Here is a 110,508-nt window from a genome sequence, read left to right as displayed (position 1 = left end):
CGGTTCACCGCGAACAGGCCCATGGCCAGCACCAGCAGCAAGAGCAGGCCAAAACCCAGGCCCAGACGCAAACCGACACGCAGATTCGACAGGGGCATGCTCGTCTCCCGAAAAGGTGGACGTGAAGAGCCCCGCTGCGCGCAGGGGGCTCAGGGAACAGTGCTCGAATCAATATAGTTCATAAGCTGCGAATGTGCCAATTTGTAATGACAGGCTGCGCAGAGGCTACTGCGGCAACTCCCGGATCACCCGGCAGGGGTTGCCCGCGGCCAGCACGCGGGCCGGCACATCGCGCGTGACCACGCTGCCCGCGCCGATCACTGCGCCATCGCCGATGGTCACACCGGGGCAGATGATGGCGCCGCCGCCGATCCAGACGTCATCGCCAATGGTCACGGGCAGGCACCGCTCGATGCCGGTGGCGCGTTCCTCGGGCGACAAGGGGTGCGACGCGGTGTAGATCTGCACGCCGGGCGCACACAGGGTGCGCGCGCCAATGCGCACCGGCGCACCATCGAGCACCACGCAGTTGAAGTTGAAGTACGCGCCCTCGCCCAGCGTGATGTTGTAGCCGTAGTCGCAATGGAAAGGCGGCGTGATCTGCACGCTGGCGGGCTGGCCGGGAAGCAGCTGCGCCTGCAGGGACTGCAGTTCGCCCGCAGCCTCAGGCGCCGCGTGGTTGATGGCGTGGCACAGCTGGCGTGCGCGCAGGCGGTCGGCCACGAGTTCGGGGTCGGCGGCCTGGTACAGGGCGCCGGTGATCATCTTGTGTTTTTCAGAGCTCATGGGCCATTCTGGCCCCGGCACTCAAACCCTCTCCGCAGCCAGGGCCGTCCATTTGCGCTCGCTGCGCGCCGACTCCAGCACGCGCTCGATGAAACGCACGCCACGCGCACCGTCCTCAACGCGCGGGTAGTCGGCCGCCAGCGGATCGGCCGGCTGGCCTGAGGCACGGGCGCGGATGTCGGCGGCGACCCCCAGGTAGACGTTGGCAAAGGCCTCGATGAAGGCCTCGGGGTGGCCCGAGGGGATGCGGCCGGCCTGCAGCGCCGAGGGGCTGAGCCAGGGTGCGCCGCGGGTGAGGATGCGGCGCGGTCCGTCCACCGGCGAATGCACCAGGTGGTTGGGATCTTCCTGCCGCCAGGTGATGGTGCCCAGCGTGCCCGAGACCTGCAGGCGCAGGTCGTTCTCCAGCCCAGCGGCCACCTGCGACGCCACGATCACGCCGCGCGCACCATCGGCATAGCGCAGCAGCATCTGCGTGTCGTCGTCGAGCCGGCGGCCCGCGCCGAAGGCCGTGAGGTCGGCGCACAGCCATTGCGGCTCCATGCCGGTCACGGTGGCGGCCAGGTTCTCGGCGTGCGAGCCGATGTCGCCCAGAGTGCCCGCCGCACCGCTGCGGGCAGGGTCCAGGCGCCAGTCGGCCTGCTTGTTGCCACCGCCCTCTTCCACCGCCGTGGCCAGCCAGCCCTGGTTGTATTCGACCGTGATCTTGCGCAGCGTGCCCAGGGCACCGCTTTGCACCAGGTGGCGCGCCTCGCGCACCATGGGGTAGCCCGTGTAGTTGTAGGTCACGCCGAACACGGTGCCGGCCTTTTGTACAGCAGCCACCAGCTCGTCGGCCTGCGCGCCGGTGTGCACCAGCGGCTTGTCGCACACCACATGGAAGCCGGCCTGCACAAAGGCCAGCGCCACCGGGTGGTGCACATGGTTGGGGGTCACGATGCTCACCAGGTCGATGCGCTCGCCCGGGGGGCGGCGCAGTTCGTCGGCCAGCAGGTCCTGCCAGCTGCCGTGGTTGCGGTTGTCGGCCAGGCCCAGGGCGGCGCCCGAGGCGCGGGCCCGTTCGGGCGAGGACGAGAGCGCGCCCGCGACCAGCTCGAACTGCCCGTCCAGCGCCATGGCCTTGCGGTGCACGGCGCCGATGAAGGCGCCGTTGCCGCCGCCCACCATGGCATAGCGCAGCTTGCGTTCAGAGGACATGGAAAACCTTATTGCTGTTACTTCGGTTGTTCGTCTCGGGCGAAGACGGCGTCGAAAGCCCCGGCGGCGGGCTTGAAGTCAAGCCGCTTGCAGAAGGCCGCGCTCTCGGTGGCGCCGTGCACGCGGTCCATGCGGCTGTCCTCCCACTCCACGGAGAGGGGGCCCTGGTAGCCGATGTCGTTGAGGGCGACGATGATGGATTCGAAATCGATCATGCCGCGGCCCACGCTGCGAAAGTCCCAGTGGCGGCGCGCGTCGCCAAAGCTGGTGTGCCCGCCGAACACGCCCACCGTGCCATCGCCCTTGCCCCACCACACGTCCTTCATGTGGGCGTTGTAGACGCGGTCGGCGAACAGGCGGATGAACTTCACATAGTCCACGCCCTGGTAGGCCAGGTGGCTCGGGTCGTAGTTGAAGCCGAAGCGCCGGTGGCCCTTCACGGCCGCAATGGCACGCTCGGCCGAGGCGATGTCGAAGGCGATCTCGGTGGGGTGCACCTCCAGCGCGAAGTTGATGCCATGCTCTTCGAACACATCAAGAATGGGGCCGAAGCGCTGCGCGAAGTCGGCAAAGCCCTTGTCCCAGTACGCCTGGCTGGTGGGCGGGAAGGCATAGATCGCATGCCATACCGACGAACCGGTGAAGCCCGTGACCGTCTTCACGCCGAATTTTGCCGCCGCGCGCGCCGTGTCGGCCAGTTCGCTGGCGGCGCGCTGGCGCACGCCTTCGGGCTCGCCATCGCCCCACACATGGGGCGGCAGGATGGACTGGTGGCGCTCGTCGATGCGGTCGCACACGGCCTGGCCCACCAGGTGGTTGCCGATGGCAAAGCATTGCAGGCCATGCTGGGCCAGCAGCGCATGCTTGTCTTTGACGTACTGCGGGGAGGCCAGCGCCTCCTGCACATTGAAATGGTCGCCCCAGCAGGCCAGCTCCAGGCCGTCGTAGCCCATGCTGCGTGCCATAGGCGCGAGCTCGGCCAGCGGCAGGTCGGCCCATTGGCCGGTGAAAAGGGTAACGGGTCTTGGCATGGTGAGGCTCCAGAAAACAGGGGCAGCGCGTAGTTGATCCTCTGCCCATCGCAACAATCGACCTTGTCGCAGCGGTCGGCCATGGCACGGCCGCTGCGATGGGAGCGCATGCCCCCCCATCAGGCGTCCCGATCAGAAGGGAGAGTCGGGGAAGTAGAAGCTTTTGGCGTTTTCCTTGGTGATCAGCACCGAAGGAATGATGGTCGTGGGCGGCAGCTTGTCGCCCTTGATGCGCGCTTCGGCTGTGAGCTTGATCGAGTCGTAGATGAACTTGGGGCTGTACGACACGTTGGCCTGGATCAGCGGGTTGCTGCCGTCGGCCAGCGTCTTGATCATGCCCTTGGCACCGGCGCCGCCGAACACCAGCTTGATGTCCTTGCGCTTGGATTGCTCGATGGCCTTGAGCACGCCCACGGCCATGTCGTCGTCGGCCGCCCAGACGGCGTCGATCTGCGGGAAGCGGGTCAGGTAGTCCTGCATGACCTTGAAGGCGTCGTCGCGGTTCCAGTTGGCGTACTTGGCGTCCAGCAGCTTGATGTCGGGGTGGTTCTTGAGCACGGCATTGAAGGCATCCATGCGCTCGTTGTCCAGCGTGGTCGCAATGCCGCGCATGGCCACCACGTTGCCCTTGCCGTTCAGCGCCTTGGCGATGTACTCGGCCGGAATCTTGCCGAAGGCGGTGTTGTCACCAGCCACATAGGCGTCTTGCGCGCTGGTGTCGGTCAGGCCGCGGTCCACCACCGTCACGTACACGCCCTTGGCCTTGACCTGGGCCACGGGCTTGGTCAGCGCGGCCGATTCGAAGGGGAAGATCACCAGGGCATTGATCTTGTTGACCGTTACCAGGTCTTGCAGCTGGTTGGCCTGCTCGGGCGCGCCGCCAGCCGTCTTGACGATGACCTGCAGGCCGGGGTGGGCCTTCTCCAGGTCCTTCTTGGCCTGGTTGGCCCAGTACACGATGCCGCCCGTGAAGCCGTGCGTGGCCGATGGAATGGCCACGCCCACCACGACCTTGTTGGCCTGCGCCATGGCGGGGCCGGCCAGCGCCAGTGCGGCAGCGGCGCCCACGGCCGAGAGGGCCAGGCGGCGGGTGAACGAAGAAAGTTGGCTGTTCATGCGTTGTCTCCTGTTGCTTTGAAAAATGGCCATGGAAGCTGGCCGGCTGGGGAACACGAAAGTCAAACGACCTACCGAAAAAAACGACGCCCTCTCACCGCTTGCCGCGCTGCATGAACGCCACTGCGATGATCACGAAGCCCTGCACCGCCGCGTTCAGGTACACGCTGATGATGCTGGTGAGGTTCAAAATGTTGCTGATGACCGACAGCAGGATGGCACCCACCACCGTGCCGGTGATGCTGCCCGCACCGCCCTTCAGGACCGTGCCGCCCACGATCACCGCGGCAATGGCCTCCAGCTCCCACAGCAGGCCCGTGGTGGGCGATGCCGAGCCCAGGCGCGGCACGTAGAGCAGCGTGGCGATGCCCACGCACACCCCTAGCAGCATGTAGGTCAGGATCTTGATCTTGTGCACGTCGACCGCGGCGTACTGCGCCACCTGCTCGTTGGAGCCGATGGCCTGCACATAGCGGCCGTAGGCCGTGCGGTTGAGGATGACGCCACCCACCACCGCCACCAGCAGGAAGATCCACACAGGGATGGGCACGCCCAGCAGGTTGGCGTAGTACACGGGGCTGTAGAGGTCCGACAGATCGTTCTCCAGCGTGATGGCGCCACCGTTGGAGAAATAAGTGAGGTAGGCACGGAAGATGCCCAGCGTGCCCAGGGTCACGATGAAGGGCTCGATGCGCCCCTTGGTGATGAGCAGGCCGTGCACCAGCCCGAACACCGCGCCCAGCACCACGGCCAGCGCCATGCCCACCACCACGGCGGCCATGGGCGAGCCCAGCACGGGCGCCATGGCGTTCATGAACAGGATGACCGAACCCGCGATCAGCGCCGCCATGGAGCCCACCGACAGGTCGATGCCGCCCGAGATGATGACGAAGCACATGCCCACCGCGATGATGCCGATGAAGGCCGTGCGTGTGAGCACGTTCATCACGTTGTCGTAGGTGGCGAAGTTGCTGTTGAGCAGCGTGCCGGCAATGCACAGCAGCACCAGGCCGATGACCGGGCCCAGCCCATGCAGCTTGCCCCACCAGGCGCCGATGCCTGTGCCCGGGGCCGCAGCGGCGTGGCGGCTGCCGCCCGCCTGGGGGGCGGCGGTGTTCTCAGCGGGTACCTGTGGCATGGACGATCAACTCCTCTTCGGTCAAATGGGGTTCCTGGAGCGTGGTCTGCAAGCGGCCGGCGCGCATCACCGCCACGCGGTGGCACAGGCCGATCAGCTCCATCAGTTCGGACGAAATCACGATCACCGCCAGGCCCTGCGCCGCCAGGCGCTGCACCAGGTGGTAGATCTCGCGCTTGGCGCCCACGTCCACACCGCGCGTGGGCTCGTCGAGCACCACCACGCTGGGGCCGGGATGCAGCACCTTGGCCAACGCCAGTTTTTGCTGGTTGCCACCCGACAACGACGAGGCGCGCACGTCGAGCGAGCCGGTGCGGATGCCGAACTCCTGCACCGCATCGCGCAGCGCGGCCTGCTCGGCCGCGGGGTCGAGCCAGGGCTTGGCATAGCGCTCCAGCGCCATCAGCGTGAGGTTGGGTCGCAGACTGAAGTGCACGTGCAGGCCCTTGCCCTTGCGGTCTTCGCTCAGGTAGGTCAGGCCATGGCGCGCCGCGTCGCGCGGGCTCTTGAGCTGCACGGGCTTGCCCGCCAGCTCCACCGTGCCGGCCGAGCGCGGGCGCAGGCCCAGCAAACCTTCGAACAGCTCCGTGCGCCCGGCACCCACCAGGCCCGCAAAGCCCAGGATCTCGCCAGGCCGTACCTCGAAATCGATGTCCTGCGCCCACCCGGGCACGGTAAGGCCGCGCACCTTGATCGCAGGTTCGCCAGCCGGGGCCGGCTGCTTTGCGGGAAACAGGTCGGCCAGTTCCCGGCCCACCATCAGGTTGGCCATCTGCCGCCGCGTGACCTTGGCCGTGGGCTCGCGCGCCACCAGCAGGCCGTCGCGCATCACCACCACCTCGTCGGTGGTGCGCTCCACCTCGTCGAGCTTGTGCGAGATGTAGATGATGGTCACGCCCGCGGCCTTGAGCCCGGCCATCAGCGTGAACAGGCGCTCCGTCTCGCCCGGGGTCAGCGTGGCAGTGGGCTCGTCCATGATGAGCAGGCGCGCATTGCGGGCCAGCGCGCGGGCGATTTCCACCAGCTGCTTCTCGGCCACGATGAGCTTTTTCACCCGCGTGTCGGGGTCCAGCGGCAGGCCGACCTGGACCAGTGCGGCACGCGTCTTCTCACGCATGGCCTTGTCGTCCAGGAACAGGCCTTTGCGGATCTCGTGCCCGAGGAAGACGTTCTGCGCAATCGTCAGGTCGTCCGCCAGGTTGAACTCCTGGTGGATCAGCACGATGCCCTGGGCTTCGGCCACGCGCGAGCCGCCGCCGGGGGCGCGCACCGCGCCGTCGACCACCACCTCGCCGGTGGTGGGGCTTTCGTAGCCGGCCAGGATCTTCATCAGCGTGGACTTGCCCGCGCCGTTCTCGCCCAAGAGGCCGTACACGCGGCCTGGCTGCAGTGCGAAGCCCACACCGTGCAGCACGCGCACGGGGCCGAACTCCTTGGTGATGTTGCGGAACTCGACGGCGACGCTCATCGTGCGCTCCCTCCCGCGCGTGCCATGCTCTCCTGCATGGCCAGCACACCCGCGCCCACCACGCCGGCATCGTCGGCCAGGGGGGCGTACTGGATCTCCAGGTGGCGCGTGGACAGGGCCAGCGAGCGGTGGTACACGCTTTGGCGCACCGAGGCCAGGAACAGCGGGCCCATGTCCGTCACCCGCCCGGCAATGAACACGTGCGAGGGGTTGAAGAAGTTGACGATGGAGGCCAGCATCTGCCCCACCAGGCTGCCCGCGCGCTGGATGATGGCGTTGGCCGCCACGTCGCCCGCGCGGCTGGCCTGGGCCACGTCTTCGGTGGTCAGGGTGCCGGTGGCCTGCAGGCGCTCGGCCAGCAAGGCGCTTTCGCCCGCCTGGGCCGCGGCCAGGGCCATGCGCGCCATGGCGGGCGCGGCGGCCATGGCCTCCACGCAGCCCTGGTTGCCGCAATGGCAACGCGGGCCGGCCTGGTCCACGCAGATGTGGCCCACGTCGCCGGCCGAACCGTTGGCGCCCCGGTACACCTGGCCGTGGCAGACGATGCCGCAGCCGATGCCCGTGCCGACCTTGATGACCAAAAAGTTGGGCAGGTTGCGCTGCAGCCGCCACAGCTCGCCCAGCGCCATCAGGTTCACGTCGTTGTCCACGAAGACCGGCGCGGCAAAGGCCTCGCGCAGGTAGTCGCGGATGGAAAAGCCGTCCCAATCAGGCATCAGCGGGGGGTTGACCAGCTGGCCGCTTTCAAAATCCACCGGTCCGGGCACGCCCATGCCGATGGCGATGACCTGCGAGGCCGGCAGCCCACAGCGCGCCATCAGCTCGCGCATCAGGCCGCGCAGCCGCGCCAGGATCACGCCCGGGCCCTGGCGCACATCGATGGGTTCGCGGTGCCGCGCCAGCACGGTCATGTCGGGCCGCATGATGGCCACCTGCATGCTGGTGGCGCCCAGATCGGCGCCGATCACCACGCCCAGGGTCTCGCTCAGGCGCAGGGTTTCGGCTCGGCGACCGCCGGAGGACTCCTGCAGACCCACCTCGTCGAGCAGGCCTTCGTCCAGCAAGGCCGCCACCATGGCGTTGGCCTTGCTCTTGGAGTAGGCCAGCCGCTGCGCCAGCGCATGCCGCGACGCGCCCGCCGACCAGAAAATGGTCTGCAGAACGTCCAGGTCTTCAGTGCCGCAGTTGTGCCAGCGTGCCAAGGCTTGTCTCCTGTTCTTGTGGTCTGACCTGTGCGCCGTAGTGGGCCTCATCCAGGTCGCCTGCACCTTGGTTGGTGCGTTGGGCAAATACTATGCGGCCCACTTCGACCATACAAGACTTAACTTAGACCTAATTTGGATCAAAGTTCTTCATGGCTTTGTCACGGTGCCCGGCTCCACTGGTCGAGAGACTGGAGTCCGCCCATTTCATGCTGCTTGCCAGCGGGATAAAACCACCACCAACAGAGGGATCCATGACATTGCGATTGATTGCAGCGGCCTGCGCCGCCCTGGCCGTGACCGTGGTCGCCTGCAGCAGCGGCGGCAGCGAGCCACCCTTCACCGTCAAGCTGATCGGCTTCAACGACTACCACGGCAACCTGGAATCCCCGGGCACGTTCGGCACCAGCGCCGCCGTGCCGGCGGCCGAGCGCCCACCGGTGGGCGGCGCCGAATTCATGGCCGCCCATGTCGCCAGGCTCAAGGCCCAGAACCCTAACAACGTGGTGGTGGGCGCGGGCGACTCGATCGGCGCCTCGCCGCTGATCTCGGCGCTGTTCCAGGACGAACCCGCGGTGGAAACGCTCAACCGCATCGGGCTGGAGTTCAATTCGGTGGGCAACCACGAGTTCGACAAGGGTTCGGCCGAGCTGCTGCGCCTGCAGAACGGCGGCTGCAAGGCCGGCGAGCCCAACAGCTGCAAGGGCGCCACGGCCGGCACGCCCGTGCCGTTCGAAGGCGCCAAGTTCAAGTGGCTGTCGGCCAACGTGATCGCCACCGCCACCGGCAAGCCCCTGCTGCCAGCCTATGGCATCAAGGAGTTCAAGGGCGTGAAGGTGGCCTTCATCGGCATGACCTTCAAGGCCACGCCCACCGTGGTGACGCCCACGGGCGTGGCCGGCCTGGAGTTCCGCGACGAGATCCAGACGGTGAACAGCCTCGTCCCCGAACTCAAGAGCCAGGGCATCGAGGCCATCATCGTGCTGGTGCACGAAGGCGGCTTCCAGTCGGGCACGGTATCGGACATCAACGGCTGCGACGGCGCCCTCGCCGGCTCGGGCATCGCCACCCTGGTCAAGGGCCTGGACAACGCGGTGGACGCCGTGATCAGCGGCCACACCCATGCTGCCTACAACTGCAAGCTGCCCAACGCCACGGGCCGCGCCATTCCCGTGACCAGCTCCAGCTCGTTCGGCCGCGTGCTGACCGACATGGACCTGACCATCGACCCGTCCACGCGCGACATCACGGCGATCAGCACGACCAACCGCCTGGTGGTGCGCAACGACCCCGCCGTGCCTGCCGATGCGGCCGTGGCCCGCATCATTGCCGGCTACAACAGTCTGGTCTCGCCCATTGCCAACACGGTGATCGGCTCCATCGCGGCCGAGCTGCCCAACACCCGCACCGACGCCGCCTGCAACATGCCGGCCGGCGACCTGGTGGCCGACGCCATGCTGGCGGCCACGCAGGGCCCCACCTTCGGCTCCGCCGTGATCGCCCTGATGAATGGCGGCGGCGTACGCAACCCCGGCTTCACCTTTGCCAGCAGCACGGTGGGCGAAGGCCCCGGCAACATCACCTACGGCGAGGCCTTCACCACCCAGCCCTTCGGCAACAGCCTGGTGACCATGTCGCTCACGGCGCAGGACCTCAAGGACGTGCTGGAAGAGCAGTTCGCAGGCTGCAAGGGCCAGTCGGCCACCGCCACGCGCGTGATGCTGCCCTCCAACGGCTTCAAGTACACCTGGGACGGCGCCAAGGCCTGCGGCGCGCGCGTGAGCAATGTCACGCTGCGCAACGGGTCCTCGACCGAGACCATCGTCGACGCCTCGGGCACGGTGGCCAACCCGGCCAAGACCTACCGCGTCACCATGAACAACTTCATGGCCGATGGCGGCGATGGCTACTCCACCTTCCTCAAGGGCACCAACCGCCTGGGCGGCGCGCAGGACATCGATGCGCTGGTGGCCTACCTGGCCGGTTTCAAAGCGCCCAAGGCACCGTACACGCTGGGCAGCAACGCCAACGATGCGGGCAGCGTGCGCATCAACCGCACCGGCACTGGCAGCAACGCCACATGTCCAACCGGCGCCGTGACGTCCTGATCGGCCTGCTGGGGCTGGCCACGGGCCCGCTGGCGGCCTCGCCGGCCACCGAGGAGAAGCTCCGGGCCATCCTGCAGGCGGCCGCGGGCCGGGCGCCCGACGCAGAGCGCTTGCGCGAACGCGACGACCTGCTGCGCGAGGCCGAGGCCGCACTGGCGGCCGGCGATGCGGAAAAGGCCGAACAGGGCTTCGACCGTGCCGCGCTGATCCTGCACTCGGCCGACACCGAGATGGGCCTGGTGCGCAGCTACATGCAGTCGGGCCAGTACCGGCGCGCGCTGGCCTTCGGCGCCCACACGGCGGGCGCGCACCTCGACGCGGTGGGCGGCGCGGCGCTGTATGCCTGGCTGCTGCACGCAGGCGGGCAGGATGCCATCGCCCGCAAGCTGCTGGCCGATGCGCAGGCGCGTGCGCCGTCGCAGCCGCTGGTGGCCGACGTGGGCCGTGCGCTGGCATCGGGTGCGCCGCATGCGAGCGGCGACATGCTGCTGCCGCCCGCGCGGCTGGCACCGTACAGCCACGCGGCGTTGCTGCCGAACGGCGCGCGGCTGGTGGCCACTGGCACGCTGCTCGGCGAAGGCCGTGCGGCCCTGGTGCCCGCCCGGGCCATCACAGCCCACCGGCGCCTGTGGGTGCGCAACGGGCTGGGGCAACTGGCCCCCGCCTCCGCTGAGGCTGTGCGAGGTGGCGAACGCGCGCTCGCCTTGCTGCGCCTGGGCAGCCCGCTGCCCGCGCCTTCCATGGGCAGCGTGCCCGCAAGTGCCTTCCCCGGGGCCGTGGCGTTTGCGGTGGCGTACACGCACACCCGCGATGCGGGGGCGGCATGGCCGCTGCTGCGCACCGGTTTCGTCGGTGCCGCCCAGGGCGCGGACGGGGACCGCGAGCTCGACGCATCCCTGCACCAGGGCCTGGCGCCGGGCGGGCCCGTCTTCGACCAGGCCGGGCGGCTGGCGGGCATCGCGCTGGCAGACAGCACCGGCGCGCGCTTGCTGGCCGCGCCCCGCCTGCGCGAAGCGTTCGCGGGGCGGGTGGCGCTGCCAGCGTCCAGCGACGCGGCGCGGCTGGGGCCCGACGCGGTGTACGAAGCGGCGCTGCGCAGCACCCTGCAGGTGATCGCCGCAGGCTGAGGCCGAGGCTTGCCCCTCGGAGCCGGGGGGTTGCACAAAAGTACAAAGGAAATTTCCGCCCCCGGAGCCGCAAGCAGCGCCACCCGGCCGATACCATCGGCCGCATGCCACGACAACGTTATCCGAGGACTGCGAACTTCATCACCGCCCGCGCGCGCTGGCTGGCCTGGCTGTGCGCCCTGGGCGCCCTCTCGGCCCCGGTATCGCGCGCGCTGCCCATGGAGCAGGTGCCCACGCTGCAATGGCTGGTGGAGCTGGCAGCCCATTGGCAGTGGCTGTACCTCGCGGTGGGCTCCATCGCGCTGGCGGCACTGGCGCTTGCGCGGCCCCGCGGCCGCATGGGCTACGGCTGGCTGGCCCTGGCCGTGCTGGCGCTGGGCGGCAGCTTCCTGTGGCAGCCGGCCACCCTTCCGCGCGGCGCAGAGCCTGCAAGCCCCGGCGGCGCCGTGCTGACCGTGGGCAGCGCCAACCTCAACTCTGCAACCACCGATTTCGGCCCGCTCACGGCCTGGCTGGCTTCAAGCGATGCGCCCGACGTGGTGTTTCTGCAGGAGTTCACCGCCCTGGCCCAGCAGGCCCTGGCCGGGCACCCCGGCGTGGCGGCCCGCTACCCGCACCGGCTGGAAGCCCCCGATCCCAGCCCGTTCGGCCTGGCCGTGCTCTCGCGCCACCCCCTGTCTGACCTGCAAACACTTCAGCCGCAGGACCTGCGCGACACCTTGCGGCTGCGCGCCGCCATGGCATGGAACGGCAAGGCCGTGCAACTGAGCGCGCTGCACCCCATGCCACCGCTCGACGTCGGCTTCGCCCAGGCCCGCGACCGGGCCCTGGTGCAGGAAGCCGAACGCTTTGCCCAGGCCGGCGGGCCGGCCCTGCTGGTGGGCGACCTGAACACCACCCCCTGGGCACGCAGCCTGTTCATGGTGGAGGCCACCTTGCGCCGTACCACTGGCGCGGCCCCCAGCTGGCCCAATGCCTTCGGCTGGCTGTCGGTGCTGCCACTGGACCATGTGCTGGCGTCGAACGGCTGGCAGGTGCTGGAATCGAGAATCGGGCCGGACCTGGGCTCGGATCACCGGCCCGTGGTGGTGCGCCTGACGCTTGCGCCTTAGCCGGCTTTCCGCGCTGCCGGGACTTTCTTTGCCGCAGGCGCCTTGGTCTTTGTTTTTTTCTGCGCGGCCTGCAACCCATTGAAGTCCGCCGCTGCCCGGAACAGCGCCTTGAGCGCTGCCTCGTTGACCACTTCGCCCTCGCGCACATCGATGGCGCGGCGCGTGTTGCCCTCCAGGCTGGAGTTGAACAGCCCCTTGGGGTCGGGCAGCGAAGCGCCCTTGGCAAAGGTCATCTTCACGGCCTGCTTGTAGGTCTCGCCCGTGCACAAGATGCCGGCATGCGACCAGACGGGCACGCCCATCCATTTGACCTCCTCGACCACCTCGGGCACGGCCTCGTGCATGAGCTTGCGCAGGTGGGCCAGGGTGGCGCCGCGCCAGTCGGCAAGGTCGCGGATCTTGGCGTCGATGAGCGCCGACGCGGATGTTTCGGCTTCTTGTGGGGGTGCCGGTGTTGCAGCCATGGACTTGTCTCCTGTTGGCAGGCCAAGGCCTGCGACCCGGCAGTTTATCGGCTTGCAGGTGCTGCCCGCGCCGGCTGCCGCCGTATGGTCCACAGCGCCGCCGCCATCAGCACCACGCCGCCCAGTTGCACGGGGCTCAGCGTGCGCCCGTACACGGCCCAGTCCACCAGCACGGCGGTGAGCGGGTAGACGAACTGCAGCACCGCCACTTTGCCCAGCGCCAGCCGGGCCATGCCGGTAAACAGGATCACATAGGCCAGGCCCGTGTGCAGCACGCCCAGGCCCGTGAGCCAGGCCCAGGCCGCAGCCGTGTGCGGCCAGCCGAAGGCCAGCGGCGCCCAGGCCAGCAGCAAGGCCCCCACAAGGCACTGCCACAGTGCCAGCGCAAAAGGGCTGATGGGCGCGGGCGCGCGGCTGGCCAGCAGCGTGACGGCCGCATAGCAGAACGAGCCGCCGAGGCACATCAGCACCCCGGCCACATAGGCCCCGCCATCGGCCGTGCCGGCGGGGATGCCGTCGAGCAGCCCGGTGGTGAGCACCAGCCCGGCCAGTGCCGCCAGCGTGGCCACCCATTGGGTGCCCGAGATCGTCTCGCGCAGGAACAGCGCCCCAAAGACGATGACCCAGATGGGCTGCACATGGAAGATGACCGTGGCCACCGCGATGGAGGTGCGCGGAATGGCCGCGAAGAACAGCGCCCAGTTGAGCACCATGAACACGCCCGTGGCGCAGGCCACCCAGCGGCTACGCACCTGGTGGCGCAGCAGCAGCTCGCGCCCCCGGCCCGTGGCCAGGCACCAGGCTACCAGGGCCAGCGCGCCGAACACGCAGCGGAACCACACCGTGACCAGCGGGTGTTGGCCGGCCTCTTCGACAAAGACGCCGATGGTGCCGAGCAGCATGCCGCCGGCGATCATGAGCCATTGGCCTGTGCGTTCGCGGGCTTGGCCGGCCGGGTCACCCCCCATGGAAAGAATGGCGGGAGATGCGGGCAATGCGGAGGCCTTGTTGTTCATGGCGCCGATGGTCCTGTCTTTACTGAATCAGGTAAAGCGCATAGTTCGCAGCATAGCCATTCGATAATCGAATACATTGCACGCATGAACTATCCCGACCTGCAGATCGACTGGCTGCGCGCCTTCGTCGCCGTGGTGGATGCGGGTTCGCTCTCGGGCGCGGCGCCGCTGGTGCACCGATCGCAGTCGGCGGTGAGCATGCAGATCAAGAAGCTCGAATCGGCCCTGGGCCGCCCCGTGCTGCTGCGCGGCCCGCGCCACCTGGAGCTGACGCCCCTGGGCCAGGAACTGCTCGCCTATGCGCGCCGCATGCTGGAGCTGCAGGCCGAGACGCAGGCGGCGCTGTTCGGCCCGCGGCTGGCCGGCCGCGTGCGCCTGGGTGTGCCGGACGACTATGCATCGACCTACCTCACGCCCGTGCTGCGCAGCTTTTCGCACCGCTACCAGGGGGTGGAGATCGAGCTGACCTGCGAGCAGTCGACCTCGCTGATCCCGCGCGTGGGGCGCGGCGAACTCGACCTGGCCCTGGTCTCGCGCGACAAGCCGCAGCGCGGGCGCTTTCTGTTCCAGGAGCCCCTGGTCTGGGTGGGTGCGGCCCAGTTCGAGGCCTGGCGGCGCGACCCGCTGCCCATAGCGGTGTACGAATCGGCCAGCCTGGCGCGCATCGCCACCATGAAGGCCCTGGCCGCGCGCCGCCGCGCCTACCGCATCGTGTACCACAGCTCCAGCCTGGCCGGCCAGTTGGCCGCCGTGGAAAGCGGCCTGGCGGTCGCCGTGCTCACGCGCTGCAGCGTGCCGCCCAACCTGCAGATACTGCAGAACCTGCCGGCCGATTTCGACCTGCCCGCGCTCGACTCGATGGATGTATCGGTGCTGCGCAGCAAGGAGTCGCAGCGCTCGCCGGCCGTCGATGCGATGTACGAGCAGATGGTGCGGACGTTGGCCCAGTGAAGAGCCAAGTGGGCGACAGCGGAGACCGCTCACAAGGGAGAGAATGCAGCACATTTCCCCCCGGAGACACCCATGACCATCCCCTCCACCGCCCTGCAACTGCGCTCGCTCGTGCAGCCCGACGGCACCCTGCAGATCAGCCTCGAACCCACGCCCGTGCCCACACCGGGCCCCGACGAGGTGCTGGTGCAGATCCAGGCCACGCCGATCAACCCCTCGGACATCGGCCTGCTGCTCGGGCCGGCCGACCTGTCCACCGTGCAAGTGGGCGGCAGTGCCGAGCGGCCCGTGGTGACCGCCCGTATCCCCGAGCGCGCCATGCCCGGCATGGCGGCACGCCTGGGCCAGAGCATGCCTGTGGGCAACGAAGGCGCGGGCCTGGTGGTGGCAGCGGGGTCTTCGCCCGCAGCACAGGCACTGCTCGGGCGCACCGTGGCGCTGATCGGCGGAGCCATGTATGGGCAGTACCGGGCCATGCCAGCCGCGCAGTGCCTGCCGCTGCCGGCCGGCACCACGGCGGCCGAGGGGGCCTCGTGCTTCGTCAACCCGCTCACGGCGCTGGGCATGGTGGAGACCATGAAGCGCGAGGGCCACACCGCGCTGGTGCACACCGCCGCCGCCAGCAACCTGGGCCAGATGCTCACCAAGATCTGCCAGAAGGACGGCATCGGCCTGGTCAACATCGTGCGCAAGCCCGAGCAGGCGGCGCTGCTGCGCGAGATCGGTGCCCAGTACGTCTGCGACAGCAGTTCGCCCGGCTTCATGGCCGAGCTGACCGACGCCCTGGCCGCGACGGGCGCCACCATTGCCTTCGACGCCACCGGCGGCGGCACGCTGGCCGGGCAGATCCTGCAATGCATGGAAGCGGCCATCAACCGCAAGGCCACGGAGTACAGCCGCTATGGCTCAGCCGTGCACAAGCAGGTCTACCTGTACGGCCACCTGGACACACGCCCCACCGAAATCCAGCGCACCTTCGGCATGGCCTGGGGGGTGGGTGGCTGGCTGCTGTTCCCGTTTTTGCAGAAGATCGGCAACGAGGCCGCGCAGGCCCTGCGCCAGCGCGTGGCGGCCGAGCTCAAGACCACCTTTGCCAGCCACTATGCGCGCACGGTGTCGCTGGCCGGGGCGCTGAGCGGGGACGCCATTGCCTTCTATGGCCCGCGCAATACCGGGGCCAAGGTGCTGATCGATCCCTCGATGGACTGAGCTGAGCGGACGGCGATCAGGCCGCCGCAGCCTGCACCAGCGCCACCAGCCGCTCACGCGGCCCCAGCAGCGCATCGCCGCCCATCAGGCGCAACGCCCCGCCCTGCCCCGTGACCACCAGCTGCGGCACGCCCCGGGCGCCCACGGCACGCAACAGCGCCTGGGCGTGGGCCACGCGCTCGGCCATGGCACGGTGCAGCGCGGCATCGGGCACCCGGGCCAGTGCAGCGGCATCGGCCAGGTCCAGAGTGGTCAGCACATCGGCCAGTACCGCCGCATCGGCCGTGTCGCGGCCATCGACGTAACGGGCGTGCTGCAGCGCGTGCAGTGCTTCCAGCTCGCGGCCCGGCGCGGTCTGGGCCACGGCGGTCAGAGCCAAGGTGGCGGGGCCGGAGTCGAATCGGCCGTCCACGGCGCCCAGGATGTTGTCGCGGTAGGCCTGGGTGAAGGGCTGGCCGGTGAGCTGCTCGATGCGCTGGTCGTTGGACCAGGCGTACGCGGCGAACTGCGCATCCATGGGCCGGGCGCCCTGCCCGGCGAACAGGCCCGACGGGGCCAGTGAAACGTCCAGGCCCTCCACACCCTGCAGGTGTTTCAGCGCGGGCGCGGCGGCGTAGCACCAGCCGCACAGGGGGTCGAACAGGTAGGTCACCGAGATGAGGGGCATGGGTCAGGGTCTTTCAGATGCGATGTCAGGCGGTGGTACGGATTGGGCGAGCGCGGCCTCGAACAGCGCCAGCTCTTGCGACAGCGTGCCACGGCCGCGAAAGCGCCGGTTGGCCCGGTCGTACCAGTTCTCGGCGTCCTCCAGGTCGCCCTCCTGCACATGCAGAATGCCGTGCAGCCAGGCGGCCAGCTGGGAGCCATCGTGTTGGACCAGGTCGTGTGCAGCATCCCAGCGCCCGGCGCGCAGGTGCTGCAGCACTTGCTCAAGGGGATGTGTCGGCACGATCCGGCTCCTTTCGATGAGCGGGTGGTTGGCAAAGCGCAGGCCCCATGGGAGCCTGGGCGCCCTGTCCCCGATTACCACTTCATGTCGCCTTTATTGACCTTGGCGCCGATATCGAGCGACAGGCCCATGGGCGCTGCGGGGTAAGCCTTCTTCATAGCGTCGATCAGTTCCGCACTGGTCTTGGTGGCCGTGGCGTTCTTCTCGAAGGTCTGCAGGTAGCCCTTGGTGTAGGTGACGTTGGCCACAGTCAGCGCGGTACCGGCGGCCATATGGCCAGGCACGACCACGGTGGGCTGCAGGGCGGCCATCTCGTCGAGCTGGGCCACCCAGGCGCTGCGCTCGGCCACGGTCTGGGTGTCGGCGGTCCACACATGGGTGTTGGTGCCGAACACGCCGATGTTGCCCACCACGGCCTTCACCGAGGGAATCCAGGCGTAGGGGCGGTGCGCCAGCAGGCCCGTGGTGCCGCGGATCTCCACTACCTGGCCGTCCACCGTGAGGGTGTTGCCGGTGATGGCCTTGGGCAGCACGGGCGTGCGCGGTGCGTTGGCGCCCATCTTGGGGCCCCAGAAGGCGAGCTTGCCTTGCAGCTTGGCGTTGATCTTCTCCAGCACGGCGGGGGTGGTCACCACTTCGGCCTGGGGGAAAAACTCCTTGAGCGTTTCCACGCCGAAGTAGTAGTCGGGGTCGGCCTGGCTCACGTAGATGGTCTTGAGCGCCTTGCCGCTGTCGAGCACATTGGCGGCAATGCGCAGCGCGTCGGCGCGGGTGAAGCCGGCGTCGATGACCATGGCCTCTTTCTCGCCATAGACCAGGGTGGAGTTGACGTTGAAGCTGTTGCCGTCGGCGTTGTAGACCTTGAGCTGCAGCGGCTCGGCCGCGTGTGCGCCAGCAAAGGCGATGGACAGGGTGGCAGCGAGGATGGTGGTGCGGAACATGCGGATTCTCCGGGTGGTTTCAGTTGGAATGGCTAGGAATGGCTGCAGTTTATTTGCGCCAATCGATCCAATAAACCCCATAAAATGCGCATATTTGTTGCATCAATAGATCAAATATGGACCGCCTGACCGCCATGCGCGTCTTCACGGAAGTGGCCACCAGCGGCAGCTTCAGCGCCACGGCCGAGCGGCTGGAGATGTCGCGCGCCATGGTCACGCGCTACGTGGGCGAGATGGAGCAGTGGCTGCAGGCCCGCCTGCTGCAGCGCACCACCCGCAGCGTGACGCTGACCGATGCCGGCGAGCAGGCCCTACGCCGCTGCCAGCAGATGCTGGCACTGGTGGAAGACATCGAGGAAGAGACCACGGCCACGACCGAGGGTGAGTTGCGCGGCCAGTTGCGGCTGACCTGCAGCGTCTCGTTCGCCTATGCGCAGCTGGGCACGGCGATCACCGACTTCCTGGCGCTGCATCCACAGCTCAAGATCGACCTGGATGCCAGCGAAGGTTCGCTCAACCTGGTGGAAAAACGCATCGACCTGGCCATCCGCATCAGCAGCGGACCCGACCCCATGCTGATCGCACGGCCGCTGGCGCGCTGCGATTCGGTGCTGGTGGCCTCGCCCGCCTACCTGGCTCGCCATGGCCTGCCTGCCCTGCCGGCCGATCTGGAACGCCACCGCTGCCTGAGCTACGCCAACTTCGGCAAGAGCGTTTGGGAACTGTCCCAGGGCGGGCGCACCGAGCGCGTGGCCGTATCCGGCCACTTCAGCGCCAACGAGGCCACCACCCTGCTGCGCGCGGCCCTGGCGGGCGCCGGCATTGCGCTGCAGCCCACCTACCTGGCCAACCCGCACATCGCCAGCGGCGAGCTGCAGGCGCTGCTGCCCGGCTGGGAGCTGCCGGTGATGGCGATCAATGCGCTGTACACCTCGCGCCGGCACCAGTCGCCGGCGGTGCGGGCCTTGCTCGATTTCCTGGTCGATCGCTTCAATGGCGCGCCCTGGTCGCTCTGAAATGAAAAAGGCCGAGGCGCCTGCCTCGGCCTTTGCATTACGGGATCAACCCGTCCTCAAGGAAGGATCACCGTGGCCTTGGCCCGGTCGATCTGCGCCTGCGCATCGCGCGGCAGCAGCAGGCGCTGGGCCACCAGGGCGTTGGCCGCCTCGGTCACTGCGGCCACGTAGCCGGCCTGGTTGCCATACAGCTCTTCCAGCGACACCCGGCCGTCACCGGCCGCCAGGCGCGCGGCCCGCGTGGTGTGGAAGGGGATGTAACCGCCCGTGAGGTTAGCCAGGTCGGTGATGCCGGGCGTGGCCACGTAGTTGAACTCGAAGCTCGTGCCCAGTGGGGCGCGGGCCTCCACGCTCTGGATGCCGGCGCGGGTCAGGCCCGTGCGCGCGTCCACCTGGGGCACCAGGATGGCGTAGTCGCGGTTCAGGTTGCGCGGGGGCAGGATGGTGGCGATGCCGGCTTCGTCCTGCGGCACATACTGCGGGCCGAAGTCGAACAGCGGAAAGTTGTTGTGCCAGCCCAGGTAGTTGAAGTCGGGGATGGCCGTCTGCACGCCGTTCACCGCCCAGGTCAGCCCCTTCATGGCCGGGAAGGCCACCTGCGCGGGGCGCACCAGCGTGCCATCGGCCGCCTTGGGCACCTGGCTGGCGGGCGGCAGCGTGCCGCGCACCACCCAGTCCTCCAGGTTCAGGAACAGTGCGCGGAAGGTGTCGTTGAACTGCACCACCGTGCCCGTGGGGTAGGTCGCGCGGCTGGGCGCATAGGCGATGCTGGCCGTGCCGCCGGCCCCGCCGTGCTGGGTACTGGCGTAGTAGTAGATGCGTGCGTTGTCGGGCTGCGTCAGGTCCCTCTGGCCATTGGCATCGGTCAGCACGGGCGAGCCCTGCAGTTGCCAGAACTCCGTGCCCGACAGGCCCAGGAAGAACTTGGGGCAGGTGTTGGTGGCGGCGCAGCGCTTCATCACGCCGCCCTGGCGGCCGCTGATGTCGTCCATGTAGTCCTTGTCCAGCCCGCGCGGTGCCGTCTGGCCAAAGGCCGTGTGGTCGGTGCGCAGCCCGCCGCCGCCGCCGGGCACGGCAAAGCGGGTGTTGATGTTGGTCTGGCGCGCGGCCACGTGGGCGTACATGCCGTCGAACACCTTGCCGCCGTCGAGCGCCTGGTTGAAGCCCAGGTGCAAAAAGGTCTTCATGGCATTGCCCGACTGCGAGGTGCCCTGCCCCAGCGCATGCGTGATGCGCCCGGCCACCGGGTTGGCGGTGCCGCTGGCGTCGGCAGCCTTGCTGCGGAAGAAGCTCACCGTGTCGCGCAGCGCGGCCAGGCCCACACCCATGACCTTGGGGTCCTTGGCCACGTAGACCAGCTCATACAGGTAGGCCGGGTCGAACCCGCCCTTGAGGCAGATGCTGGCGCCGTTGGGCGTGCCGGGGAAGGCATTGGCGCCCGTGGCGTCGCAGGTGGCGAACTTCCAGTCCGCCGCCGGGATAGCCACGCGCGGGTCGGTCTCGTTGGCGCGGCGGGTGAGCGAGTAGCCGGGCTGGGTGTTGTCCAGGCTGGCAGGCTCGTAGGGGATCATGGTGCCGTTGAACACGCCGCCGGGCAGGGTCATGGCCGGGCTCGCGGCCGTGGGCACCAGTTCAGCACGGTAAGGACCGGTAATGCTGGTGCCGTCCTTGTTCTTTGCCACGGGCACCGTGGCCGTGAGGCGCGCTGCCGCGCTCTTGGGCACATCGCCCTGCCAAGCCGAGTAGAGCATCACATAGCCGCGCTCCAGGTACACGGCGTCGCTGGGCGTGGCCGTGGGGTTGAGCATGGTGAGGATGTTGCCGCGATTGGGCGCGTCGTAGCGCAGCACCCCGCTGGCCTTGGCCATGTCCTTGGGTTTCAACATCACGAACTCGGTCTTGTACTCGGCCATGCCCCGGGCATTGACGGGCGCGAGCGCCAGGTCCTGGATGGTGGCGTTCTTGGGGTCGGCCGGGTCCACCTCGCCCGACAGCGTGCCCGTGAGGCGCTCGTAGGCGCCCACCGTGCCGTAGCTACCGGGGAAGTCTTCGCGGGCGGTGATCTCCAGCTTCATGACCGGGGCCTTGCCGGTCAGGCCGTCGTCGTTGCTGCTGCCACCGCAGGCCGTGAGGGCTGCTGCGGCTGCGGCCGTGAGGGCGATGGCGCCCAGGGTGGGATAAAGATGTTTTCTCATTTCGCTTGTCTCCTGTGTGGTTGGTCTTGTGGTCTGCTGGAAAAAACAGGCATGCAGCGGCCCTGCACCTCGCCCGGTTCGGGCAGGCTCTCTGGCATGGCTGCGCCAACACCGGCTGCGCGCGGGCAGCCGATGGGCTCAAATCAGGGATGGGCTGTGCGCGCGGTCAACGCAGGGCACAGGGCTGCGCGCGGAGGGGCGCGCAGGTAAGCAAGGCTTACTCGGCTTCGATACCGGCGGCCTTGATGACCTTGCCCCACTTCACCGTCTCGGCAGCCTGGAACTTGGCCAGCTCGTCGGGCGTGGTGGTCCAGGCTTCGGAGCCTGCGGTGTCGTAGAAGGACTTGGCGGCGGCGCTCCTGGTCGCGGCGGCCATCAACTCGTTGAGGCGCGCCACCACGGCGGGCGGCGTGCCGGCAGGGGTGTAGGCCGCGAACCAGTAGCCCATGTCGTAGCCCTTGACGCCGGCCTCGTCGATGGTGGGCACGTCGGGCAGCTGCGAGCTGCGCTTTTGCGTCGAATAGCCCAGGGCGCGCAGCTTGCCGGCCTTGACCTGGGGCACGCCGGTGGAGGTGTCGGTGATCATCATGTCGATCTGCCCGCCCAGCAGGTCGGTGATGGCCAGGGGGTTGCTCTTGTAGGGCACGTGCAGGATGTCCACGCCCGCCAGCTGCTTGAGCATCTCGCCCGCCATGCGGCTCGACGAGCTGCCGCTGCCAAAGCTCAGCTTGCCCGGCGTCTTCTTCGCTGCGGCCACCACGTCGCCCACGCTCTTGTAGGGCGATGCGGCATTCACCACCATCACCTGCCCGCCCTTTCCGAGGCCGCTGATGGGCGCGAAGTCCTTCACCGGATCGTACGAGAGCTTCTTGTACAGGTGCTCGTTGGCCGCGTGCGTGGTGTTGGTGGTGATGAGCACGGTGTAGCCGTCTGCCGGCGCCTTGGCCACGGCCTGCGCGGCAATCATGCCGCTGGCGCCGGCCTTGTTGTCGATGACCACGGGCTGCTTGGTGTCGGTGGTGATGGACTGGCCGATGGCGCGCGCCAGCTGGTCGGTGGCGCTGCCGGCGGCGAACGGCACCACGAAGGTGATGGCCTTGGCCGGGTAGGCCTGGGCAAGGGCCGTGCCGGCCAGGCCCAGCGAGGCGGCCAGGGCCACCGCGGCGGACAGGGCCTGTCGGCGGGAAGGAAGGTGGAATGCGGTCATGGTATCTGTCTCCTGGTGTTGTTGATGGTGAAAGAAAGCGAAGAAAGCAAAAAGATCAGCCGGGCCCGGCCAGGTGCCCTTGCAGCGCGGCGGGCACCTGCACCGGCAGGTCCAGCAGCCAGTAACTCAGCGCCTTGCCATGGCTGTCGAGGTTGAGGGCGTCGTTCACGCCGCCGTCGAGCACGTCGTCGAGCACGAAGTTCATGGCCTGCAGTTGCGGCAGCACATAGCGCACCACCCGGCCCGGCTGGCGGTGCGCAAAATGGCGGGCCACGGCGGCTTCGGTCACCTCGGCCAGCAGCACATCCCACAGCGCGGGGTGCCAGGCGATGACGCTGATGTTGGAGCGGTTGCCCTTGTCGCCCGTGCGGCTGTGCGCCAGGCGGTACAGGGGCACGGTGATGGTGGTGGTGGTGGTGGTGGTGTCGGTCATGCTGCGGCCCTCCCCTGCCCTGTGGCGTCGTCGAACATGCGGTAGCCCGTGGGCACGGCTTCGCGCGGCACCAGGCACGAGACGGTGCCCAGGCGTGGCCGCATGGCCGTGCGCACACCGCCGCCGCCGGCGGGGCCGCAGGTGTACAGGGCCGTCACCTCGCGCAGCAGGCGCTGGGCGCTGGCGTGGTCGCGGTGCTGCAGGGCCACGCGCAGGCGCACGTCGCGGGCATCGCCGCCCCTTCCATCGAGCCAGCGGCCGGCATCGTCGCCCAGCACGCTGGTCACGCCGATCAGGTCGATGCGCAGCGGGCCCAGGCCGGCCAGCCGCTCGCGCAGCACCTCACCCGCCAGGCGGGCGCGGGCCTCGGCGCGGGCGCCGGCATACGAGATCTCGCCCTCGGCGAACCAGCCCGACTCGAAGCACACATTGACCTTGAGCGTGGCGGGCCGGGCATGACCGCGCACACCCTCCAGGCGCACGGCGTCGGGCCCCACGGCGGTCACGCGGGCCTCGGTGATGTCGGCCACCACGTCGGGTGTCAGGTAGGCGGCAGGGTCGTGCAGCTCGTACAGCAACTGCTCCTTGACCGTGCGCTCGTCGATGCGCCCGCCCGTGCCCGGGGGCTTGGTGATGGTGCAGTGGCCGTCGGCGTCGATCTCGGCGATGGGGTAGCCCAGGCGGGCCATGCCGGGCACGTCCTTGTAGCCGGGGTCGGCGAAATAGCCGCCCGTGACCTGGGCGCCGCATTCGAGCAGGTGGCCGCACATGGTGGCGCGGGCCAGGCGGTCCCAGTCGTCGTGCGCCCAGCCGTAGTGGGCCAGGGCCGGGCCCAGCACCAGCGAGGGGTCGGCCACACGGCCGCAGACCACCACGTCCGCGCCCTCGCGCAGCGCACCGGCAATGGCCTGGGCGCCGATGTAGGCGTTGGCACTGGCGATGGGCTCAACGGGCATGGCATCGCCCAGGGCCCCCTGCAGCAGCGCGCGGTGGGCGGGGCTGCTCAGGTCGTCGCCCTGCACCACGGCCACGCGCGGGCGGCGCAGGCCCAGTTCGGCCGCCAGTTGCACGATGCGCCGGGCCGCGCCCTCGGGGTTGGCGGCGCCGAAGTTGCTCACGATGCGCACGCAGTGCGCCAGGCAGTCGCCCAGCACGGGGCGCAGCATGTCCACCAGCAGGGGTTCGTAACCCGCATCAGGGTCGGTGCGGCGGGCCAGTTGGGCCAGGGCCAGGGTGCGCTCGGCCAGGGTCTCGAAGATCAGCACGGCGGGCTTGCCGCTGGCGACCAGGGCCTGCACCACGGGTGCGGCGGCGTCCGTGCGGTCGCCCGAGAAGCCGGCGGCGCAGCCGACCAGCAATGTTGCGTTGTTCGCCATAAGGTGTCTTTGTCTCCTGGGCCGAATGTAGGCACCCGGTGTTATTCTGTGAAATAGATTGTTGGTATCAATCCATCCGTTTTTCAAATTAATGAGCGCGCAGCACCACCTGTCCACCCGCCAGCTCGACGCCTTTCTGGCCCTGGCCGAGCAGCGCAACTTCACGCGTGCCGCCGCCCAGTGCCATCTGTCGCAGCCGGCGTTCAGCGCCCTGATCCGCGCGCTGGAGGACGACCTGGGCCTGCGCCTGTTCGACCGCAGCACGCGCCATGTGGACCTGACGGGCGAGGGCCAGAACTTCCTGGAGTCGGCCCGGCGCATCCGCGGCGAGATCACGGCCGCGCTGGCCGCCGTGCGCGACGCCGCCACGCTGCAGCGCGGGCGCGTGGCCGTAGCGCTGCTGCCCTCGCTGGCCGCGGGCTGGCTGCCGGGGGTGCTGGCGGCCTACCGCAGTGCCCACCCGGGCATCGAGATCGACATTGCCGACGTGCTGTCGGAGCCCTGCATCGAGCGCGTGGCCAGCGGCAAGGCCGACTTCGCGCTGGCCGCCATCCGCGCCGACACGCCCGAGCTGCAGGCCGAGCCTTTTTGCAGCGACGACTTCCACCTGGTGTGCCCGGCCGAACACCCGCTGGCCCGGCGCAAAAAGCCCATCACCCCGGCCGACCTCGCAGGCTACCCCTTCATCCACCTGGCGCGCACCAGCAGCGTGCGCCAGTACCTGGAGGCCGCCTTCCACCCGCAGGGCATGCACACCCTGATGGAGTTGGAGCAACTGGCCAGCGTGATGGGCATGGTGCGCGCGGGCCTGGGCATCAGCGTGGTGCCGGCGCTCACGCTGTTCCACTTCGACCAGCCGGGGCTGGTCACCCGGCCGCTGGCCCTGCCCGGCCTGCTGCGCCAGATCTACCTGGTGCGCCGGCGCGACCGCAGCCTGTCAGTGGCGGCGCAGGCGCTGTACGCGCTGGTGATGGCACACCGGCCGGGTTCGGGGTAAACCCGCCCGATTTGGTGTGGAGGCATAGGCACGCACCTACAAAATCCTTGGACAAGTGTCTTTATCATGGCGCGAAAACGCGGTGCCACACCGCCGAATCCCTGACGCACTGGCACCCATGTCCACAGCCCTTCCCACGACCCAAGCATCCCTTCTATCGGCCGGCGGCGAAATGGCCGGGCTGATCGCCCGCTTCGACTGGTCGCGCACCGAACTGGGCCCGCTTGACCAGTGGCCCGCCCACCTCACGCTGGCCCTGGCCAACATGCTGCGCTGCCCCATGCCGATTGCCACGCTGTGGGGCGAGGTGGGTGTGCTGATCTACAACGACCCGTATGCCAAATTCGCGGGCGGGCGCCACCCGGGCCTCTTGGGCATGGAGATCCGCGAGGCCTGGCCCGAGGCCGCCGACCTCAACGACCGGGTGCTCAAGGTCTGCATGGCCGGTGGCACCCTGAACTACGAAGACCAGGAGCTGAGCCTGAACCGCGACGGCGTGCACAAGCCGCTGTGGGTAGACCTTAACTACTCGCCCCTGGTGGACGATGCCGGCACCCCCGTGGGCGCCATGGCCCTGGTGGTGGAGACCACCGACAAGGTGCTGGCCGACCGCCGCCTGCTGATGGAGCGCGAGCGCTTTGCCCAGCTGTTCGAGCAGTCGCCCAGCTTCATGGTGCTGCTGCAGGGGCCCACGCACCGCATCGAGCTGGCCAACCCCGGCTACCAGACGCTGGTGGGCGAGCGCAATGTGCTGGGCCGCACGGTGGCCGAGGCCCTGCCCGAAGCGGCCGAGCAAGGCTATGTGGCCATGCTCGACGGCGTGTACGCCAGCGGCAAGGCGGCCACGGCCTATGGGGCGCGCTTCGACATCCGCCAGCATGCGGGCGAGCCCATCAGCGAACGCTACCTGGACTTTGTGTACCAGCCCATCCGCGACGCGGCCGGCACCGTGACCGGCATTTTTGTCGAAGGCCTGGACGTGACCGAGCGCGTGCTGGCCGAAACCAAGCGTGACGCGCTGATCGGCTTTACCAACGAATTGCGCGTGCTGGGCAGCGTGGACGCCATCAGCCTGGCGGCCGCGCGCATTCTGGGCGAAACGCTCAAGGCCTGCCGCGCGGGCTACGGCACCATCGACCACGACGCCGAAACCTTCTCGGTGGAAAGCGACTGGACCCAGCCCGGCGTAGCCCCGCTGCAGGGCCTGCTGCACCTGCGCGACTTCGGCAACTTCATCGACGACCACAAGCGCGACGAGTTCGTGGCCATCGACGACGTGCGCGCCGACCCGCGCACGCTGGCCCAGGCCGCGCGGCTGGAGCCCCTGCACGCACGTGCCTTCATGAACACCCCACTGGTCGAGCAAGGCCGCCTGGTGGCCATGCTCTTTGTGACCAGCGACGAGGTGCGCCACTGGACGCAGGAGGAAATCGGCTTCATGCGCGAGATCGCCGGGCGCACGCGCATCGCCACCGAGCGCGTGCGCAACGAACTGGCCCTGCGCGAGAACGAGGTTGCGCTGCGCGAGATGAACGAATCGCTGGAGCGCAAGGTGAGCGAGCGCACCCACGAGCTGATGGAGGTGGAGGCCAAGTTCCGCCAGTCGCAGAAGATGGAGGCCATTGGCCAGCTCACGGGCGGCATTGCGCACGACTTCAACAACCTGCTGGCGGGCATGAGCGCCAGCCTGCAGGTGCTGGAAAAGCGCCTCAACGCGAAGAACTTCGACAACACTGAGCGCTACATCGGCATGGCGCAAAGCTCGGTGCGGCGCGCGGCTTCGCTCACGCAGCGCCTGCTCGCATTCTCACGCCGCCAGACGCTGGACCCGCGCCCCACCGACGTGAACCGCCTGGTGGGCGGCATCGAGGAGATGGTGCGGCGCACCGTGGGCCCGTCCGTCGAGGTGGAGGTCGTGGGCGCCGGCGGCCTGTGGCTCACGCAGGTGGACCCCTCGCAGCTCGAAAACGCCGTGCTCAACCTGTGCATCAACGCGCGCGATGCCATGGCCCCCAACGGCGGGCGCCTGACCATCGAGACCGCCAACAAGTGGCTGGACGACCGCGCCGCCGCCGAACGCGAGCTGCCGCCAGGCCAGTACATCTCGCTGTGCGTGACCGACACCGGCGTGGGCATGGCGCCCGAGGTGATCGCCCGCGCGTTTGACCCGTTTTTCACCACCAAGCCCATGGGCCAGGGCACGGGGCTGGGTTTGTCGATGGTGTATGGCTTTGTGCGCCAGTCGGGCGGGCAGGTGCGCATCTATTCCGAACCCGGTCAGGGCACCACCATGTGCCTGTACCTGCCGCGCTATGTGGGCGACGCCGAGCAGGCCGGCCAGGACGCACCGCCCAGTTTTGACCACCGCGCCGACGGCGAGGTGGTGCTGCTGATCGAAGACGAGGCCACCATCCGCGGCCTGATCGCCGAAGAGCTGGAAGACCTGGGCTACAACGTGATCTCGGTGGGCGATGGCCCGGCCGGCCTGCACGTGCTGCAGTCCGGCCGCCGCATCGACCTGCTGCTGACCGACGTGGGCCTGCCGGGCGGATTGAACGGCCGCCAGGTGGCCGACGCGGGGCGCGTGACGCGGCCGGACCTGAAGGTGTTGTTCATCACCGGGTATGCGGAGAACGCCGCCGTGGGCAATGGGTTGCTGGCGTTTGGGATGGAGGTGATCACCAAGCCCTTCGACGTGGCGGCGCTTGCCGCCAAGGTGCAGGAGATGATTGAGAGGTGAGCGACTGACCACCATCGATGGACCGATCACTCCATCACCCAGTACCTGCGGCTCACTCGAAGCAGCCCACCCGCACCGGCCACACTGCAAGGTCATGTGACGGATTGCACTGCAGACTAGATTCACAGTGGTCTCGCCATTTTCAGAAGCTCCGCAAACTTACGGCTCAGTTTGATGATGGATGGGAATTTCGATGGTGTGAGGGCAAAAGAAAAAACCTGATCCCTCCACTCCGCAAACATGACGATAAAAACAAGTAGGCATGAAAGCTATTTTTACCAATAGATTTTGGCTTTTCCTTGCGTCTCTTACGTCGATCTTTAATGAAATAAAAAATGGTAGGCAAGAAATACACCAGAAAGCTCGATGCAACAGCTATCGCAAATATAACTAGGCTGTCTGTTTCGATATGCTTGGCCACATAAATTGCAGACCCAAGAGCCGCCAAAACGAGCAGCAACTCAAATACATTCACCCCTCTTTGATACTTTAGACGTCTCATTTCAATTACATTCACAGCCGCTGTAATCGCTGATCGATTTTCCAACCATACCTAAACCAATCCCAACCGTCACGATTAATCCTCCAGGCGTTGACCTCGTTCGATGATTGGGGTCAGGCCTCAATACTGTTCGGTTAGATGGCATTACTCGTTTCCGCACCGTCACTGGCATGGCATTTAACATGACCGCCTGCAATCTATTGGAACATGCCTTGGCGCTGTCCGCTCATGGCTGGCTTGAGAGCTGACCCCTTCATTATTAAGCGCATTTCCTCCATATATCAAAATTACTTAATTTCCATGTCCTTGATTTTTACTAGATTACCCTCCTCAGGATTGATCTTAAAAATTCGCCTCTCCTCCATCCATTCAAGGTCTTTATTTTTTACGACCTCATTTAATATCATTGTATTATTTTTTAGAAAAATTACAAGCCCGTTGTTTTTTCCAACCACATCACCCTTGCGCACGCGATGACTGTAGCCGTGGGGGTCAATAATTATCAAAATAGTTTCTGAATTTTTCTCATAAATGGATTTTACATAGAGCTCGCTCAGATCATAAGCCTCCAACGCCTGTGGATTCATGTCAGCAAAAGAAGGGGATGCAAACAGAAAAACAATCAATGCAACGGTCTTCATTTTAAACCTCTCGTTCTCGCTGCTTTGGGGTCATAAACTATGGTAGGACCCTGTGGCCATGGTTGGAGTCAGGTCTTGCCTTTTGCCTTTTCCAATCCCGACCACAGCTCCTTCGCGGCCCTCGGCATCAATGCCCGCTGCGCCGACACGATACGGCTGACACGCGAAACCGACAAGCCCAACTGGCGCGCGATCTGCGACAGGCTGATTTGTGATGCATAGTGTTCCTGCACCAAAGCCTGATCGCGTTCAACAAAGAACTTTACGTCGCATATATTCGACACCTTTTTTAATATATTTATTCAAATCTGCCAGTTCATTTTTAGACAAAGCTGCTTCACGAGCGACAACAGCGGCAGAAGGCAAGTTATTTCCCAGGAATAATTTAATTGCAATTTTGTCGATGTTTGATTTTTTTGCATCAACCATTTCCTCATTGAATGTTCTCAACATATCATCAAGAGTGTCAACAAAATTAAGCAGAGTGGAGCAATGGGTTTCATCAATAATTTCTTCAGGAATAATTGATTCGATTAATTTTATGATCGAATCAATATCAATCGTGAGCGTCACGAGGGCCAGCGAGTCAAGATTCAATATTTTCGAATAAAGCAAGATATCACTAAGCGAATCTGCCGACACCACCTTTTCAGATTCCAGCAGCGCGGCAAATTTATCGCCATCTCTCCCCTCGATCCAGAGCGCAAAACGAGAAATACGACCATCAAACACAAATTCGACGGGGTAGCCTTTCATTCCATCATCCTCCTCACTCGCAGTTCTTCTTGATTTTGCTGTATTCCGATCCTGGCCCTCTTTTGTTGGCCCTTGGATCGCCTTTCCCATAGTTCTCTTCAAGCAAGCTGGTTCGGGTCAGGTCTTGCCTTTTGCCTTTTCCAACTCCGACCGCAGCTCCTTCGCGGCCCCCGACATGAATGCCCGCTGCGCCGACACGATACGGCTGACACGCGAGACCGACAAGCCCAACTGGCGCGCGATCGATCTGCGACAGGCTGATTTGTGATGATGCATAGTGCGCCTGCACCAAAGCCTGGTCGCGTGTGGGGCACAAGGCCTGCCAGTCTTGCAGGCTCTTGGGGCTGGCGCGCTGTGTTTTTGGAATCTCCTTGGAGCTGGCAGTGCGGTCGCTGGCAAGCGCCTGCATGCGCAGTACAAAGTCATCATCGCCCAGGTACATCTGCTGGCGCAGGCCCTGGGCCCATAGTTGAACCCCTTGCCCCGCTTGCACCACCGCAAAAGACAAGACCTGACCCCTTCATCCCTGCATGCCGTATTCGCCCAGCAGGGTTCCGTCCTGGCCGTAGACATACGCGAAGCCGAGCTTTGCACGTCGCTGCTGCCGGGGCTCCACAGGCGTGAGAAGAAGCTCATCAGCTGCTCAATGACGCCTTGGGGCTCTGGCTTGGCGGCGGGGTCGTCCTCTTCCTCGTCGGCCAGCAGGTTGTTCAGATTCTTGCCGTTGGCGCGGTGGGTGTTGGGCATTGAGCCAAATTGGGCCCCACCGCCTGATAGGTATGTCTTGAATGCTATCAATTTAAGATTTCTTGACAGCTACAAGCAAGCACGCGTGGGGCGGGTTTTACTTCAGTTTGAATCCATTGCTTCGTGATTTTAGCAAAAGGCAAGACCGCCCCCCAATCTCCCGATTCTAGTCCGCTACCTTATTAGCGCTCGAGATGCGGAACCTACCCTCGATCACCTAAAAATTTCAAGCAGCTGAAAATTTTGATAAATAAACAAATCGTCCAATATATCGAATAAAAAATCAAGGCAGCAATAAGTGCCCACACGGGAATAAACCATATTGTTTCGCCACACATGCCTGCACAAAATGTGACACGCATCAGTTTTCCAGCAAACGCAAATCCAAGACCAAGGACGCAACAAATCAGCCAAGCCTTCATTTTCTTGGCTCCATGTACGTCTTCCACGTATCGCTTGAAGCAGAAGGCCAGGCCCCCATTTTGGGATAGCTTGGCAATAGAGTGATGCCCAGCGGCGTCACATCCCCATACGGTCCCGTAACGCTGCTTCCTGGTAGGAGTGGCGCAAGCCGTTGGATGAACGAATTATCACCATAAGCGACCGCACATGCACACACCTCAATGGGCATTCCATCTTTCCATTCCTTGTTGTCACGGATGATTTTTGCCAAATCTGCCGGCGATATCAGCGTTCTGCCATCAGGACCCACAAGGCTGCCGTTGTAGTTACTATGGGAGATTACTGTGACGCTATTAGGATCGTCACGGACTTTGCCCGCTTGCCTCCATTCCTTACTGCCAGGCGGCAACAGATTTATTAGCAAAAGTCCGTAAGGATCAATGAAGCTCAACGTATTCCCGCCCACATACCCAAACCGATTAAACCCACCATCGAGCCCAATCGGATCGGCCTGCGTATACCGCCCCCGCTCCGCACTGTAGCTGCGGAAGTAGTTGTAGTGCAGGTTGCTCTCTTTGTCGTAGTACTGCCCCGGGTAGCGCAGGTTGAAGGTCACCTCGGGGATGCTGGTGCTGCCCGTGGTGGGGTTGGTGGTTGCGTCGGTGAAGCGCTTGGCTCCCAGCGTGGGCTGTTCGTCGCCAAAGGCGCTGTATGCCCATTGCCAAGCCACCTGGCCGTCGGCCTGGGTCAGCTTGCGGGGCGTGTTCAGGTGGTCGCTGTGCACGGCGTACGCGACCCCATTGACGATAGCGGCAATGGGCATGGGGCCGTTGGCCGTGGGCAGGTAGATGTACTGGGTGGTGCCGGTGCTGGCGCTGCCGCCCATGCCGTATTCGCCCAGCAGGGTGCCATCCTGACCGTAGACATACGCGAAGCCAAGCTTTTGCGCGTCGCTGCTGCCGGGGCTCCACAGGCGGGTGAAGAATTCATACGCGGTCTGGATCAGGCCCTTGTCTTTTTCCTTCTCCGCTTCTTCCTGGTCTTCGGGGTCGGCCAGCAGGTTGTTGAGGTTCTTGCTGCTGGTGGTCGATCCTGATCCTGATCCGCTGGCGAACAGTGGTTCGGTCTTGAACACGCGCTGGCCCAGGGCGTTGTGGGCGTACTGGGTGCTGGGGGCGTCCACGCCCGTGCCGGTGGTGACTTTTTCCAGGCGTTCCTGGCTGTCGTACTGGAAGCTGCGTAGCCTGCGGCTTGGTCTTGCAGTGAGGCGTGGAGACGCCCGACCGGCACCGTTGAACCGGCATCGGCGTTGGTCAGAAAAGGGCTCAGCGCTCGGATGAAATCTCACGACGGCAGTATGGGCCACCAAGGCGGCATCAGCCAAACACAGTTTGCGCCTGGACCTCGATGGGCTCACGCCGGTCACCCCGCGAGGTCACGTGGTAGATGGCACCGGGGAACTCGATTCGCAGTGGTCTTGCCATTTTTAATACTTCCGCAACTGACGGCTACGGTGTTGTTGTCGCCGTGCCCTGAAGACCTCTGGACTCTGTCCCGGTTTAGCCCAACCGTACGGTGGTCGGCTACGCATCCTGCGCCAACCGCCCCCTCAACGGCTCCAGCGCAGTCTCCCACCAAAAAATAGCGGTAGGTCGCCCGCAGATGCCTTGCGGGCGCGCGCCACCCACCCTTACTCCGGCAACACCTCAAACACCAAAAACTGATTGGCCTGCGTATCCGCCGTGAAGTTGTTGTCTGCCGCCAGCACGAGGGTGCGGTGGCCGTTGGGCAAGGTCTTGCCCCAGGTGATGGCCTCGATGTTGTCGAGCTTGACGCCCTGGTAGGTGATGGGCATTTCGAGCAACAGCTTGCGCGTCATGGGCGTGTACGCCGCAGCGCCTGCCAGGCTGGCCATGCTGCTCACGTTGGTGGTGGCGTCGGTGATTTCGGTGAGCACCAGGCGGATGGTGTTGCCGATGCCCGAGGCAAAGGCGCGCTCGATGGCGATGAATTTCTTGTTGCCAATGGCCAGCATGTCCGACAGGCCGTTGTCCGGACCGAAGGGTGCACCGGCCGGTGCATCCACCGGGATCTTGGGCAACTGGTAGGCGTACTGGGCCTTGGCGTTGCCGGTGGCGGGGTCCATGGCGGTCACGCGCACCACGCTGCCGGCCTGCACGGTGGTCAGCGGGCCGTCCTGGATCAGCGCATCTTCGTTGGCCACGAACACCGTGCCATCGGGCGCCACGGTCAGCGCCTCGAAGAGCTTGTTGCTGCGCGCGCCGGTGGTGGTGTTGTCCACATAGTTGTAGATCGCGGGCATCTTGAACTCGCGCACGAACTTGCCGGCGGTGGTCATCTCGCGCACAAAGGGCTGGAACAGGGTCGCAGCCGTGGTTCCCCAGTTGCCTTCGGACGACCAGTACAGGTTGCCATTGGGTGCGAGGCGAATGGCCTCGGGGTCCACCGTGCGGGCGTTGGCGGGGAAGTTGCTGCCGTCTTCGCGCTGCATGTAGGTCTGGCGGTTGACCTTGACCGTCACGGGGCCCGTGGCCTCGTAGTCGATGCTCAGGTTGTAAAAGCGTGGCGTGCCGCGCTCGCCGCCCCGGTCGTCCGAGATGGCCCAGTAGCTGCCGTCGGTGGCACGGTCCAGACCCGAGATGCCGCCGAACTCCACGCCCTCGAACATCGTGCCGGTGGGCAGGGATGCGGTGCCGATGAGCTTGAGGGATGCGACACGGGTTTCGCCATTGTTGTCGTCACCACCGCCGCCGCAGGCGGCCAGGGTGGCTGCGGTCAGTGCTGCCAGGGCAAAAGCAGTGCCCATGCGGCGCCAGGCGGTGGTGGCGAAAAAGGTGCGAGCGAAGCCCATGTCGTGTGTCTTTCTGCGGGGATGATGGAGGGAGAAAGCACGGGAGCTTGGGGGGCGAATGCGTCAACGGCGTGACAGGCAAAGCGGGTTTCGTCGCTTCGTTGCAGTGCCCACACAGCGGGCGGTTGCGCCTGGGTACCCGCAGAGGCTCAGAGCGGGGGAACCAGCTACCGCACGAAATGGCGTCTGCCCGTGCCTGTTGGCCCAACGCACCGGGACACCAAGGCTATATTCCGCCATCGCGGTCATTGCACCGGGGCGACGGCTTCGCCCCCTGCCCCGCATTCACATTCAGTCAGCGCCATGCGCATCCATCAGTCACCCAATCGACCAACGGTCCCTCCAGAAAAGGCATCTGCCAGCAATGCTTGAGATCCTGGCACTTGCCTACATGACCCTTGCCGCCCTGCGGTCCACCCGATTCCTGCGAAGGAACACAGCGCTTTTGCGGGAGTTCGGCGCACCCACCGCCTGGATTCCGCTCGTCTATCTTTTCCCGCTGGGCCCGGCCATTCTGCTGTTTCTTCCGATGGTGATCGGGCTGGTGCCCGCCGCCGCGCTCGCATTGGCCTGCTATGCGCCTGTGCTTTGCCTTCTACCACCTGCGCGCAAGCGCATTGAACGAAGTGGCACCGACCGAACCCAGGACCTGGGCGAGGCTTTGGGCACGGTGTTCATCACGGGCGTAGGGGGCGCCGTGTATGTCATTGCACGGACGGGCATCGTGCTGCTCATGGGCGCAAGTGCGACCTTGGGTTAGTGTCCTGCCCCGCAAATAAATGCCAATAAAACCGCGTCTTTCACGCCAGTGCCGCGTTGCAAATCCTCGCGATAGCTACGGCTATCGCTGCGGTTTGCGCCTTGCCTTGGCGCGAAATCCATCGGTTTTATTTTTGGCATCTATTTACGGGACAGAACACTAGGCATCGCTCGCCACGCGGCCCCAGGATCTGCAGCAAGGCTTCAGGAAGCGACCCTTGCGAACAGCTCCGGGTAGTCCACCACCGCGCCGTTCTCACACACTTCGAGCACGCCGCTGTAGCCAACCGTAGGCGCGTCGTACTGGTAGCGCATGGCATCCAGCCGCCGGTAAATCTGCGGGAGTTCCTTGAGTGTCAGGTCGGGGAACGACAGCCAGGCCGCCGGAGCCTGGGCCTGTTGCCCCACCTGCAGCGCCATGCGGCGGATGGCGATCATGTTGGTGGCGGGGCTGAAATTGAGGTCGATGTCGGGACATGCGTGCGCTGAAACACCGGTGTCCGCATCGGGCTCACTGCCCTGCCCCACCCGCCACTGCCCATCGGGGCCCGGATGGAAATGCAGGTCCACCAAGCGATCACCGCAGTGGCCCAGCACCTGCGCCGCCTGAGTCACCCAACGCGCATCGACCGTGACCGCATAGCCCAGGTCGCAGGCCAGCCCTTCGTCATGGAACACCGCCATGCCGCGCAAGTCCCAGCCGCCGTCGGCACGCGGGTAGACGCGGCAGACATCGCTGCCAGGGCTGTAGAGGCGGCGCCAGAAGAAGGTGTGCCTCGGGGACGGCCATGCCGATTGCATGAAATCATTTTGCACCAAGCATCCTCCAGAACATGGATGACTTACCGGGCTTTGCTGATCGCCTTGCATCCTGCATCGACAAAGCGGCTCCAGTACCTCGCGACGCAAAGGTCAACACACCACGCACAGAGAAGAATGCCAATGGGCCACACAACCCACCACCGGGCGACGACAAAGTCCAGAGGCGCCAAAAACCAAAAGAATTCGCTTCCCAAAGCCTCCTTCCACACTGGCAGCAAAGAGTAATCGAGGTGTTGGTACGCGATACCGACTGCTTGGACCATCAAGACCCAAGTGGAGTAGCCCAGGAGTGTGACTGCAGCGACAAAAAGTATTGTCCATCGCATATGACCGCGCTGCCGCCAAGCTGTTCGCAAGGAAAAGAGCAAAGGACTGCACACACACAAGACATGAAACGCAAACAGCAGCCACAAAGCCGCGTTGTCAGTCACGCTCCCCTGGAACTCAGGCACCACAGGCATGCCGAAAGCCGTTGGCACCGAACAGGCGCTTAGCGTTCGCCATCCACCAGCCTCCCCATCTGCAAGCCATCGTGGTAGACGCCATCGATGCACACGGCCTCCGGCTCGGTGCCCCAGGCCACAAAGCCCAGGGATTCGTACAAAGCGCGGGCGGCCGGGTTGGGCAGGTACATGGTGAGGTGCAGGCGGCGCGCGCCGGCCTCACGTGCATGCGCCACGGCGCGCTCCACTACCATGCGGCCCAGGCCCTGGCGGCGGTACGTGGGCGCCACGAAAGTGCCCCACAGGATGAACTTGTGGCGTGACGACGAGAACGGCCCGCTGGGCGTGACCGCGGCGGTAGCGGCCAGCTCGCCATCAACGAGGGCGCCGAACACCGCATTCGATGGCGCACCCAACTGGTCGCGAAAACCTTGCAGCGGCCGGGCCAGTTCTTCCTGCAGGCCCAGGCCCAGGGGCACGGGGTTGTCGGCCGCCACCTGGCGGCGCAGCGCGCTGAAGGCCTCGGCATCGTCAGCTGTGAGCCGACGCACGGTGGTGCCGGCCGCCGACAAGGTCACGCAGCCACCTGCACGTCCTTGCGCATGAACACGCTGTGCACATCGGGCGCGTAGTCGCCAAATGGCCCGCACTCCTCGTACCCCATGCGGGCATACAAGGCCAGCGCCTCGGGCTGCAAGGGGCCGGTCTCCAGAGCGAAGCGGGTGCAGCCGCGGGCGATGGCCTCGGCTTCGACAAAGGCCAGCAGGGCCCGCGCCAGGCCCTGGCCGCGCGCCTCGGGGCGCACGTACATGCGCTTGACCTCGCTGAAATCGGCGCCCAGCACCATTGCGCCGCAGCCCAGGGCCACGCCGTCCGCATTGCGCGCCACGGCGAACAGCACATTGGGCTGCGAGAGCGCGTTCAGGTCGATGCCATGGTGGCTCTCGGGCGGGTACAGCGGTTTCTGGAAGGCGTCGAGGTCGTCGATGAGCTGCACCACATCGGGCTGGCGCGGGGATTCGAGTTGGATGCGCATGGTGAATTGGTTTCCTGGGCTCACTTGGCAAGGTCCTTGAGCAATTGGTCCTTGGCCTCCTGCCCCGTCTTCTTTTCACCCAGTTGGTACTGGCCGAACACCACGCCATGCACCAGCGGCTCTTTGCCCTGGGCGTCGAAGACGGCCAGAAAGACCTGGTCGCCAAACTGGTCCACCTTCACGGCCAGTCGCTCTGCCCCCTTGACGTAGCCATGCACATTGCCCTCGAAGGCTTCGCCCACCTTGGCGTAGCCGGCACTGGCCATGGACGTGGCCACCCGCTGCAGCATCTCAGCGCGTGAGACGCCGCTGTATTCCACATACAGGCCGTGGTCGTTGGTCGTGGCTTCCACCTTCACGAGCTTGTCTTTCACCACGGGAATGCCGCGCCACTCGGTGGGTGCGGCGGGTGAGCAGGCGGCCAGCGCAGCGGCGAGGCCCAGGGTGGCGATGGTGGTTGACCAAGGCAATGGCATGAGCGTTTTCCTCCCCTTTTCAGAACCAACTCTTGTGTGTGCAAACGGATGGCATGGTAAAGGGTTCGGGCACCGCCATGGGCGGGCAGCATCACCCCACGGTCTGGAGGTACTTGGCGCACAACTGGCCGATGGCGTCGCACAGCGCTTCGGTGCTGGGCGGCGTGCCCGGGGGCACCATGGGCAGTTCGATGTCCTCGCGGTGCACCCAGTCGTCGCCCTCCACCTGCGAGAAGCGGATGCGCATGTTCGCCCAGTCGAACACGCGGGCCTCCATTTCCACCGCGCCGCTGCGGCTGAGGTAGGACTTGGTGCGGGACAGCCGCAGGCTGCGAAAGTGCTCGTCGTATTCCAGGTACAGCACATCGGGCGGCACGCGCGGGTCGGCACCCGAGGCCAGGTGCGCGATCACGTCCTTGAGGCAATCGCGCAGCCACTGCGGGTACTGGCGGAGATCCCAGTCGGTGGGGCCGTCGATGAGGCCGGGGGCCCGTGCCCACGAGGCGCGCTGTGCCTCGCCTTCGGGCGCCTTGGGCTTGGCCGGCTTTTTGGGTTGCACGCTGGTGGTGAGGGCGGCCACGCGGGCCTCGTATTCGGTACCTTTGAAGAGGCGCACGTCGGCAGCCCCCAGCTTGCCCTGCGCTGCCAGTGCCTCGGCCAGCACGGCCGCCACATCCAGGTTGCCGGCGTTCACGGCCAGGCGCAGCGGGGCACGCCCGCGGGCGTTGGCGGCGGCGGGGTCCAGGCCCCAGTCGAGCAACTGGCGCGTGGTGGCCACGGGGTCGCCAAAGCGGTGCCAGGTGGCCGAGATGCCGGCGCGGCTGCCCGCCAGGCCCTCCACGTCGCCAGCGACGAACATCAGGGCATTGGATCCGCCCGGGTTGGTGGCCTGCACGTTGGCGCCACGCTCCTTGAGCATCCGCAGCAGCGGCAAGCTGCCCAGGTAAGCCGCCATGAGCACCGGTGTGTACATCTCGCGCTGGTCCAGGGCTTCGATGTCGGCACCGGCCTTGAGCAGCATGTCGATGGCCTGCAGGACCATGTCGGCGTGGCCTTCATCGGCATCGGCGCGGAACGGTATGTCGGAGATCTCACCCCGCATGTCGCGCAGCCCGAGCGCGATGCAGATGGCGGGCTCCTTGGTCTGCTTCGGATCGCCCCCTGCCGCCAGCACCAGGCCCAGCTTCTCCAGCGCACGATCATGCTCTCCGGCATAGGAGGACAACTGCCCACAGCACACGGCCAGTGGCGTGGAATTGCGGTTCTTGCGCTTGTTGGGATCGGCGCCGTGCTCCAACAGCAGGCGCAGCAGCGCCACCTGCGCATCCACCCGACGAGCTACAGATGCATCGTCGTTACTGTCCGAGTACGCCCAGTGGCTGCTGCAGACCCACTGCGACGCGGGGTATTGGGACACGCTGATGCGGTCCGGGTGCAGACCGGCGCGGACAAGGCGTTCTATCTCGGCGATGAGGCTGTCGAACCCGATGTCGCGTTCCAGGGTGACGGAGGAAGAAGAGGTGGCCATGAAGGAGGAAGTTCAGAAAAACGGATTCAATACAAGTCAGGCCTTGGCCATCACCGCCAGCTCCTGGTGCAGCAGCAATTCCACCTCGCTGGGCTCGAACTGCGCCGTCATGAGCGGTATCGCAAAGCTGTAGATGGCCTCTTCACGCCGCAGCACCCAGGCCAGTTGCAGGCGCGCGAGCGACTGGCGCAGGGCCTGGGCGTCGGCCTGCACGCTATGGCCTTGCAGCAGGCCGGCCAGGGCCACCAGGCTGGTCTGCCCCTGCTGGGCCACGTGGTAGACCACCACGCGGTCGAGCCGGCAGGCCGCGTCGTCGGGCGAGAGGCGGCCCCAGCCGGCCAGGGCGTCCTGCACGGGCTGGGAGGCCAGGGCCTGGTCGAGGTGGCGCTTTTCGATCACGCGCTCGCCGGGCTTCAGAGCCTCCAGGCATTCCTGGCAGAGGATAGCGACGAGGTTGGCGCGCTGGCCACTGGCGTCCACCAGGCGCTCCACCAGGGCGTCGCCGCCAAAGCCCAGGCGCAGGCGGCGCAGCGGTTCGGTGGCCAGGGCCTTGCAGGCCGGGCGCTCCAGCCCGCCGATGGCCAGCACCTCGCCAAAATTGCGCAGTGGGCTCTGGTAGTCGAGCACGGCCGTGGCATACAGGTCCCAGAAGCCGGCCAGCATGAACCAGCAGCGCCCTTCTTCGCTGAGCGAGCGCAGGGTGGACAGCTGGTGGTAGCCGTTGTTCGACTCGTCGCGGAAGAACAGGTCGGCCTCGTCGATCAGCAGGTACAGGCGCTTGCCGGTGTACTGGGCCTGCAGGTGGTCCACGATGGCTTCGAGCGGGGTGTCGGCCGGCAGGCCAAACTGCAGCGCCATGCGCGGCGACAGCCGGTGGTCGCGCAGCGAGACGTAGTGGCAGACGATCTGCGGGTGGCCCTGCAGGCGGCGCTGCACGGCCTTGAGCAGGCTGCTCTTGCCCAGTTGGCGCCCGCCCACCACCAGGTAGTTGGCCGGCTCGCGGTTGACCACGCGGGCCAGCAGCTGCTCGCGGCCGAAGAAGGAGCCCTCGCGCGTCACGCCGCCGCGGGTTTGGTAGGGCGAGATGCGCGTCACGCGCAGTTGCGCGGCCAAGAGGCGCAGCAGCACCTGTAGCGGCTCGCGCGCGAGCAGCCATTCGGTCTGGCTGGCACTGTCCACCATCACATGCAGGTTGGCGCCGTCGTCGGTGTGGGCGCGCAGCAGCGGCCAGGGGTTCTCGGTGCCGTGGTCGCACAGAATGAGCAGCACGTCGGTGCCGGTCTGCGCGGCGCGCAGCTGGCGCAGCACGGTGGCTTCGTCGAGCCCGGGCTGCGGCACATAGAGCAGGCAGCGGTCGAGCGAAACCGGCAGGTCGGGCGGAAATTTCCACTCGAACACCGCGCCGGGAAGCACCCAATCGCGGCTCGGCTGGCTGCTGGCGGACACACGCTCGGCCAGCACCATGGACTGGTCGGCCGCATCGTCGTGCGCGAACTGCACGGCGCTCTGCCAGTCCTTGGTGCGCACTTCGGCGGCTTCGAGCGTGGCGCGCAGCCGGCCCACGGTGCGCAGCAACTGGTCGATGCGCGGCAGGCGCGAGACCGGGGTGCGCAACAGCTTCTCGGGCCGCAATTGCGCCGGGCCGATCAGCGGATGGCGCAGCACCCATACCACGGCGCCCACGATGAAGATCAGCACACACCACTTGATGAGGCTGCGCAGCCAGCCAAAGGGGTCGACCGCCTCGGCCGCGGCGATGCGGCTCTGGCGCACGGCCTCGGGGTCCATGTCGTCGCCCTTGCCGTCCTGGCTCTCCGGGCCGGCGGCGCAGCTGATGGGCAGCGCGCCGGCGGGCATGGGCGGTTTGCCAGGCCGGCAGGTCCAGTGGTACATGTCGGGCGTCATGTGCAGCAGCACCTGGGTGCCGGCCAGGTGGCCCAGGGCCGGGTCGTTGATCACATCGGCCTGCAGGCGCAGCGGCCCCGGCGAGGTCACGCGCAACTTGGGGAATGGCACCTGGGGCGCGTATTTCTGGATGTCCGGCGGCCAGTGGCCCAGCTCCTGGCTGGCCTGCACCATGGCCACGCGCCACTGCACCAGTTCGCCCCACACGGGGCCGATGCTCTCGTAGGTGCGCACCGATCCGCGGGTGGCAGGGTTCAGGTGCGGCGTGAGCAGTGCGCTGCCGATGAACAGCGTGACCGTGGCGATCAGCAGCGCGCGCGCTACTGGCCAGGTCATCCAGGATTTGAGCTGCTCGATGATCATGGGGTGGGCGCGTCCAGCACCATCAGGCCGGCATGGCGCACGGTGGCGCAGCGCCAGTGCAGGCGCGCCGCATCGCCCGTGCCGCGCACGTGGATGAGGTTGCCCCAAAAAAGGCGGCGCAGGTCATCGTCCTGCAGGTAGGGGCGCGCGCGGCCCAGGTCGTCGGCTTGCAGCAGGCTGCGCAGGCGCTCGCGCGAAGCGCCCTCCTGCGCCAGCGGCAGAAAGGTCTGCCACAGGCGTGGGCTGGCAGCGAGGTGGGTGCGCAGCGCGGCAGAGCTGGCCTGCGTCTCGTTCACGCCCTGCTCCACCAGCCACTGCAGCCCTTCCTCGAACAGCGCGGGGTGGCCGCCACTGGCGTCCAGCAGGTGGGCGAGCACCGGCTGGGGCCAGTCCTGGCCGGGCCAGCGCTGGCGCGCCAGGAGGGTGAGGTCGGCCAGCGTGGGCTCGGGCCAGTGATTGACCTGGGCGATGTTGAGCAGCGACATGTCGCCGCTGCGGTACTTGAGGTCGGCCAGCGCCTCGCCGCCGCACAGCAGCAGGTGCAGGCGGCCGCTGTGCATCTCGCTCAGGCTGCGCAGGATGCCGGCCAGGGTTTCGCGCAGCGCGGGCGTGCCTTGCTCGAAGCGGCTGACCAGGCAGAACAGGCGCTCGCCGGCCAGCAGGCGCCGCTCCAGCGCAGATTCGAACTCGTAGTCGGACTGCACCTCGCCCAGCCCGCACTGGCGGCCGATGGCGGCAAAGTATTCGGTGGGCGCCGTGCTCACGCTGTAGGGCGGCTGGATGTGCAGCACCGACGCCGCGCCGTACTGCTGGCGCGCGCGCTGCAGCAGCTCGAGCCGGAATGGCGGCTGCCCCCAGTGCGCAGGCGACAGCAGCATGGAGATAGGGTATGGCATGGCCTGGGCCAGTTGGGCGAACAGCCGGGCCTGGAAGGCGGCAAAGGGCTGCTCGGCATCTACCGCAGCGGGGGCGGGCATGCCCGGCGCTGCCGCCGGCAGCTCCACCTCGGCCTGCAGCGGAAACTCAGGGGCGAAACCGGCGGCACTGAGCAGGCGGTTGGTCTCGGCCTCGGTCAGGCGCAGGTAGCGGGTACAGGCCACCAGCTTCTCGCGCGAGCGGGCGTTGGGTGCCGACATGCCGTTGCGCCAGTTGTTCACGGCCTCGCGGCTCAGGCCGATCTCGGTGGCCACCCCCGAGGCGCTGGCGCGGATGCGGCGCATGTAGAGGGACAGAAGCTCCGGGAACGAATCGTGGGCCATGGATGGTGCGGGGCGGCAAGCCGGGTGGGAAATGGGGTGGCAACAAAAAGAGGCCGGAGCCTCTGGCACGGATTGTCTCCTGCGCCAGGGCTGCCGGCCGCCAAAAAGCTGGTGCGTGCCAGCCATTCCTGGCACTTCGCACCGTTTATCCCTCCCAGTCTCTGAAACTGGCGCGCCCCAAGCCAGTGCTCCCGCGCAAGGGCCGCCCCGCCGCGCTGGGAGCGTCCCCCTCCCGACTCGCGCAGCGAGTCGAGAGAGGGGTGAAGGCGCGAAGCGACTCAGGGGGTGCTTCATCCCAGCTTTTGCACCAGGGGCCAGGCCTTGTGGCAGCCCAGTCCACATGCCACGAGCACGGGGCTGTACAGCACCAGAGCCCCCAACACGGTGATCAGCCAGCCAGACTCCTCGTCTTCGGTCTGCTGCTGCTCTTCTTTTTCTTCTTCTCCCTCCCTCCCGGCCTTTGCGGCCTTGTGAGTTCCTTGCTTGTCGGCTTCGTCCTCAGGCGCGTCGCCGGTGATCTCCTGGAACAGCATGGCCAGCACCACAGCCAGCGCCATGCCCAGCAGCACCAGGTAGCCGTACTGCAGCTCACGGCGCTCCAGGGGGTAGAAGTAGCCCGCCAGCACCGCCCCGGGCAGCAGGAAGAACAGGCGCATGAACCAGCGGTACCAGTCGATGCCCTCCTCCTTCTTCTCCAGTGCGCCCATCACCAGGCGCCAGGTCAGCGCGCCCAGCACGAAGATGACCCCACCCCACCATTCGATCTGTGTCAGCATGTCGTGATTTCCTTGCTTGCCCTGGCTGCTCTTACGCGGCGGCGGCCCCGGATGGGTCGGCTTCATCGCCATCGTCGTCGTCATCGCCCTTGATCTCCCGGTAGGTGCGTGCTGCGTAGAACAGCGGCAGCGCCACGGCCAGCACCAGACCCAGGCCCAGCCATAGCCACAGGCCCTTGAACAGCAGCACCGTGACCACCGTGAAGACCGCTGCATGCAGCAGGCCCTTGAGGGCCGAGCCCAGCACCAGCACGCCGATGACGCCATCCACGGTGTTCTTGACCCCGTTCTTGCCCATGCTCTTGGCGATTTCGACAAAGGCTTCGGCGGCTTCCTGCGCCTCCTTGCGCTTCTTGGCCTCCTCCTTGAGCAGGCGGTCCACCGACATGGGCTTGGCCGGGTCGTGCGCATCGGCCGCCGCGCGTTCGCCGGGCTCGTCGCCGTCGTCGGGGTCGTGGGCCGGCTCGACGATGGACTGCAGCTGCGGGTACAGCGCCAGGAAATACTGGCGCGGCACCCACAGGCCCTTGTCGAAGTACATGCGCTGGGTCTCGCCCACCTGGTCGTAGAACACATCGAGCACCGCGGCCTGCAGGCCGTGGCCGAACAGCGCTGCCAGGGGCGACAGGGGCAGCGGGTCGCTGGTGCCCGTGTCGAAGTTGAGCTGCAGGTAGCTCGGCGCAGCCGTGACCTGCTGGTTGAACCACTCGTCATCCCACAGGTCCGCCAGGTCCACGCCCAGCTTGGCGGCCCAGCGCGTGGCTTCTGCGGTATTGCCCTCGGCAATGTATTGGTACACCAACTGGGCGTACTTGAGCCGGATCGGGTCTTCGAAGAACAGGTGCAGGGTGTGGGCGTTTTGGGACATGGTGGATTCGGAATGCGACCGGGTTGGCTGCGAGTGGTTGGATTGTTGCCGGGGTGCGCGTGCAGCGCCCTCTCCACCTTGTCCATGGCCGCTGCGCCGGCGCTTGACAGGGCGTCAACCGCGCCGCGGCAGGCGCATTGTTTGGGCATGCACGCCACACCTTCGGCCGCCCGGTCGCCAAGGTTACAAACGCCCCGGTCGCCTCATGCATACTGGCCAGCCTTTTCAGGGCCTGCGCCGCACTGCCGTGCACCCGCAGGGCATCCATTCCCAACGCACATTCCGTCCAGCGCCCGTCCATCCCGGCCGGCCTGCGCTGCCGATCGGCTGTGCGTTGCCGCCTACCAGAACGAACCGAGGGAGAGAGAACACCATGTTTGCCAAACCACTGGATGCGCGCCTGTGCCTGCTGCTGTCAGGTGCCACCTTGCTGCTGGGCCCCGTGGCCGCACAGACCGCAGCCACCCCTCCGGCCAAGGCCCCCACCGCGCGGCAGGCCGCAGCACTGGCCGCCCCGCTGTTCGGCGGCACACGCGAGAAGCTGGTCGTGGCCATGCCCAAGACCTACGCCAAGAGCGAGACCATGCTCATCTGGGGCGACTACTTCAACCACCTGGCACGCTGCGGCAACCTGGACCTGCAGAACCTGCAGGGCGAGTCGCTGGAGCGCAGCGTGAACATCGACACGCTGGGCGAGAAGGAGCTGATCGACGGCATCATCGCCGGCAAGGTGCAGCTCGCCCAGGTCAACCCAGGCCTGGTGCCGCAGCTGGTGGCCGCCGGCCAGCCGGCCCCCTTTGGGGTGCCGGGCAACAAGGCCAGCGGGCAGCGCAACTCGTACAAGCTGATCCTGATCTCGCGCGTGGACAGCCCCTTCACCAAGCCGCAGGACCTGGTGGGCAAGAAGATCGCGCACACCACGCCCACGTCCAACTCCGGCAACCTGGCGCCGCGCGCGCTGTTCCCCGCACTGGGCCTGGTGCCCGACCAGAACTACGAGGTGGTGTTCTCCAACGGCCACGAGCGCTCCGTGACCGGGGTGATGCACGGCTTCTACCCGGCCGCCGCCGTGGCCAGCGACCTGTACCAGCGCATGGTGGTCAAGGGCGATGTGAAGGGGTCGAGCATTCGCACGCTGTGGGAGAGCCCGCCCTTCATGACCGAAACCTGGACCCTGGGCAAGGAGGTCTCGCCCGAGGTGCAGACGCGCGTGACCAAGTGCTCGTACAGCTATAGCTTCTCGCCCAAGCTGCGCCAGCTGCTGCCTGGCAACGACAGCTTCCTGGCCATCAACTTCGAGCGCGACTTCGCCACCGTGATGGAGGTCTACAACAAGACCCAGAAGGCGCAGGCTGCGGCCAAGGCAGCCAAGCCCTGAGGACCGTCCGCCCCGGCGCCAGCGCCATCAGGCAGGCGCCAGGGGCAGGTGCTGCGCGATGAGTGCCTGCGCCTCGGGCGGCAGCACGGCCTTGGGAACCATCATGCACAGGCCGGGCTCGACAAACAGGTAGAACATGGCCTCGTCTTCCTGCCGTGCGATGAAGAACGCCCAGTCCAGGCGCGAGAAGGCGCCCTTGGCATGCTGCTCGATGCCCGCCTCCGTGACCACGACCGATTGCGGGGACAGGGTGCTGCCGTCGTCCGCCAGTTGCTCATGCAGCTGCCGCCGGGTCATGGCCGCGGCACCCAGGTAGGCCAACACCAGGGTCACCACCGCCGTGGCGGCGGCGCACAGCACATAGCCCTTGGTCTGCGGGCTGAGGGCCCTGGTCTGCAGGAAGCCCAGGGTGAGCGCCAGGAGCAGGGGCCAGACGGACAGCCTTGCCAGCCCCTCCACGACCCGGCGCACCGTGCCCTGCGCGGCCGCGGCAGCCTCCTTCCTGCGCCGGGCAATGGCCCGCAGGTTGGCGCTGACGCGCCGGTAGGCCTGGAGATGGTCGCTGCGGGTCAGGGTGAAGGTCTGCATGGGCGTGGGTGGCTATAAGGCCCCACCACTATAGGAGAGCCACCACCCCGGCCCGCCATGCCCTGGCACGCGGGTGCGCACAATGTCACGCTTGCTGCGCTGAGAGCCGCTCGCGTGTGTGCCGTGCCACGTCCTTGACCCAGGGCTGGGCCGCCCAGTGCCGCTCAGCGAAGGCTTTTATCTGGTCCTGGTAGGTCAGCGAGGCGCCGATCACGTCCAGCCCGTCGAGGAACATGCGCCGGTGGCGCTCGGAGATGGTGAACGGCGCGCTGTGCCCCGCCGTGCGCACCTGGCGCTGCTCCACGTCGATCTCCATCGCCAGCGGGCCGCTGCTGGCACGCGCCTCGTGCATGAAGGCCTGGGCGTCGGCCTCGCTCACCATGGCCAGCAGCAGGCGGTTGTTCATGGCGTTGGAGTAGAAGATCTCGCCAAAGCTCGATGCCACCACGGCCTTGAAGCCATACTGTTGCATGCCCCACACGGCATGCTCGCGGCTGGAGCCGCAGCCGTAGTTGCTGGCAGCCAGCAGCACATCGGTGCCGGCAAAGGCCGGCTGGTTGAGCATGAAATCCGACCGCGGCTGGCCCGTGCCGTCAAAGCGCAGGTCGTACAGCAGGCCCGGTGCCAGGCCCGACTTGTCGATGCCGCGCAGGAACTGCTTGGGCATGATCTGGTCGGTGTCGAGGTTGGCGATGTCGAGCAAGGCGGCCTGGCCGCGCACGACGGCGTTGTGGTTGGCACTCATGCAGTCACCTCCAGAGTTCTTACGTCCGTGATGCAGCCGGTAATGGCGGCGGCGGCGGCCATGGCCGGGCTCATCAGGTGGGTGATGGCGCCCCTGCCCTGGCGGCCTTCGAAATTGCGGTTGGTGGTGGAGGCGCAGCGCTGGCCGGGGGCCAGCACGTCGTCGTTCATGGCCAGGCACATGGAGCAGCCGGGCTGGCGCCACTCAAAGCCCGCAGCCACCAAGCGCGCGGCAATGCCTTCGGCCTCGGCCTGGGCCTTCACCGCGCCGGAGCCGGGCACGACCATGGCCCGCACGCCGCTGGCCACGTGGCGGCTGCCGACGATGCGGTCCACCTCGCGTAGGTCTTCGATGCGTGCATTGGTGCACGAGCCGATGAACACATGCTGCACGGGCACACCTGCCAGCGGCTGCCCTGCCGCCAGCGCGGTGTAGCGCAAGGCCTGCTCGGCGCTGCTGCGCTGCACGGCATCGGCGATGTCTTCGGGCCGGGGCACGGTGGCGTTGACGGCCATGGCCTGGTCGGGGCTGGTGCCCCAGGTGACGAAAGGCGCGACCTCGCTGGCGTCGAACACATGCTCTACATCGAACGTGACGCCCGCATCGCTGTGCAGCGTGGCCCAGTGGGCCAGGGCCTGCGAGCGCACCTCGCCGGTGATATCGGGCGCCTTGTCCAGCACGTAGGCGATGGCGGTGGCATCGGGTGCGATCAGCGCGCCGCGGGCGCCCGCCTCCACCGCCATGTTGCACAGGGTGAAGCGCGCCTCCACCGACAGGGCTTCGATGGCGCTGCCACAGAACTCCACCACATAGCCGCGCGCGCCCTGGGCGCCGATGCGGCTGATGACCAGCAGGATCAGGTCCTTGGCCGTGGTGCCGGCGGGCAAGGTGCCGTCCACACGGATGCGCATGTCTTTGGCCAGGCGGTAGACCAGGGTCTGGGTGGCCAGCACATGCTCCACCTCGGAGGTGCCGATGCCGAAGCCCAGCGCGCCCAGCGCCCCGTAGGTGGTGGTGTGGCTGTCGCCGCAGATGATGACCATGCCCGGGCGCACCATGCCGTGCTCGGGCGCGATCACGTGCTCGATGCCCTGCAGCGGGTCGTTGGTGTCGAACAGCGGGATGTGGTGGCGGTCGCAGTTGGCCTTGAGGTTGCTGGCCTGCAGGGCCGAGGGCGGGTCCTGGATGGTGCGCCAGCGCACCGGGTGCGTGGGGATGATGTGGCTCACCACCGCCACGTTCTGCCCCGGCACGGGCACGCCGCGCCCGGCCTCGTGCAGGCCGGCGAAGGCCTGGGGACTGGTGTATTCGTTCATCAGGTGCAGGTCGCAGAACAGCAGCACGTTCTGTTCGTCCAGAACGGCCACGGTATGCGATGCCACCAGCTTCTGGTAGAGCGTCGTGGGAGTGGTCATGGTCATCGGGGGAGTTGTCGTTGTTCTGTTTAACGGCCGGCCAGCAGGAAGGGCAACGCCGCTTCGAGCAGCGCATCGGGCGCCTCCTCGGCGATGTAGTGGCCACAGGACAGCGCATGGCCGCGCACGTCGATGGCCACGCGCTGCCACTCGGCCAGGGGCTTGAAGCACTGGTGCACCACGCCCTGCTCGCCCCACAGGGCCAGGAGCGGCATGGCCAGTTGGCGGCCCGCGTCGCGGTCGGCGCGGTCGTGCACCAGGTCGATGCCGGCGGCGGCGCGGTAGTCCTCGCAGATGCCGTGGGCCGTGCCGGGCAAGGCCAGGCAGCGCACATACTCGGCCAGGGCCCGCGGGTCGAACGGGGCCAGGCCCGCACTGCGCCGGCCCATCACGTCGCGCACATAGGCGGCGGGGTCGGCCTCGATCAGGCGCTCGGGCAGCGGCGCGGGCTGGATCAGGAAGAACCAGTGCCAGTAGGCGCGGGCAAAGGCATTGCTGGTCTGCTCGTACATGGCCAGCGTGGGCGCGATGTCCAGCAGCACCATGCGCTGCACGGCCGCCGGGTGGTCGGCCGCCAGGCGGTGCGCCACGCGGGCGCCCCGGTCATGGGCCAGCACGGTGAAGCGCAGGTGACCCAGGTGCTGCATCACGGCCAGCATGTCGGCGGCCATGGTGCGCTTGCTGTACAGGGCATGCTCCGCGTCACCGGCGGGCTTGGCCGAATCGCCATAGCCCCGCAGGTCCGCCAGCACCAGCGTGAAGTGCTGCGCCAGCGAGGGCGCCACCTTGTGCCAGATGGCCGAGGTCTGCGGGTGGCCGTGCAGCAGCAGCAGGGCCGGGCCCGTGCCACCCACCAGCGCGTGGATGTGTTGGCCATCGGGCGTGGGCACGCGGTACGGCGTGAAGCCGGGGAAGAGCGGGGTCGTGGTGGTCATGGGTGTCGTGTTGGTTCTTATTCAGCGGTGATGCCCCGCTCCTTGATCAGCTTGGCCCATTGCGGCATTTCTTTCTCCAGCCGTGCTCGGGCCTGCTCGGGGGCCGATGGGATGGGATCGAAACCGTCCTTGGCCATGCGCTCCTTGAGCGCGGGGGTGTTGAGCGCCTGGTTCAGCGTGGTGTTGAGCCTGTCGATCACGGGCTTGGGCGTGCCGGCCGGCGCGAACACGATGAACCAGGTTTCGAAAGCGTAGCCCGGCAGGCCCGCCTCGGCAATGGTGGGCACATCGGGCATCAGCGGGGAGCGCTTGGCCCCCGTGACGCCCAGCGCCCGCAGCTTGCCCGCCTGCACATGCGGCTGCGCGGCGGACAGCACCGGAAAGCTCAGCGCCACCTGGCCCGACATGGTGTCGATCATGGCCGGGCCGCCGCCGCGGTAGGGGATGTGCACGATGGGCGTGCCGGCCACGGCCTTGAACAGCTCGGCCGACATGTGGAAGGTGCTGCCCGCGCCAGCCGAGCCGTAGGAATACTGGCCCGGCTTGGCCTTGAGCAGCGCGATCAGTTCCTTGAGGTTCTTGGCCGGCAGCGCGTTGTTGACCACCAGCACGTGCTGCGAGCTGGCCACCATGCCGATGGGCGCCAGGTCCTTCAGGGTGTCGTACGGCATCTTGGCCGTGAGGCCGGGGTTGATGGCCAGCGACACGGTCTGCAGGCCGATGGTGTAACCGTCGGCCTGCGCCTTGGCGACCATGTCCACGCCGATGTTCCCCCCTGCCCCGCCCTTGTTCTCGATGAACAGCGAGCCGCCCAGGGCCTTGCCCCATTCGTCCGTGATGAGCCGCGCCGCGATGTCGGCACTGCCGCCCGGCGCATAGGGCACCACGAGCTTGATGGCCTTGTTGGGGTAGGCCGCGCCCTGGGCCATGGCAGCGGGGGATGCCAGCACGGCCAGCGTGGCGGCAGCCACAGCCGCGGTGGCCAGGCGGCGGCGGGGGAGGGAAAGCGTCGTCATGGGTCTGTCTCCTGCGGTATTTGTTGTGGGTTGGATCTTATGAGTGATGTTCAAAGCCATAAATACCGTCAAAATTACTTCATTCATAAATTCAATGCACGAATAAACCCTCCATGGACGGCTTTTCGGACCTGCGCTTTTTCGCCCTGCTCATGAAAGAAGGCAGCCTGGCCGCTGCCGCACAGCAGATGGGCATCACCCCGCCCGCGGTCAGCCGGCGCCTGGCCCAGTTGGAGCACCGGCTGGGCGTGCGCCTGCTGCACCGGACCACGCGGCGCATCCACCTCACGCCCGAGGGCGAGACCTACCTGCTGGACGGCGCGCGCATCCTTGGCGACCTGGAGGCGCTGGAGCGCACTGTGGCCGGCGCGCGCAGTTCGCCACGCGGCCTGATCAAGCTGGCGGCCACGCTGGGCTTTGGCCGCGTGCACATCGCGCCGGCCCTCTCGGCCTTCGCGCGCGCCTACCCTGAAGTGGAGGTGCAGCTGCACCTGACCGACCGGCCCGTGAACCTGGTGGAACAGGGCTTCGATGCCGCCGTGCGCTTTGGCGACCTGCCCGACTCGCGCCTCACGGCGCGGCGCCTCATGGCCAACCAGCGCGTGCTCTGCGCATCGCCCGACTACCTGGCCCGCGCAGGAGAGCCCACGCAGCCGGCCGACCTGCTGGCCCACCACTGCATCGTGATCCGCGAGAGCGACGAGACCTATGGCACCTGGCACCTGCACCAGGGCGAGCGGCAGGAGACCATCAAGGTGCGCGGCATGCTCAGCACCAACGACGGCGCAGCGGCCACCACCTGGGCACTGGACGGGCATGGCGTGCTCATGCGCTCGCACTGGGATGTGGCGGCTTATCTGGAGTCAGGCCGCCTCTCCCCCGTGCTGCCCGGCTGGGCCCTGCCCGCGGCGGACGTGACGCTGGTCTACCCGACCAAGAGCGACCTCTCGGCCAAGACGCGGGCGCTGGCGGATTTTCTGTGCGAGTGGTTCGGCGCGCGGCGCGCAGGGTGAACGGCCCATGCAGAATGCAGGCATGGAGATCCGCCCCATCGCACGGTCCGAGCTGCCGCAGTTGCTGGCGCTCTATGCGCACCTGCATGCCGACGACGATCCGCCACCCGATGGCGATGCGCTGGAGGTGATCTGGAACGAGCTGCTGGCGAGCAAGCGCTACCGGTATCTGGGTGCCTATGTGGGCGGCCAGCTGGTCTCCAGCTGCACCATCACCCTCATCCCCAACCTCACACGTGGCGGCAGGCCCTATGGCTTGATCGAGAACGTGGTGACCCATGCCGATCACCGAGGACACGGCCACGCCAAGGCCGTGCTGCACGATGCCTTGTCGTTCGCCTGGGCCCAGGGCTGCTACAAGGTGATGCTGATGACCGGGCGCAAGGACGAGGCCACGCTGCGGTTCTATGAATCTGCCGGGTTCGACCGGCAGGGCAAACAGGCCTTCATTGCCCGGCCCTGAGCGCCGTGGGGAGATGCGCTACGCAGCGCTGCTGTCCGTAAACAGCTCCGCGATGAAGCGCTCCAGCTCCTGCGCCTCCAGCAGTTCGATAGAGAAGTGCCCAAAGCGCTTGGGCAGCCACAGAATGCGGGTGCCGCTGGGTGTGCGCAGCCCATCCCTCTCCAGGCGATTGCCGTTCTCATCCTCCGGCTGCACACCGGCGGCCACCAGCTCGTCATAGGCTGCCTCGATGTCGGGGGTGGAGTAGCAATGGCGGTAGATCGTGCCCTCGCCCTGGGTGTCCATCAGTTCCTTGAGATTGCCGGCGATGGGCTGCACGAGCATGAAGCGCTCGGTGCCGAACATCACCACGGCATAGCGCACATGCAGGCCACCGCGGTCCCAGACCAGGGTCCTTGACACGCGCGCGCTGAAGATTCGCGCGTAGTAGTCGCAGGCTTGCTCCAGGTTGCCGACCAGAACGTCGACGTGGCTGAATTTCAGGTCCATGAAGTGCCGTCACTCCTCTTGTTGCCAGGGTGCAGAGCTTCTCACAGTCAGGGCCTTCAGTTTTCTCAAGCCCTGCCGATAACAGCCGGAACCGCATCAACAAACCAAGAACCAGAAAATGAGCGCAGTCAGTCTTTCTTCGGCAGGGCCCGCCCTGGGCACCCAGAACGCCACCATCAAAGCCTTGACCGCATCGGGCACCAGCCTCGCCGCGCCCTCCGGCGGAGCGGATGCAGCGACCGCCACGGTGGCGAGCATCACCGCCTCTGCGCCGGTGGCCATGGTGCCCGCGGCGTCGGGAGACAGCCGCTTTCTCCACGTCACGCAGTACCCCTCGTCGCTCCAGACCGTGGACGCGACCTACGAGGCCCTGGCCAATCTGCAGACCCGCAACGGGCGGATGCAGGTGTGGGAGCAGGCCCCCACCACGGCCGTGGACCAGATCATCGGCCGCAATGCCAGCGCCACCAGCCAGAGCGCGCGGTTTTCCGGCCTGGGCTCGGCCCTGCTGGAGCAGGTGGCCAGCACGGGGACCAGCTACCGCCAGACCATCGTGAACGTGGCCGCGGCCTACTCGCCCGACAAGATCCAGAGCAAAGCGGCCGATGCGCAATGGGCCATCCGATCCAGCCCCAGCGCCAGCGCCGCGCTGACGATCAAGACCCAGTCGGGCGCCTCGGTGCGCATCTCCATTGCCGACCAGCGCCTGCCGGCCAGCTCGGGCTCGGGCATCACGGTGCAGATCGACGTTGACGGGAGCCTCACGCCGCAGGAGCAACAGGCCCTGCAGTCGCTGGCCAAGGGCTTCGACGAAGCCATGGAGGGCCTGACGCGCGAGCCGCCGCTGGTGAACTTCGACAGCCTGATGAAGTTCGACAGCAAGGTCCTGACCCAGGTGGAGCTCAAGAGCGAGGTCTACGGCCTGAACGACCAGGGCGAACGCGCCATGGTGCTGGGCACACGCTTCACGGCGAATGCCAGCAGCCGCGAGATCGAGCTCAAGACCTTGAAGGGCACGGCCACCGTGAAGACCGATCTGCGCCAGAGCGCCATCTGGGGCAGCGCCGAGCAGAAGGCCCGGGCCGTGCAGCAGTACCTGGGCCGCATCGACAAGGCGGCAGAGCGCGGCAACGGCAACCAGGAACTGGTGGACCTGTTCAAGTCCTCCTTCGCGGCCCTGCACGGCGGCTACGGGGCCGGCGACCAGGCCAGCGGCCTCACGAGGGTGCGACCAGCGGACATCGCCAGCGATGCCGACGCCTTCAGCGAAGAAGACCACAGCCTGCTCACGGGCCTCGGGGACTTCAAGGCCACGCTCCTGACCAACCGCCGCGCCCTCAACCCGCGCCACACCAACGAGATCGACATCTTCGACTACAAGCTGGAACAGTCGACCCAGATCTCGGGCGGCTCCGCCGCCAACCGCGCCATCACGCAGACGCAGACCTCCGACCTGACCGCGGCCTTCCACCGCTCACTGCGCACCCGGCGCGAGCCCGAGCTCGGCTCCGACTCGGCCACCCAGAACTACTACTACACCCAGGTCGAGGACCACAGCAGCACCCGCATGGAGCTGGCCTACGACCAGGACAAGCCGGTACGCGCCCTGCTCACGCAGACCGCCTCGCAGTTCCTGCGCACCATCAAGGTGGAATTCAACAAGGTGGTGGACACGGTGGAAGAGCCGCTGCAGCAGCAATCGCAGCAAAAGGACCTGTTGCCCCTGCTGCAGCAGTTGCTGCGGCGCGAGGAAGCCAACGAGCTGTCGGCCGAGGAAAAGCAGAGCACGCTGCGGGAGTGGAATGCGATGGTGCTGGGCGAACGGCGCGCGGCGTAGACCCTTCTACGGAGCCATTGCCAGCTCGTACCGCGCCAGCGCCCAACTCCCCTTGTGCACTTCGCTGTGCAGCACGAAACCGAAGCCTTCGTACAGCGAGCGCAGCCCCTGGCGATCGGCAACGCAGTCCAGGCGCAGCCAGGGCCGCTGCAGGGCCTGCGTGCGCTCGCGCGCAAAGCGCAGCAAGGCGGTGGAAACGCCCTGCCCCGCCCAGGCGCGGCGCACGGCCAGCTTGTGCAGGTAGACAGAGCTGCCGGGAGCGATCTCGGGCCAGTAGTGCGGGTCTTCAAGGTCCAGGCGCATGACGCCCGCGATCGACCCAGGCCTGCTGCGCGCCACCCAATAGCCGCCCGCCTCGATGTCGCGCCCTATGCGCTCGGGGCTGTAGTCGGCCGGGGACCACAGGGGCCGGCCATCGCCCTGGAGCCACTGCGCGGCCTCCTGCAGGGTGGCGACGACGGCGTCCAGGTCCGTGGAGGTGGCTTGCTCGATGTGCATGGAGGCGCGGCAGTGAGTTCGAAAGGGCCGCCATCTTAGAACCTGTTGAGGGCTTGTGCGGGGCCAGGCCCAGCGCCACGCCGCTGCCAAAAACTCCTGCTAAGATCCGCCCATCGGGAAACCAGCCTCCCGAATCCTCGCGGATAGATGGTGTCCCATCCAAGTGCTGATCACTCTTTGCCGGAGTCATCATCCGTGGACACCCCTATGGGCAATGCCCCTTCCCTCTCCATTGCACCCCAAGACCTCGCTTCCCGCATCGGCACGCCCACGGCACCGCTCCTGCTGGATGTGCGCCGGCCCGCGCGTTTTGCCGACAGCCCCCATCTGCTGGCGACGGCACGCCACTGCCCGCCTGAAGCGCTTGCCGGGCTGGTGGCATCCGGCCCGCCGCGCGAGGTCGTCGTGTACTGCGTCTACGGCCACGCCGTGAGCCAGGAGGCCGCGGCGCAATTGCGGCAGGCGGGCTGGGATGCGCGGTTCCTGGCGGGCGGCTTCGAAGGTGGCGAGCCAGGCACCGACGCGCCGCAGGACGTGGCCCGCTGGCGCGAAACGCGGCCTCTCACCCTGCCCAAGCGCCCGGACCTGGGTGTGGATGGAACAGCAGTGTCGCGCTGGATCACGCGCGCACGGCCCAAGATCGACCGCGTGGCCTGCCCCTGGCTGGTGCGCCATTTCATCGACCCGCGCGCTGAATTCTTCTATGTGCAAGCGGCCCAGGTGCTGGCCGAGGCGCAGCGGCTCGGTGCCGTGGCCTATGACATTCCCGGCGCGCCCATCACGCACGAAGGCACGCTGTGCAGCTTCGATGCACTGCTCTCGGCCTTTGGCCTGCAGGCCGACCCCGCGCTCGCGGCACTGGCGCACATCGTGCGCGCTGCGGATACGGACGCGTTGCAGCAGGCACCCCAGGCCGCCGGGCTGCTGGCCGTGTCTCTGGGCCTGTCGCAGCTGCATGCCAGCGACGACATGGCCATGCTCGCCGCGGCCATGCCGGTGTACGACGCGCTGTATGCCTGGTGCCGCCAGCAGGTGCAAGGTGTGCAGGAGACCCACCACTGGACACCCCAGATGGTGCAGGCATGACCGATACCAACGCCCAACCGACAATGACAAGCTCCACAAACCCGACGGTGGCAGTGGCCAGCCCCCCAGATGCACCTGCCGCCGATGCGCGCCCTGCCGAAGTCCCCTTCATCCAGGCCTTCTGGTTCTGGCTCAAGCTCGGCTGCATCAGCTTTGGCGGGCCGGCCGGGCAGATCGCGATCATGCACACCGAGCTGGTGGAGCGGCGCCGCTGGATCAGCGAAAAGCGCTTTCTGCACGCGCTCAACTTCTGCATGGTGCTGCCCGGGCCCGAGGCCCAGCAACTGGCCACCTACATCGGCTGGCTGATGCACCGCACGCGCGGCGCCATTGTGGCGGGCGCGCTGTTCGTGCTGCCCTCGCTCGCGCTGCTGGTGCTGCTGTCCTGGATCTACATCGCCTTTGGCCACCTGCCCGTGGTGGAGGGCATCTTCTACGGTATCAAGCCCGCAGTCACGGCGCTGGTGCTGCATGCGGCGCACCGCATCGGCACGCGGGCACTGAAGAACCGCTGGCTCTGGGGCCTGGCAGCAGCGGCCTTTGTGGCCATCATGGCCTTCAGCGTTCCTTTCCCGGCCATCGTGGTCGCGGCAGCCCTCATCGGGCACCTGGCGGGGCGGCGCTGGCCGCAGCTGTTCACGGCAGGGGCGCATGGTTCGGCGCAGCGCGGCTACGGGCCGGCGCTGATCGACGACGACACACCCACGCCGGCCCATGCGCTGTTCAGCCGCGCACGCCTGGCGCGCGTGCTGGCCGTGGGCGGCGGCCTGTGGCTGGCGGCCATGGGCATGCTGGTGGCCTGGCATGGCTGGCAGGGCACGCTGGCGCAGATGGGCTGGTTCTTCACCAAGGCGGCGCTGCTCACCTTTGGCGGGGCCTACGCGGTGCTGCCCTATGTGTTCCAGGGCGCAGTGGAGCACTACCACTGGCTCAATGCCCAGCAGATGATCGACGGTCTGGCCCTGGGCGAGACCACGCCCGGCCCGCTGATCATGGTGGTGGCCTTCGTGGGCTTTGTCGGCGGCTGGCTGCACAACGTGCTCGGGCCCGATACCGCCTTCTGGTCCGGCGCACTGGCGGCCACGGTGGTCACCTTCTTCACCTTTCTGCCCTCGTTCGTGTTCATCCTGGCGGGCGGGCCGCTGATCGAGACCACGCACAACCAGCTGCGCTTCACCGCGCCGCTCACGGCCATCACGGCCGCCGTGGTCGGCGTGATCCTGAACCTGGCGCTGTTCTTCGCCTGGCATGTGTGGTGGCCCAAGGGCTTTGCGGGCGGGGTGGACATCGCCTCCGTCGCCATCACGCTGCTGGCTGCCGTGGCGCTGTTCCGGTTCAAGCTCGGGGTGCTGCCGCTGCTGGGCGGCTGCGCGCTGGCGGGCCTTGCGCTTCGGCTAGTCCTTCAATAGTTCCTGCACCAGCGTGCGCACGATGGGCATGGCCGGTGCCTCGCTGCGGCCGGCCAGGGTGACCAGGCCGAACAGCGCGGTGGTGATCTCGCCGGGCACCATGGGCAGCTCCACCAGGTCGGGCGCGGCGGCGCGCACCGCCAGCAGGATGGCGTCGCTCTTGCGCACCACCTCGACCAGGCTCGGTATCTCCTCGCAGCGCAAAGTCACGCAGGCAGCGGGGTGCGCCTCGGGGCCATAGGTTTCCATGAGCCGGCGCGCCACCTCGTCGCTGAGCGGGGTGGAGGCGATGGGGTAGTCCTTGAGCATCTCGAAGCGCACGCCGCCGCGCTTGCGCAGCAGCGGGTGGCCGCGCCGCGCCATGAAGGAGCCACGGATCTCGCAGACCAGCTCGGTGCGCAGGTCGGTGGCGGGCTGCAGCGATCGCGCGTCGATGACCAGGGCATCGAGCTGGCGGTCGCGCAGCGCCTGCACCAGCCGGTCGGTGCTGCCGCGCGATATCTCCAGCGTGAGCTGCGGGTGGCGCGTGGCCACCTGCATGAGCAGCGGCGTCATCAACAGCGCACCGGGCCCCGAACCCAGGCCGATGCGGATGGCCCCTCCCTCGCCTTCGCGCATGCGCTGGCCCAGGGCGTGCAGCTCGGCCGCGTCGTCCACCAGGCGCTGGGCGCGCTGCAGCACCTGGCGGCCAAAAGGCGTGAGTTCGCTGCGCCGGCCAATGCGGTCGAACAGGGGCAGGCCCAGCTCGTCCTCGATGGAGCGGATGCTGCGGCTGAGCGCCGGCTGCGTGAGGTGCATGGCCTCGGCCGACTTGCTGAACGAGCCGGTCTGCGCCAGCGAAATGAAGTGCCGAAGCTGCACCAAAGTCATGCCGATTTGCCCCCTTCTGGTGCAAGAAAATTGAATAACTTCAACTCATGCTAACCCACTTTGCAATGCATTGGACGCGCAGAAACGCCAATCCTAAGATGGCCCGGCTGACCTGCACAACGTGCCCCGAAAGAGCTGCGTGGCAGGGCCAGAGGGTGTCGAAGAAACGCATGCCATGGCTGCCATGGCCGCCTACCAAACTGTCCGCAAGGGATCTAAATGACGCACACAACGATTGCGATGAAACGCCTGCTCGCCACACTGGCCGGGCTCACGGGCCTGGTGCTGGGCGCCAGCCCCCTGGCCGCCTGGGCCCAGGCCCCCACTGCCTACCCCGCCAAGCCGGTGAGCCTGATGGTGCCCTACCCCGCGGGCGGCCCGTCGGATGCGATGGCGCGCATCCTCAACACGCCCATGACCCGTGAGCTGGGCCAGCAGGTGATCGTGGAGAACCTGGGCGGCGCGGCCGGTGCCATGGCCGCGCAGAAGGTGCTGGCCGCGCCGGCCGATGGTTACTACATCTTCCAGGGCTCGCCCAACGAGGCCATCCTGGCGCCGCTGGCCAATGCCGCGGTGAAGCTGCGCACCGAGGACTTTCGCCTGGTGCACCCGGTGTCCGACGCGGCCATGGTCTTCGTCACGCGCAAGGACCTGGGCGTGAACAGCGTGGACGAGCTGGTCGCACTGGCGCGCACGCCGGGCAAGGATCCGCTGTCCTACGGGAGCGTGGGCATCGGCTCGCTGTACCACCTGATCCTGGAGAAGGTGCAGCAGACCACGCACACCACCATGCAGCACATCCCCTACAAGGGCAATGCGCCACTGCTGCAGGACCTGGGCGGCGGCCAGCTCGACTTTGCGGTGCTGGTCTATAGCGCGGCCATGGGCGCCATGGCCGACCAAGGGCGGCTCAAGATCATCGGCCAACTGGGTGCACAGCGCTCGGAGATGCTCAAACACATTCCCACCGTGAGCGAAGGCAAGACCCTGCCCAACTTCTCGTACAAGATCTGGACCGGCTTCATGGTGCCCAAGAAGACGCCCGAGCCCGTGGTGCAGCGCCTGCACCAGGCCATCGGCCGTGCGCTCAAGGACCCGACGGTGCACACGCAGTTGGCCGCGCAGTCCATGGTGGCGTCGCCGGCCATGACGCTGGCCGAATCCACCGCCTTCTTCGAGAGCGAGACCGCGCGCTACCGCGAGATCGCACGCTCCATCAACCTGCAGCCGCAATGATGACGACGATGCACAGCAGCCTGTTCGACACCTTGCAGCAGCGCGCCAGCGAGTTCATCGCCCTGCGCCGCGACATCCACCGCCACCCCGAGCTGGCCTTCGAGGAGCAGCGCACGGCCGAACTCGTGGCCGAGCGGCTGGAACGCTGGGGCTATGCGGTGGAGCGCGGCATCGGCGGCACGGGCGTGGTGGGCCGCCTGGTGCGCGGGCACGGCACCAGGCGCCTGGGCCTGCGCGCCGACATGGACGCCCTGCCCATCACCGAGGCCACGGGTGCCGCCTGGAGCAGCGCCCACCCCGGCGTGATGCATGCCTGTGGGCACGATGGCCATACCGCCATGCTGATGGCGGCGGCCTGGTACCTGGCGGAGCACGGGCAGTTCAACGGCGAGCTGAACCTGATCTTCCAGCCCGCGGAGGAAGGCGGCGGCGGCGCGCTGCGCATGATGGCCGATGGCCTGTTCACGCGCTACCCCTGCGACGCCGTGTTCGCCATGCACAACATGCCCGGCGTGGCCCAGGGCCACCTGCTGTTGCGCGAGGGGCCGGCCATGGCATCGAGCGACTACGCCACCATCACGCTGGACGGTGTGGGCGGCCATGGCGCCATGCCGCACCAGGCCATCGACCCCGTGGTGGCCGCGGCCAGCCTGGTGATGGGGCTGCAGACCATCGTCTCGCGCAGCGTGGACCCCCAGCAGATGGCCGTGGTGACCGTGGGCGCGCTGCATGCGGGCCAGGCCAACAACGTGATCCCCGCCAGCGCGGTGCTGGAGATCAGTGTGCGCGCCATGGACAGCGGCGTGCGCCGGCTGCTGGAGCAGCGCATCCGCGCACTGGTGGAGGCCACGGCCACGGGGCATGGCGTGCAGGCCCGCATCGACTGGCGGCCAGGCTATGCCGTGCTGGTCAACACGCCCGAAGAGACGGCCCTGGCGCGCCAGGTGGCGCTGGAGCTGGTGGGCCCCGAGCGCGTGACCCTGCAGGCCGCGGCCCTGCCGGCGAGCGAGGACTTCGCCTTCATGCTGGAGCAGGTGCCGGGCTCCTACCTGCAGATCGGCAACGGCAATGCCCCGGGCGGCTGCATGGTGCACCACCCGGGCTACGATTTCCATGATGGCAACATCGTGGTGGGCGGCGCGTACTGGGTACGGATGGCCGAGACTTTTCTCACGCCGCAGTGACGGCCCCGAGCATGCCCGTGCGCGGGTGGCAGTTGAAGTACTCGAAGTACTGCTCTTCGGCCCGGGCCACCGTGACCTCGTGGTAGAGCTTGAGCTGTGCCGCCGGGCCCATGGTGCCCAGGTACTTCATGGCCGCGCCGAAGATGGCCACGTGCGTGGGGTGCGACTCGGCCCAGCGCTCCAGCGCCGCCAGGCTGCGCCACCAGCCCATGCCGAAGCTCTTGTCCACGGGCTGGCCGGTTGCATCGACCACGGCCATGTAGCGGTTGGCATAGCAGTCCACTGCGCGGCCCTGGTGCTGCAGGAAGTCCATGCCGGCGCGCAGCACCGGCTCCACTTCCTCGGTGTACATGCGGCGCTCGTCGCCCTGGGTACCGGTCCAGTCCTGCCCGGAGCGGATGAGGCACAGGTTTCCGTGCGGCAGCACGCGTTGGTGCAGGCCTTCGGTGACGACCTGCGGCGTACCCTCGGGCACCATGCCGTCGGTCTGCGACAGGGCCAAGCGGTCGCGCATGCCGCCCCAGTAGGCATGCTCCTGGATGGGCTCACCCAGTCCGCTGGAGACACCGGCCACGCCCTCCACCACGTCGGCCGAGAACAGGGTCTCGAAGCGGTCCGCAGCAGGCTGCAGCACCTCGGTGAACAGGCCCAGCCCGGGGTCATTGAAGGCCCCGGATGCCCAGCGCGCGCCATGCTCGGCGAACCAGGTGGCGTAGGCGGCCGGGTCGTCCCAGTAGCCGATGCTCACCGTGGTGAGGTAGCCGGCAGCGTCCACGCACTGCGCGCGGTCCCAGTGGCCCGGGCCCTTGGCAGCGGCAAAGGCCTCGGCAATGCAGTGCAGCGCCCGCGCGGCCAGGGCGGGCGCGGGCGCATCGGCCCGGTGCTGCATGCCGAAGTAGGCCATGACCACGCGCGTGACCTCGGGGCGGTAGCGCGCCACCGTGGCCGGGTACGGCGGCACATAGTCATCGGGCACGCGGCGGTGGCGCAGGCGCGGGCACTGCAGGTGCGGGGGGATGGCGGATTCCATGGCACGCTCACTCGGCCACGGCTGCGACAGGCTCCGCAGCGACGGCTTCGTTGGCCGCCACGGGGGTGGCCATGCCGGCCGGCACCTGCGACACCACACGGTCGCCCGGCGTCTGGTTGAGCAGCAGGCGCGTGACGTCGGGCCGCGCATAGTGGCCGGCCGGGTCGGCCGCCGTCTTGGCCAGGGAGATGGTGCCCAGATCGATGTCGGCCAGCACCAGGCCCTCTTCCTTCTCGCCCAGCGGGGTGCCCAGCGACGCGCCGTCGGGCCCGTAGATGCGTGCAAAGCCGCCGCCTTCGAGCAGCAACTGGCGCTGCAGGTCGTCGGTGCAGAGCATGGCCACCATCTCCTTGGACACCGTGGCGCAGGGCGCGACCACGAAGCAGCCGCCCTCGACCGCATAGACCTGGCTGGCGGCGTTGTTGACCTCGGCCCCCAGCGCATGGGCCGCGCCGCGGTAGAGCGAGAAGCTGGGCCATGCACCCACGTGGATCTGCTCGTTCTGCGCGTACATGGCGTACTTGCTCAACGGCTGCAGGTGCTCCCAGCAGGCCAGCATGCCGACCCGGCCGATGGCGGTGTCCATCACGGCCAGGTCGCTGCCATCGCCCTCGCCGAACACGGTGCGCTCCACGTGCGTGGGCTTGAGCTTGCGCCGCGTCTTGACCACGCGGCCCTGGTCGTCGAACAGGGCCTGGGCGATGTAGAGGCTGCCGCCCGCGCGCTCGCTGTAGCCGGTGGACATCCAGATGCCGATGTCGCGCGCGGCCTGGGCCAGGCGCTGGAACTCGGCCGAGCCCACGACCAGGGAGTTGTCGTTGTAGCGCTGCACGTACTGCATGCCCAGGGCGGGCGCGCTGAGCCAGATCCACCAGGGGTAGCCCGGGATCCAGGTTTCGGGAAAGGTGACCAGCTGCGCCCCCTGCTTGGCGGCCTCTTTCATCAAGGCGATGGTCTTGTCGATGGTGGCGTCGAGGTCGAGGAACACGGGCGCAGCCTGGACGGCGGCGACGCGCAGGTGGGGGTGGTGGGTGGCGGGCATGGGGGACTCCTTCAAATGCAGGGTTGGCGATGGCAGGATTTCACTGCGGGCAGGTCGCTCCGTCTTGCCCCAGGCTCGCGCGGTTCTTGATTCCAGGCCACTTGACTGGAACTCTCCCGCCCCTTGTCCCAGACTCGCCACCCCGGGTTTACCGGCATGGGCCTTGCTTGAAGAATGGACGCGGCAGGAGGATGATGGGCACATCGCCTCACTCCCTCTCCCGCCCGCTTGAGACCCGCCCATGAGCCAACTCTTGAGTACCGACGCCATCGCCCCGCGCGAGCGGCTGGCCTACTGGACCGACATGATCTGCACCACCTATGTGCAGCTCGAGTGCGATGCGCCGGATGCACCAGGCTTTGGCGGCTCCATCCAGAGCCACCACCTGCCGGGGCTGGACCTGTCGGTGGTGCGCTCGCGGGCGCAGCGCGTGGTGCGCACGCCGCGTTCCATCTCGCGCGCCGCAGACGACTGCTTCATCGTGAGCCTGCAGACGCGGGGGCATGGCGTCATCTCCCAGGACGGGCGCGATGCGGCCGTGGCCCCCGGTGACTTTGCGCTGTACGACAGCACCCGGCCCTACACGCTGCAGTTCAGCGAGGACTTCGAGGAGATCGTGCTCAAGCTGCGCGGCGAGCAACTGCGCGCGCTGGTGACGGGCACCGAGCAGCTCACGGCAACCACCGTCTCGGGCCGCAGCGGCGCCGGGCACCTGATGGCCCACATGGTCACCGCGCTGCGCGACGAGGCGGATCGCCTGCCCGCAGCCTCGGCCGCTGCCGTGGCCAGCGGCGTCATCAGCGTGCTGGCCGCCGGCCTGCAATCACTGCCCGCCTGCAGCCTGGTCGAGCCCTCGGCCATGGGGGCTTACCATGTGGCGCGCATCAAGCGCCACATCGACGCGCGGCTGCGCGACCCGGGGCTGAGCGTCGAGTCCGTGGCACGGGACCTGGGCATGTCCAGCGGGCACCTGCACCGCCTTTTCAAGACCGAGCCCCAGTCCCCCTCGCACTACCTCTGGGGCCAGCGGCTCGATGGCGCCAGCCGCGAACTGCTGGACGCACGGCGCGCCAGGGCCTCGGTCTCGGAAATCGCCTTTGGCTGGGGCTTCAACGATGCGGCGCATTTCAGCCGGGCCTTCAAGGAGCGCTTTGGGCGCGCGCCGCGCGAGTGGCGCGCACAGGGCCCGGCCGCCGCCCAGGGCTGAGCGGCGCCGGCACAATCGGCTGCATGCATGCACTGGATCCACGAGACTTCCCTGCCCTGACCCTTTTGCGCGACGGGCTCCATGCGGGCACCGAGATCATGGCGGCCGTGCTGTCGGGCCACACCCGGGGCCGCATCTTCACCCCCACCCCGAGAGACCGGGACACCGCCTTTGTCTACGACAACGGCTTTTGCGTGCTGGCAGGCGCGGTGCCCGATGCGGTGTTCGCCAGGTCCTGCATGGACTGGCTGCGGCACCACGCCGGTCAGGACTTCTTCATCCTGTACCCCGGCCACGCCGGCTGGGAGCCGGTGATCGAGCAAAGCGTCACCATGGCCGCCGTGCAAAAGCAGCAGCGCGTGGGCTTTTCATTCGACCCCGCCCGCTTCGCCGCGGCGCGGCATGCGGCACCGCTTCTGCCACCAGGTTATCGCCTGGCGCCCATGGACGCGGCGCTGCTGCGGCAACTGGGCGATGGTCCCTACCCGTTCGCGGCGGCCATGTGGGCGTCCGACGCGCTGTTCGAGCGCGAGGGCGTGGGCTTTTGCGTGCTGCATGGCGGCCAGGTCGCCAGCCTGTGCTACTCGGTGTTCGTGAACGGGCTGCGCCACGATGCCGACATCTGTACCTTGGACGGCCACCGGCGGCAAGGCCTGGCCCGGGCCGTGGCGACGGCCTTCATCGGCGGCTGCCTGCAGCGTGGGCTGACGCCGGGATGGGACTGCTTTCGCCACAACCGGGCGTCGTACGATCTGGCCCGGTCGCTCGGCTTCGCGCCAGCCCACGAATTTTCCGTCTACGCCCGGGAATAGCCCGGGCTATGCCGCGGCGACCACATGCAGCACCCCGAAGGGCATGTGGTGCATCAACTCGCGCAGCAGCAGCAGGGTGGTGGCGAACTCCACGCTCTCGGGCAGGCCTTCGCTCGCAGCGGGCCGGCCCTCGGAGACGGCTGCCAGGCGCTGGAACAGGCGCTCCATGGCCTCCAGGCTGAGCTGCATGGCGGGAGCGCTGGGCACGCCGGCCAGCTCGGCCAGGGCCAGCAGGTGGGCGTCGGTGGACCACCAGGCCGCGCGGGCCGCCCCCGGCTGCTGCGCGTACTGCCGATGGGCCAGGTAGACCTCGTCCTCCACGCTGGCGATGGCGTTCTCCAGCTCCAGCGGCGTGGGCACATCGCGCCGGAAGAAGTCGCGTGCGGTCTTGTGCCGGCCCACGGTCAGCGAGACCAGGGGGCCCGGCGTGCCGCCCTCGCCCAGCAGGGCCACCAGGGTGTGCGCGGTGCCCATGTGCAGCAGCGCGACAGGCTGGCCAGGCCCGGCATGGCCGCGCAGCGCCTGCCAGGCGGCAGCGATGTCGAAGGGCCGGGCATGGCCCGTTGCGGCGGCGGGTGGCAGGGGGTGGCTGGCAAACATGGCTCAGCCCTGCCGCGCACTGGTGTCCGCACCGGAGCCACCCGACTGCTGCACACCGGGCGGCCCGGCCTGCTGCTGGATGCGGGTGTTCGCGGGCACATAGTGCATGCGGTGGTGCATCTCCAGCGTCAGGGCCTCGATGCGTTCGCTGAGTTTCTTGGTCACCTCGGTCAGGCGGGTGTTCTGCTCCAGCAGGTCGAGCAACCGGGCGCTGTTCTGCGCGGCCAGGGCCTGGCGCTCTGCGGTGGCCTGGGCCAGGGCCTCGCGGTGGCGGGCGTCGGCGTCGGCATGCATGCGGTCGCGTTCGGCCTGGCGCGTCTGGGCCAGCAGGATCAGCGGCGCGGCGTAGGCGGCCTGCAGGCTGAAGGCCAGGTTCAGCAGAATGAAGGGATAGACGTCGAAGGCCACCACGCCCGCCAGATTGAGCCCGATCCACACGGCCACGAAGCAGGTCTGCGCAAGCAGGAACCGGGGCGAGCCGAACATGCGCGCAAAGGCCTCGGCCCGGCGCGCAAAGCCATCGTTGCCAAAAGGCGGCGACAGGTGGTCATGCTGGCGGTGAAAGCGCAGGTGGTCGGAACCCGGGGCCGGGGTGGTGGTTGGCGTCGTCATGTGGAAAACCTCATTCGTTCGTGCGAGCGGTGGCAACGGGCCCCCATCGGAGCGCCGGGCGGCACCTGCATGCCTGCCACTCTACCCGCTGGGCGCGTTCAAGTTCTGTGCCAGCGGGCACGGTGACCAGGACGGGCCGCCAATCTCATCGCCGATCCGTGAATTTTGTGGCAACCAGGGCCCCGGATTGAGGGCCCGGCCATCCCCGGCGGCACAACCCCGTGGTGTGATGCGGCATGGCGGCCCATCCGGCCGACAGGCGATGCCAGCCCGCGCCTACATGCGGCGGCCAGCGCCCCCACTACATTGACCACACCGCCGCACCACAGGCAGCGCCCGCCCCGACAGCCGGCCCATGCCAGAACTGCGGCAAAGCCTTCAGCCAGGGACACCACCATGCCTGACACCCTTGTCGCACTGCGAGACATGCCAGTACCCGCCCCGGAGCACGCAGCCCCTGCGGCCGCGCGCTCGGTGGGCCGCCGCATCCTGCCCAACACCATTGGTGTGCTGGCGCTGGGTGCGGTGCTGTTCTTCACGGCCTGCTCCACGCACCCGCCTGCCGGCATTGCGCCGGTGGTGGGCTTCGACGCGCAGCGCTACGCGGGCCAGTGGTACGAGGTGGCCCGGCTGGACCATTCCTTCGAGCGCGGCCTGCAGCAGACCACGGCCAGCTACACCCCCCAACCGGACGGCACCATCCAGGTGGTCAACCGCGGCTTCGATCCCGGCCGCGACCGCTGGAAGCAGGCCGAGGGCAAGGCGCGCTTTGTCGGCGACACCCGCCAGGGCGCCCTCAAGGTCTCGTTCTTCGGACCGTTCTATGGCGGCTACAACGTGGTGGCGCTGGACCCGGACTACCAGTGGTCCATGGTCATCGGCTCCAACCGTGGCTACCTGTGGATTCTTTCGCGCACCAAGACCCTGCCCCCCGGCGTGCGCGAGCAGTTGCTGGCCCAGGCCAGGTCGCTTGGGGTGGAGGTGGACAAACTGCTGTGGGTGGCCCAGGACGGTCCTGCCGCCGCCAAGCCGGCCAGTTGAAGCGCACAAAGCCCCCACGCCGCACTAAAGTTTCGTGCCCGCTGGCCGATAAGGGGGCATGCAAGTTTCATCTTCGTCATCGGCAGGCAAGGTGTCGTCGTCCAGCGGGGGCGGAGGCAGCGAGATCGCCAAGCTGCAAAAGCAGTTGCGCGAGCTGACCGACGAACTCAAGAATGTGGCCACGTCCGACCTGGATGCCAAGGCCAAGCAGGACAAGGTCAAGCTGCTGCAGGCGCAGATCCAGATGGTGCAGGCACAGATCACCGCCATCCAGCGCGCACGCCAGCAAGAGCAGCAAGATGCCCAGGCGCGCAAGGCCGAGGCGGCGGCCCAGGCCGCACGCGAGCAACGTGCCAAGACGGAGGCCCAGGCCAACGGCGCGGCGGCGGGCCTGGGATCGCAGGTCGATACCTACGCCTGAGCGCCGGGCCTTCGGCCTCATACGGAATCGCATTCGACCGTGTCACTGGGCGGGAAGCCGCAGACAGTGCTGTAGCACGGCAAGGCGAACCAACGACGTTGGACGGTTGAAGGCGAATCCGTATCAGAAGTTGTGGCGGATCCCGATCTCGTAGCCGCTGGAGCTGCCGCCCAGCGTGGTGCCCGTCGCCGCCAGCCCCTGCAGGCCGATGGACCGCTGGGCCCCTGAGTCGTTCTTCAGCCGCGCAACGGCGCCATAGACCTGGGTGCGCTTGGAGAAGTGGTAGCCGTAACCCAGGGCGAGCTTGTGCCAGTCGGCACTGCCGGGCTGGGTGCTGTAATGGCTGACCTGGGCACGCAGCTCGCCATTGCCCAACGGGGCCGTGGCGCCCAGTTCGATGGCCGTGATCTTCACTGCGCCCTTCTTCTCCGAGGCCCAGAGCAGCATGGGCCGGACCACGCCGAAGTCGTAGGAAACGCCGGCATTGCGGGCCTTCACGTCCTCCGCCCCGGTGGCGCCCTTGAGGCTGCCGGCGGCCAGCGAGGCGTTGAAAGGCCCCGTGCGGTAGCCCACGCGCGCGCCGGCATAGTTGCCCTGCTTGGAGTTGTCGGCGTTGGAGGGCTGTTCGCCGAACGCATACTGCACCTGGCCGTAGAAGCCGCCCAGCTCGCGCGGCAAAAAGTAGCCCACCGCATTGCTGACCTGGATCGGTGCGCCCAGCATGATGAAGGCGTTGGTGCCGCCCACGCCATTGGTCAGGAAGGGATCGAAGATCAGCGTGTTCAGGAAGGTCGCGGCATCGTCACGGCCCAGGCGCACCTCGCCGAAGGGGCCCGACAGGCTGACCGTGGCGCGGCGGTTGAAGGCCAGGGCGCCGCTGGTCTTGCCCGAGCCCGAGTCCACGTCCAGCCCGGCTTCGAGCCAGAAGCCCGCGGCCAGGCCGCCGCCCAGGTCTTCGGTACCGCGAAAGCCCAGGCGGCTGATGTTGGCGCCGCCGGTGGACAGGCCGGTGCGCGAGACGCCCTCGCCCGTCACGTGCGCCACGCCGACGTCGAGCACGCCGAACAGGGTGACGGAAGACTGGGCCGAGGCGGCGCCTGCGGTGGCCAGCACGGCCAGCGCGATCCAGGTTTTTTGGTGCATGCGTTCTCTCCTCCGGCAGGTTCGCCGGTCATGTGTTTCTGAGGTCGAAGGGAGGACGGGAGCGAACAGCCGAAGATGCGGCGGCCTCCCCCAAAGCCCGTCCGGGGGAAATTCGGGGCTGCGTCGTCAGCGGCGCATCACAGGTCGAGGGCCAGCGATTCGCTCTTGCAGCCAGAGACGCAGACCATCATGGCCTTGTTCGAGGCGCGCTCCTTGGCACTGAGCACCGAGTCGCGGTGGTCCGGCTCACCGGCCAGCACGCGCGTCTCGCAGGTTCCGCACACGCCTTCGCTGCAGCTGTATTCCACCGCGATGCCGGCATCGAGCAGGGTGTCGAGCAGCGACTTCTCGGGTGTGATGGTGATGGTTCGGCCGCTCTTGCGCAGCTCCACGGTGTAGGTGGCGCGCGCATCGGACGAGGCGGCCACCTCGACGGCGGCAAAACGCTCGATGTGCGCGTTCTCGTGCCCGAGCTCGGCACACAGCTTCTCGAAGGCGTCCAGCATCACCGTGGGGCCGCAGGCGTAGTGGTGCGTCTGCGCATCGGGCGCGCGCCGCTGCAGCAGCGCGCGCAGGTCCGGCGGCCCGCCCTGCTCACTGTCGAAGTGCAGGTGCAGCGGCACACCGAGCGCCTCGAGTTCGGCCACGAAGGCGGCGCTTTCGCGCGAACGGGCGAAGTACATCACCTCGACCGAGCGGCCCAGCACCTTGAGGCGGCGCGCCATGCACAGGATGGGCGTGATGCCGATGCCCCCCGCGACCAGCACCGTGTGCGCGGCCTCTTCGTGCAGCGCGAAGTTGTTGCGCGGCGCCGAGATGGGCAGCCGCATGCCCACGCGCAGCTGCTCGTGCACGCAGCGCGAGCCGCCGCGGCTGGCGCGGTCGCGCAGCACACCGATGACATAGCGACCGCGCTCCTCGCTGGCGTTGCACAGCGAGTAGTTGCGCACCATGCCGTTGGGCAGGTGCAGGTCGATGTGCGCGCCGGCGTCGAAGGCCGGAAACGGTTCGCCGCCGCGCACGGGGCGCAGTTCGATGCTGATCACATCGTCGGCCTCGAAGCGCAGGGTGTGGACAAAGGCGTTCAAGATACTCATGGCAATGGCTCCCGGGGCATGGCGCGTCTGCGTGCGCTCAGGCCGGCACGGTAGCGGCTTCCAGTTGCTCGGTGGCCAGCTTGCGCAGGTGGCGGCGCAGGCGCACCAGGCCGATGTCGTGCTGGTACAGGTGCTCGTTCTGGTTGGCGTCGGGCTCCATCTGCTCAAGCATCACGCGGTCCTGCTCCAGCACGGCCCAGTGGCGCGCTTCGAGTCGGTTGCGGTAGAGAAAGCGCCAGGTGTCGCGCTGCCAGGCGCTGACCTTGCGACAGCGCCAGAAGAACACGCTGCACAGGCCCTCGTTGATGGGCGTGGCGCAGGCGATGATGGCGAAGTTGCCGCCGGGGCCGCCGGTCTTGGGGTAGGGAATCTCCAGGCGCATCCAGTGCACGCCGGTGTCGCCCCACTCCGTCCAGTCAAAGTTCACGCCGCGCTGGCCCACCTTCTCGAAGACGAAGCCGGAATCGGTGTCGCGGATCTGGAAGGTGGCCGTGCTGTCGCCTTCGGCCATCGAATGCGACTGCTTGTGCAGGAAGGTGCCGTGCATCGGATCCATCACGTTGTCGATGGCGTAGCGGTAGTCGCCCTTCCACTCGGCGTAGCAGAGAAAGTGCGAGTAGTCGGGCGCGCTCAGCTCTTCGGGCAGGGTCATCGGCGGGGGCGTGTCGATGTTGGTGTCGCTGTTGTAGAGGAACACCGCGCCGTAGGCCTCCTGCACATGGAAGGCCAGCGCCGCGCGCGAGCCTTCGAGCTTGCAGCCGGGGCTGCCGGGCACCTTGGTCACGGTGCCGTCGCAGCGCACTTCCACGCCGTGGTACGGGCAGGCCAGGCGATCGCCCAGCACCATGCCCTGCGACAGCGGCGCGCCGCGGTGCGGGCAATGGTCTTCCAGCGCATGCAGGGTGCCGGCGGCGTCGCGCCACAGGGCGATCTTTTTGCCCAGGCGGCGCAGCGAGACGGGGCGCTCGCCGATGAAGCCCGAGGGGCAGATGGGATGCCAGAGGTTCTTCAGCCCGTCGCGCAGCAAGGCGTCGACCGGGTCCTTGGCGAAGGAAATGGTCTTGTTCATGGGGACTCCTGGGGGTCTGTGGTCTCGTGGCGCTTTTTTCAGTGGCCCAGGCGGGCCATCAGGGCCTGGAAGTTCTCTTCGGTCCAGGCGGCACCGTTCTCGCTCGCCGGGCCGGTGCGGTTGAGGTAGGCCACGAGTTCGGGCAGCGTGTAGGCGCCTTCGCCGAAGGCGCGCTCGATGGCGTCGCCCAGCAGGTCTTCGAACATGGTGGGCAGGCGCGTGCGGGCCTGGTGCGGTTCGAGGTAGCGTTCGGTGGTGGTCATGGGGGTCTCTCCTTGTGCGGTCGGTTCGGCGCTCACTGGTGCTGTGGCGCCGTGGCTCAGTCGGCCTGGATGCCGAAGTCCTTGATGATTTTTCCGAAGCGGGCGTAGTCGCCCGCATTGCTCTTGGCCAGCCGCGTGGCATCGCCGCCGCCGGGCAATGCGCCGAACACGGCCATCTTGGATTGCACGTCGGGCATCTTCAGGATCTCGTTGAAGTGGCCGTTGAGGGTCTTCACGATGTCGGCCGGCAGGTCCTTGGGGCCGAACAGGCCTTGCCAGGCGCCCACCTCCACGCCCTTGTAGCCGAGCTCGGCCAGGGTCGGCACGTTGGGCGCCAGGGGCGAGCGCTGCGCGTCGGCCACGGCCAGCGCGGCCACCTTGCCGGATGCGAAGTGGGGGGCGACCGGCCCCAGGGTCATGAAGGTGACAGGCACATGGCCGCCCAGCACGTCGTTCACCGCGGGCGCGACGCCGCGGTAGGGTACGTGCGAGAGCTTCACGCCCGCGGACTGGTTGAACATCTCGCCCAGGATGTGCATGGGCGAGCCGCTGCCCGGGCTGGCATAGGACAGGGTCTTGCTCTTAGCCTTGGCGACCAGGTCCTTGAGGTCCTTGCCGCCGGTCTCGGTGTTGGCGGCCACGAACAGGGGCTGCACGCCCGTCTGCACGATGGGCGTGAGGCCGTTGATGACGTCGTAGCTCGCGCCCGCACCGGTCTTGAGCACCAGCTGCGCGATCGAAACGGTGCTGGGTGCCAGCAGCAGCGTGTAGCCGTCCGCAGGCGCCTTGGCCACATAGGCGGTGCCGATGGTGCCGCTGGCGCCGGGCTTGTTGTCCACGATCACCGGCTGGCCCAGGCGCGTGCCGAGCTTTTCGGCATACAGGCGCGCCATGGCGTCGGTGTCGCCACCGGCCGGGTAGGCCACGATGAGGGTGATGGGCTTGCTCGGGTAGGCCTGGGCCCAGGCAGTGCCGGCGCAGGCTGCGGTACCGAGAGAAACAGCCATGGCAAGCGCCTGGCGACGTGTGATTTTCATGGTGGGAAGTCCTTGAGGTTGCAGTCGGTCCGGCGCGAAGCTGCGCGCCATCGGAGGGGGTGAAACGGTTCTTTATTGCGCCTCGATCTTTCGCGCCTTGATGATGGGCGCCCAGACCGCGGTCTCCTTGCGGATCAGCTCGCCGAAGGCAGCGCCCGAGGTGAGCCACACGCCCATGCCCTGCTTTTGCAGCTGGGCCTTGACGGCGGGTTCGCTGAAGATCTGCGCGATGTCGCGAGCCAGTTGCTCGACAACCGGGGCCGGCGTGCCCTTGGGGGCCATCACGCCGTACCAGGAGGACAGCGCCACGCCTTGCACCCCGGCCTCGGCCAGCGTGGGCACATCGGGCAGCTCGGACGCGCGAGCCGGGTCGGTCACGGCCAGGGCGCGCAGCTTGCCCGATTGGATGTGGGGCAGCACCGAGGGCATGTTGCCGATGATCATGGGCACGGTGCCGCCGAGCACGTCGTTGAGGCCCGGACCCGTGCCCTTGTAGGCCACATGCAGGATGTCCGCCCCGCTCTGCTGGCGGAACAGCTCGCCCGCCAGGTGCAGGCTGCTGCCCACGCCGGGCGAGGCATAGCTGATGCTGTCGGGCTTGGCCTTGGACAGCGCCACCAGCTCGGCAATGGTTTTGGCCGGCACGGCCGGGTTCACCGCGATCACGTTGGCCGCCTTGGCCAGCGAGGACACGGGCGCAAAGTCGCCGTCCACCGTGTAGCCGAGGCGGGGCATCAGCGTGGGGTTGATGGTGAGGTTGCCCTGCGGCACCACGAGCAGGGTGTGGCCCGTGGGCGCGGCGCGCTTGACCAGCTCGATGCCGATGTTGCCGCTGGCGCCCGTGCGGTTGTCCACCACGGCGGGCTGCTTGTAGCGTGCCGTGAGGCCGGTGGCCAGGATGCGCGAGAGCGTGTCCACCGGCCCACCGGGCGGGAACGGCGCGACGATGCTGAAGGCCTGAGAAGCGAGCTGCCGCTCGGCGTCCGAGCCCTGCGCGAGCGCGGGCGCCAGCAGCAGTGCACAGACGGCGCCGGCCAGGGCCTGGCGAAGGAAGGTGGGTCGTTGCATGGTGGGTGCCTGCCTTGTCTGCCTGCTTGTCTGCTTACTTGCGGTCGGTGATGAACTGGCCCTTGGGCGCTTCGGCGCTCTTCTGCCGGCGCGTGTTGCCGTCGATGCCGCCTTCGATGGCCCATTCGGCGAACACCGTGGGGCCGGGCTCGAACTCGCGCGGCTCCCAGTCGGCGGTGAGCTGGTCTTCGTCGGCGTAGTACTCCACCAGCGCGCCGGCCGGGTTGCGGAAGTACCAGAAATAGGCCGACGAGATCGGGTGCCGGCCCGGGCCGAGCTGGGTCTCCCAGCCGCAGCGCGAGATGTGCATGCCGCCGCCGAACACCTCGTGGATGTCGCGCACGGTGAAGGCCACGTGGTTCAGCGCGGAGTCGCCCGCGGGGCGCTGCAGCAGGAAGATGTCGTGGTGGCCGCCATCGGGCGCGCAGCGCAGGAAGGCACCGCGGCCCGGGTAGCGGTCGGATGCGGCAAAGCCGAAGTGCTGCACATAGAAGCGCTCGCAGGCCGCCACGTCCTTCACGAAGAACACCACATGGCCGACCTCGATCGGCGTGGCCCGCTCGTAGGCGGGGCTGGCCCGGTTCACGCGGCCCTTGCGGTTCCAGGTGTTGTAGTCGGCGCTTTGCACGTCGATGTCGCGCTTGCGCGTGACCTGCAGGCGCACCGACAGGCCGTTCGGGTCGGTGCAGCCGATGCGCCCTGCCCCCACCGTGAAGCCCGGCTGCCAGCGGATGGACTCGGCGTACTGCGCCAAGTCGGCCTCGCTCTGCACACCCCAGACCACCTCGCGCAGCGTCGGGCCGCTTTCCATCGCGGGCGGCAGGCCGGTGCGGGTGCTTGCGGCCACGATCACGCGGCAACCGTTCAGCGTCTCGAAGACGAGCTGGTCGGCTTCTTCCGCGACCAGGGCCAGGCCCCAGTCGAGGAAGAAGCGGCGGCAGGTCGGCAGGTCGTCCGCGCCGTAGGTGATTTCGTCGATGCCCAGTACGCTCATGTCATGGCTCCCTTGTTCAGTTGGCCCAGGCCAGGGGCTGTTCGTTCAGGCCCCAGTACAGGCTCTTTTGCTCCATGTACTGCAGGATTCCCAGGCGCCCCTTCTCGCGGCCCAGGCCACTGTCGCGCCAGCCGCCGAAAGGCGTGGAGATGGAGAACTGCTTGTAGGTGTTGATCCACACCGTGCCGGCCTGCACCGCGCGGCCGATGCGCCAGGCGCACTTGTAGTCGCGCGTCCAGATGCCGGCGGCCAGCGCGTAGACGCTGTCGTTGGCCTGTGCGATGAGCTCTTCTTCGCCATCGAAGGGCATGGCCACGAGCACCGGACCGAAGATCTCCTGCTGGCAGATCTGGTCGCTGTTCTTCACGCCTTCCAGGATGGTCGGGCGGTAGTAGTAGCCGCGCTCGTACAGCGCACCCTCGGGCCGGGCGCCGCCGGTGCGCACCCGCGCACCTTCAGACAGGCCCAGGTCCACATAGCGCTCGATCGATTCGCGGTGCCGGGCGGTGATCAGCGGGCCCATCTGCGTGCGCTCATCGGCCGGGTCGCCGACCCGCAGCGCGGCGGCGCGCGCGCTCAGGCGCTCCATGAACGGCGCGTACAGCGAGCGCGCCACGAACAGGCGCGAGCCGGCGATGCAGGACTCGCCCGAGGAGCTGAAGATGCCGTAGAGCACGCCGTTGACCGCATGGTCCAGGTCGGCGTCTTCGAGCACCATGGTGGCCGACTTGCCGCCCAGCTCGAGCGAGACCGGCATCATCTTGTCGGCCGCGATGTGGGCGATGTGCTTGCCGGTGCTGGTGCCGCCGGTGAAGGACACGCGCTTGACCAGCGGGTGCTTGGTGATGGCGTCGCCGATCACCGAGCCGCGGCCGGGCAGCACGCTGAGGAGCCCGCGCGGCACGCCGGCCTCCTCGCAGAGTGCGGCCAGCTCCAGCGCCATCAGCGGCGTGGCTTCTGCCGGCTTGATGACCACGGCGTTGCCGGCGGCCAGGGCCGGCGCAACCTTCTGCGCCTCGCTGGCGATGGGCGAGTTCCACGGCGTGATGGCGGCCACCACGCCCATGGGCTCGTACACGCTCATGGTCATGAAGTCGCCGCGCGAGGGCGTGAGGGTCTCCTCCAGCGTCTCGCAGGCGCTGGCGAAGAACTGGAAGGTTGCCGCGGCGCTGGCCACCAGGTTGCGCGTCTCGGTGATGGGCTTGCCGTTGTCCAGGCGCTGGCGCTGGGCCAGGGGCTCGGCACGCTCGCGGATCAGTGCGGCCACGCGGTGCAGCACCGCGGCCCGCTCGTGCGGCTTTTTCTGCGCCCAGCCGCTGGTGCGAAAGGCGTGGTCGGCGCGCACGATGGCCTCGTCGACATCGGCCAGGCTGGGTGCGCGCAGCCGCGCCACGACCTCGCCGGTGGCCGGGTACAGCGTGGCGGATTCGTCGCCGCCGCCCAGGCGCATCTCGCCGCCGATGTTGATGGGCAGCAGCTCTTGGGATTCAGTGGTGAGCGGCATTGTGGAATTCCTTAGATCGACAGCGCACGGCTGCGGTTGTGCAGGGCGCGGACCACGCTGTAGACGGTCAGCGCGGAGGTCTTGGGGTTGGCCGCCAGCGGCTTGCCGCGCATCGTCAGCTCGAAGCTGCCGAAGGCGCCGCGCGCCTCGACGTGGTGGACGTTCTCGCCCACGGCCGGGTCGGCGAAGAGCTGCACCTCGGTGCGCTGCAGGCCCAGGCCTGCGAACGCCAGGGTGGCCGCGACGTTGGCGTTCTTCGGGTAAAGCCGGGCCGCCTCTTCGGCACTGCCGCGGAAGATGCAGTGCGCGCTGGTCAGCCCGGCGAGGTCGCAGACCTCCTGAGCCGGCGTGCCGGTCCAGGCCAGGGGCGGCTTGCGGCCGGTGTAGACCACCGTGTCGAGCCCGCCCACGCGGGCTGCGGCCAGCGCGTCGATGCCGCCGATGGCCCCCGAGAGCAATTGCACCTGTGTGTTGCCGCCTGCGGCGGCCTGCTCCAGCGCCTGCGCCATGCCGGGCGCACCCAGGGCGCCGATGGAGACCACCACGCAGGGGATGCCGCGCGCGAGCGCCGGCAGCACGTGCTCGGCCACCGCGCCGTGGCCGGCGCACTCGACCACCAGGTCCGGTACTGCACCGTCGAGCGCCTCGCACACGCGGGCCTGGGGTGCCCAGCGCGCCGCCACGGCCTGGGCCTGCGCATGGGCGGCCGCTGGCGCGACGATGCAGTCGACCGCGATGCGCGGGTCGCCGTGCAGCAGCTCCAGCACGCTGGCACCGATGGCACCGCAGCCGATCAGGGCAATTCTGAGCATGGCGTGGCGTCTCCTCAGGCCACCGCCGCCGCGACCTTGGTCGGCGGGCCGGCAAAGGCGGTCTTGAAGCTGCCGATGGAGAGCATGTCGATCTCCAGGATGAAGGGGCCGCTGGCGGCCAGGGCCTTGTCCAGGCCCGCGGCCAGGTCGGCGAGCTGGCTCACCCGCACGTGGCCCAGCTGCAGCGCGGCGCACAGCTGCGCGTAGTCGGGCGTGTGCAGGTCCACATAGCAGCGGCGGCCGCCGTACTGCGCGTCCTGGATGTTCTGGATCACGCCGTAGCGCTGGTCGTTCATGAGCACGAAGACCACGTTGGCCTTCTCCTGCACGGCCGTGGCCAGCTCGCCCAGGTTCAGGATGAAACCGCCGTCGCCCGAGAGGCACAGCGTCTTGCGGCCCGAGGCCGTGACCGCCGCGCCCACGGCAGCCCCCACGCCCATGGCCAGGCCCTGGCCGATGCCGCCGCCCAGGGCGTGCACCCCGGCGCGCGGATCGAAGATGTGCAGCTGGCGGTTGCCCCAGGTGCTGTTGGACACCGTCACGTCGCGCACCCAGTTGAAGTTGCGGCCGGCGGCCTGCTGCAGCTGCTGCACCAGCTCGGCATAGGGGCCCAGGCCGTCGAGCAGAGATTTCTCGGCGGCGGCACGGGCGGCACGCAGCTCGGGCATGAAGCCGGGGTCGATGGACAGGCGCCCTTGCAGGCGGTCGGCCAGGCCTTCGAGCACGAGTTGCGCATCGCCCGCCACGAAGTAGTCGGTGGCATAGCAGCGGCCTTCGCTGGCCGGGTCGGCATCGACCCGGTACAGCGGGCGCGGCAGCTTGAGCTCGTACTTCAGCGTCTCGTTGCCGCGCAGGCGCGAGCCGACGACCAGCATCGCATCGCAGGTCTGGTAGAAGTTCTCGACCGGCTTGTGCAGGTTGTAGGCGCCGAGCGAGCGCGCATCGTCCTCGGGCACGATGCCCCGGCCCTGGGTGCTGGTGACTACGCCCACGCCCAGTGCCATCAGGCGGGCGACGGCGGCCCCGGCATGGCGTGCACCACCGCCCAGCCACAGCAGCGGGCGGCGCGCCTTGGCCAGGCGCTCGGCCAGTTCGTCCAGCGCACGCGCCGACGGCACGGCGGGCGCCACCGGCAGCGGCTGCAGGTCGGTCGGCGCAGAGATCAGCGCCGCCTGGATGTCGATCGGGATCTCGACGCTGACGGGGCCGGTGGGCGCGGTCAGTGCGGTCTGCACGGCGAGCTTGATGGTGCTCAGCGCAGTCTCGGCGCTGCGCACGCGGAAGGCGGCCTTGGAGACGGACTGCAGCATCGCCAGCTGATCCGGCGCCTCGTGGATGTAGGACAGGCTCTGGTCCAGGTACTGGGTCTCGATCTGGCCCGTGAGGTGCAGCAGCGGCGTGCCAGCCGTCAGGGCCTCCACCATCGCGCCGGCGGCGTTGCCCGCGGCGGTGCCGGTGCTCGTGAGGCAGACACCCAGGCCGCCCGTGGTGCGGGCATAGGCATCGGCCATGTTGGTGCCACCGGCCTCGCCGCGCGCCATGACGAAGCGGATCTTGCCGCGCTCGTTGAAGGCGTCGAGGATGGGCATGTTGTGGATGGAAATCACGCCGAAGGCAGCCTTGACGCCGCATTCTTCGAGGAAGGCGGCGATGGCGGCGCCGACCGTCATGGGGTGGTTGTGGTTCTCAGGCATGGTGGGAAAGACCTCCGGATATGTCGATGTGGCTGCCCGTCGTGTACGACGAAAGCGATGTGGCAAGGAAGACGATGGCGCGCGCCGCTTCTTGCGGCAGGCCCAGGCGCCCCAGGGGAATGCGTTTGCGTGCGGCGAGCTCGCCCGTCCAGGCGTCCCAGTCGAGGGCACGGTTCTCGCGCGCCTCGAAGCGGCGGCGCCATTGGCCGGACTCGATCAGCCCGACCAGGATGCCGTTGACGCGCACGCCCGCGGGTGCGAATTCGGTGGCCATGGAGCGCACCAGGTTCTTGATGCCGGCGCGCGCGGCCGAGGTGGCGACCATGTGCGGCTCGGGCTGCTCGGCCAGCAGCGAGTTGACGCAGACGATAGCGGCCGAGCGCTGCTCGGCGGTGCCCGGTGCGGACGCGCTGCGCTTGAGCTGCGGCAGGAAGGCGCGCGTGGGATGGATCACCGAGAAGAACTTGAGGTGTAGCTCTTCCGTCCAGGCCTGGTCGGCGGTGTCGGCAAAGGTCGACACGCGCCCCTGGCCGGCATTGTTGACCAGGATGGAGGCCGTGCCCAGCGCCGCCTCGGTGTCTGCGGCGAAGCGCTGCATGTCGGCGGCCTCCAGCACATTGCAGACAGCCCCAAACAGGCGCGCTGTGGGAAAGCGCGCGCGCAGGCCGGCTTCGGCATCGCGCAGGCGCTTTTCGTCGCGGCCGCAGAAGGCCACGGCGGCGCCGCTTTGCAGCAGCAGCTCCACGGTGGCCAGGCCGATACCCGAGGAGCCGCCGGTGACGACGGCGACGGTGGAAGTCAGGTCCAGGAGGTTCATCATGGTCAGAGAGGGCGCAGTGCAACGACCTTGTCGGAGGCATCGCCGCGTGGCTGGTAGTTCAGGAGGCCGGAGAGTTCGTCGGCCGAGGCGCGCACGCGCTGCACCAGTTCTTCCAGGCGGCTCTCGTCGATGTGGCCCGAAGGGATGGTGGCGCCCAGCGCGGCGATGATGCGCGAGCTGCTGTCGCGCACGGGGGCCGCAATGGTGGAAATGCTGGCCTCGTAAAAACCTTCGCCTAGCACATAGCCGCGCTGGCGGTCGACTTCCACCATGTTGAAGAGATCGAGCACGGTCTTGGGCGTGCTGCCGGAGAACACCTCGAGGTGCTCCTCGGGGTAGAGCGCGCGCAGTTCGGGCAGGGTCAGGTCTTCGAGCAGGATGCGGCCCAGCACCGTGGCGTGGGCCGGCAGGCGCGTGCCCACGCGCACCGAGCTGGTCAGCGGGGTGGGCGGCGTGACCTTGGCCACATAGACGATGGAGCGGCCATCGCGCACCACGATGTTGCAGGGGTAGCGGATGGCATCGCACAGGCGTGCAATCACCGGCTGGCCCAGTTCGGTCAGCTCCAGCGAGGAGAGGTACTCGAAGCCCAGGCGCAGCACGGCCAGGCCCAGGCGGTACTCGTTGCCGCTACCGATGCGCTCCAGGAAGCCCATGGATTCGAGCGTGTTGAGCAGGCGGAACACGGTGGAGCGCGGCAGGTCGAGGCGGCGCGCGAGTTCGGGCGCGTCCAGCGTGCGGCTGTCGCGGCTGAACTCCCCGAGCAGGCGCAGGCCGCGCTCCAGGGCGGGCACGATGTACTTATCGCTGGCGCCGTCTTCGGCAAGGTTCTTTTCGGGCATGGTGCGGGTGCTCAGTGGCAGGTTTGGTGAACGGCGCGCAGGATCAGGCGCGCCACGGCATCAGGCTGCTCGACGGGGCTGGCATGGCCGGCGCCGACAATGACTTCGAAGGGCGCCCCCAATGCCTCGGCCACGGCACGGCAGGCGGCCGGCGGGGTGACGGCGTCTGCATCGCCGCAGGCCACCTGCACCGGCATGGCCAGGCGCTGGGCCGCCAGGTCGCTGGCGCACAGCAGTTCCACGGCCTGCAGGTAGCCGGCGGGATGCAGGCGTGCCGTGTTCCACTGCACCCAGGCGCGCTGCGCCGCATCGGCGGCCGGCGACAGCAGGCGTGCGGGAATGCGCTCGGCCATGCCATCCACACCCAGCGCCTGCAGCGACTGGCGGCGCTCGCTGCGCACGCGCTCACGCTCGGCCGCACGGCCCGGTGCGCCGTAGCCGGCGGCGGGGCTGATGAGCAGCACACGGTCCACACGCCCTGCCCCCTCGCCGCGCGCAAAGGCGCAGGCCATGAGCGCGCCCAACGAGTGGCCGACCAGCACGCAGCGCTCTATACCGACGGTCTGCAGCAGCTCGTGCAGGCGCGCGGCGTAGTCCGCATCGCTGGGCGCGGCAGCCGCCAGGGGTGTGGAATCGCCGTAGCCCGGCGCATCCCAGGCCAGCACATGGGCGTCAGCGCCGATGCGCGTGGCCACATGGACCCACGAGGCCGCACCCGAGCTGATGCCGTGCAGCAGCACGACGCTGGGCTGGTCGCCCGGCACACCGCACTGGCGCACCGCCACCTGCGCACCAGAGGGCAGGCGCACGGTGTGCTCGCCAAAGCGCCGGGCCAGCAGGTCCAGCGCGGGCTGCAGCAAGGCAGGGTCGAGAGCGGAGGCCGCAACGCAAGCCATGGCGGTGCTCAGCGCTTGATCTTGGCCAGGGGGTGGTCGGCCGGGTAGGTCGGCGTGATGGGCTTCTTCGCGCCCAGCATCACGCACATCAGCGCGTCCTCGTCGCCGATGTTGATCTCCTCGCGGTACACGCCGGGCGGCACCGAGACGACATCGCGGTCGGTCAGGATGGTCTCGAAGCGCTCGCCGTCCTTCTCCAGCACCAGCTTGAGCTTGCCGCGGATCAGGAAGAACACCTCTTCCACGTCGACGTGCAGGTGCGAGGGGCCTTCGTTGCCGGCCGGGATCACCATGGTGGAGAAGGTGAAGTGCTCGGCGGGGATGGTGTTGCTGTCCTGGGCCACACCGGTGCCGCCGGTGCCGATGTAGCGCATCTGGCCGCGGCGGTACTTGGGATCGAAATCGGCCTGGAACTTCAGCGCATCGAAGTCGTACTTGCGGGTGGAAAAGCGCGCGACCCGGCTCTCCATCCACGAGGCGAAGCTTGCGCCTTCGGGCTGGTCCCAGCTCTTGGGAAGTTGCTGCTGTTCGGAAAGATCGCTCATGGGAAAGACTCCTGTGAAAGATGAAATGGCTTTGGAAATCGGCAATCAGTGCATGACGAAGCCGCCGTTGACGGCCAGCACCTGGCCGGTGACGAAGCGGGCCAGGTCGGACAGTGCGTAGACCACCGCGCCCGACACGTCCTCGGGCATCTGCTCGCGCTGGATGGCGCGCTGCTCCAGGTAGTGGCGGTGCCGTGCCTCGGGCACGTACTGCGTGGCCTCGACCTGCACCAGGCCCGGGGCGATGGCATTGACGGTGATGTGGTCGCCGCCCAGCTCGCGCGCCAGCGAGTGCGTCATGGCGATCACCGCGCCCTTGCTCGCCACATAGGCCAGCAGATTGGGGGCGCCCCACAGGGCCGTGTCGGAAGCCAGGTTGACGATGGCACCGCGGCCGCTGTCGCGCAGCGCGGCGCGGCAGGCACGGGTCATGAGCCAGGTGCCGCGCACATTGACGTTCATGACCTGGTCCCACTTGGCGATCTCGATGTCGTCCATGCCCCGGCCGCCGGAGTCGGTGACCGCCGCGTTGTTGACCAGGCCATCGAGCCCGCCGAGCTCGCGCACAGCCTGCGCGGCGCAGCGCTCGATGGCCGCCGGGTCGCTGACGTCGACGACTGCGCCGATGGCCGCATGGCCATCGGCCTTCAGCGCGGCCACGGACTGCAGGAGCAGCTCTTCGCGCAGATCGGCCATGGCCACCTGCGCCCCCTGCTCGCACAGCGCACGGGCAAAGGCAAAGCCCAGGCCGCGCGCGGCACCGGTCACAAGGATGCGCCGCCCCTGCAGCAGGGCACGCGGAGCACGGTGGAAAGCATTGGCCAGGGTCATTGCAAATATTCTCACTAGGGGCTTGTGTTTTTGTTTCACCTATGAAACAATGATTTATTCTTGAAACACACAGGAAGAATAGTCCTGTTTGTCACTCAAAAAATAGGTAAAAACCCTAGACCCACCCTGCAGTCCCGCACGGTGGGAGCGCGCCGTTGCCCCGCCGGGTGCTCACTCGGCTAGGGTGCTTGTGCAGAGGGTTTCGGGCGGGCGGATGCCTTCAGGGCACAGGCTGCGCCGCAGGGATGCGCCCCGGCCATGCATGGCCGGACCCGGCGCGGGCAGGCAGGCCGCTACTGCCAGCGGCCGCAGGGGCCTGCCAGGCAGTGCATGAGGTGCGTGAGAAATGGGCTCCCGCGCAGCGGGCATCCCAGGGCGAGAGCCGCGGCCCTCAATCCAGCCCGGCGGACTCCACCAGGCGCTGGGTGTAGGGGTGCTGTGGCGCGTCGAGCACCTGGCCCACGGGGCCGCTCTCCAGCACCTGACCGTCCTTCATCACCAGCACTTCGTGCGCCATGGCGCGGATGACCTGCACGTCGTGGGTGATGAGCAGGTAGGCCAGGCCTTTTTCCTTTTGCAGCCGCTGCAGCAGCCGCAGCACCTGCTGCTGGATGGTGACGTCGAGCGCGCTGGTGGGCTCGTCGAGCACCAGCAGCTCGGGCTGCACGATCAGGGCGCGCGCGATGGCCAGGCGCTGGCGCTGGCCGCCCGAGAATTCATGCGGGTAGCGCGCCAGCAGGCCGGGGAACTGCGCCTCGGTCAAGCCGACCTCGGCCAGGGCCGTCTCTACGCGTGCGCGGCGTTCTGCCACGCTGAGCGTGGGCTCGTGCACGCGCATGCCCTCGCCCACGATCTCCTCGACCGTGAGGCGCGGCGACAGCGACGAGAACGGGTCCTGGAACACCACCTGCACCTTGCGGCGCAGTTGCTGGTTGGCCGGTGAGTTGCGCATGGCCGGGGCCTGCCAGCCCTGCCCCGCCACGGCAAGCGATCCGCCATGCGGCAGCAGCCCCAGGATGGCCTGGGCCAGCGTGGACTTGCCCGAGCCCGACTCCCCCACCACGCCCAGCGTGCGGCCCGGCGGCAACGCCAGGCTGGCGCCCTGCACGGCCACGAACTCGCCCTTGCTGAACCAGCCGCGCAGGCCCGGCAGCGGTGTGGGATAGACCACGCGCAGGTCGCCGGCCCGCAGCACGGGCGGCGTACCCGGTGCAGCCTCGGCCTCGACCACATCGCGCTGCGGCTGGCTTTGCATGAGCTTGCGGGTATAGGCATGCTGCGGCGCGCCGAACACCTCGGCCACGGCGCCCTGCTCCACCAGCACGCCCTGCTCCATCACGGCCACGCGGTCGGCAAAGCGGCGCACCAGGTTCAAATCGTGCGTGATGAGCAGCACGGCCATGCCGGTCTGGCGCTGCAGGTCACTGAGCAGGTCCAGGATCTGGCCGCGCAGGGTCACATCGAGCGCCGTGGTGGGCTCGTCGGCCAGCAGCAGCTGCGGCTCGCTGGCCAGGGCCATGGCGATCATGGCGCGCTGGCGCTGCCCGCCCGAGAGCTGGTGAGGAAAGCTGTTCGCCCGGCGCGCAGGCTCCGGGATGCCGGTCTTGGCCAGCAGCTCTATGGCGGCCTGGGCGCACTGCGCGCCCGTGAGGCCCTTCTTGAGTTGCAGGATCTCGGCGATCTGCAAGCCCACGGTCATCAGCGGGTTCAGCGCCGTCATGGGCTCCTGGAAGATCATGGCGATGTCGCCGCCGCGCACGCCGCGCATCTCACGCTCACTCAGGGCCAGCAGGTCGCGCCCGCGCAGCAGGGCCTGGCCTGTCACCCGTGCATCGCCGGCCAGGCGCAGCAGGCTGAGTGCGGTGATGGTCTTGCCCGAGCCGGACTCGCCCACCAGGGCGAGCTTTTCGCCGGGGGCGATGGTGAAGCTAGCGCCGCGCACCACTTCCTTGGGGCCGAAGTGGACGTGCAGGTCGCGCACCTCGAGCAAGGGGCCCGCAGGCGTCCCGCCTGGAATCGATGCGGCGTTCACTTGTCGGCCTTTCGCGGGTCCAGGGCATCACGCAGCGCGTCACCCATGAAGGTCAGCAGCAGCAGGGTGACCACCAGCACGCCAAAGGTGCTCAGCGAGATCCACCAGGCGTCGATGCTGCCCTTACCCTGGTTGAGCAGCTCCCCGAGGCTGGGGGTGCCCGGCGGCACGCCCAGGCCCAGGAAATCGAGCGAAGTCAGAGACAGGATGGCGGCACTCATGCGAAACGGCAGGAAAGTGACCACGGGCGTCAGGCTGTTGGGCAAGATATGGCGCCAGATGATCTGCGTGTTGCTGACCCCCAGCGCCCGCGCCGCCTTCACGTAATCGAGCTGGCGGTTGCGCAGGAACTCGGCGCGCACATAGTCCGACAGGCCCATCCAGCCGAACAGGGAAAGCAGGATGAGCAGCAGCGAGATGCTGGGCGCAAACACGGCACTGAAGATGATGAGCAGATAGAGTTCCGGCATGGAGCCCCAGATCTCGATGAAGCGCTGGAAGACCAGGTCCGTCCTGCCTCCAAAAAAGCCCTGGATGGCCCCGGTGAGCAACCCGAGCACGACGCCCGTCACGGTGAGCGCCAGACCAAACAGCACGCTCACGCGAAAGCCATACAGCAGCTGTGCGACCAGATCGCGCCCCCGGTCATCCGTACCCAGCCAGTTGTCGGCCGTTGGCGCCGATGGATTGGGCGCCTTGGCAAAGTAGTTGATCGTGCTCGGACCGTAGCGGTTGATGGTATAGAGCGCCCAGTTGCTGCGTTCGCTCAGGCGCTTCTGGATGAATGGGTCCAGGTAGTCAGTGGGGGTGTCAAAGTCGCCGCCGAAGGTTTTCTCGGGGTAGTCCTTGAGCATGGGGAAGTAGGTTTGTCCTTCATAGTGCACGATGAGCGGCTTATCGTTGCTGACCAGCTCCGCGCCCAGACTGACGAGGACCAACACACAGAAAACCACCAGGCTCCAATAACCCAGGGGATTGCGCTTGAAGCGCAGCCAGGCCCGGCGCGAAGGAGATACGGAAACAGGGGAGGACGTTGTGGCGGCCGGTGCCGATGGAGCCGCCATGGGCGTACCGGAGGACACCGGGGTCGGGCTGGTCGGAGGTACTGCGTTCATGCGTTCGTCAGTCAAACTTCACACGCGGGTCGACCCACACATAGCAAAGGTCGCTGACGAGCTTGGTGACCAGGCCGATCAGCGTGAAGAGGTAGAGCGTGCCCAACACCACCGGGTAGTCGCGGCGGATCACGCTCTCGTAGCTGAGCAGGCCCAGGCCATCGAGCGAGAAAAGTGTCTCGATGAGCAGCGAGCCGGCGAAGAAGGCGCCAATGAACGCGGCAGGGAATCCCGTGATGATGGGAATCAGCGCATTGCGGAATACGTGCTTCCACAGAACCTGCTGGTCGCTCAGTCCCTTGGCGAATGCCGTCAGCACGTACTGCTTGCGGATCTCTTCGAGGAAGGCGTTCTTGGTGAGCATGGTCGTCACGGCAAAGCTGCCGGCCACCATAGCCGTCACCGGCAGGGTGATGTGCCAGAGATAGTCGATGATGCGCGCGCCCCACGACAACTCTTCCCAGTTGGGCGAGGTCAGCTCGCGCAATGGAAACCACTGCAGTTGACCGCCGAAGATCACCAGCAGCGCAACCCCCAGCACAAAGCCCGGAATCGCATAGCCCAGCAGCACGACCAGGGTGCTGACCAGGTCGAAGCGCGAGCCCGCGCGCACGGCCTTGATCACGCCCAATGGCACTGCCACTAGGTAGCTGATGAAGAAGGTCCACAGACCCAGGCTGACCGAGACGGGGAGCTTCTCCTTGATCAGGGTCCAGACGTCCTTGTTCTGAAAAAAGCTCTTGCCCAGGTCAAAGCGGGCGAACTGGCCCAACATCTGAAAAAAGCGCTCGTGCGCCGGCTTGTCGAAGCCGTAGAGTGCCTTGATCTGTTCGAGCCGCTTGGGGTCCACACCTTGCGACCCGCGGTAGCTGATCCCACCACCTTCAGCACCACCCGCGCCTTGTGCCCCGGCCTTGGACTCGGCGATGTATTGCTCCACTGGCCCGCCGGGTACGAACTGGATCACCACAAAGGTCAGCAGCAGCACCCCGAACAGGGTGGGCAGCATGAGCAGGACACGTTTGAGGATGTATGCCAGCATGGGGAATGGTGCGTCGTGTTCTGTGGGGGTTGCTACAGGCTACTGTTTCTTGTCCGGCTCGGTCTGGGGCGGATTGCGCGCCCACCAGGTGTCGATGACCCATCCCTCGCCGGAAGAGTACGGAGGCACCGCCGTCGGGCGGGCCAGGCGCCATGCGTTGTAGACCATGCGGTGGGTACCCGCCGTCCACTGGGGCAGCAGGTAGTGGCTGTGCGCGATGATGCGCTCCAGCGCGTGGCAGGCGGGCAGCAACTGTGCCTCGGTCTTGGCCGAGGTCATGGCCTTGACCATCGCGTCGACGGCGCGGTTCTTGACACCGGGAAAGTTGCCGGAGTCCTCCATGTCCGCCGCCTCGCTACCGAACATGTCGGCAAATTCCTGACCGGGGTTGTTGGTGCCCTGGTAGGCAATGGAGGTGATGTCAAACTCGAACTTCTGCAATCGCTGCTGGTACAGCGCGAAGTCCACCGAGCGAAAGCGCAAGGTGATGCCCAGCTTTTCCAGCGCACGCATCCAGGGGGCGATGGTGCGTACGCCCCCTTCGTTGCTGTCCATATACTCCAACACCATGGCCTCGCCCTTGGCGTTGCGCAGCGCACCGTCACGCACCTCCCAACCGGCTTCCTTGAGCAAGGCCTTCGCCCGACGCAGGTTGTCGCGCAGCGAGGAGTTTCCGTCTGTACGGGGCGGTACTGTCATGGGGCCGAAGGCCGCGGCGGGAATGTCCTTGCGGAAAGGCTCCATCAACGCCAGTTCCCCTGGCGAGGGCGAACCCTTGGTCTCGCAGGCGGTGTTGCCGAACAGGCCATTGACCCGCTGGTAGGCTCCCCAGAAGAGTTGGCGATTCATCCACTCGTAGTCGATGGCCAGGCCCAACGCCTCCCGCACGCGCACATCCTGCAGCATGGGGCGGCGCACATTGAGCACATAGCTCTGGAAACCCGCGGGAAGCTTGTGCTGGAATTCGCCTTTGACGAGTTCCCCAGTGTCGAACTTCTTGCCGTTCACGCGCCGGGCCCAGTCCCCCGCACTGAAAAAGCGCATCAGATCGAACTCGCCTGCCTTCAAGGCCTCGAGCCGGGCTGTGTTGTCCTTGTAGATCTTGACCAGGATGCGGTCGAAATTGGCCGTTCCCTTGCGCACGTTCAGGTCCTTCGCCCAGTACTGCGGGTCACGCACATAAGTGATGTCCCGCCCGAAACGCACCGGGCCTATCTTGTACGGGCCGCTGCCGATGGGGACATCCATGACCACTTGGTCGAAGGGCTTGGCCTTGCCGTTTTCCACGCCCCAATCGCGGCTGAATACCGGCAGGCCGCCCACCGTGATGGGAAGCTCCCGGTTGGGCTGCTTGAAGCGGTAGCGCACCGTGCGGTCGTCGATCACGTCGATGCCAGCCACCTCGATCAGCAGTGTCTTGTAGGCCGGCGATGCAAAAGGCCCCACCAGCGTGTCGTAGCTGTGCTTGACGTCCTGAGCCAGAACGGGCTTGCCATTGTGAAAGCGTGCCTCGGGGCGCAAGCGGAAGGTGGCCGACAGGCCATCGGCCGCGACCTCCACATCCTGGGCCAGCAGGCCATAGCCCGCCGCGGTCTCATCCATAGAGCCCGCCAGCAGGGAGTCGAACATCAACGAGGACAGATAGGCCGGCGCATTGCCCTTGATGGTGAATGGGTTGTACTTGTCGAATGTGGAGACGCGCAGGTTGCTCACCAACCGCAGCTCGCCCCCCTTTGGTGCATCGGGGTTCACATAGTCAAAGTGGGCAAAGCCGGCGGGGTATTTGAGATCGCCCCAGAGTGCATAGCCATGCGCTGCCCAGGCAGCAGGAACAGCACAGCAACCCATCAGCAAAAAAGTGAGCCAAGACCGCATGCGACAATTCTGCACTACGTTCGGCCGGCTCTGCAGCGAATGGCGCATATCCATACGCGTGGTTAACCCGGCCCTTCATCGCTACCCCTGCATATTTGATTGCATTACCCCAAAATTCCACAGGAGAACGAACCATGGGTTTTCTGACCGGCAAGAAACTGCTCATCACCGGCGTGCTGTCCAACCGCTCCATCGCCTACGGCATCGCCAAGGCCTGCCACGCCCAGGGCGCAGAACTTGCCTTCAGCTACGTGAGCGACCGCTTCAAGGACCGCATCACCGACTTCGCGGCCGAGTTCGACTCCAAGCTGATCTTTGACTGCGACGTGGGCAGCGACGAGCAGATCGACCGCATGTTCGCCGACCTGGCCCAGGTGTGGCCCAAGTTCGATGGCTTCGTGCACAGCATCGGCTTTGCCCCGCGCGAAGCGATTGCCGGCGATTTTCTGGAAGGCCTGTCGCGCGAGTCGTTCCGCATTGCGCACGACATCAGCGCCTACAGCTTCCCGGCCATGGCCAAGTCGGCCCTGCCCTACCTCAACGAGAAGTCCTCGCTGATCACGCTGAGCTACCTGGGTGCCCTGCGCACCATCCCCAACTACAACACCATGGGCTTGGCCAAGGCCAGCCTGGAAGCCAGCGTGCGCTACCTGGCCGAAGCCCTGGGCCCCAAAGGCATGCGCGTGAACGGCATCAGCGCCGGGCCGATCAAGACGCTGGCTGCGAGCGGGATCAAGGACTTTGGCAAGCTGCTGTCGATGGTGGCGGACTCGTCCCCTCTGCGCCGCAATGTGACCATTGAGGACGTGGGCAATGTGGCGGCGTTTTTGCTGTCGGATCTGGCCAGCGGGATGACGGCTGAGATCACGTATGTGGATGGTGGGTTCAGCCAGACGGCTGGGGTTAGCCGGGATACGGTGGGCTAATTCTTTTCTTGAAGCTTCACAGCTCTTGGTGGCTGTGGTTGCTTCTGTTCTTTTGCTGAGTTCGGAGGCCGGGTCTCGGCCCGGCGGCCGAGGTACTTGTTCTTTGCTTCGCCAAAGAAAAGTACCCCAAAGAAAGGCGACCCCGCTGCCCGTGTCCCCCTCGCCGATGGCGAGGGGGCAGCCTGCGATGCTCGAAGCTGGGGTGCGCCTCGCAACTCACTGCGTTCCCCCTGCGGGCGAACTCCGTTCAGACATCTGCGGCGAGTCAGATGACGAAGCGCGTGTGTCCTGCGGCACACGCGCCACCCCAGCTTCTGCGCTTCTCGGCACGGTCAGAAGGGGGGTGGATACCAATACGGGCCATTGCTTCGCTCGGCCTGGGCAGAGCCGCCGCGCCCGTTTCGTCGGCAGCGCGCAGGGCGTAACCGACCCCAGGCGCAGCTGCGAAAGCAGCAGCCGTCTTTGACCCCGCTCCCCACCCCTTCTGGCTGCGCCGAGAAGCGCAGGAGCTGGGGTGGGTGCATGTGCCGCAGGACACATGTACTTCGTCGTCTGGCTCGTCGATGCTGTTTGAGCAGAGTTCACCCGCAGGGGGAACGGCGCGAGTTCATCGACGTCCACCCCAGATCCGAGCATCGCAGGTTGCCCACAGCGAAGCGAAGGGACGCAGACTGGGGGCCGCCTTCTCTTTGGTGACTTTCTCTTGGCGGCCCAAGAGAAAGTTACTGCGCCGCCGGGCGCACATCCCGGCCTCCGCACGCGGCAATGGCAAGCAGCAACCATCACCACCGAGATCAATCAGATCAGCGATGGCTCAGCCGACGCACAGCCCAATCTCCAAAACTCTGCACCGCCTGCACAAAAAAGATCAACACCAGCACAACAGCCAACATGATCTCAGGCAAGAACCGCTGGTACCCATACCGGATCCCCAAGTCACCCAAACCACCACCGCCAATGGCCCCGGCCATGGCCGAGTAACCAGTCAGGCTCACAAAGGTGATGGTCAAGCCAGCAACGATGCCCGGCAAGGCCTCAGGCAGCAGCACCTTCCAGACAATCTGGCTGGTCGTAGCCCCCATGGCCTGGGCGGCCTCGACCAGCCCATGGTCCACCTCGCGCAACGCAGCTTCCACCAGCCGCGCCACAAAAGGCGCCGCGGCAATGGTCAACGGCACCACCGCCGCCGCCGTGCCGATGGATGAGCCCGTGATGAAGCGCGTGAACGGGATGATGGCCACCAGCAAGATGATGAAGGGGGTGGAGCGCACCGCATTCACCAGCCAGCCCACAAGCTTGTTGACGGGGCCGTTCTGCAGCACGCCACCGTGGTCGGTGAGGCGGAGGAACACGCCCAGCGGCACGCCGATGAGGCCGCCGACGATGCCCGAGATGCCCACCATGATGAGCGTCTCCCAGAGGGACGAGGCAAAGAGTTCCAGCATGGCCGGAGTGAAATGGTCGAACATTGTTTCTTTCTCCTCGCCCCTCAGGCCTCGATCGTGACTTCTTCCACCGCGACGCCGCCGGCGCGCAGGTGCTCCACGGCACCACGCAGGCGCGCGGGTTCGCCGCTGGCGTACACGGCCAGCGAGCCGAAGGTCTCGTCCTGGATTTCGTCGACCTGGCCGTGCAGGATGCTCATGTCCACGCCGAACTCGCGGATCAGCTGCGACAAAATGGGCTGGTAGGCGCTGTCGCCCGAGTACGACAGGCGCAGCAGGCGGCCGGCATTGCCGGGCGCCGTGGTGGCCAGTTGGCCGGTGAGCTTGCGCACGTGGTCGAGCACGCTGGCTGGCAGCTCCTGCGGCAGGATCTCGTCGATCAGGCTCTTGGTGATGGCCTGCTCGGGGCGCGTGAACACGTCGAGCACGCGGCCCTGCTCCACGATGCGGCCGGCCTCGATCACGGCCACGCGGTCGGCGATCTGCTTGATGACCTGCATCTGGTGGGTGATGAGCACCACCGTGAGGCCCAGCTCCCGGTTCACCTGGCGCAGCAGGTCGAGGATGGAGCGCGTGGTCTCGGGGTCCAGCGCCGAGGTGGCCTCGTCGGAGAGCAGCACCTTGGGGCGGCTGGCCAGCGCGCGCGCAATGCCCACGCGCTGCTTTTGCCCGCCGCTGATCTGCGCGGGGTAGCGGTTGGCCAGGGCCGACAGGCCCACCAGTTCCAGGAGCGGGTTCACGCGCTCGCGGATGGCCGCCTTGTCCATGCCGGCCAGCTCCAGCGGCAGCGCGGCGTTGTCGAACACCGTGCGCGAGGACAGCAGGTTGAAGTGCTGGAACACCATGCCGATGTCGCGCCGTGCCTCGCGCAGTTGCGCATCATTGAGCTTGGTGAGGTCGCGGCCATTGACGATGACCTCGCCCTGCGTGGGCCGGTTGAGCAGGTTGATGACGCGCACCAGCGAGCTCTTGCCCGCGCCGCTCCTGCCGATGATGCCGAAGACCTCGCCCGGCTGGATGTGCAGGTCGATGCCCTTGAGGGCCTCCACCGGGCCTTGTGGGCCCGGGTAAATCTGGGTGATACCCCGTAAGTCGATCATGAAATGCAAAAAGGCCGCCGTGCGCCCGCCTGTGGCGCCGGTCCGGCCCTGGATGAAAAGGATAAGGGAATGTACTATTGCAACATAAAGAAACCAACTATCAAAAAATGGGGTAATAAGACAGTTTGGTTATTTAGGCGTTGAAATCAGGCCGTCGCCGCCTGCGGCACCCGCCCCTTGACCTTGCGCGAGACCAGCACACCCAGCACCACCACGCACACGGCGGCTAGGGAGAAAACCTGCGCGATCCAGCCCCGGTCCACACTGGCCGCAACGGCCAGAACCCCCAGCGACTGCCCCAGGAACAGCAGGCAGGCGAACAGCGTCACTGCCGTCCCGCGCGCCTCGGGCGCCATCTGCGTGGCCTGCACCTGCAAGGTGTTGTGCAGCATGTAGAAACCCAGGCCGGCAGAGAAACAGCCCAGCACCGCCAGCGGTACCCACGGCGCCCAGGCCAGGAGCAGCAGGCCCGCGCCGATCATCGTGGCGCCCAACAATGCCAGGCCCCTTTCACCCAGCATGGCCAGCCAGCGGCGCGCCATCAGGCTGTAGACCAGCCCACCCACGCCATACAGCACCATCACCCCGCCCGCCGCCGATGGGGACAGGCCGAAGCCATCGACCATGCGCGCCGGCACGAAGGCCATGGTGCCAAAGCCCAGGGCGCCTTCGACCGCAACGATGGCCAGCACCCAGCGCACACGCGGCATGCGCAGCAGGCGCTTGGTAGTGGCCAGGTAGGCCGGCAGCGAGAATGGCGCTGGTTCTGCCATCCCTTCGCCGGATGCGACCGCACGCGCCGCTGTAAGGCGCACCTGGCGCAACAGCATGGTGGCAGCGCTAAGGAACAACAAGGACAGCACGGCAAACGCCAGGCGCCAGCCCAGGACCTCCACGGCGAAGCCACCGAACCACTGGCCGGCCATCATGCCCGATACCGTGGCCACCATGAGCCGGGCCAGTGTTTCCTGGCGCTGCTCATAGGCCACGCTGTCACCGATCCAGGCCATCGACAAGGGAATGATGCCCGCCGCTGCAGCACCAATGAACGCGCGCGAAACCACCAGCATCGGCAGCGTGGGTGCCAGCGCCGTGACGGCGCTGAACACCGCACAGGCAAAAGTAGCGCTGATGATCACGCGCACCTTGCCAAAGCGGTCGCCCAGCGGGCCATAGAACAGCTGCAGCACACCATAGGCCACGGCGAAGGCGGCGATCACGGCCGAGGCGTCGCCCGTGGTCACCTGGAATTCGCGGGACAGGGAGACCAGCATGGGGTCGCAAATGCGCATGGAGGCCATGCTGGCAAAGCCCGCCACGCTGATCAGGCGCAGCATCGTCGAAGAAGAATTCATAGGCGCCGATTGTGCGGCGCAGCGCGCAAGGCTGCTGGCGGAGGTCCAAATGCCCCGGCATGCGGGGCCGCCCTTCAGACCTTGCCGGTATTGAACCGGGTATCGAACGTGGCGCGCACGTCCAGCCGCTGCTTGATGAGGCCGGCCGCCAGGTAGAAATCGGCCGTGCGCTGCTGGTCGGCGATCACCTGGGCATCGATGTCCTGCCAGCGCGTGGCGCGGCGCTCGAACTGCAGTTGTGCGGCATCGGCCGGGATGCCGATGATGCGCGCCAGCGACTGGCCGAAGGGCTTGGCGTTCTTGTACGACCAGACCTGCGCGCGCTCCACGCGCTCCTTGAAGTCCTGCAGCACGGCGGCCTTCTCGGCCAGGGCGGCATCGGTGGCGGCCAGGTAGCTCAGGCCCGTCCACAGGCCGCGTCCGTTGACCAGCACGCGCGCATGGCCGCTGGTCTCGGCCAGCGCGGTATAGGGTTCCCAGGTGGCCCAGGCGTCCACCGAGCCCTGGGTCAGGGCCAGTTTTGCATCGGCCGGGGGGATGAAGCGCAGTTGCACGTCATCGGCCTTGAGGCCCGCGGACTCCAGTGCCTTCAGCGTGACGAAGTGGCCGATGGAGCCGCGGTTGGTGGCGATGCTCTTTCCCTTGAGGTCGGCTGCCGTCTTGAGCGGCGAGTTGGGCGCCACCAGCACCGCCGTGCCATAGGCGTCGGAACGGCTCACGGCAAAGGCCTTGACGCGGCTGCCGGCCGCCAGGGTGAACAGCAGCGGCGCATCGCCGATGGGGCCGAAGTCCACGGCGTTGGCATTGAGCGCCTCGGCCAGCGGTGCGGCGGCCGGGAACTCGCTCCACTTGATGTCGTAGGGCAGGTTCTTGAGCTCCCCCGCCGCATCGAGCAGGGCCTGCAGGCCGCCCTTCTGGTCACCCGCGCGCAGCAGCACCCGTGACTGGGCATGGGTGAGCACCGGCGACAGAAAGGAACTGGCGGCGACGGAAGCGGTGAGCAGATGGTGGAATTGGCGGCGCAGCATGGTGGTCTGTGGACGCAATAGGGCGTCAATCGGTTGGAACTGCCACGATTGCAGCACCCGGGGCGCGCACGGCCAACGAAGGCTTGCACCCATGCATATGCGCTTTTCTCAGTAGCCGCGCTCCCGGTCCACCACATCCTCCAGCGGCTCGCCCGCAAGAAAGCGCGAGAGATTGGCGACGAACTTGCGCGCCGTGGCCTCGCCAGCATCCTGCGCGGCCCAGGACACATGGGGCGTGAGGCGCACGCGCGGATGGCGGTACAGCCGGTGACCTTCGGGCAACGGTTCGGGGTCGGTCACGTCCAGCGTGGCGCCTGACAGGCGCCCCTCATCCAGGGCGTGCAGCAAGGCCTGCTGGTCGACCAGTGCGCCGCGCGCGATGTTCACCAGGTGCAGGCCGGGCCGCGCATGGGCCAGGGTGGCAGCGTTGAGCAGGTGGTGCGTCTCGGGCGTGATGGGCAGGGCCAGCACCAGGTGGTCCGACGCGGCCAGCAGTTCCTCGATGGAAGCGGCCGATTGCACGCCATCGGCGGGCGCGCCACCGCGCCGCAGCACCGTGACCTGCATGCCGAAGGCCTGGGCCAGCCGCGCCACCTCGCGCCCGATGGCGCCGTACCCGGCAATGCCCAGCGAGCGCCCGCGCAAGGACCCTGAGGGCTGCCGGTCCACGCGCTGGAAGGTATCACGCCAGCGGCTGGCACCATCCACCTGCAGGGCGTCCCAGGTTTTCTCATGGGCCAGCAAGGCGGTCAGCACGTACTCGGCAATCGGAACGGCGGCCACGCCGCGCGAGCAGGTCACCAGCGGCACGTCGAGCAGCCAGGGAGGAAAGAAATCGATGCCGGCCGATGCCAGGTGCACCCACTGCAGCCGGCCGGGCCAGCCCGCGGGAGCTTGGGCCGGAGCGTCACGCCAGCCATTGCGCGGTCCGGTGAACAGCACGTCCACCTCGCCGGCCCGCGTCCAGGGCGGTGCCACGGGGTCGGCAGCCAGTTCGACCGGCAGAGTGGCCGAAGCCAGCAGCAGGTCCGCCGCCTCGCCGGTCTGGTTCAGGATCACCGTGGGCCGGGGCGCAAGCACGGCACTCATGCGGCAGCCCCCTGCCCCAGGGCCGCCTTGCCGGCTGCCACATGCACGCTGTCGTCTTGCGGGGTATGGATGCGGCCACACAGCACGTCGCGCAGGTGGCGCTCCAGCGGATTTTTGCGCGCCAGGCCGTGGTTGCTGGTGAGCGACAGCGCCAACTCCACGGCGCGCACGGCGTTGTGGGTCACCGTGGACTTGATCAGGCCGCTGGCTTCCGAAGCCAGTGGAACGACCGCGTCGATGTCCGCCGCCAGGCTGCGCAGCAGCCGGTCGTTGGTGAGCAGCAGCCCCTCGATGGTGCCCACCACCTCCTGCACGCGGGGCAGGCTGGCCAGCGGCGCGCCCAGGCTGGTGGGGATGCGGGTGCGCAGGAAGCCAAGCAGCCATTCACGCGCGGCCCGCGCCACGCCGGTATAGAGGCTGCCCAGCAGGACCACCATCTCGGCCTGCGCCAGCGCGTCACCGCGCGCCCAGTCCTGCGGCAGGCGCAGTTCCAGCGCATGGTGGGCAGGGACGGGCACGCCGTCGAAATGCACATCGTGGCTGCCGCTGGCGCGCAGGCCCAGGTGGTCCCAGGTGGGCTCGATGCGGATGCCGGGCGCGCCCGCCCGCACCAGGAAGGCGCCGGTGCGCGGCACCTCCTCGTCGGTGCGAGCCCAGACCACATACCAGCGCAGGATGGGTGCACCGGTCGAATAGATCTTGTGGCCACTGATGCGCCAGCCCTCCCCCGCGCGCCGCGCCACCGTGGCGGGCAGGCCGCCGCGTGCGGGCGTGCCCAGCTCGGGCTCCACACGCAGCGCATTGGCCAGCGAGACCTCGTGCACCGACTCCTGCACCAGTTGGCGCGCCAGCGCCTCGGGCCAGGGCGAACCGGCGCGGCCCATGGCGCGCTGCTGCATGTACTGCATGGTCAGCACCAGCGCCGTGGCCGGGCAGCCCTGCCCCACGGCGCCCACCACCTCGGCCAGTTGCCCCAGAGAGGCCCCCTGCCCGCCCAGGTGGCGCGCCCCGGCCAGCGACAGCAGGCCGGCCTGCTGCAGCTCGGTGAAGTTGCGGTGCGGAAAGCTGCCCTCGCGGTCGTGCGCAGCCGCGCGTGCGCCGAACTCCACAGCCAGCGTGCGGGCCAGTTGGCCTGCCGTGAGCGGGGCATTCACTGCAGCACCTCGGGGTGCTCGCGCACCACGATGTCGAACAGGCTCTTGAAGGTGAAATGCGCCCCGCCCGGCCCGCCGATCTGCGAATGCGTGTGGCGCGCCACCTCGGGGCGGATGGGCCGGGGCACGCCAGCGGCCTCGGCCAGCAGCTGGGTGTGGCAGGCGTTCTCGAGCGCGATGTACCACCAGGCGGCGGCCTCCACCGAGGGGCCGGCCGTCAGGATGCCATGGTTCTGCAGGATCACGGCCTTCTTGCTGCCCAGGGCCTGGCCGATGCGAAAGCCCTCGTCGGTCTCCAGCACCACACCGGTGAAATCGTCGAACAGCGCATGGTCCTCGTAGAAGATGCACGAGTCCTGCGTCAGCGGGTCGAGCCGGCGGCCCAGTGCCGACCAGGCCTTGCCGTAGGTCGAGTGGGTGTGGGCGGCGGCCACGATGTCGGGCCGGGTCTCGTGCAGCGCCGCATGGATGGCAAACGCCGCGCGGTTCAGCGGGCCGTTGCCGACCACGATCTCCCCTTGGGAGTTGACGAGCAGCAGGTCCGACACCTTGATCTGCGAGAAATGCAGGCCCAGCGGATTGACCCAGAAGTGGTCGCTCCACTCCGGGTCGCGCGCCGTGATGTGGCCTGCCAGGCCATGGTCGAAGCCATGCTGGGCAAACAGGCGAAAGGCCACGGCCAGGTTCTCCTGCCGGTGGCGGCGCTCGGCCTCCAGCGTGGGCCGTGCTGCTGGCGGGTCGAACCAGTCCTTGCGCTGGGGCGAGGGGTTGCGGGCGGGGAGGTTTGGCGCATGCAGCAGCGTGGCAGGGGAAGACATCGGGGGGCCTTGAATCGGGGGAAATGTGCTGCCCACCTTAAAGGCCGCCCCTGGCACCGCCAACGAAGAAAAGCGCGTGTGCACATTCGGTTTTGGCATGAGGCGCTGGCCCGCCCTGTACCGCGCAGATTTCCGCATATCGATGCTACGCAATGGTCGTTGGGCCGGCGCGCCTGCTGGGCGACGCTTGCGGCTTTTGCCCGCACAACGAAAGGACCACCTCATGCCATCCACCCCATTCCACCACCGCCGCAGCCTGCTGCGCGCCGGCCTGGGCGCCGCCACCCTGGCCACGCTGGGCGCACCGGCACTGGCCGCCAGCACCGCCGATCTGTCCAAGGTCACCCTGCGCATAGGCACCTACAAGGGCCTGTGGCGCCCCCTCATTGCGGCCAGCGGCCAAGGCCAGACGCCCTACCGCATCGAGTGGCGCGAGCTCAACAACGGCGTGCTGCACATCGAGGCCATCAACGGCGACGCGCTCGACCTGGGCTCGGGCAGCGAGATCCCCGCCCTGTTCGCCGCGCGCCAGAAGGCGCAGGTGCGCTTCATTGCCGTGGTGCGCGAGGACCTGAACAACCAGGTCACGCTGGCGCGCAAGGACGCGCCCATCCAGCGCATTGCGGATTTGAAGGGCAAGCGCGTGGGCTATGTGCGCGCGACCACCTCGCACTACTACCTGAGTCGGCAGCTGGCCGAGGCCGGGCTGTCGTTTGCCGACATCAACGCAGTGAACCTCACGCCGGCCGACGGCCTCTCGGCCTTTGACCGCGGCGACCTCGATGCCTGGGCCATCTACGGCTACAACGGCCAGCTGGCACGCCTGCGCTATGGGGCGCGCGTGCTCAAAACGGGCGACGGCTACCTCTCGGGCAACTTCCCCATCTATGCCAACCCCAAGTCGATCCAGGACCCGCTCAAGCAGGTGGCCATCGGCGACTACCTGCAGCGCCTGCGCCGCGCCTACCTGTGGGCCAACGGCAACTACCTGGCCTACGCGCGCGCCCAGTCCGAGGAGACGCGCGTGCCCGTGGGCGACCTGATCGAGCTGTGGAACAACCGCAGCACCAACTACGACCTGCGCGCCGTGGACGACAGCGTGGTCAAGGGCCACCAGGCCGTGGCCGACACCTTCTTGCAGCTGGGCGTGCTCGACGGCCCGGCCCAGGTGGCGCCGCTGTGGGACCGCAGCTTCACCGGCGCCATCGGCACCCGAGGCGCAGCGCCCTCCCCCGCCTGATCGCCAAACGCCGCGGCGCGCACCCCGCAAGGAGTGCGCGCCGCAGAGGCATGGGTCCGAAGAGGTCAGGCGACTTTCAGCGCCACCTGGCCGGCCGCCTGCCGGTCGCGCTCGGCCACCTTAGCGCGCACCAGGGGCAGCAGCTCACGGCCGTAGTCGATCACATCGACCAGCGGGTCGAAGCCGCGGATCAGGAAGGTGCTGATGCCCAGGTCGTAGTATTTCAGCAGCGCATCGGCCACCTGCTCGGGCGTGCCGACCAGCGAGGTGGAGTTGGAGCGCCCGCCGATCTCGCGCGCGATGGCTGTCCACAGGCGCTCGTCCACGCGGTCGCCCTTGGCGGCGTCGGCCAGCAAGCGCTGGGCCCCCTCGCTCTGCTGCGGGCCGATGCCGCGCGAATAGCCCTGCTGCACGCGCAGACGGCGCGTGTCTTCGAGGATTTGGTCGGCACGCGCCCAGGCCTCTTCCTCGGTCTTGCCCAGGATGGGCCGGAAAGAGATGCTGAACTCCACTTCGCGCCCATGCAGCGTGGCTTCGGCGCGCACGCGGCGCACCAGGTCGCCGGCCTGGGCCAGCGACTCGCCCCACAGGGCATACACGTCGGCGTGCTTGCCGGCCACCTGCAGCGCGGGCGCCGAGGCGCCGCCGAAATAAATGGGCACATAGGGCTGCTGCAGCGGCTTGACCTCGGACCACACGCCCTTGGCGCGGTAGTGGGCGCCTTCGTGGTCGAAAGGCTTGTCGACCGTCCACACCCGGCGCAGCAGCTCCAGGTACTCGTCGGTGCGGGCATAGCGCTGGTCGTGGTCCAGGAAGTCGCCATCGCGCTGCTGGTCCTCGTCGGAGCCGCCGCTGATGTAGTGCACCGCCAGGCGGCCGCCGGTGTAGTGGTCCAGCGTGGCCAGCTGGCGCGCGGCCAGCGTGGGCGCGACGAAACCTGGGCGATGGGCCAGCAGAAAGCCGATCTTTTCGGTGACCGAGGCGGCATAGGCCACGGTGAGCAGCGTGTCCGGGCTCGACGAACTGGCCGGCACCAGGATGCGGTCGAAGCCCGCATGCTCGTGCGCCTGGGCGAACACGCGCACATAGGCAGAGTCCACGGCGGGCCCCTTGCGGGCGATGGTTTCAGAGACTTCGTGCGGCTGGATCATGCCGATGAACTGGACGGGCATAGCGGGCTCCTGGGGGGTGGAATGGGGGACTGCGCCCATCATCGGGAGCCGGTCTGTGCCTGCCAACGAAGAAAACCGTGTTTGCAAACTCGGTGGGCGCATACCCCGGCCCGCCCCACCCGACCACCGGGTAGAGTCGCGCCATGGACCTGCGCACCCTTCGCTACTTCATCGCCGTGCTCGAAGCCGGCAGCCTCTCGCGCGCAGCCGGGTCGCTGTACGTGGCCCAGACGGCACTCACCGCGCAGATCAAGAAGCTCGAGGCCGAGCTGGGCACGCAGCTGTTTGACCGCTCGCACGCGGGCGTGACGCCCACGCCGGCCGGCATGCAGCTGTACGAGGACGCGCGTCGCCTGCTCTCGGACGCCGAGGCCGTGCGCGAGCGCATCCAGCGCCTGCCGCAGGGGCCCGAGGGCTCGGTGACGGTGGCAGCGCCCTTTCTGCTCGCCTCGCTGCTGCTCGGGCCGGTGCTGGCCGCACTCAAGCGCAGCCACCCGCGCATCCGCGTGTTCGTGCTCGACGACCTGAGCCTGATGGTGCGCAAGGCCATGCTCGACCGCCGGGCCGACGTGGGCATTCTGGTGGACACACCCCAGATCGACGGGCTGCGCTGCACACCGCTGGCACGCGAGGCCATCTTTGTCTGCGGGCACGATGCCGATGGCACCGTGGCCCCGCTGCTGCGGCCTGCTCCGCGCGGACGCGCCGCGGGCGGCCACCCCGAGATCGACTTCGCTCAGGCCGCGCAGTTGCCGCTGGTGCTGCAGTCGCGCCGCTTCTCGATCCGCCAGAACGTGGAAGAGGCCGCCAGCGCCCTGGGCGTGGCCCTGAACGTGGTGCACGAGCACGACTCGGCGCGCGTGATCCGCTCGCTCTACCAGTGCGGGGCGGGCTTCACCTTCACGCCCGCCTGCTCGCTGGCCGACAGCCCGCACCCGGGCCGGCAGGACTGGATCGTGGCCCGCGTCGTGCGCCCGCTGCTGCCACGCGCCTACACCCTGGCGACCGCTGCGGACCGGGTGGTCGATGCCCCGACCCAGGTGGTCATCGATGCACTGGTGCAGGAAACCACGCGGCTGGTGCGTTGCGGCGCCTGGCAGGCCGAGCTGCCGGCCTGACGTCCAGCGCCCCGGGAGGCCCACCCAGGCCGGGGCCATCATTTTTATTGATGGGCTGGCATCAGCAAACGGTATTTCCTGTAGCAGGCGGTCTTCTGGAACAGTGCCTGGCAAGCCATGCCGACACGGACACGGCGCATTCCAGGAGACCTATGCCACAGCCCGCCCCCAACATCGCCAACGTCGGCGAACTCGTCTCGCGCAGCGCGCGGGCCCATGCCCGGCAGCTTGCCGTCACCAGCGCCACGCGCAGCCTCACCTATGCCGAGCTGGAGCGGCGCTCCAACCGCCTGGCCAACGCCCTGCGTGGCCTGGGCCTGGCGCGCGGCGACCGCGTGGGCATCTACCTGCCCAACTGCACCGAGATCGTCGAGATCGAACTGGCCTGCTACAAGGGCGCCTTCGTCAAAGCGCCGTTCAACGCCCGGCTGTCGCCCGCCGAGGTGGGCGCGATCACCGCCAACAGCGATGCCGCGGTGATCGTGACCACCGCCGAGCGCGCAGAGTCCTTCCGCGCGCACATCGCAGGCCCCATGCCGCGCTTGCTGCTGCTCGATGGCCCGGCCGACACCTCGTACGAGGTCGCGCTGGCGGCCGCCAGCGATGCCTTCACAGCCGAGCGCGTCACGGCCGATGAAGTGGCCGTGCTGCACTACACCTCGGGCTCGTCGGGTGTGCTCAAGGCGGCCATGCAGACCTTCGGCAACCGGCTGGCACAACTGCGCAAGTTCCTCATGCGCTCGGACGGCATGCGCAGCGGCCACCTGCTCGGTCTGGTGGGGCCGGTCACCCATGCCTCGGGCATGCAACTGGTGCCGGCGCTGTGCAGCGGCGTCACGATCCGGCTGTTCTCGGGCTTCGAGCCGGGCCGCTTCATCACCGAGATGCGTACCGAGCGCGTGACCCACACCTTCATGGTGCCCACCATGATCAACATGCTGCTGGCCGAGCTGGAGGGCCAGTACCGCCCCCTGCCCGACCTGCTGCGCCTGGGGTATGGCGCTGCGCCCATGGCACCCGCGCGCATCCTGCGCGCCATGGACGTGTTCGGCCCGGTGCTGTCGCAGGGCTACGGGGCGGGTGAGACCACCTCGGGCGTGTGCGGCCTGTCGGTGGAAGACCACCTGTTCGCCCGCGCCGCCCTGCCCGAGCGCCTGGCCTCATGCGGCCGGCCCTTCCTGGAATCGCTGGTGGAGATCGTGGACGACGAGGGCCAGGCCGTGGCCCCGGGCGAAATCGGCGAGATCGTGGTCAGCGGGCCCGATGTCTTCGCGGGCTACTGGCGCGCGCCCGAGCTCACGGCCGAGGTGCTCAAGGACGGTCGCTACCACACTGGCGACCTGGCGCGCGCCGACGACGAGGGCTATGTCTACATCGTCGACCGCAAGAAGGACATGGTGATCAGCGGCGGCTTCAATGTCTACCCCTCGGAGGTGGAGGCCGTGCTCTACCAGCACGAGGCGGTGGCCGATGCCTGCGTGTTCGCGATTCCTGACGACAAATGGGGCGAGGCCGTGGCCGCGCACGTGGTGCTCAAACCCGGCCGCCATGCGGATGCCGAGGCCATCGCCCGCTTCTGCGCCCCGCTGCTGGGCGGCTTCAAGCGGCCGCGGCACATCGAGTTCGTGCCCTCGCTGCCCAAGAACCCCAACGGCAAGGTGATGCGCAAGGCCATCCAGGCGAATTACTGGACCGGCCACACCCGCATGGTGAATTGAACACGAGGACGAAACACATGAAGACCGATTCCATCAACCCGATACCCGCTCCCCTGTTCGACATCCCCTTCGAAGGTTCCGAGCGCGCAGCCGAGCTGATCGGCCGCATCAACGAGTTCCTGCATGGCGAGCTGGCCGCGCTGGCGCGCGAGCACGGCATCGACCATGAACAGGGCGCCGACCGCACCCTGCTGCAGCAAGTGTGGAAGCGCTCGCACGAACTGGGCTTCTATGGCATGACCCTGCCCACGGCCATGGGCGGCCTGGGCCTGTCGGTGCTGGACCATGTGCTCATCAAGGAGGCCATCTATGCCAGCGGCTCACCCTTTGCGCCCCATGTATTCGGCGAGCTGAGCGGCCCGCCACGCGTGGGGGCGCTGGCGCGCCAGGCCACGCCCTACCAGCTGCAGCAGTTCATCGCGCCGGTGGCCCGGGCCGACAAGGCCATCTGCTTTGCACTGACCGAGGCCGAGGCGGGGTCGGACGCCGGCGCCGTGCAGACCCGTGCAGTGCGCGATGGTGACAGCTTCGTGATCGACGGGCGCAAGCGCTTCATCTCGGGCTCGCCGTTTGCCGACTATGCGGTGCTGATGGCCTCTACGGCCAGCGATCCGGCCGAGCGCGAGGTCACGGCCTTCTTCGTGGACCTCAAGGCGCCCGGCGTGCGGGTGGAGACGGGCTACAAGACCATGGCCGGCCAGTCGTCCACCGGGGACATCGTGCTCGAAGGCTGCCGCGTGCCCGCTGCCAACCTGATCGGCGAGCCGGGCCGGGGCCTGGCGCTGGCGCTGGGGCGCATCACCGTGAACCGCCTACTGCACTGCCCGGCCATGCTGGGCCTGGCGCAGCTGGCCCTGCGCGACGCACGTGACTACGCCTTGCAACGCCGCCAGTTCGGCCGCGCCATCGGCGACTTCCAGGCCATCCAGCACCTGCTGGCCGACATGGCGACCGAGCTGTGCGCGGCCCGTGCGCTGATGCTGGGCACGGCGCGCCAGATCGACGCGGGCAGTCAGGCCCGGGCCGAGGCCTCGATGGCCAAGCTGTTCTGCTCCGAGACGGCGTTTCGCATTGCCGACCGGGCCGTGCAGATCCATGGCGGCGAGGGCATCGTGCAGGGGCGGCGCGTGGAGTTTCTGTTCCGCATGCTGCGCATGTACCGCGTGCTCACGGGCACCAGCGAGATCCAGCGCAACACCATTGCCAAGGAGCTGCTGGCACCCCAAGCCTGAGTTTTCAGCGATCAAGGCGATTCCACTATAAAGACAGGAGACAAAGACATGAGCACACACACCTTGCAACGCCGGCTACAACGCCGGCAATTTCTCGGCCAGACCCTGGCCGCCAGCCTGCTGCCCGCCCCCGCCCTGCTCACGCTGGGCACGGCCCGGGCGGCCGAGCCCTGGCCCACGCGCCCCATCAAGTGGGTGGTGCCCTTCCTCGCGGGCACGGCGCCCGACACCACGGCACGCATCATCCACGAGGCGGTGGGCCGCGAACTGGGCCAGGCGGTGGTGATCGAGAACCGCGGCGGCGTGGGCGGCAACCTGGGCGCGCGCCAGGTGGCCAAGGCCGCGCCCGACGGCTACACCTGGATCTACTCCAGCGCCCCCATGGCTGCAAGCATGCACATGTACAAGGCGCCGGGCTATGACGCACTCAAGGACTTCCAGCACGTGATGGGCCTGACCAGCGCGGACATCGTGCTCATCGTCAATGCGGCGTCCGACATCCGCACGCTGGACGACCTGCTCACCAAGGCGCGTGCGGCCCCCGGCAAGCTCGACTATGCCTCGGGCGGCGTGGGCACGCCCTCGCACCTGGGGGTGGAGCTGCTGCTCAGCGCGGTGGATGCGCAGGTCACCCATGTGCCCTACAAGGGCGCGTCGGAGATCGTCAACGCCGTGATGGGCCGCCAGGTCACCTTCGGCGCGCCCATCTTCTCGGTGGCCTACTCCAACATCCAGGCCGGCAAGCTGCGCGCCCTGGCGATTGCCGGCACGCGCCGCAACCCCAAGCTGCCCCAGGTGCCCACGCTGGCCGAGCTAGGCGTGCGCGGCGTAGAGCTGACCTCCTGGGGCGGCGTGTCGGTGCCCGCGGGCACGCCCGATCCCATCGTGGCGCGCATGCGCGGCGCGTTCGAGAAGGCACTGAAGCTGCCGGCGGTCATTGCCGCGCTGGAGGAGCAAGGCGGCTCTGTCACTCCCATGGACGCCGAGGCGTACAAGCGCAACTTCACCAAGGAGATGCTGCTGACCGAGGCGATGATGAAGAAGGCGCAGATCGAGCCCATGTAAGGGGCCGCACCTGCCTATGCCGGCGCAATGCGCAACCGCGCCCGCAGGGCCGCAAGCGCCGGCCCGTCGGCAAAACCCGTAGTGAGCAGGCCTAGCCCTTGCAGTGAGGACTCCAGCGCCTGGGGCAGCTTCACGGCCAGCACCACGGCCACGCCTGTGTCCACCAGCGCCTGGGCAATGCTCTGCGGCATGAGGCTCACGGCGCCGGTACTGCGCAGGGCCTCCAGCACCACGGGCAGGGCCGTGGTGGCCATGGGGTAGAGCACAGGCTGCTGCGCATGGCCGGCCCACAGCCGGTCGTAGTAGTCGCGCACGCCCATGCCCCGCGGCGGCAGCACCCAGGGCAGGCCCACCAGCCGGCCCAGCGCCACGCTGCGCAGGCCCGCCAAGGGGTGTCCGGGCGCGGCCACCACTGCGGGTGCATCGCTCTGAAGCAACTCGAACTGCCAGGCGGCAGGCACGTCCTGCGGGCGACGGCAGACCACGGCATCGAGCCGGCCGGCGGCCAACTCGGGCAGCAGGTGCACCATGTTCTCCTCGATCAGCTCCACCTGCAGCCCCGGCTGCGCCTGCAGCAGCGCCGGCAGCGCGCGGGCGAGCAGGCCCGAGGCCGCTGCGGGAATGCAGCCCAGGCGCAAAAAGGCCTGGGCGCCCGCCTGCAGGGCCGACAGCGTTTCGGTGGTGGCGCGCAGGGCCTGCAGCACATTGCGCGCCACGGGCACCACGGCCTCGCCAAAGCGCGTGGGCCGCACGCCGCGATTGTGGCGCTCGAACAAGGGGGCCTGCAGCAGGTCTTCCAAATCTGACAGGGCCTGGGTGGCGGCCGGCTGGCTCATGCCCACGGCAGCCGCCGCGCGCTGCACGCTGCCCGCATCGGCCAGGGCCGCAATCAGCTGCAGGTGACGCAACCGCCCGCGCGCGAGCAGGCGGTTGAACAATACACCGGGGTCGGTCACTGCCGCTGGAGCCTTTGTCATAAGCCAATCCAATACAAAACCCCTAAATTCTATTGGTCAATCCAATAGCCAGACCCCACAATCCGCCGCAGCATCTTTTACCGCCAGGTTTTCACCATGACCCGTCTCCTCCCCCGACGCACCAAGCTGCTGGCCGCTGCCATCGCCAGCCTGTGCACCACCATGCCCGCCGCGTTCGCCCAGGCCTACCCCGACAAGCCCGTGAAGCTGATCGTGCCCTTCGCCCCCGGCGGCTCCACCGACATCGTGGCGCGCCTGGTGGCCGACCGCATGCAGAAGTCGCTGGGCCAGTCGGTCGTGGTGGACAACCGCGCCGGTGCAGGCGGCGCCATCGGCGCCGAGGCCGTGGCACGCTCGGCGCCCGACGGCTACACCATTGGCGTGGGCACGGTGAGCACGCTGGCGGTGAACCCGGTGCTGCTCAAGGCCTCGCGCACCGACCCGCTCAAGGACTTTGCGCCGATCACGGCGCTGGCCTCCATTCCCTCGGTGTTCTCGGCCCACCCCAGCCTCAAGGTGGACAGCCTGCCCGCCGTGGTGGCGCTGGCGCGCAGCAAGCCCGACCAGCTCAACGCGGGCTCGCCCGGCTCCGGCTCCATCGGCCACCTGATCATCGAGGCCATGAACGACGAGCTCAAGATCCAGGTGCGCCACGTGCCCTACAAGGGCATGGGCCCGGTGATCACGGGCGCGCTGGGCGGCGAGACCCAGCTGCTGAGCGACCAGTACCCCTCGTCCGCGCCCCACATCAAGGCCGGCAAGCTGGTCCCGTTCGTGGTGGCAGCCGACACGCGCCTGGCGGCCCTGCCCAATGTGCCCACCTTCAAGGAGCTGGGCCATGCAGACCTCAACGAGATCGCGATCACCTGGTTTGGCCTGGTGGCGCCGGCCAAGACGCCCCCGGCCATCGTGGCCAAACTGAACGCCGCGGCGGCCGATGCGCTGAAGGACCCGGCCCTGCAGGCGCGCCTGAAGGAACTGGGCGCCGAGTCCATCGCCGGCACGCCCGAGCAGTTCGGCGCGCTCATCGGCACCAGCCTGGAGCGTGTGCGCAAGGTGGTGCAAGCCCGCAAGATCGAGATGGAGTGAGCCGCACCATGTCCACCCCGCAACTGATAGCCACCATCACCGCACAGGCCCGCGCCCAGCACGAGCAGGTCGTGGCCTGGCGCCGCCACATGCACCGCCACGCCGAACTGTCGTTCCAGGAGATCGACACGGCCGACTTCCTGGAACGCGAGCTGCGCCAGATCGACGGCCTGGCCATCCACCGCCCCACCCCCACCAGCCTGGTGGCCACGCTGCGCGGCGCCCTGCCCGGCAAGGTGCTGGCGATCCGAGCCGACATCGACGCCCTGCCCATCCACGACCAGAAGACCTGCGACTATGCCTCGGCCCGGCCCGGCGCGATGCACGCCTGCGGGCACGATGGGCATGCCTCGATGTTGCTGGGCGCTGCGCGGCTGCTGGCCGGGCTGCGCCAGCAGTTGCCGGGCGAGGTGCGCTTTTTCTTCCAGCATGCCGAGGAACAGCACCCCGGCGGCGCGCAGCAGATGGTGGACGCCGGCGTGATGCAGGGCGTGGACCGCATCATCTCGGCCCACGTCATGTCCACCGTGGACACGGGCCGCATCGTGGTGCTCGACGGCCCCACGCTCGCCAGCTCCGACCGCTTCGTACTGCGCGTGCAGGGCAAGGGCGGCCATGCGGCCAACCCCGACAAGTGCATCGACCCGATCTGGATCGGCGCGCAGATCGTGGCCAACCTGCAGGCCGTGGTGGCGCGCAACACCGATGCGCACGAGGCCCTGATCCTCTCGGTCACCAAGTTCCAGGCCGGCTCGGCGTTCAATGTGATCCCGGACAGCGCGGAGCTGTCGGGCTCGGTGCGCTGCTACTCGCCCGAGGTGCGCGCGCGCGTGCCCGAGGCCATAGCCCGCATCGCCAGTGGCGTGGCCCAGGCCCATGGCGCCACGGTGGAGCTGGAGTACATGCACGGCTACCGCCCGGTGGTCAACGACCCGGCCACCGCTGCCGCCCTGCGCGCCGCCGTGCGCGAGGCCCTGTCCGACGTTCCCCTGCACACCATGAACCCGCTGCCCAACAGCGAGGATTTCAGCGCCTTCACCGAACATGCCCCGGGCGCCTATGCGCTGATCGGCGCGCGCAGCGCGGCCAAGCACATCTGCCACCCGCACCACCACCCGCTGTTCGACTTCGACGAGGACGCGCTGGAGCATGGCGTGCGCATCTTCGCGGCGGCGCCGTTCACGCTGAACCGGATGGAGGGCTGACCGGAGCCACCTCTCCTTCTCAGTGCGGAAAGCCGCCGCGCGTGAGCCGCACCGGTTCGGCGTCCATGCGGCGGATCAGGGCCTCCAGCCCATCCCCCTGGCCCGCCAGGGTGGCCACCACCCTGTCGGTGGGCGCCTGGGGTACCGTGGTCGAGCGGCAGACCAGGTCGTCCTCGGACCAGGCGGCCTTGCCCGGCTGGCCGCGGGCGCGCAACCAGCCGGCGCGGTCCACGATCAACTGGTAGCCCGGCAGTTCGGCGGCCGGTATGCCAACGACCAGCGCCAGCGCCTGCTCCACGGCATGCATGCCTGCCTGCGGCCGGCATTCGGGATCGGAGCCTTCCGCCAGCGTGCCCGCCACCAGGGTCACCAGGCGCGGATCGTCGGCCACGGGTTGCACGCCGGGCCCTGCCACGACCACGCGCACGCGCTGCCCCACCAGCCCGCTGCTATGCCGCGCGCGCCCCTGGCGGCATTGCACGGCCATGGCCGGCAGGCGCACCGGGCGGTCCCAGGTGCCCGATTCGCGCAGCATCTGCCCGGCCGCATGAGCCTGCAGATAATCCAGCACCTCCCAGATCTGCGCGTCGCTCAATGCGCTGCCCGCGCCGGGCATGGTGGGCACACCGGCGCGGTTGTGCATGCCCTCGCGCACGCGCCAGAACAGCTCGCCATCGAGCCGCTTCCAGAGCAAGGCGCCGTTCAGGTTGGGTGGCCACTGCACCAGTTGGGGCGCGTCGGGGCCCTCGCCCCGGCCGTCGGCGCCATGGCAGCGCACGCAATGCTGCTGGTAGGCGGCCTGGCCGCGCACAATGCCTGCGGCAGCAAAGCCGGTGGGCGACTGGTGCAGGCTGGTCGCCACGGCCGGCGCCAGCAGCAGATGGGCCTGGGGCCAGGGGGCCAGCACCAGCACGGTGATGGCCAGGGCCGCCAGCGGCCAGCGGGCGCGGCGCCAGGGCAGCGCCACGGCCAGCAGCACCAGGGCAGCGCCCGTGCAGGCCAGCGACCCGAGAACGCGCCGTGCGTGGCCGGCATCCACCACCAGCATCTCGGCGGCAATGCGATGCGCGAGCGGCCAGCCAGGCTGACCATGCACCTCGGGCGCCAGGCCCAGGGCGTGCAGCAAGGCACGCAGGCCCTGCTGCGCAGCATGCAGGCCTTCGAGCAGGCCGTTCAGCAACTCAGGGGACAAGGCGCTCCCGCTACCAGCTGGCATCCAGCCCCAGCAACGCCAGGGCCTCGCGGCGCAGCTCGGCCAGGCGCGGGTCGCCACGGTGGCGTGGGTACGGCAAATCGTTCACCAGCACCTGCTGGATGCGTGCCGGCCGGTCGGAGAACACCACCACGCGCTGGGCCATGAACAGCGCCTCCTCCACGTCGTGCGTGACCAGCAGGGCCGAAAAGCCCGTGCGCTGCCACAGGTCCACGAGCTCGGTCTGCATGGACAGGCGCGTGAGCGAGTCGAGCTTGCCCAGCGGTTCGTCCAATACCAAGAGGCTCGGGTCGTTCACCAGGGCCCGCGCCAGCGCCACGCGCTGCGCCATGCCGCCCGAGAGCTGGTGTGGGAAGGCCTTGGCAAAGTCCTGCAGGCCGACCAGGCGCAACGCCTCGTCCACCCGGTGGCGCTGCGTGCGCAAAATGCCGCGTGCCTGCAGGCCCAGGGCCACGTTGTCCCAGACCGTGCGCCAGGGGAACAGCGTGGGGTCCTGGAAGACCACGATGCGCGAGGGATCGGGGTCGGTGATGGGCGTGCCGTCCTGCAGCAGTTCGCCCGTGGTAGCGGGCTCCAGCCCCGCCACCAGGCGCAGCAAGGTGCTCTTGCCGCAGCCGCTGGGCCCGAGCAGGGCCACGAATTCACCAGGGGCGATCGACAGGTCGAGCTCGTCGATGACGTGCAGCGGGCCGGCGGGCAGGTCGAACCAGTGGCTTACATTGCGCACGTCGATGCGTGCGCCAGTGACCTGGGTGGAAGCGGTCGATCCCGATGCAACAGCGCTCACCATTTCACCACCCCCTTCTGCCAGGACAGCACCCGGTCGCGCAGCACGAACAGCAAGGTGATCACGCCCGAGAACAGCAGCGCCATGACGATCAGCGCCGCATACATGTTGGGATAAGCCGCCCAGCCCTGGGCCCAGGTCAGGTACCAGCCCAGGCCCGCCTTCACGCCCAGCATTTCGGCCACGACCAGGGTGGAGAATGCGGCCCCGAGGCCCATGAACAGGCCCACGAAGACCTGCGGCAGCGCGGCCGGTATGGCCACGCGCAGCACCAGGAACCAGGGCGACGCGCCCATGGTGCGCGCCACGTCGTAGTAGTTCTTGTGAACGCCGGCCACGCCCGACCAGGTGAGGATGGCCACCGGGAAGGCCGTGCCCAGCGCGATCAGGAAGATCGCCGTGGACCAGCTCGACGGGAAGAAATAGAAGCTCACCGGCAGCAGCGCCGTGGTGGGCACGGGCCCCAGGATGCGCAGCACGGGGTGGATCCAGTAGCTGGCCTGGCGCGACCATCCGATCAGCACGCCCGTGACAAAACCCGCCGCTGCGCCGATCGCAATGCCCAGGGCGAGCAGGCGCAGCGATGCCCCCGCGCTTTCCAGCAGGCGCGCCCAATCGGTGGCGTAGACCTCCACCAGGCTTTGCGGCGGTGCGAAGAACGGCGGCGGCAAGGTGCCCAGCTTGGCCGTGAAGATCTCCCAGACCGCAAAGCCCAACGCCAGGGCCACGAGCCAGGGACCGGCCTTGCGCACACGGGGCGCTGCGCGGCCCAGCGCGCCCGGCACGAAGGCCAGCACCGCCAGGAGCAGCGCCACGGCGCCAGACCCGATAGCGAACTCCTCGGTGAAGGCCCAATCGCTGAAGCCCACGGGCTTGTTGGGCCACAGATAGGTGATGAGGCCCAGCGCAGTCCAGGCGATGGCGGCGGCCAGGCCGGTCCACCAGAAAGACGGCAAGGCAGTGGCCCGCTGCGGCACGGCCACCGCTGGCGCGCGGGGCGTTGGCGCGGCCGACACCGAGGCCGGTGCGGGCAGGATGTGATCGGCAACAGTGCTCATGGCGGGCTCAGGCCAATACGTCGGCGTGGACGTGGGCGGCAAAGCGTGCCGGATCGGTGGAAGGCTTGAGCACCCCCACCAGCTTGAAGTCGCGCGCGTAGAACTCGATCTCCTGGCGCAGGGCCGTGCCCACGGGGTGGCTGCGGTGCGTGAGCGTGCCCAGCACCGCGCGCAGGTCC

The 110,508-nt window shown here is 67.8% G+C and carries 105 protein-coding genes (2 of these 105 running past the window's edge); 29 read left to right on the top strand and 76 right to left on the bottom strand.

The features are described 5' to 3' along the window. The 8 genes from AC3WOH_RS12085 to AC3WOH_RS12050 form a co-directional block, all read right to left on the bottom strand. Window positions 1–98, bottom strand: partial view of a methyl-accepting chemotaxis protein gene (locus AC3WOH_RS12085; protein ID WP_492229576.1) — the start only. The gene continues 1,453 nt to the left of window position 1, outside the view; the window shows 98 of its 1,551 coding nt (coding positions 1–98); it begins with the start codon at window positions 96–98; the stop codon falls past the left edge of the window. 127 nt (window positions 99–225) lie between these two features. Beyond that, a complete protein-coding gene (locus AC3WOH_RS12080) occupies window positions 226–786 on the bottom strand; it encodes a sugar O-acetyltransferase (protein WP_492229575.1) in 561 nt (186 codons plus the stop codon). A 21-nt stretch (window positions 787–807) separates the two neighbouring features. Beyond that, complete coding sequence (locus AC3WOH_RS12075) at window positions 808–1,983, bottom strand: Gfo/Idh/MocA family protein (RefSeq protein WP_492229574.1); 1,176 nt, start codon at window positions 1,981–1,983, stop codon at window positions 808–810. Between the two features lie 17 nt (window positions 1,984–2,000). Beyond that, the gene (locus AC3WOH_RS12070; RefSeq protein WP_492229573.1) at window positions 2,001–3,014 is read right to left on the bottom strand and encodes a sugar phosphate isomerase/epimerase family protein; all 1,014 of its coding nucleotides are present in this window, start codon (window positions 3,012–3,014) and stop codon (window positions 2,001–2,003) included. A gap of 132 nt (window positions 3,015–3,146) precedes the next feature. Then, window positions 3,147–4,130, bottom strand: coding sequence for a substrate-binding domain-containing protein (locus AC3WOH_RS12065; RefSeq protein WP_492229572.1), 984 nt, complete (start codon window positions 4,128–4,130; stop codon window positions 3,147–3,149). A gap of 94 nt (window positions 4,131–4,224) precedes the next feature. Then, window positions 4,225–5,268 carry an ABC transporter permease gene (locus AC3WOH_RS12060; protein WP_492229571.1) on the bottom strand — a complete coding sequence of 348 codons (1,044 nt, stop codon included), beginning with the start codon at window positions 5,266–5,268 and terminating at the stop codon, window positions 4,225–4,227. Next, a complete protein-coding gene (locus AC3WOH_RS12055; RefSeq protein WP_492229570.1) occupies window positions 5,249–6,736 on the bottom strand; it encodes a sugar ABC transporter ATP-binding protein in 1,488 nt (495 codons plus the stop codon). Before AC3WOH_RS12055 ends, AC3WOH_RS12060 begins: the two co-directional genes overlap by 20 nt. Then, complete coding sequence (locus tag AC3WOH_RS12050; protein WP_492229569.1) at window positions 6,733–7,938, bottom strand: ROK family protein; 1,206 nt, start codon at window positions 7,936–7,938, stop codon at window positions 6,733–6,735. Before AC3WOH_RS12050 ends, AC3WOH_RS12055 begins: the two co-directional genes overlap by 4 nt. Window positions 7,939–8,192: 254 nt before the next feature. Here AC3WOH_RS12050 and AC3WOH_RS12045 point away from each other — a divergent pair, with 254 nt between their 5' ends. The 3 genes from AC3WOH_RS12045 to AC3WOH_RS12035 all read left to right on the top strand — a co-directional run bounded on the left by AC3WOH_RS12045 (window position 8,193) and on the right by AC3WOH_RS12035 (window position 12,285). Further along, window positions 8,193–10,046 carry a bifunctional metallophosphatase/5'-nucleotidase gene (locus AC3WOH_RS12045; RefSeq protein WP_492229568.1) on the top strand — a complete coding sequence of 618 codons (1,854 nt, stop codon included), beginning with the start codon at window positions 8,193–8,195 and terminating at the stop codon, window positions 10,044–10,046. Continuing rightward, entirely contained in the window at window positions 10,019–11,173 is a 1,155-nt protein-coding gene (locus tag AC3WOH_RS12040; protein WP_492229567.1) for a serine/threonine-protein kinase, read from the top strand. The genes AC3WOH_RS12045 and AC3WOH_RS12040 overlap by 28 nt, the downstream gene beginning before the upstream one ends. Before the next feature lie 104 nt (window positions 11,174–11,277). Beyond that, window positions 11,278–12,285, top strand: a complete 1,008-nt coding sequence (locus AC3WOH_RS12035; protein ID WP_492229566.1) for an endonuclease/exonuclease/phosphatase family protein — start codon at window positions 11,278–11,280, stop codon at window positions 12,283–12,285. Here AC3WOH_RS12035 and AC3WOH_RS12030 read toward each other — a convergent pair. Continuing rightward, the gene (locus tag AC3WOH_RS12030; RefSeq protein ID WP_492229565.1) at window positions 12,282–12,749 is read right to left on the bottom strand and encodes a DUF1801 domain-containing protein; all 468 of its coding nucleotides are present in this window, start codon (window positions 12,747–12,749) and stop codon (window positions 12,282–12,284) included. The genes AC3WOH_RS12035 and AC3WOH_RS12030 overlap by 4 nt on opposite strands. Before the next feature lie 44 nt (window positions 12,750–12,793). Continuing rightward, complete coding sequence (locus tag AC3WOH_RS12025) at window positions 12,794–13,765, bottom strand: DMT family transporter (RefSeq protein WP_492229564.1); 972 nt, start codon at window positions 13,763–13,765, stop codon at window positions 12,794–12,796. Between the two features lie 84 nt (window positions 13,766–13,849). Between AC3WOH_RS12025 and AC3WOH_RS12020 the strand changes: the two genes are divergently transcribed. Beyond that, entirely contained in the window at window positions 13,850–14,716 is an 867-nt protein-coding gene (locus tag AC3WOH_RS12020) for a LysR family transcriptional regulator (protein ID WP_492229563.1), read from the top strand. 72 nt (window positions 14,717–14,788) lie between these two features. Next, window positions 14,789–15,925: a zinc-binding dehydrogenase gene (locus AC3WOH_RS12015; protein ID WP_492229562.1), complete on the top strand. Its 1,137-nt coding sequence runs from the start codon at window positions 14,789–14,791 to the stop codon at window positions 15,923–15,925. 16 nt (window positions 15,926–15,941) lie between these two features. Here the strand turns inward: AC3WOH_RS12015 and AC3WOH_RS12010 are convergent, their stop codons facing one another. The 3 genes from AC3WOH_RS12010 to AC3WOH_RS12000 form a co-directional block, all read right to left on the bottom strand. Beyond that, window positions 15,942–16,592 (bottom strand): DsbA family protein, encoded by a 651-nt coding sequence (locus AC3WOH_RS12010; protein WP_492229561.1) that lies wholly within the window; start codon window positions 16,590–16,592, stop codon window positions 15,942–15,944. A gap of 3 nt (window positions 16,593–16,595) precedes the next feature. Then, complete coding sequence (locus tag AC3WOH_RS12005) at window positions 16,596–16,874, bottom strand: hypothetical protein (protein WP_492229560.1); 279 nt, start codon at window positions 16,872–16,874, stop codon at window positions 16,596–16,598. A 74-nt stretch (window positions 16,875–16,948) separates the two neighbouring features. Then, window positions 16,949–17,815, bottom strand: coding sequence for an MBL fold metallo-hydrolase (locus AC3WOH_RS12000; RefSeq protein WP_492229559.1), 867 nt, complete (start codon window positions 17,813–17,815; stop codon window positions 16,949–16,951). A 116-nt stretch (window positions 17,816–17,931) separates the two neighbouring features. Here AC3WOH_RS12000 and AC3WOH_RS11995 point away from each other — a divergent pair, with 116 nt between their 5' ends. Next, on the top strand, window positions 17,932–18,831 hold the full coding sequence (locus AC3WOH_RS11995) for a LysR family transcriptional regulator (protein ID WP_492229558.1): 900 nt from the start codon (window positions 17,932–17,934) through the stop codon (window positions 18,829–18,831). Between the two features lie 56 nt (window positions 18,832–18,887). Here AC3WOH_RS11995 and AC3WOH_RS11990 read toward each other — a convergent pair whose 3' ends face one another. The 4 genes from AC3WOH_RS11990 to AC3WOH_RS11975 form a co-directional block, all read right to left on the bottom strand. Then, window positions 18,888–21,026, bottom strand: a complete 2,139-nt coding sequence (locus AC3WOH_RS11990) for an alpha/beta hydrolase domain-containing protein (protein WP_492229557.1) — start codon at window positions 21,024–21,026, stop codon at window positions 18,888–18,890. A gap of 217 nt (window positions 21,027–21,243) precedes the next feature. Next, entirely contained in the window at window positions 21,244–22,233 is a 990-nt protein-coding gene (locus AC3WOH_RS11985) for a Bug family tripartite tricarboxylate transporter substrate binding protein (RefSeq protein ID WP_492229556.1), read from the bottom strand. 55 nt (window positions 22,234–22,288) lie between these two features. Continuing rightward, window positions 22,289–22,666 (bottom strand): AtuA-related protein, encoded by a 378-nt coding sequence (locus AC3WOH_RS11980; RefSeq protein ID WP_492229555.1) that lies wholly within the window; start codon window positions 22,664–22,666, stop codon window positions 22,289–22,291. After that, the gene (locus AC3WOH_RS11975) at window positions 22,663–24,042 is read right to left on the bottom strand and encodes an acyclic terpene utilization AtuA family protein (RefSeq protein ID WP_492229554.1); all 1,380 of its coding nucleotides are present in this window, start codon (window positions 24,040–24,042) and stop codon (window positions 22,663–22,665) included. The genes AC3WOH_RS11980 and AC3WOH_RS11975 overlap by 4 nt, the downstream gene beginning before the upstream one ends. Window positions 24,043–24,133: 91 nt before the next feature. Between AC3WOH_RS11975 and AC3WOH_RS11970 the strand changes: the two genes are divergently transcribed. Then, window positions 24,134–25,039 carry a LysR family transcriptional regulator gene (locus AC3WOH_RS11970; protein ID WP_492229553.1) on the top strand — a complete coding sequence of 302 codons (906 nt, stop codon included), beginning with the start codon at window positions 24,134–24,136 and terminating at the stop codon, window positions 25,037–25,039. Between the two features lie 118 nt (window positions 25,040–25,157). Then, window positions 25,158–27,779, top strand: a complete 2,622-nt coding sequence (locus tag AC3WOH_RS11965) for an ATP-binding protein (protein WP_492229552.1) — start codon at window positions 25,158–25,160, stop codon at window positions 27,777–27,779. Between the two features lie 789 nt (window positions 27,780–28,568). On the opposite strand, the gene AC3WOH_RS11960 is transcribed toward AC3WOH_RS11965, so the two are convergent. From AC3WOH_RS11960 to AC3WOH_RS11935, 6 genes are all read right to left on the bottom strand, one after another. Beyond that, a complete protein-coding gene (locus tag AC3WOH_RS11960) occupies window positions 28,569–28,922 on the bottom strand; it encodes a pilus assembly protein PilP (RefSeq protein ID WP_492229551.1) in 354 nt (117 codons plus the stop codon). A 68-nt stretch (window positions 28,923–28,990) separates the two neighbouring features. Beyond that, complete coding sequence (locus tag AC3WOH_RS11955) at window positions 28,991–29,206, bottom strand: helix-turn-helix domain-containing protein (protein WP_492229550.1); 216 nt, start codon at window positions 29,204–29,206, stop codon at window positions 28,991–28,993. Then, entirely contained in the window at window positions 29,172–29,678 is a 507-nt protein-coding gene (locus tag AC3WOH_RS11950; protein WP_492229549.1) for a hypothetical protein, read from the bottom strand. The genes AC3WOH_RS11955 and AC3WOH_RS11950 overlap by 35 nt, the downstream gene beginning before the upstream one ends. Window positions 29,679–29,691: 13 nt before the next feature. Then, window positions 29,692–30,186: a hypothetical protein gene (locus AC3WOH_RS11945; RefSeq protein ID WP_492229548.1), complete on the bottom strand. Its 495-nt coding sequence runs from the start codon at window positions 30,184–30,186 to the stop codon at window positions 29,692–29,694. 657 nt (window positions 30,187–30,843) lie between these two features. Beyond that, complete coding sequence (locus AC3WOH_RS11940) at window positions 30,844–32,211, bottom strand: RHS repeat-associated core domain-containing protein (RefSeq protein ID WP_492229547.1); 1,368 nt, start codon at window positions 32,209–32,211, stop codon at window positions 30,844–30,846. 306 nt (window positions 32,212–32,517) lie between these two features. Beyond that, entirely contained in the window at window positions 32,518–33,699 is a 1,182-nt protein-coding gene (locus tag AC3WOH_RS11935) for an esterase-like activity of phytase family protein (RefSeq protein ID WP_492229546.1), read from the bottom strand. A gap of 364 nt (window positions 33,700–34,063) precedes the next feature. Between AC3WOH_RS11935 and AC3WOH_RS11930 the strand changes: the two genes are divergently transcribed. Further along, window positions 34,064–34,459, top strand: coding sequence for a hypothetical protein (locus AC3WOH_RS11930; protein ID WP_492229545.1), 396 nt, complete (start codon window positions 34,064–34,066; stop codon window positions 34,457–34,459). A 203-nt stretch (window positions 34,460–34,662) separates the two neighbouring features. Here the strand turns inward: AC3WOH_RS11930 and AC3WOH_RS11925 are convergent, their stop codons facing one another. From AC3WOH_RS11925 to AC3WOH_RS11885, 9 genes are all read right to left on the bottom strand, one after another. After that, a complete protein-coding gene (locus AC3WOH_RS11925) occupies window positions 34,663–35,259 on the bottom strand; it encodes a putative glycolipid-binding domain-containing protein (protein WP_492229544.1) in 597 nt (198 codons plus the stop codon). A 511-nt stretch (window positions 35,260–35,770) separates the two neighbouring features. Next, window positions 35,771–36,301 (bottom strand): GNAT family N-acetyltransferase, encoded by a 531-nt coding sequence (locus tag AC3WOH_RS11920; protein WP_492229543.1) that lies wholly within the window; start codon window positions 36,299–36,301, stop codon window positions 35,771–35,773. Beyond that, entirely contained in the window at window positions 36,298–36,759 is a 462-nt protein-coding gene (locus AC3WOH_RS11915) for a GNAT family N-acetyltransferase (RefSeq protein WP_492229542.1), read from the bottom strand. The genes AC3WOH_RS11920 and AC3WOH_RS11915 overlap by 4 nt, the downstream gene beginning before the upstream one ends. Before the next feature lie 20 nt (window positions 36,760–36,779). After that, window positions 36,780–37,235, bottom strand: a complete 456-nt coding sequence (locus AC3WOH_RS11910) for a hypothetical protein (protein WP_492229541.1) — start codon at window positions 37,233–37,235, stop codon at window positions 36,780–36,782. Between the two features lie 91 nt (window positions 37,236–37,326). Next, on the bottom strand, window positions 37,327–38,763 hold the full coding sequence (locus tag AC3WOH_RS11905; protein WP_492229540.1) for an ankyrin repeat domain-containing protein: 1,437 nt from the start codon (window positions 38,761–38,763) through the stop codon (window positions 37,327–37,329). A 36-nt stretch (window positions 38,764–38,799) separates the two neighbouring features. After that, the gene (locus AC3WOH_RS11900; RefSeq protein ID WP_492229539.1) at window positions 38,800–41,031 is read right to left on the bottom strand and encodes an ATP-binding protein; all 2,232 of its coding nucleotides are present in this window, start codon (window positions 41,029–41,031) and stop codon (window positions 38,800–38,802) included. Continuing rightward, complete coding sequence (locus AC3WOH_RS11895) at window positions 41,028–42,290, bottom strand: hypothetical protein (protein ID WP_492229538.1); 1,263 nt, start codon at window positions 42,288–42,290, stop codon at window positions 41,028–41,030. Before AC3WOH_RS11895 ends, AC3WOH_RS11900 begins: the two co-directional genes overlap by 4 nt. 290 nt (window positions 42,291–42,580) lie before the next feature. Then, window positions 42,581–43,066: a hypothetical protein gene (locus tag AC3WOH_RS11890; RefSeq protein WP_492229537.1), complete on the bottom strand. Its 486-nt coding sequence runs from the start codon at window positions 43,064–43,066 to the stop codon at window positions 42,581–42,583. A gap of 31 nt (window positions 43,067–43,097) precedes the next feature. Then, window positions 43,098–43,934, bottom strand: coding sequence for a hypothetical protein (locus AC3WOH_RS11885; protein WP_492229536.1), 837 nt, complete (start codon window positions 43,932–43,934; stop codon window positions 43,098–43,100). A 373-nt stretch (window positions 43,935–44,307) separates the two neighbouring features. On the opposite strand from AC3WOH_RS11885, the gene AC3WOH_RS11880 reads away from it, so the two are divergent. Further along, entirely contained in the window at window positions 44,308–45,312 is a 1,005-nt protein-coding gene (locus AC3WOH_RS11880) for a PhnD/SsuA/transferrin family substrate-binding protein (RefSeq protein ID WP_492229535.1), read from the top strand. 27 nt (window positions 45,313–45,339) lie between these two features. On the opposite strand, the gene AC3WOH_RS11875 is transcribed toward AC3WOH_RS11880, so the two are convergent. The 5 genes from AC3WOH_RS11875 to AC3WOH_RS11855 all read right to left on the bottom strand — a co-directional run bounded on the left by AC3WOH_RS11875 (window position 45,340) and on the right by AC3WOH_RS11855 (window position 50,011). Beyond that, window positions 45,340–45,900: a YcxB family protein gene (locus tag AC3WOH_RS11875; RefSeq protein WP_492229534.1), complete on the bottom strand. Its 561-nt coding sequence runs from the start codon at window positions 45,898–45,900 to the stop codon at window positions 45,340–45,342. Window positions 45,901–45,985: 85 nt separating this feature from the next. Next, the gene (gene leuD, locus AC3WOH_RS11870) at window positions 45,986–46,645 is read right to left on the bottom strand and encodes a 3-isopropylmalate dehydratase small subunit (protein WP_492229533.1); all 660 of its coding nucleotides are present in this window, start codon (window positions 46,643–46,645) and stop codon (window positions 45,986–45,988) included. Beyond that, window positions 46,642–48,060, bottom strand: a complete 1,419-nt coding sequence (gene leuC, locus AC3WOH_RS11865; protein ID WP_492229614.1) for a 3-isopropylmalate dehydratase large subunit — start codon at window positions 48,058–48,060, stop codon at window positions 46,642–46,644. Before leuC ends, leuD begins: the two co-directional genes overlap by 4 nt. A 29-nt stretch (window positions 48,061–48,089) precedes the next feature. Continuing rightward, window positions 48,090–48,995, bottom strand: coding sequence for an alpha/beta fold hydrolase (locus AC3WOH_RS11860; protein ID WP_492229532.1), 906 nt, complete (start codon window positions 48,993–48,995; stop codon window positions 48,090–48,092). Between the two features lie 17 nt (window positions 48,996–49,012). After that, window positions 49,013–50,011 carry a tripartite tricarboxylate transporter substrate binding protein gene (locus AC3WOH_RS11855; RefSeq protein ID WP_492229531.1) on the bottom strand — a complete coding sequence of 333 codons (999 nt, stop codon included), beginning with the start codon at window positions 50,009–50,011 and terminating at the stop codon, window positions 49,013–49,015. 113 nt (window positions 50,012–50,124) lie between these two features. Between AC3WOH_RS11855 and AC3WOH_RS11850 the strand changes: the two genes are divergently transcribed. Further along, entirely contained in the window at window positions 50,125–51,024 is a 900-nt protein-coding gene (locus AC3WOH_RS11850; protein WP_492229530.1) for a LysR family transcriptional regulator, read from the top strand. A 22-nt stretch (window positions 51,025–51,046) separates the two neighbouring features. Continuing rightward, window positions 51,047–51,487: a GNAT family N-acetyltransferase gene (locus AC3WOH_RS11845; protein WP_492229529.1), complete on the top strand. Its 441-nt coding sequence runs from the start codon at window positions 51,047–51,049 to the stop codon at window positions 51,485–51,487. Window positions 51,488–51,505: 18 nt separating this feature from the next. On the opposite strand, the gene AC3WOH_RS11840 is transcribed toward AC3WOH_RS11845, so the two are convergent. Beyond that, the gene (locus AC3WOH_RS11840; RefSeq protein ID WP_492229528.1) at window positions 51,506–51,976 is read right to left on the bottom strand and encodes a VOC family protein; all 471 of its coding nucleotides are present in this window, start codon (window positions 51,974–51,976) and stop codon (window positions 51,506–51,508) included. A gap of 118 nt (window positions 51,977–52,094) precedes the next feature. On the opposite strand from AC3WOH_RS11840, the gene AC3WOH_RS11835 reads away from it, so the two are divergent. After that, complete coding sequence (locus tag AC3WOH_RS11835) at window positions 52,095–53,813, top strand: hypothetical protein (protein ID WP_492229527.1); 1,719 nt, start codon at window positions 52,095–52,097, stop codon at window positions 53,811–53,813. 6 nt (window positions 53,814–53,819) lie between these two features. Here AC3WOH_RS11835 and AC3WOH_RS11830 read toward each other — a convergent pair whose 3' ends face one another. After that, the gene (locus tag AC3WOH_RS11830) at window positions 53,820–54,311 is read right to left on the bottom strand and encodes a GNAT family N-acetyltransferase (RefSeq protein ID WP_492229526.1); all 492 of its coding nucleotides are present in this window, start codon (window positions 54,309–54,311) and stop codon (window positions 53,820–53,822) included. Between the two features lie 195 nt (window positions 54,312–54,506). Between AC3WOH_RS11830 and AC3WOH_RS11825 the strand changes: the two genes are divergently transcribed. Further along, complete coding sequence (locus AC3WOH_RS11825; protein WP_492229525.1) at window positions 54,507–55,397, top strand: chromate resistance protein ChrB domain-containing protein; 891 nt, start codon at window positions 54,507–54,509, stop codon at window positions 55,395–55,397. Window positions 55,398–55,420: 23 nt separating this feature from the next. Then, window positions 55,421–56,806: a chromate efflux transporter gene (chrA, locus tag AC3WOH_RS11820; RefSeq protein WP_492229524.1), complete on the top strand. Its 1,386-nt coding sequence runs from the start codon at window positions 55,421–55,423 to the stop codon at window positions 56,804–56,806. Here chrA and AC3WOH_RS11815 read toward each other — a convergent pair. Then, window positions 56,792–57,676: a LysR family transcriptional regulator gene (locus tag AC3WOH_RS11815; RefSeq protein WP_492229523.1), complete on the bottom strand. Its 885-nt coding sequence runs from the start codon at window positions 57,674–57,676 to the stop codon at window positions 56,792–56,794. The two genes, chrA and AC3WOH_RS11815, sit on opposite strands and share 15 nt — an antisense overlap. Before the next feature lie 240 nt (window positions 57,677–57,916). On the opposite strand from AC3WOH_RS11815, the gene AC3WOH_RS11810 reads away from it, so the two are divergent. Next, window positions 57,917–58,912 (top strand): tripartite tricarboxylate transporter substrate binding protein, encoded by a 996-nt coding sequence (locus AC3WOH_RS11810; protein WP_492229522.1) that lies wholly within the window; start codon window positions 57,917–57,919, stop codon window positions 58,910–58,912. After that, the gene (locus AC3WOH_RS11805) at window positions 58,909–60,096 is read left to right on the top strand and encodes a M20 aminoacylase family protein (RefSeq protein WP_492229521.1); all 1,188 of its coding nucleotides are present in this window, start codon (window positions 58,909–58,911) and stop codon (window positions 60,094–60,096) included. Before AC3WOH_RS11810 ends, AC3WOH_RS11805 begins: the two co-directional genes overlap by 4 nt. Here AC3WOH_RS11805 and AC3WOH_RS11800 read toward each other — a convergent pair. Both AC3WOH_RS11800 and AC3WOH_RS11795 read right to left on the bottom strand, forming a co-directional pair. Then, complete coding sequence (locus AC3WOH_RS11800) at window positions 60,083–61,126, bottom strand: phenylacetaldoxime dehydratase family protein (RefSeq protein WP_492229520.1); 1,044 nt, start codon at window positions 61,124–61,126, stop codon at window positions 60,083–60,085. The genes AC3WOH_RS11805 and AC3WOH_RS11800 overlap by 14 nt on opposite strands. A 7-nt stretch (window positions 61,127–61,133) precedes the next feature. Then, on the bottom strand, window positions 61,134–62,168 hold the full coding sequence (locus AC3WOH_RS11795) for a carbon-nitrogen hydrolase family protein (RefSeq protein ID WP_492229519.1): 1,035 nt from the start codon (window positions 62,166–62,168) through the stop codon (window positions 61,134–61,136). A 241-nt stretch (window positions 62,169–62,409) separates the two neighbouring features. Between AC3WOH_RS11795 and AC3WOH_RS11790 the strand changes: the two genes are divergently transcribed. Both AC3WOH_RS11790 and AC3WOH_RS11785 read left to right on the top strand, forming a co-directional pair. Beyond that, on the top strand, window positions 62,410–63,375 hold the full coding sequence (locus tag AC3WOH_RS11790; protein ID WP_492229518.1) for an AraC-like ligand-binding domain-containing protein: 966 nt from the start codon (window positions 62,410–62,412) through the stop codon (window positions 63,373–63,375). A gap of 23 nt (window positions 63,376–63,398) precedes the next feature. Then, on the top strand, window positions 63,399–64,187 hold the full coding sequence (locus AC3WOH_RS11785) for a GNAT family N-acetyltransferase (protein WP_492229517.1): 789 nt from the start codon (window positions 63,399–63,401) through the stop codon (window positions 64,185–64,187). A 6-nt stretch (window positions 64,188–64,193) separates the two neighbouring features. Here the strand turns inward: AC3WOH_RS11785 and AC3WOH_RS11780 are convergent, their stop codons facing one another. Both AC3WOH_RS11780 and AC3WOH_RS11775 read right to left on the bottom strand, forming a co-directional pair. Then, window positions 64,194–64,787 carry a hypothetical protein gene (locus AC3WOH_RS11780; RefSeq protein ID WP_492229516.1) on the bottom strand — a complete coding sequence of 198 codons (594 nt, stop codon included), beginning with the start codon at window positions 64,785–64,787 and terminating at the stop codon, window positions 64,194–64,196. 3 nt (window positions 64,788–64,790) lie between these two features. Continuing rightward, window positions 64,791–65,399: a DUF1003 domain-containing protein gene (locus AC3WOH_RS11775; protein ID WP_492229515.1), complete on the bottom strand. Its 609-nt coding sequence runs from the start codon at window positions 65,397–65,399 to the stop codon at window positions 64,791–64,793. Window positions 65,400–65,795: 396 nt separating this feature from the next. On the opposite strand from AC3WOH_RS11775, the gene AC3WOH_RS11770 reads away from it, so the two are divergent. Then, window positions 65,796–66,440, top strand: a complete 645-nt coding sequence (locus AC3WOH_RS11770) for a lipocalin family protein (RefSeq protein WP_492229514.1) — start codon at window positions 65,796–65,798, stop codon at window positions 66,438–66,440. A gap of 58 nt (window positions 66,441–66,498) precedes the next feature. Further along, the gene (locus tag AC3WOH_RS11765) at window positions 66,499–66,861 is read left to right on the top strand and encodes a FlxA-like family protein (protein ID WP_492229513.1); all 363 of its coding nucleotides are present in this window, start codon (window positions 66,499–66,501) and stop codon (window positions 66,859–66,861) included. A 123-nt stretch (window positions 66,862–66,984) separates the two neighbouring features. On the opposite strand, the gene AC3WOH_RS11760 is transcribed toward AC3WOH_RS11765, so the two are convergent. From AC3WOH_RS11760 to AC3WOH_RS11670, 19 genes are all read right to left on the bottom strand, one after another. Further along, the gene (locus tag AC3WOH_RS11760; protein WP_492229512.1) at window positions 66,985–68,004 is read right to left on the bottom strand and encodes a porin; all 1,020 of its coding nucleotides are present in this window, start codon (window positions 68,002–68,004) and stop codon (window positions 66,985–66,987) included. Window positions 68,005–68,141: 137 nt separating this feature from the next. Continuing rightward, entirely contained in the window at window positions 68,142–69,101 is a 960-nt protein-coding gene (locus tag AC3WOH_RS11755; RefSeq protein ID WP_492229511.1) for a PDR/VanB family oxidoreductase, read from the bottom strand. A 37-nt stretch (window positions 69,102–69,138) separates the two neighbouring features. After that, a complete protein-coding gene (locus AC3WOH_RS11750) occupies window positions 69,139–70,170 on the bottom strand; it encodes a Rieske 2Fe-2S domain-containing protein (protein WP_492229510.1) in 1,032 nt (343 codons plus the stop codon). A 38-nt stretch (window positions 70,171–70,208) separates the two neighbouring features. Beyond that, the gene (locus AC3WOH_RS11745; protein WP_492229509.1) at window positions 70,209–70,433 is read right to left on the bottom strand and encodes a recombinase-like helix-turn-helix domain-containing protein; all 225 of its coding nucleotides are present in this window, start codon (window positions 70,431–70,433) and stop codon (window positions 70,209–70,211) included. A 56-nt stretch (window positions 70,434–70,489) separates the two neighbouring features. Then, entirely contained in the window at window positions 70,490–71,470 is a 981-nt protein-coding gene (locus AC3WOH_RS11740) for a Bug family tripartite tricarboxylate transporter substrate binding protein (RefSeq protein ID WP_492229508.1), read from the bottom strand. Between the two features lie 72 nt (window positions 71,471–71,542). After that, window positions 71,543–72,538 (bottom strand): Bug family tripartite tricarboxylate transporter substrate binding protein, encoded by a 996-nt coding sequence (locus AC3WOH_RS11735; RefSeq protein ID WP_492229507.1) that lies wholly within the window; start codon window positions 72,536–72,538, stop codon window positions 71,543–71,545. 34 nt (window positions 72,539–72,572) lie between these two features. Continuing rightward, window positions 72,573–73,532: a VOC family protein gene (locus tag AC3WOH_RS11730; RefSeq protein WP_492229506.1), complete on the bottom strand. Its 960-nt coding sequence runs from the start codon at window positions 73,530–73,532 to the stop codon at window positions 72,573–72,575. Window positions 73,533–73,548: 16 nt separating this feature from the next. Then, complete coding sequence (locus tag AC3WOH_RS11725) at window positions 73,549–75,036, bottom strand: aldehyde dehydrogenase (protein WP_492229505.1); 1,488 nt, start codon at window positions 75,034–75,036, stop codon at window positions 73,549–73,551. A gap of 11 nt (window positions 75,037–75,047) precedes the next feature. Next, on the bottom strand, window positions 75,048–75,848 hold the full coding sequence (locus tag AC3WOH_RS11720; RefSeq protein ID WP_492229504.1) for an aspartate dehydrogenase: 801 nt from the start codon (window positions 75,846–75,848) through the stop codon (window positions 75,048–75,050). Window positions 75,849–75,862: 14 nt separating this feature from the next. Further along, the gene (locus AC3WOH_RS11715; RefSeq protein WP_492229503.1) at window positions 75,863–77,542 is read right to left on the bottom strand and encodes a thiamine pyrophosphate-binding protein; all 1,680 of its coding nucleotides are present in this window, start codon (window positions 77,540–77,542) and stop codon (window positions 75,863–75,865) included. Then, window positions 77,535–78,359 carry an SDR family oxidoreductase gene (locus AC3WOH_RS11710; RefSeq protein ID WP_492229613.1) on the bottom strand — a complete coding sequence of 275 codons (825 nt, stop codon included), beginning with the start codon at window positions 78,357–78,359 and terminating at the stop codon, window positions 77,535–77,537. Before AC3WOH_RS11710 ends, AC3WOH_RS11715 begins: the two co-directional genes overlap by 8 nt. 5 nt (window positions 78,360–78,364) lie before the next feature. Next, window positions 78,365–79,204, bottom strand: a complete 840-nt coding sequence (locus AC3WOH_RS11705; RefSeq protein WP_492229502.1) for an IclR family transcriptional regulator — start codon at window positions 79,202–79,204, stop codon at window positions 78,365–78,367. An 11-nt stretch (window positions 79,205–79,215) separates the two neighbouring features. Then, window positions 79,216–80,100 carry an alpha/beta fold hydrolase gene (locus AC3WOH_RS11700; protein ID WP_492229501.1) on the bottom strand — a complete coding sequence of 295 codons (885 nt, stop codon included), beginning with the start codon at window positions 80,098–80,100 and terminating at the stop codon, window positions 79,216–79,218. A gap of 8 nt (window positions 80,101–80,108) precedes the next feature. Next, on the bottom strand, window positions 80,109–80,645 hold the full coding sequence (locus AC3WOH_RS11695) for a cupin domain-containing protein (protein ID WP_184864574.1): 537 nt from the start codon (window positions 80,643–80,645) through the stop codon (window positions 80,109–80,111). Window positions 80,646–80,690: 45 nt separating this feature from the next. Continuing rightward, window positions 80,691–81,476: an SDR family oxidoreductase gene (locus tag AC3WOH_RS11690; protein WP_492229500.1), complete on the bottom strand. Its 786-nt coding sequence runs from the start codon at window positions 81,474–81,476 to the stop codon at window positions 80,691–80,693. 391 nt (window positions 81,477–81,867) lie between these two features. After that, window positions 81,868–83,508 carry an ABC transporter ATP-binding protein gene (locus tag AC3WOH_RS11685; protein WP_492229499.1) on the bottom strand — a complete coding sequence of 547 codons (1,641 nt, stop codon included), beginning with the start codon at window positions 83,506–83,508 and terminating at the stop codon, window positions 81,868–81,870. Further along, complete coding sequence (locus AC3WOH_RS11680) at window positions 83,505–84,572, bottom strand: ABC transporter permease (protein WP_492229612.1); 1,068 nt, start codon at window positions 84,570–84,572, stop codon at window positions 83,505–83,507. The genes AC3WOH_RS11685 and AC3WOH_RS11680 overlap by 4 nt, the downstream gene beginning before the upstream one ends. Window positions 84,573–84,630: 58 nt before the next feature. Beyond that, window positions 84,631–85,665, bottom strand: coding sequence for a microcin C ABC transporter permease YejB (locus tag AC3WOH_RS11675; RefSeq protein ID WP_492229498.1), 1,035 nt, complete (start codon window positions 85,663–85,665; stop codon window positions 84,631–84,633). 39 nt (window positions 85,666–85,704) lie between these two features. Continuing rightward, window positions 85,705–87,540: an extracellular solute-binding protein gene (locus tag AC3WOH_RS11670; protein WP_492229497.1), complete on the bottom strand. Its 1,836-nt coding sequence runs from the start codon at window positions 87,538–87,540 to the stop codon at window positions 85,705–85,707. Window positions 87,541–87,674: 134 nt separating this feature from the next. Between AC3WOH_RS11670 and fabI the strand changes: the two genes are divergently transcribed. Next, window positions 87,675–88,466, top strand: a complete 792-nt coding sequence (gene fabI / locus AC3WOH_RS11665; protein ID WP_492229496.1) for an enoyl-ACP reductase FabI — start codon at window positions 87,675–87,677, stop codon at window positions 88,464–88,466. 803 nt (window positions 88,467–89,269) lie between these two features. On the opposite strand, the gene AC3WOH_RS11660 is transcribed toward fabI, so the two are convergent. From AC3WOH_RS11660 to AC3WOH_RS11630, 7 genes are all read right to left on the bottom strand, one after another. Beyond that, on the bottom strand, window positions 89,270–89,935 hold the full coding sequence (locus tag AC3WOH_RS11660; protein ID WP_492229495.1) for a methionine ABC transporter permease: 666 nt from the start codon (window positions 89,933–89,935) through the stop codon (window positions 89,270–89,272). 20 nt (window positions 89,936–89,955) lie between these two features. Beyond that, window positions 89,956–91,011, bottom strand: a complete 1,056-nt coding sequence (locus AC3WOH_RS11655; protein WP_492229494.1) for a methionine ABC transporter ATP-binding protein — start codon at window positions 91,009–91,011, stop codon at window positions 89,956–89,958. A 146-nt stretch (window positions 91,012–91,157) separates the two neighbouring features. Then, a complete protein-coding gene (locus AC3WOH_RS11650) occupies window positions 91,158–92,366 on the bottom strand; it encodes an MFS transporter (protein WP_492229493.1) in 1,209 nt (402 codons plus the stop codon). Window positions 92,367–92,440: 74 nt separating this feature from the next. Then, a complete protein-coding gene (locus tag AC3WOH_RS11645) occupies window positions 92,441–93,394 on the bottom strand; it encodes an ABC transporter substrate-binding protein (RefSeq protein ID WP_492229492.1) in 954 nt (317 codons plus the stop codon). Between the two features lie 108 nt (window positions 93,395–93,502). Then, the gene (locus AC3WOH_RS11640) at window positions 93,503–94,483 is read right to left on the bottom strand and encodes a D-isomer specific 2-hydroxyacid dehydrogenase family protein (protein WP_492229491.1); all 981 of its coding nucleotides are present in this window, start codon (window positions 94,481–94,483) and stop codon (window positions 93,503–93,505) included. Then, window positions 94,480–95,637: an acyl-CoA dehydrogenase family protein gene (locus tag AC3WOH_RS11635; protein WP_492229490.1), complete on the bottom strand. Its 1,158-nt coding sequence runs from the start codon at window positions 95,635–95,637 to the stop codon at window positions 94,480–94,482. The genes AC3WOH_RS11640 and AC3WOH_RS11635 overlap by 4 nt, the downstream gene beginning before the upstream one ends. Continuing rightward, a complete protein-coding gene (locus AC3WOH_RS11630; RefSeq protein ID WP_492229489.1) occupies window positions 95,634–96,455 on the bottom strand; it encodes a class II aldolase/adducin family protein in 822 nt (273 codons plus the stop codon). The genes AC3WOH_RS11635 and AC3WOH_RS11630 overlap by 4 nt, the downstream gene beginning before the upstream one ends. A 223-nt stretch (window positions 96,456–96,678) precedes the next feature. On the opposite strand from AC3WOH_RS11630, the gene AC3WOH_RS11625 reads away from it, so the two are divergent. Then, window positions 96,679–97,695, top strand: coding sequence for an ABC transporter substrate-binding protein (locus AC3WOH_RS11625; RefSeq protein ID WP_492229488.1), 1,017 nt, complete (start codon window positions 96,679–96,681; stop codon window positions 97,693–97,695). 65 nt (window positions 97,696–97,760) lie between these two features. Here the strand turns inward: AC3WOH_RS11625 and AC3WOH_RS11620 are convergent, their stop codons facing one another. Further along, window positions 97,761–98,867: an LLM class flavin-dependent oxidoreductase gene (locus tag AC3WOH_RS11620; protein WP_492229487.1), complete on the bottom strand. Its 1,107-nt coding sequence runs from the start codon at window positions 98,865–98,867 to the stop codon at window positions 97,761–97,763. Between the two features lie 143 nt (window positions 98,868–99,010). Between AC3WOH_RS11620 and AC3WOH_RS11615 the strand changes: the two genes are divergently transcribed. The 4 genes from AC3WOH_RS11615 to AC3WOH_RS11600 all read left to right on the top strand — a co-directional run bounded on the left by AC3WOH_RS11615 (window position 99,011) and on the right by AC3WOH_RS11600 (window position 104,000). Then, a complete protein-coding gene (locus AC3WOH_RS11615) occupies window positions 99,011–99,985 on the top strand; it encodes a LysR family transcriptional regulator (protein ID WP_492229486.1) in 975 nt (324 codons plus the stop codon). Window positions 99,986–100,137: 152 nt separating this feature from the next. Beyond that, the gene (locus tag AC3WOH_RS11610) at window positions 100,138–101,703 is read left to right on the top strand and encodes an AMP-binding protein (protein WP_492229485.1); all 1,566 of its coding nucleotides are present in this window, start codon (window positions 100,138–100,140) and stop codon (window positions 101,701–101,703) included. Between the two features lie 17 nt (window positions 101,704–101,720). Then, window positions 101,721–102,935, top strand: a complete 1,215-nt coding sequence (locus tag AC3WOH_RS11605; RefSeq protein WP_492229484.1) for an acyl-CoA dehydrogenase family protein — start codon at window positions 101,721–101,723, stop codon at window positions 102,933–102,935. Between the two features lie 48 nt (window positions 102,936–102,983). Next, window positions 102,984–104,000 carry a Bug family tripartite tricarboxylate transporter substrate binding protein gene (locus tag AC3WOH_RS11600; RefSeq protein ID WP_492229483.1) on the top strand — a complete coding sequence of 339 codons (1,017 nt, stop codon included), beginning with the start codon at window positions 102,984–102,986 and terminating at the stop codon, window positions 103,998–104,000. A 14-nt stretch (window positions 104,001–104,014) separates the two neighbouring features. On the opposite strand, the gene AC3WOH_RS11595 is transcribed toward AC3WOH_RS11600, so the two are convergent. Beyond that, window positions 104,015–104,977, bottom strand: coding sequence for a LysR family transcriptional regulator (locus AC3WOH_RS11595; RefSeq protein ID WP_492229482.1), 963 nt, complete (start codon window positions 104,975–104,977; stop codon window positions 104,015–104,017). 96 nt (window positions 104,978–105,073) lie between these two features. Here AC3WOH_RS11595 and AC3WOH_RS11590 point away from each other — a divergent pair, with 96 nt between their 5' ends. Together AC3WOH_RS11590 and AC3WOH_RS11585 are read left to right on the top strand one after the other, a co-directional pair. Then, on the top strand, window positions 105,074–106,066 hold the full coding sequence (locus AC3WOH_RS11590; RefSeq protein WP_492229481.1) for a Bug family tripartite tricarboxylate transporter substrate binding protein: 993 nt from the start codon (window positions 105,074–105,076) through the stop codon (window positions 106,064–106,066). Window positions 106,067–106,074: 8 nt separating this feature from the next. After that, a complete protein-coding gene (locus AC3WOH_RS11585) occupies window positions 106,075–107,271 on the top strand; it encodes an amidohydrolase (protein WP_492229480.1) in 1,197 nt (398 codons plus the stop codon). Window positions 107,272–107,290: 19 nt separating this feature from the next. Here the strand turns inward: AC3WOH_RS11585 and AC3WOH_RS11580 are convergent, their stop codons facing one another. The 4 genes in view from AC3WOH_RS11580 to AC3WOH_RS11565 are tightly spaced (at most 10 nt apart) and all read right to left on the bottom strand, a layout consistent with a single transcriptional unit that may run on beyond the window. After that, the gene (locus AC3WOH_RS11580; protein ID WP_492229479.1) at window positions 107,291–108,463 is read right to left on the bottom strand and encodes a c-type cytochrome; all 1,173 of its coding nucleotides are present in this window, start codon (window positions 108,461–108,463) and stop codon (window positions 107,291–107,293) included. Window positions 108,464–108,473: 10 nt separating this feature from the next. After that, on the bottom strand, window positions 108,474–109,274 hold the full coding sequence (locus AC3WOH_RS11575; RefSeq protein ID WP_492229478.1) for an ABC transporter ATP-binding protein: 801 nt from the start codon (window positions 109,272–109,274) through the stop codon (window positions 108,474–108,476). Beyond that, window positions 109,268–110,329: an ABC transporter permease gene (locus tag AC3WOH_RS11570; RefSeq protein WP_492229477.1), complete on the bottom strand. Its 1,062-nt coding sequence runs from the start codon at window positions 110,327–110,329 to the stop codon at window positions 109,268–109,270. The genes AC3WOH_RS11575 and AC3WOH_RS11570 overlap by 7 nt, the downstream gene beginning before the upstream one ends. Before the next feature lie 7 nt (window positions 110,330–110,336). After that, window positions 110,337–110,508: the 3' portion of an ABC transporter substrate-binding protein gene (locus AC3WOH_RS11565; protein WP_007857998.1), read on the bottom strand. The gene runs 857 nt beyond the window's last position; only the last 172 of its 1,029 coding nucleotides appear in the window; its start codon lies beyond the right edge, outside the window; its stop codon occupies window positions 110,337–110,339.

The organism is Acidovorax sp. FW305-C-20-28, from assembly GCF_058783375.1.
This window is presented reverse-complemented; position numbering and strand designations above follow the sequence as displayed.

What these genes read in the sequence shown, in the direction of transcription:
- AC3WOH_RS11585 (WP_492229480.1), top strand. Translation starts at nt 106,075, where the DNA reads ATGTCCACCCCGCAACTGATAGCCACCATCACCGCACAGGCCCGCGCC.
- AC3WOH_RS11615 (WP_492229486.1), top strand. Translation starts at nt 99,011, where the DNA reads ATGGACCTGCGCACCCTTCGCTACTTCATCGCCGTGCTCGAAGCCGGC.
- AC3WOH_RS11850 (WP_492229530.1), top strand. Translation starts at nt 50,125, where the DNA reads ATGGACGGCTTTTCGGACCTGCGCTTTTTCGCCCTGCTCATGAAAGAA.
- AC3WOH_RS12025 (WP_492229564.1), bottom strand. Translation starts at nt 13,765, where the DNA reads ATGAACAACAAGGCCTCCGCATTGCCCGCATCTCCCGCCATTCTTTCC.
- AC3WOH_RS12065 (WP_492229572.1), bottom strand. Translation starts at nt 4,130, where the DNA reads ATGAACAGCCAACTTTCTTCGTTCACCCGCCGCCTGGCCCTCTCGGCC.
- AC3WOH_RS11975 (WP_492229554.1), bottom strand. Translation starts at nt 24,042, where the DNA reads ATGGCGAACAACGCAACATTGCTGGTCGGCTGCGCCGCCGGCTTCTCG.
- AC3WOH_RS11965 (WP_492229552.1), top strand. Translation starts at nt 25,158, where the DNA reads ATGTCCACAGCCCTTCCCACGACCCAAGCATCCCTTCTATCGGCCGGC.
- leuD (WP_492229533.1), bottom strand. Translation starts at nt 46,645, where the DNA reads ATGAGTGCCAACCACAACGCCGTCGTGCGCGGCCAGGCCGCCTTGCTC.
- AC3WOH_RS11610 (WP_492229485.1), top strand. Translation starts at nt 100,138, where the DNA reads ATGCCACAGCCCGCCCCCAACATCGCCAACGTCGGCGAACTCGTCTCG.
- AC3WOH_RS11985 (WP_492229556.1), bottom strand. Translation starts at nt 22,233, where the DNA reads ATGACCGCATTCCACCTTCCTTCCCGCCGACAGGCCCTGTCCGCCGCG.
- AC3WOH_RS11855 (WP_492229531.1), bottom strand. Translation starts at nt 50,011, where the DNA reads ATGACGACGCTTTCCCTCCCCCGCCGCCGCCTGGCCACCGCGGCTGTG.
- AC3WOH_RS12000 (WP_492229559.1), bottom strand. Translation starts at nt 17,815, where the DNA reads ATGTTCCGCACCACCATCCTCGCTGCCACCCTGTCCATCGCCTTTGCT.
- AC3WOH_RS11650 (WP_492229493.1), bottom strand. Translation starts at nt 92,366, where the DNA reads ATGAATTCTTCTTCGACGATGCTGCGCCTGATCAGCGTGGCGGGCTTT.
- AC3WOH_RS11780 (WP_492229516.1), bottom strand. Translation starts at nt 64,787, where the DNA reads ATGTTTGCCAGCCACCCCCTGCCACCCGCCGCCGCAACGGGCCATGCC.
- AC3WOH_RS11810 (WP_492229522.1), top strand. Translation starts at nt 57,917, where the DNA reads ATGAAACGCCTGCTCGCCACACTGGCCGGGCTCACGGGCCTGGTGCTG.
- AC3WOH_RS11620 (WP_492229487.1), bottom strand. Translation starts at nt 98,867, where the DNA reads ATGCCCGTCCAGTTCATCGGCATGATCCAGCCGCACGAAGTCTCTGAA.
- AC3WOH_RS11680 (WP_492229612.1), bottom strand. Translation starts at nt 84,572, where the DNA reads ATGGCGGCTCCATCGGCACCGGCCGCCACAACGTCCTCCCCTGTTTCC.
- AC3WOH_RS11715 (WP_492229503.1), bottom strand. Translation starts at nt 77,542, where the DNA reads ATGCCTGAGAACCACAACCACCCCATGACGGTCGGCGCCGCCATCGCC.
- AC3WOH_RS12020 (WP_492229563.1), top strand. Translation starts at nt 13,850, where the DNA reads ATGAACTATCCCGACCTGCAGATCGACTGGCTGCGCGCCTTCGTCGCC.
- AC3WOH_RS11725 (WP_492229505.1), bottom strand. Translation starts at nt 75,036, where the DNA reads ATGCCGCTCACCACTGAATCCCAAGAGCTGCTGCCCATCAACATCGGC.
- AC3WOH_RS11655 (WP_492229494.1), bottom strand. Translation starts at nt 91,011, where the DNA reads ATGATCGACTTACGGGGTATCACCCAGATTTACCCGGGCCCACAAGGC.
- AC3WOH_RS11640 (WP_492229491.1), bottom strand. Translation starts at nt 94,483, where the DNA reads ATGAGTGCCGTGCTTGCGCCCCGGCCCACGGTGATCCTGAACCAGACC.
- AC3WOH_RS11745 (WP_492229509.1), bottom strand. Translation starts at nt 70,433, where the DNA reads ATGACCACCACCGAACGCTACCTCGAACCGCACCAGGCCCGCACGCGC.
- AC3WOH_RS11770 (WP_492229514.1), top strand. Translation starts at nt 65,796, where the DNA reads ATGCCTGACACCCTTGTCGCACTGCGAGACATGCCAGTACCCGCCCCG.
- AC3WOH_RS11700 (WP_492229501.1), bottom strand. Translation starts at nt 80,100, where the DNA reads ATGGCTTGCGTTGCGGCCTCCGCTCTCGACCCTGCCTTGCTGCAGCCC.
- AC3WOH_RS11760 (WP_492229512.1), bottom strand. Translation starts at nt 68,004, where the DNA reads ATGCACCAAAAAACCTGGATCGCGCTGGCCGTGCTGGCCACCGCAGGC.
- AC3WOH_RS11840 (WP_492229528.1), bottom strand. Translation starts at nt 51,976, where the DNA reads ATGGACCTGAAATTCAGCCACGTCGACGTTCTGGTCGGCAACCTGGAG.
- AC3WOH_RS11755 (WP_492229511.1), bottom strand. Translation starts at nt 69,101, where the DNA reads ATGAGTATCTTGAACGCCTTTGTCCACACCCTGCGCTTCGAGGCCGAC.
- AC3WOH_RS12035 (WP_492229566.1), top strand. Translation starts at nt 11,278, where the DNA reads ATGCCACGACAACGTTATCCGAGGACTGCGAACTTCATCACCGCCCGC.
- AC3WOH_RS11830 (WP_492229526.1), bottom strand. Translation starts at nt 54,311, where the DNA reads ATGCACATCGAGCAAGCCACCTCCACGGACCTGGACGCCGTCGTCGCC.
- AC3WOH_RS11990 (WP_492229557.1), bottom strand. Translation starts at nt 21,026, where the DNA reads ATGAGAAAACATCTTTATCCCACCCTGGGCGCCATCGCCCTCACGGCC.
- AC3WOH_RS11670 (WP_492229497.1), bottom strand. Translation starts at nt 87,540, where the DNA reads ATGCGGTCTTGGCTCACTTTTTTGCTGATGGGTTGCTGTGCTGTTCCT.
- AC3WOH_RS11660 (WP_492229495.1), bottom strand. Translation starts at nt 89,935, where the DNA reads ATGTTCGACCATTTCACTCCGGCCATGCTGGAACTCTTTGCCTCGTCC.
- AC3WOH_RS11605 (WP_492229484.1), top strand. Translation starts at nt 101,721, where the DNA reads ATGAAGACCGATTCCATCAACCCGATACCCGCTCCCCTGTTCGACATC.
- AC3WOH_RS11720 (WP_492229504.1), bottom strand. Translation starts at nt 75,848, where the DNA reads ATGCTCAGAATTGCCCTGATCGGCTGCGGTGCCATCGGTGCCAGCGTG.
- AC3WOH_RS11575 (WP_492229478.1), bottom strand. Translation starts at nt 109,274, where the DNA reads ATGGTGAGCGCTGTTGCATCGGGATCGACCGCTTCCACCCAGGTCACT.
- AC3WOH_RS11705 (WP_492229502.1), bottom strand. Translation starts at nt 79,204, where the DNA reads ATGCCCGAAAAGAACCTTGCCGAAGACGGCGCCAGCGATAAGTACATC.
- AC3WOH_RS11970 (WP_492229553.1), top strand. Translation starts at nt 24,134, where the DNA reads ATGAGCGCGCAGCACCACCTGTCCACCCGCCAGCTCGACGCCTTTCTG.
- AC3WOH_RS11775 (WP_492229515.1), bottom strand. Translation starts at nt 65,399, where the DNA reads ATGACGACGCCAACCACCACCCCGGCCCCGGGTTCCGACCACCTGCGC.
- AC3WOH_RS11710 (WP_492229613.1), bottom strand. Translation starts at nt 78,359, where the DNA reads ATGAACCTCCTGGACCTGACTTCCACCGTCGCCGTCGTCACCGGCGGC.
- AC3WOH_RS12045 (WP_492229568.1), top strand. Translation starts at nt 8,193, where the DNA reads ATGACATTGCGATTGATTGCAGCGGCCTGCGCCGCCCTGGCCGTGACC.
- leuC (WP_492229614.1), bottom strand. Translation starts at nt 48,060, where the DNA reads ATGACCACTCCCACGACGCTCTACCAGAAGCTGGTGGCATCGCATACC.
- AC3WOH_RS11740 (WP_492229508.1), bottom strand. Translation starts at nt 71,470, where the DNA reads ATGAAAATCACACGTCGCCAGGCGCTTGCCATGGCTGTTTCTCTCGGT.
- AC3WOH_RS11595 (WP_492229482.1), bottom strand. Translation starts at nt 104,977, where the DNA reads ATGACAAAGGCTCCAGCGGCAGTGACCGACCCCGGTGTATTGTTCAAC.
- AC3WOH_RS11790 (WP_492229518.1), top strand. Translation starts at nt 62,410, where the DNA reads ATGAGCCAACTCTTGAGTACCGACGCCATCGCCCCGCGCGAGCGGCTG.
- AC3WOH_RS11880 (WP_492229535.1), top strand. Translation starts at nt 44,308, where the DNA reads ATGTTTGCCAAACCACTGGATGCGCGCCTGTGCCTGCTGCTGTCAGGT.
- AC3WOH_RS11910 (WP_492229541.1), bottom strand. Translation starts at nt 37,235, where the DNA reads ATGCCATTGCCTTGGTCAACCACCATCGCCACCCTGGGCCTCGCCGCT.
- AC3WOH_RS11805 (WP_492229521.1), top strand. Translation starts at nt 58,909, where the DNA reads ATGATGACGACGATGCACAGCAGCCTGTTCGACACCTTGCAGCAGCGC.
- AC3WOH_RS11925 (WP_492229544.1), bottom strand. Translation starts at nt 35,259, where the DNA reads ATGCAATCGGCATGGCCGTCCCCGAGGCACACCTTCTTCTGGCGCCGC.
- AC3WOH_RS12055 (WP_492229570.1), bottom strand. Translation starts at nt 6,736, where the DNA reads ATGAGCGTCGCCGTCGAGTTCCGCAACATCACCAAGGAGTTCGGCCCC.
- AC3WOH_RS11905 (WP_492229540.1), bottom strand. Translation starts at nt 38,763, where the DNA reads ATGGCCACCTCTTCTTCCTCCGTCACCCTGGAACGCGACATCGGGTTC.
- AC3WOH_RS12070 (WP_492229573.1), bottom strand. Translation starts at nt 3,014, where the DNA reads ATGCCAAGACCCGTTACCCTTTTCACCGGCCAATGGGCCGACCTGCCG.
- AC3WOH_RS11875 (WP_492229534.1), bottom strand. Translation starts at nt 45,900, where the DNA reads ATGCAGACCTTCACCCTGACCCGCAGCGACCATCTCCAGGCCTACCGG.
- AC3WOH_RS11785 (WP_492229517.1), top strand. Translation starts at nt 63,399, where the DNA reads ATGCATGCACTGGATCCACGAGACTTCCCTGCCCTGACCCTTTTGCGC.
- AC3WOH_RS12080 (WP_492229575.1), bottom strand. Translation starts at nt 786, where the DNA reads ATGAGCTCTGAAAAACACAAGATGATCACCGGCGCCCTGTACCAGGCC.
- AC3WOH_RS11995 (WP_492229558.1), top strand. Translation starts at nt 17,932, where the DNA reads ATGGACCGCCTGACCGCCATGCGCGTCTTCACGGAAGTGGCCACCAGC.
- AC3WOH_RS11750 (WP_492229510.1), bottom strand. Translation starts at nt 70,170, where the DNA reads ATGAACAAGACCATTTCCTTCGCCAAGGACCCGGTCGACGCCTTGCTG.
- AC3WOH_RS11630 (WP_492229489.1), bottom strand. Translation starts at nt 96,455, where the DNA reads ATGTCTTCCCCTGCCACGCTGCTGCATGCGCCAAACCTCCCCGCCCGC.
- AC3WOH_RS12030 (WP_492229565.1), bottom strand. Translation starts at nt 12,749, where the DNA reads ATGGCTGCAACACCGGCACCCCCACAAGAAGCCGAAACATCCGCGTCG.
- AC3WOH_RS11645 (WP_492229492.1), bottom strand. Translation starts at nt 93,394, where the DNA reads ATGCTGCGCCGCCAATTCCACCATCTGCTCACCGCTTCCGTCGCCGCC.
- AC3WOH_RS11765 (WP_492229513.1), top strand. Translation starts at nt 66,499, where the DNA reads ATGCAAGTTTCATCTTCGTCATCGGCAGGCAAGGTGTCGTCGTCCAGC.
- AC3WOH_RS11835 (WP_492229527.1), top strand. Translation starts at nt 52,095, where the DNA reads ATGAGCGCAGTCAGTCTTTCTTCGGCAGGGCCCGCCCTGGGCACCCAG.
- AC3WOH_RS11860 (WP_492229532.1), bottom strand. Translation starts at nt 48,995, where the DNA reads ATGACCACCACGACCCCGCTCTTCCCCGGCTTCACGCCGTACCGCGTG.
- AC3WOH_RS11600 (WP_492229483.1), top strand. Translation starts at nt 102,984, where the DNA reads ATGAGCACACACACCTTGCAACGCCGGCTACAACGCCGGCAATTTCTC.
- AC3WOH_RS11845 (WP_492229529.1), top strand. Translation starts at nt 51,047, where the DNA reads ATGGAGATCCGCCCCATCGCACGGTCCGAGCTGCCGCAGTTGCTGGCG.
- AC3WOH_RS11795 (WP_492229519.1), bottom strand. Translation starts at nt 62,168, where the DNA reads ATGCCCGCCACCCACCACCCCCACCTGCGCGTCGCCGCCGTCCAGGCT.
- fabI (WP_492229496.1), top strand. Translation starts at nt 87,675, where the DNA reads ATGGGTTTTCTGACCGGCAAGAAACTGCTCATCACCGGCGTGCTGTCC.
- AC3WOH_RS11695 (WP_184864574.1), bottom strand. Translation starts at nt 80,645, where the DNA reads ATGAGCGATCTTTCCGAACAGCAGCAACTTCCCAAGAGCTGGGACCAG.
- AC3WOH_RS11930 (WP_492229545.1), top strand. Translation starts at nt 34,064, where the DNA reads ATGCTTGAGATCCTGGCACTTGCCTACATGACCCTTGCCGCCCTGCGG.
- AC3WOH_RS11690 (WP_492229500.1), bottom strand. Translation starts at nt 81,476, where the DNA reads ATGACCCTGGCCAATGCTTTCCACCGTGCTCCGCGTGCCCTGCTGCAG.
- AC3WOH_RS11675 (WP_492229498.1), bottom strand. Translation starts at nt 85,665, where the DNA reads ATGCTGGCATACATCCTCAAACGTGTCCTGCTCATGCTGCCCACCCTG.
- AC3WOH_RS11960 (WP_492229551.1), bottom strand. Translation starts at nt 28,922, where the DNA reads ATGAAGACCGTTGCATTGATTGTTTTTCTGTTTGCATCCCCTTCTTTT.
- AC3WOH_RS11625 (WP_492229488.1), top strand. Translation starts at nt 96,679, where the DNA reads ATGCCATCCACCCCATTCCACCACCGCCGCAGCCTGCTGCGCGCCGGC.
- AC3WOH_RS11815 (WP_492229523.1), bottom strand. Translation starts at nt 57,676, where the DNA reads ATGACTTTGGTGCAGCTTCGGCACTTCATTTCGCTGGCGCAGACCGGC.
- AC3WOH_RS11590 (WP_492229481.1), top strand. Translation starts at nt 105,074, where the DNA reads ATGACCCGTCTCCTCCCCCGACGCACCAAGCTGCTGGCCGCTGCCATC.
- AC3WOH_RS11935 (WP_492229546.1), bottom strand. Translation starts at nt 33,699, where the DNA reads ATGGGCTTCGCTCGCACCTTTTTCGCCACCACCGCCTGGCGCCGCATG.
- AC3WOH_RS11950 (WP_492229549.1), bottom strand. Translation starts at nt 29,678, where the DNA reads ATGAAAGGCTACCCCGTCGAATTTGTGTTTGATGGTCGTATTTCTCGT.
- AC3WOH_RS12075 (WP_492229574.1), bottom strand. Translation starts at nt 1,983, where the DNA reads ATGTCCTCTGAACGCAAGCTGCGCTATGCCATGGTGGGCGGCGGCAAC.
- AC3WOH_RS11980 (WP_492229555.1), bottom strand. Translation starts at nt 22,666, where the DNA reads ATGACCGACACCACCACCACCACCACCACCATCACCGTGCCCCTGTAC.
- AC3WOH_RS12010 (WP_492229561.1), bottom strand. Translation starts at nt 16,592, where the DNA reads ATGCCCCTCATCTCGGTGACCTACCTGTTCGACCCCCTGTGCGGCTGG.
- AC3WOH_RS11895 (WP_492229538.1), bottom strand. Translation starts at nt 42,290, where the DNA reads ATGGCCCACGATTCGTTCCCGGAGCTTCTGTCCCTCTACATGCGCCGC.
- chrA (WP_492229524.1), top strand. Translation starts at nt 55,421, where the DNA reads ATGACAAGCTCCACAAACCCGACGGTGGCAGTGGCCAGCCCCCCAGAT.
- AC3WOH_RS11730 (WP_492229506.1), bottom strand. Translation starts at nt 73,532, where the DNA reads ATGAGCGTACTGGGCATCGACGAAATCACCTACGGCGCGGACGACCTG.
- AC3WOH_RS11900 (WP_492229539.1), bottom strand. Translation starts at nt 41,031, where the DNA reads ATGATCATCGAGCAGCTCAAATCCTGGATGACCTGGCCAGTAGCGCGC.
- AC3WOH_RS11915 (WP_492229542.1), bottom strand. Translation starts at nt 36,759, where the DNA reads ATGCGCATCCAACTCGAATCCCCGCGCCAGCCCGATGTGGTGCAGCTC.
- AC3WOH_RS11885 (WP_492229536.1), bottom strand. Translation starts at nt 43,934, where the DNA reads ATGTCCCAAAACGCCCACACCCTGCACCTGTTCTTCGAAGACCCGATC.
- AC3WOH_RS12015 (WP_492229562.1), top strand. Translation starts at nt 14,789, where the DNA reads ATGACCATCCCCTCCACCGCCCTGCAACTGCGCTCGCTCGTGCAGCCC.
- AC3WOH_RS12060 (WP_492229571.1), bottom strand. Translation starts at nt 5,268, where the DNA reads ATGCCACAGGTACCCGCTGAGAACACCGCCGCCCCCCAGGCGGGCGGC.
- AC3WOH_RS11570 (WP_492229477.1), bottom strand. Translation starts at nt 110,329, where the DNA reads ATGAGCACTGTTGCCGATCACATCCTGCCCGCACCGGCCTCGGTGTCG.
- AC3WOH_RS12040 (WP_492229567.1), top strand. Translation starts at nt 10,019, where the DNA reads ATGTCCAACCGGCGCCGTGACGTCCTGATCGGCCTGCTGGGGCTGGCC.
- AC3WOH_RS11735 (WP_492229507.1), bottom strand. Translation starts at nt 72,538, where the DNA reads ATGCAACGACCCACCTTCCTTCGCCAGGCCCTGGCCGGCGCCGTCTGT.
- AC3WOH_RS11890 (WP_492229537.1), bottom strand. Translation starts at nt 43,066, where the DNA reads ATGCTGACACAGATCGAATGGTGGGGTGGGGTCATCTTCGTGCTGGGC.
- AC3WOH_RS11800 (WP_492229520.1), bottom strand. Translation starts at nt 61,126, where the DNA reads ATGGAATCCGCCATCCCCCCGCACCTGCAGTGCCCGCGCCTGCGCCAC.